The sequence below is a fragment of the Rhodococcus sp. IEGM 1381 genome, from assembly GCF_030056795.1.
Taxonomy (GTDB): Bacteria; Actinomycetota; Actinomycetes; order Mycobacteriales; family Mycobacteriaceae; genus Rhodococcoides.
Map to the genome: position 1 here is coordinate 115,344 of NZ_JASHKQ010000002.1, position 115,343 is coordinate 230,686.

Genomic DNA, 115,343 nt, shown 5'->3' on the forward strand with positions numbered 1-115,343 from the left:
TACCGTGCTGATTCTGCTTCCTCCCTCCGAGACGAAGTCCGACGGCGGTTCCGGAGCACCCCTCGATCTGGACCGACTGGCGTTGCCGTCGTTGTTGCCCCTCCGCCGAAAGCTCGCCGACGCCGTGGTCGAGCTCTCCGGCGACGTCGACGCCTCCATCACCGCACTCGGCCTCGGCCCTACCCAGGTCGACGAGATCGAACGCAACGCCCGATTGTGGACCTCCCCCACCACGCCCGCCCTGCAGCGGTACACCGGCGTGCTCTACGACGCACTCGATGCGCCGTCGTTCACCAGGGCCGGTCGCGCCCGAGCGGACGCGAGATTGTGGATCGGCTCGGCGTTGTTCGGAGCCGTCCGCGCGTCCGATCCGATTCCGTCGTATCGGCTCTCCGGCGGATCGACGATTCCCGACTTCGGCACGCTGCGATCACACTGGAAGCCGGAGCTCTCCGATGCCATATGCGCCGAAGACGAAGGCATCGTCGTCGACCTGCGCTCGGGCACCTATCAACAGCTCGGTCCCGTCCCGGGCGCGATCACCGCGACAGTGCTCACCGAGAAGCCGAATGGCACGCGTTCGGTGGTGAGCCACTTCAACAAGCATCACAAGGGACTGTTGGCACGCGCGTTGACCCTGACCACCGCCGAGCCCAAAGACGTGAAAGCCGTTGCGCGCGTGGCATCGAAAGCGGGTCTTCGAGTCGAAGTGGCGTCGACGACCGAACTGATCGTGCTCACCGAATGAGCGATATTCCCGGTCTGCTCCGCACGGGAGCCGACGCGTCCGTGGGCAAGACCAAGAGCCAACGCGTCGCCGACGACGTCGCCGACCGGCTGGTGTCGCTGGATGCAACCGAGTTCGGCACGCGGGCGCTGACGAACATGATCGAGGCCCTGTACCAAAACGGTTGGCAGCCGCTGGATTTGGTGCATGTTGTGCGGCGTCAGCATACGATGGCCGTGACCACCCTCGCGGCGGCGGCACTGCTGCATCAAGCCGATCTCACCGATGCGGACTCGCGGGCCCCGCAGGACTGGGTGGATCAGATGTCCTCCATCTGCGAACAGTTCCCGAAAATTGCGACGAGGGTCGAGTCCACCCCCGACTTCCTGACCGCATATCTGACCTCCTCCGGTAAGTCCGATTACATCGCTGCCAGTGATCAGTGGCTCGACGTGCTCACGCTGCTCGGGCAATGGCAGACACTCCCCCGGTGGCCTCAGCTAGGCCCCAAGCCATCCCTCTGGCCGCGCACTCGTCCCACGGTGACGGGTGTTGCCGGCTCCGACTCACCGAACACCAAGATGCTGAGCAAGATTCGCGGCCTACTGGCCAAGGCCGACGCCACGGACTTCGAGGAGGAGGCCGAGACGCTGACGGCCAAGGCGCAGGAGCTGATGACGCGCTACTCGATCGACACCATGCTGCTCTCCCAGGGACACATCGACATTCACGGCCGGCGGGTACATGTCGACGGCCCCCATGCCCCAGCCAAGGCGCAACTGCTGCACGTCGTCGGGAGCGCCAACCGCGTCAAGGCGATCTGGGACCCGGAGTTCGCCGTCGCAACCCTGGTCGGAGCTCCGGTGGATGTGGAACAAACCGAGTTGCTGTTCACCTCTCTGCTGGTCCAGGCAACTCGCGCCCTCGGGCATTCACCGCAGGCGAAGAAGCGCAAAAAGGCCGGATCGGCAGCGTTCGGCAAGGCATTCCTGTACGCATATGCCGTCCGCATCGGCGACCGCCTCACCGACGCCGATGCACACGCACTGGAGGAGGTCGCGGTCGACTCGGCCGATCTGCTCCCTGTTCTGGCTGCGCAGACCGTCGCCGTCGAGGCCGAATTCGATCGACTGTTCCCGACGGCGAAGCCGATGCGCGGTCCACGCCTGGACGCCGAGGGCTGGGATTCGGGCCAGGCCGCGGCCGACGACGCCCACATCGGTTGACGATTGCCCACGGAATATTCGGTTGCCTACCTGTACAGGTGGGCATCCGAATATCTTCTGGGCAAACAAACCCTCAGCCCTTCTGCGCGTCTTCCTGCGCGGCCTGGGCCTGGGCGACCTGCTGCGGGGTGAATCGGATGAAGAGGGCCGCGAGGCCGGCTATCACGGCGCAGACGGCGCAGCAGAACAGCGCGAACATGTAGCCGGAACTCAGTGCATCGAGTTGGCTGTCGTTCATCAGTGTCGCCGGCCCGGATGTCCCGCCCAGCGAGATGGTGCGCGAGGTGACCAACGCACCGATGACGGCCAAGGCCAGCGGGCCACCGAGGGTTTGAGCAACCAAGGAAATCGCCGTCAACGGCCCTATCTCGGTGGGGCTCACCCCCGCGATGGCACACAGCGGGAGCGGCACCACCGTCAGGCCGACACCGAAGCCGATGCCGATGACGGGAAAGAACAGTCCGGGAAAGTACGACGAGTCCGCGTTCATCGTCGTGACCGACACCATGAGCCAGCCGACCATGATGACGGCACCGCTCAGAATCAACCAGCGGGGAGCGATTCGGGTCACCAGTTGCGAAGCCAGGAAGGCCGCGGCGCCGAGTCCGAAGGCGAACGGCACGAACGCCAGACCGGCATGAAGCGGGCTGTATCCCAGGATGTCCTGAACGAACAGGGCCACGTACGCGGCGAGGCAGAACATCACTCCGCCGGCGAAGAAGATGGCCACGAAGGTCGCGACCCGATCCCGGTTGCGGAACAGCGAGAACGGCAGAAGCGGATTGTCGGCACGACGCTCGACCAGAAGGAACAGTCCGAGAAAGAGCAATCCGGCGATCAGCGAGACGATGACGATCGGGCTGGTCCAGCCCAGTTCGGTGCCCTCGCTCAAGGCCAGGACCACGCCGGTGCAGCCCAGTGTGGCCAGAATCGCGCCGGGAACGTCGAGGGGCAACTTCGCGCCCACCGTCTCCTGCAGCGACACGACCGCGAGCACCACGATGACCACACCGATCGGCACGTTGATCAGGAAGATCCAGCGCCAGGACACCTCGGTCAACGCACCGCCGATTATGAGCCCGGCAATGGAACCGACACCCGTCATGGCCGCATAGATCGCGATGGCTTGATTTCGCACCGGGCCGGGTGCGAAGGTGGTCGCCACCAGCGCAAACGCCGTAGGCGACGCCACCGCGGCCCCGACCCCCTGGAGCGCGCGGGCTGCTACCAGCGTGGCTTCGTTGACCGCGAGACCGCACAGCAGAGACGCGATCGTGAACAGCACGACGCCGGCCAGGAACATCTTCTTGCGCCCGAATGCATCGCCGAGCCTGCCGCCGAGCAGCATCAGCCCACCGAAAGCCAGAGCATAGGACGTCAACACCCAGTTGCGACCGGCGTCGGACAGTCCCAGGTCCGCCTGCAACGGTGCCAGGGCCAGGTTGGCGACGGTGCCGTCGAGCACAACCATCAACTGCAGGCCGCTCAGGACTATGATCGCCATCCCGAACGCTCGGGTCGTCACCGGATATTTGATCTCGGTGGCGGAGGTCTGGGACATCGAAGACTCAGGCACGAGCGTTCACGTTACCGGCGTTCACGGAAAAACCGGCAACAGTCCCGATAACCACAATGGCAGGAGGCCTGATCCCTGCTTCACGAACGGCCTCGGCGACGGTGCTCAGGTCCGCCCGAACTTCCCGCTGAGTACGCATGGTTCCCTCCTGCACAACGATGACCGGGGTGTCCGACGGCCGTCCGCCGGCGACGAGCACCTCGGCGAACTTCCCGATACGCTCGACGGCCATCAGCAGCACGATCGTGCCCTTGAGCTTGGCGAGCGCGTCCCAGTCGACCAACGAATCGGGGTGATCGGGTGCCACGTGACCACTGACGACCACGAACTCGTGGGTGACGGCGCGATGCGTCACCGGAATGCCTGCGGACGAGGGCACCGAGATGGCACTGGTGATGCCGGGCACGACGATCACGGGGATTCCCTCGGCAGCCAGCGCTTCGAGCTCCTCGTATCCCCGACCGAACACGTAGGGGTCACCGCCCTTGAGCCGAACGACGAATTTGCCTGCTTTGGCGCCGTCGATCAACGCTTGATTGATCGCTTCCTGCGCCATGGCACGGCCGTATGGAATCTTCGAGGCATCGATGACCTCCACGTGCGGCCCCAGTTCGGCCAACAGCTCGGGCGGTGCGAGCCGATCGGCCACCACGACGTCGGCATAAGCGAGCAGCCTGCGCCCGCGGACAGTGATGAGGTCCGGATCGCCGGGTCCGCCGCCGACCAGCGCGACGCCCGTCAACGGCGCATGGGCCGAGTCGGCGACCACACCGGACTGCAGAGCTTCGACGACGGCATTGCGTACTGCGGCCGATCGACGGTGCTCGCCGCCGGCGAGGACACCGAGGGTCAGCCCGTCCCATTCGGCTGAGGCCGGGGTGACCGCGGTGCCGTCCTTGGCGATGTCGGCTCGAACGCAGAAGATCTTGGACGCGGTGGCCTCGGCGACGATAGCGATGTTGGTGTCGGCCTCGTCGGTGCACGCGACGGCATACCAGGCGTCGGCGAGGTCGCCCTCGCGGTAGTCACGCAACTCGATGGTCACCTGACCGGCCGTCGCCATCGCCTCCACAGCGGGCGTCGCCTCCCGAGTGATGACGTGTACCACGGCACCACAGGAGATCAGCAGCGGCAATCGACGCTGCGCGACGGTGCCGCCGCCGACCACGACGACGCGTCGACCTTCCAGATTGAGGCCGACCAGATAGGGAGAGTCAGTCGCGTTCACGAGAGGAAACGCTACCGCGCGCGCTGCACCCGCTTTTCGTCCCATATGGGCTCATCGGATTCGTAGGCCTGACCGGTGCTGCCGAACACGAGGAATCGATCGAAACTACGGGCGAACCAGCGGTCATGGGTGACCGCGATCACGGTGCCCTCGAACGCCGCGATCGCGTCCTCGAGGGCATCGGCGGACACGAGGTCGAGGTTGTCGGTCGGCTCGTCCAGCAGCAGCAGCGTTGCACCGGAGAGTTCGAGAAGCAGGATCTGCACGCGGGCCTGTTGGCCGCCCGAGAGATTGTCGTAGGACTGCTCGGCAGCACGGGCCAGACCGTAGCGGTCCAGTGCCCGGCCCGCGGCTTCCCGGCCCATGCCGTCACGGTGTTCGTTGCCCATATGCAAGATGTCGAGCAGCGTGTTGCCCGCGAGATCCGGGCGAGTGTGGGTTTGCGCGAACAGTCCCGGACGCACGCGCGCACCGAGGACCGCCGTGCCGGTATGAGGCACGGGGTCGAGTGCCAGTTCCTGGACCGGCTCGTGCTCCTTCTCCGGGTCGGTACCACCGTTGGCGAGCAGCCGCAGAAAGTGCGACTTGCCGGAACCGTTGGACCCCAACACCGCAACGCGGTCTCCGTACCAGATTTCGGTGTCGAAAGGCTTGATCAGACCGGTCAATTCCAGAGCAGTGCACACCAACGCACGCTTGGCCGTTCGCCCTCCACGCAGCCGTACGGTGACGTGCTGTTTGAGCGGTACCGCCTCCGGGGGTCCGGCCTCCTCGAACTTGGCCAAGCGGGTCTGGGACGCGTGGTATCGGGCGGCTACCCCGTCGTTGAATTTGGCCTTCTCACGCAGACGCAGCACGAGCGCACGAAGTTTGACCAGTTCCTCGTCCCACCGCCGCCGCAATTCGTCGAGACGAGCATTCCGGTCCTCACGTGCGGCGTGATAGGTCGCGAACCCCCCACCGTGCACCCAGGACGTCGCACCGCTCACACCCGGTTCGAGGGTCACGATTCGGTTCGCGGCGTTGGCGATCAGTTCGCGATCGTGGCTGATGAACAGTACCGACTTGTCCGAGTCGCGAATGGTCGCCTCGAGCCAACGCTTGCCAGGCACGTCGAGATAGTTGTCCGGCTCGTCGAGAAGCAACAGATTGTCGGGCCCCGCGAAGAGTGCTTCGAGCACCAGACGCTTCTGTTCACCGCCACTGAGCGTCGACGCGGCACGCCACTTGGCCCGGTCGAACGGCATGCCCAGTGCGGCGGTGGTGACCTTGTCCCAGAACGGCTCGAGATCGTAACCGCCGACGTCACCCCAATCCGACAGTGCCTGGGCGTACTTCATCTGGGTCTTCTCGTCGTCGATCTCGATCATCGTGTTCTCGGCATCGTCGAGTGCCGCAGCCGCACCGCGGACGGCCGGCGACGCAACGGAGAGCAGCAGGTCGCGCACGGTCGAGTCGTCGCGCAATTGACCGACGAACTGCCGCATCACGCCGAGCGAGCCGGAACTCGACACCGAACCCTCGTCGGCGGTCTCGTCGCCCGCGATGATCCGCGTCAGTGTCGTCTTGCCGGTTCCGTTCGGGCCGATCAATGCCGTCTTGGCACCGTCGCCCACTCGAAATCCGACTCCGTTCAACAGCTGCCTGCCGTCGGGCAGGAAGTACACGATGTCGTTGAGTTCGAGGTGCGCCACAACGAACCAGCCAACCTCATCGGCCCTTCGATGGCCAATCGTTTACGACTGCGCTCGTCTCTTCAGGCGAGGGCCAAGTGTTCTCTAGGCGAGGGCCAGGGTCGACGTCTCGGTCAGAACCTGCTCACCGGCATCGTCGACGTGAGCATGGCGCACCTGCAACCGCGCCGAATCACCGTGCAGGGTCAACAGCATGACGCCGTTGTCGAACCACGGTCCCGCCTCTGCCTGCCATTCGACTCCGGAGGGGCCTACGTGCGCGGCTCGAGCGAGTTTCGACAGAATCCGAGCTGCAGGACGTTTGATGGCCAGCTTGTTGACCGCGCGGATCGGGAGATCGAGCGGATTGCGGAACGGAGACATGGTCAGTTGATAGGTGGCAGGCACATCTTGCCCACCGACACCGAAGTTCGCGTTCGCCACGTAGGAGCAATGCACGTCGCCGGACAGCCACATGATGGAGGCCGGCTTGTTCTCGCCGCGGGAGAGCTCACGAGTCAACGCCGCCATGTCGTTGAACGAATTGGTGAAGGCGGCCCAGTGTTCGAGGTCGAGCCCGATTCGCATCTTCTCGGCCACCTTGGCCGGCATGGAACCCCAACTACCCTGCGCCACAGCCTCGTTCCACTGTTCCAGGTAGTGCAGTGCAGGCAGCATGAGGTAGGGCAGCGAAGAACCGAACAGCAGGTGCCGCGGAGTCGCTTCGAGCGCGCGCTCGCGTACCCACGCCCACTCCTTCTCGTCGACCATCTCTCTGTTGTTCGGATCCAGGTTTCGCGAGCACCGCGAATCGATCATGATCAGCCGCGTATCGCCGAAGTCGCGGTAGAAACTCCAGCGTCCGGTTTCGGGATGGCGGTCGATTCGTAAAGCGAAGTCGGACAGCAACTTCTCCCGCTCTGCGTCGTTGGCGGCCGATCGAACCGCGGCGTACATCTCGTCCTGAGCCAACTCCTTCGGCGACAGATTGCCCAGGTGTTGATACACCCAGTACGACGAGTACGCGCCGATCACGCGATCGTTCCACCACGGCCGAGTCACGATGTCCCGACGCCAGGACGCGGACGAATTCCAGTCGTCACGCAGATCGTGGTCGTCGAGGATCATGCACGACGGGATGCTCGCCATCAGTGTTCGGACCGGTTCGAGTCCCCACGATTCCCGGTACAGCCAGGAGTACTCCTCGAAATCGCAGATCTCGTTCTCTGCATCGGTACCGACCGCGCTTGTCGGCCCCTGCCCCGACTGCCGTCGCGCCTGCAGGCGTTCGACGATCTCCGGCGACGGGTCGTCGGCGTAGACCTGATCACCGAGAAGCAGCAATGCCTGCGGCCACCGACTCGGATCCTCCTCGATCAGCGCGTTGCCCAGTCCGGCCAACGCGTCGGCTCCGATCTGTTTCAGAGATTCCTCGCTGTAGTTGTCGCCTCGCCGGCACGATCCGAACGCCAACGTGACGGGCCCCTGGGCGTCGACGGTGTGGATGGCCGCAGTATGGCCTTCACGCGGCCAGACCTTGCGCTCATCGACGAACACCTCGTAGCGCACCGCCGAATTGGCGGGTAGTCCCTCGAGCGGAACCAGCGCGTAGTGGTGGCCGTGCACACCCCAGGTTCGTTCTGCGCCGCGGACGCCGACGTCGGTCACGACCGTTACCGTCGTCGATTCGGCCATCTCGAACCAGAGGGTCGCAGTCTCGGTACCGACGTATCGAACGATCGGGCCGAGAAGGACAAGGCTGTCGGAGGTCATTCGATTCACAGTGCCCTCGTCGGCCGGATTTCGCCAGTCAGTCTGTGGATTTCGACACTCGGTCGACCAGTTTTCACTCAACCTCGGCGACCACCACCTTGCCACGCACGTGGCCATCCTCCACGATCCGGTGCGCAGCGCGCAGCTGCTCGGCATCGAGGGGTCTCAGCACTGTCGTCGCCGTTGTCCGCATCGTCCCGGCGTCGATCATGTCGGCGACTGCAGTCAACAGTTCGTGTTGCCGAATCCGGTCCGCGGTTCCGGCAAGCGCTCGCGCGAACATGAACTCCCAATGCCAGGAGAGCGATTTCGACTTCAATGCCAGAACATCGAGGCGCTCGGGATCATCGATGGCAACGACCTGACCGAACGGCTTCAACAACTCGACGTAGGTCTCGACCTGACCCGAGGAATGCGTGGTGAATACGAATTCGATCCCCTCGGGAGCAAGAGCGCGCACGCTCTTGCGCAGATTCTCACGGCGGTCGACTACCTCGTGAGCACCGAGCGAGCGCACCCACGCTTCCCCGTCCGCATCCGAGACGGTCGCGATGAGCTTCAGCCCTGGCACCAGTGCCCGAATCAGTTGCAAAACCATCGATCCCACGCCGCCGGTCGCACCGACCATCAACAGCGTTCCAGTGGATTCGGTGGTGATTCGCAGTTTGTCGAACAATCCTTCCCAGGCCGTGATGGCTGTCAACGGGAGCGCGGCCGCGCCTGCGAAATCGAGGCTGGCCGGCTTTTTGGCAACTATCTTCTCGTCGACCGCGTGCAGGTGTGAGTTCGTCCCTGGCCTGGCAATGCTCCCCGCGTAAAAGACCTCGTCGCCCGGAGCGAACATCTCGACATCGGTCCCGACGGCTCGGACCACTCCTGCGGCGTCGTAGCCCAGGATCTTCGGCTGACCCCCCGGGTCGGTACCGGCGCGAACCTTTACATCGACCGGATTGACCGATACGGCGAGAACTTCCACGAGTAGGTCGCTCGGTCCGAGAACAGGAACCGGAGCGACGACGTCGGTCAAGCTCGCTGGGTCGTCGATCGGGAGTGGGCGGGTGTACGCGACTGCTTTCATCGTTTCGGTCATTCTCACAGCGTGGACCGGCCACCCTGGTTACCGTCAAGGGCACCTAGTTCCCAATAGGTACTATGATGCCATTCGATACTGGACGCCGCGCCAAGTACACCGACGAAAGATCACCGATGACCGACTGCGAACGCAACGACGTGTATGCCGCCGCGTGCCCGTGCCGAGACATGCTCGACCTGCTGGCAAACAAGTGGAGCGCCCTCATTATCGGCGTGCTCGAGTCGGGTCCCCTGCGATTCGGCGCGATCAAGAATGCGCTCGACGGGGTGAGCCCGAAGGTCCTGACTCAGTCGCTACGCCGCCTCGAGGAGCACGGACTGCTCACACGCACAGTCTTTCCCGAGGTTCCACTGCGTGTCGAGTACCGACTCACCCCGTTGGGGTCGAGTGCATCGGCTCCGCTGGCTCATCTTCGCGATTGGGTGGAGGACAACGTCGCCGTTAGCACCTGACCGCCGGTCACACCAGCCACGGCAACGGTGATCGCGCTCCGAACCGTCCTGGGCACCAGCGTCTCGGCCGAGCCCGCAGCGAGGAGCGCGGCGGCCTCTGCCACGCTTCCCGTCCCCACCGCGCGAGATACCCGATCCGAGGACGTCACGGTCCGCGCTACAGACAGTTCCGCGGCCGTGAAGGTAATCGCCCGAACCCCCATGCTCGACGCCACCGCCGCCACCAGATCCGCTTTCCTGTCGATCGAGGCGATGGCCTCGACCCGCCAATCCGGCCGCAGTACAGCCGCGATCGCGTAAACCATCTCGGCCGCATCGACACCTGCTCGGGCACCGATTCCGACCACGACCCGCATCGCCGACGAGCCTAGACGCGCGCGTAATCGACTGCGCCGGAGACGAATCGGGTGATGGACTCGGGATTTCCCGCGGCATGTGTGTGCAGGTAGGACGCATGCACTCCGCCGCGGACGAAGCCTTCGCGAGCGGCGGTTCTGCCGTCCGGTCGCTGCCGATGCCAACCCCAGGCCGCCGGGGCGGCCTCGCGCACTGCGACGAGCTTCGTGCGATGGAACTCGTGGCCGGTGACACGGGTTCCCGCGTCGAACAGAGGCGACGCTTCGAGGGCGACCGCGTCGCGATACCCGAGAGTGAGCGTGTTCCCGAATTCCGCGTCGACATCGACGACGCCCGCCATTGCATGACCGTCCAATTGTGTCGCCAGATAGAGCAATCCGGCGCATTCTGCGTGAACGGGCAAACCCCGCGCCGCTGCCGTCCTGATGTCGGCAAGCAACAGTTCGTTCGCTGCCAGCGCGGCAGCGTGTTCCTCTGGGAATCCGCCGGGCAGCACGACTGCTGCTGTACCGGTGGGCAACCCGTCGCGTAGTGGGTCGAATACAGCGACGTCGGCCCCGGCTGCGCGCAGAAGTTCCACATGCTCGGTGTATCCGAAGGTGAATGCGGGACCACCTGCCACCGCGACGACCGGCGATCCTTCGGACCTACGAACCTCCTGTACCGGATCCCACTCCGGCGCGAGTATCGACGAGCGAGCCAAGGCGCTCACTGCCTCCACATCGACGAACTGTGCCACCAGTGCGCTCATCGCATCGACCGCATCGGTGGCGGCTCCACCGTGTTCGACGGCGGTGATCAGGCCCAGATGTCGTGACGGAACGACCAATTCGCTCATTCTCGGCAACGCGCCGAGCAACGGCACACCCACCCGCTCGCACGCTTGACGCAACACATCCTGATGGCGTTCGCTGCCGACCCGGTTGAGGATCACACCGCCTATACGAACGCTGGGGTCGAACGTCGAGAACCCGTGCAGCACAGCCGCGAGCGACTGACTGTGGCCGCGGGCGTCGATCACAAGAATCACCGGGGCACCGAGCATCGCCGCCACCCGTGCGGTCGATCCCTCGGCGGACGCCTCCCCGGGGCCGGTCATGTCGATCTTGCCGTCGAACAGTCCCATGACGCCTTCGACGACCGCGATGTCGCAGCCCCGGCTGCCGTGCCGAAAAAGGGGTCCGATTCGATCGGCACCCACCATGACCGCATCGAGATTGCGTCCGGGGAGCCCGGCCGCCAGACCGTGATAGCCGGGGTCGATGTAATCCGGACCCACCTTGAACGGTGCGACCTTTCGGCCGGCAGCACGTAGTGCGCCCATCAGCCCGGTGGCCACCGTTGTCTTACCGCTGCCCGAGGCAGGGGCCGCGATGACCACGGCGGGGCACGACGGATTCACCATTCGATTCCTCGCTGACCTTTGCGGCCGGCATCCATCGGATGCTTGACCTTGTCCATCTCGGTGACCAGATCCGCGGCCTCGATGAGCTCACGGGGCGCATCCCGGCCGGTGATGACGACGTGTTGGTTGCCCGGCCGATGCGTCAGAACCTCGACCACCTCCGCCACATCGACCCAACCCCACTTGAGCGGGTAGGTGAACTCGTCCAACACGTAGAAGCGGTGTGACTGCTGCTCGATCCGCCGGGCGATCTCCCGCCAGCCCTCGGCCGCTGCCTCGGCATGGTCCACGTCACTGCCCTTCTTGCGAGTCCACGACCAGCCCTCGCCCATCTTGTGCCATTCGACGGCTCCGCCGATACCGGTGCTCTCGTGCAGGTCGCCGAGAGTCCGAAACGCCGCTTCCTCGCCGACTTTCCACTTGGCACTCTTGACGAACTGGAACACTCCGACGTCGAACCCTTGGTTCCACGCCCGCAACGCCATGCCGAACGCAGCGGTCGATTTCCCTTTGCCCGGGCCGGTATGGACGGCGAGGACGGGCAGATTGCGGCGCTGACGCGTCGTGAGTCCGTCCTGCGGAACAGTGCCGGGAGCGGGTACACCCTGAGGCATCGCGCGCCCCCTACGCCGCTGCGCGGACGACGGCGGTGACCTGTTCGGCCGACAGATCTTCCAGCGCCACGTAGCCACCACCGAGGCGGGCCGCGAAATCGGCGGCCAGGCCGAGACGGACCATTCCCGATTCGCAGTCGACGACGACCGAGGCGATCTTGTCCGACGCGATACGTCCTGCGGCTATGCGCGCTCGTCCGACGGGGTCGGTGCCTCCGGTCGCTCGGCCGTCGGTCAGAGCAACCAGCAATGCGCGGCGCAGCGGGTCTCGAACCCGTTCTCGTAGAACCAGATCCCGGGCCTTCAGAAATCCCTGCGCCAACGGAGACCGACCACCGGTCTTCATGTTGCGCAACCGCGTCACGGCCACATCCACCGATGACGTCGGCGGCAATACCGTCTCGGCTTCCTTACCGCGCACGGTGATGACGGCGACCTTGTCACGGCGTTGATACGCATCGCGCAACAACGACAGCACCGCACCGGTCACCGCGGAGAGTCGATCTCGTGCCGCCATCGATCCCGAGGCATCGACGACGAAGACGATCAAGTTGCCCTCTCGCCCCTCCTTGATCGCGCCCCGCAGATCGGCAGGCTCGAGCTTCAACCGGCCGGAGGTGCGGCCGCGGACGACCTGCTGCTCCGCGGCGGCGAACAACGTGCCGATCAGATGCAGGCCTTTGCCTCGCTCGACTGTGGGCCGTACCGACCGTCCGTGTGTGGAGCGTGACCGCGAGCGTCGACCCGGCGCGCCCTCTCCCACTCCGGGAACCTCGAGCAGCCGGGCCTTGAACTGGGCACCCGGAGTTCCTGCCTGCTTGTTCTTGCCCGCTCCCGAAGGCTGTGGCTCAGGAGTGCGCGGCTCCGAGGTCTCGGTGTCGGGCGACGACGGGGAAGACTCCGAACGCTCGGTCCCTTCGGCACTGTCCGGCACCGGCGCTCCCCCGTCGCCGTCGGGCGTCGGGTCGGGATCTGGATCCGGTTGCTGCTCGGCCTGTTCCGCGGCGTCGCGCATGGCGTCGTCCAACTGCTTGTCGTCGATGCCCGGCTCGTCGAACGGATCGCGTCGACGCCGATGCGGTAGTGCCAGCTCTGCGGCGACCCGCACGTCTTCCTCGGCCACCTCGCTGGCACCCCGCCACGCCGCGTGGGCGGACGCAGTGCGAGCCAGCACCAGATCGGCGCGCATGCCGTCGACGTCGAAGGACGCGCAGAGGGCCGCGATGCGCCGAAGCTCCTTGTCGCTCAACTCCACATCGTCGAGGATCTTCCGTGCGGCCAGAATCTGCTCGGCCACCGCGATGTCGTCGTCGCGGAACTGGGCGGCGAACGCGTCCGGATCGCGCTCGTAGTTCATCCGGCGGCGGACGACGTTCATCCGAACATCCACATCGCGCGATGCCGTCACGTCCACTGCGAGACCGAACCGGTCGAGCAGCTGCGGTCGCAGCTCACCCTCCTCGGGATTCATCGTGCCGACCAAGACGAATTGTGCTGGGTGCGAATGTGATACACCGTCACGCTCGACGTGTACGCGACCCATCGCGGCCGCGTCGAGCAATACGTCGACCAGGTGATCGTGCAGCAGATTGACTTCGTCGACGTAGAGAACTCCGCGATGCGCGGCCGCAAGCAGGCCAGGTTGGAAGGCACGTTCGCCGTCACGCAGCACCTTCTCGAGGTCGATGGACCCGACCACTCGATCCTCGGTGGCACCGACCGGAAGCTCGACGAGCTTCGCCGGCCGCGATCCATCCTCGTCTTCCACTGCCGGCAGCAGCGTCGCGAGCGCACGCACCACGGTCGATTTGGCGGTGCCTTTCTCGCCGCGGACCAGTACACCGCCGATACCGGGATGCACGGCGCACAGAATCAGCGACAACCGCAGTTGGTCCTGTCCGACGATCGCACTGAACGGATATCCCGGTTCGGGAACACTTCCACCTTGCTGCACAGCTATGTCCCTTCGTGCCCGGAGTTCCGCGCCGGGCGTTCGGTAGAAAAACGCGAAGCCGGGCGGCGATCTGGCTGACAGGAGAATCTGCTTAAGCGAAGAAACTCCTGAACACAGTGGCGGGACCGCGCCTGATTCGTACAGGACTTCTCCGCAACCGACTTCGAACGGAACACTACCGCCGAACGAACGAATGCCACACACGGTAGGGCCGTGTGTGGCATTCGTTCATCGAGTACTGCAGGAGGTCAGGCCTCGCTCCACGCGGTGCCGCCGCCCCGACGCATCGGGGTGTGCGGAATACCGTCCTCGAGAACTTCCTCACCGTCGGGCAGGAAGCCGTGCTTGGCATACATGTCGACGAGGTAGCTCTGAGCATTGATGCGGCACGGCGCGGAGCCGACCTCGGCGAGCGCTGCCCGCAGGATACGCGTGGTGTGGCCCTGCCCTCGGGCCGAGCGCTGGGTGCACAGGCGGCCGATGCGGAACGCCTTCTCCCCGTCGTCGTGCTCCTCGAGCAGACGGAGAGTGCACACCACCTCGCCGTCTCGTTCGAGCCAGAAGTGTCGTGTCTCGGTCAGCAGGTCACGACCGTCCAACTCCGGATAGGCACATGCCTGCTCGACCACGAACACCTCGACACGCAGCTTCAACAGGTCGTACAACGTGTTGTTGGACAGGTCTAGTGCCCATGATCGTTTGAGAGCTGCTGCTTGCGTATTCATACCTTTTGCTATCACACACCCGTGGGCTGTGCGAGCTCACGCGAGTTTTCGAGCTCCAGTGTCTTGGACGTCCAACTCCAGACCTCGTCGAACAACGAGCTGTTCTGGGCCAGCTTCACCCCGAGGGACGGGACCATTTCCTTGAGCTTGGGCTGCCACGCGTCGTACTTGTCGCCGAAGCACCGCTGGAGCACGTCCAGCATGGCCGGGACGGCGGTGGACGCACCGGGCGAGGCACCGAGCAGTCCGGCGATCGTGCCGTCGGCAGCGTTGACCACAGCGGTGCCGAACTCGAGCACGCCGCCGCGACCCTTCTTACGGATGACCTGCACTCGCTGACCTGCGGTGACGAGCTCCCAGTCCTTACCGATAACCGAGGGGGCGAACTCACGCAGAGTCTCCACCCGATCGGCCTGGGACTGCGCCAGCTCGCTGACGAGGTACTTGACGAGCCCGAGTTCGGTCACGCCGACGCCGAGCATCGACATCAGGTTGCCGGGCTTGACCGAGCCGGGCAGGTCGGTGATCTTGCCCTGCTTGAGGAACTTGGGGGACCAACCGGCGTACGGGCCGAACAGCAGACCCTGCTCACCGTTGATCACCCGGGTGTCGAGATGCGGCACGGACATGGGAGGAGCGCCCACCGAGGCCTTGCCGTACACCTTGGCCGAATGCTGCTCGATCAGTTCGGGGTTGGTGCACCGCAGCCACTCGCCGCTGACCGGGAATCCGCCGAATCCCTTGATCTCCGCGATACCGGACTTCTGCAGCAGGTGCAGTGCTCCGCCGCCTGCGCCGACGAACACGAACTTGGCGTTGACGGTCTTCTTCTCACCGGTTCGCTGATTGGCGACCTTGACGTCCCAGGTGCCGTCGGACTGCTTGGTGATGTTGCGCACATCATGGCCGAAGTGGACGGTTCCGCCCGCCGCCGACAGGTAGTTGAGGAGCTGCTTGGTGAGTGCGCCGAAGTCGACGTCAGTGCCCTCCTGGCTCCAGTTCAGCGCCACCGGATCGGAGAAGTCGCGGCCCTTCGCCATCAACGGCAGTCGCGCCGAGAACTCGTCCTTGGAATCGATGAATTCCATTCCGGCGAACAGCGGGTTGCCGACGAGCGCCTCGTACCGCGCACGCAAGTACTTCGCGTTCTCTGCCCCGTGCACGAAGCTCACGTGCGGAATGGGGTTGATGAAATTCTTGGCGTCGGAGAGCACGCCGGTCTCGATACCGTGGGCCCAGAACTGCCGCGACACCTGGAACTGCTCGTTGACGTTGAGCGCCTTGGAGATGTCGACACTGCCGTCCTTGTTCTGCGGCGTGTAGTTCAATTCGCACAGTGCCGAGTGGCCGGTACCAGCGTTGTTCCACGCGTCGCTGCTCTCGGCCGCCGCAGCATCGAGACGCTCGTAGACGTCGATCGACCAGTTCGGCTCGAGCTGACGGAGCAGCGCACCGAGGGTGGCGCTCATGATTCCGGCACCGACCAGAACGACGTCGGTCTTGATCCGCTTACCCTGCTCTTCTTTGGACACTGGAGAATCGACTTCCTTGTCTGTGGAGGTCTCGACCGGAGAACTCTGCTGTAGAGGGCTATTCACCCGATGCGGTCAGGTTACTAGCTGGGCCTACCCCATCGGACACCACGTCAACCCGCTCTCGATTGTGCTCCTCGGACGCCGCTCGCGGCGCCCACTACAGTTGTGATCTGTGACTACCTGGGTGCCCGACGTCCTCGGCGACGGCTACGAACAGACGACCATTCCACTCGGTGACGATCCGGACGGAGAGGGCCAGGTCGAGGCCACGCTGGTGCGGTATCAACCGTCCGGTGCCTCGAACTTCGAGCGCGCGGTGATCTACGTTCACGGTTTCACCGACTACTTCTTCCAGCGACACATCGCCGAGCACTTCGCGGCGAAGGGATACGCGTTCTACGCTCTGGACCTGCGCAAGTGCGGGCGTTCGCGCCGCGAGGGCCAGACTGCGCATTTCGTGACCGATCTGGCGATGTACGACGCCGAGTTGAACGAAGCACTGAGCCTGGTACGCACCGAGCGCGCGGACGCCTCGGTACTGCTGATGGCGCACTCCACGGGCGGCCTCGTTCTCCCGCTGTGGCTCAGCCGCCTCAACCGTCAGGAGGGCGGGTCGGCCGGGTTGGGCTTGGCGGGAGTCGTTCTCAACAGTCCGTGGTTCGACCTGCAGGGCCCACCCGCCATTCGCAGTGTCGGGACCGCAGCGATCGACGTGATCGGCCGATTCCGGTCCAAGACGCAGGTCCCCGGTAGTGGGCTCGACACATACGGTTTGTCGCTCGCTGCGTCGGAGAACGGCGAGTGGGACTACGACCTCGACTGGAAACCGCTCGCAGGCTTTCCCATCACATTCGGGTGGATTCGCGCCGTCCGCCACGGACACGCCGAGCTGCACCGGGGCCTCGACATCGGCGTTCCCTCGCTGATTCTTCGCTCGAAGGTGACGCACTTTTCCCGCCGTTACAGCTCGGCCGTCGACGCCGCGGATGCCGTTCTGGATGTTCGCCAGATCGCGCGCTGGGCCGGTTGCCTGGGGGACCGTACGACGATCGTGCCCATCGAGGGAGCCCGCCACGACGTGTTTCTGTCCACCGAGGGCCCACGGACACGGGCATTCGAGGAAATGGACGAATGGCTCGAGTGGTTGCACCGAGGAGAGAGCACCGACCATGCGTCGGGCAAGGACCACAGCGAGAGCGGGCACATTTCATGACCGAGCACTTCGACATCGCGATCATCGGCTCCGGATCGGGAAACTCGATCGCCGATTCACGCTTCGACAACAAGAAGATCGCTCTGCTCGAGGAGAATTCCACGTTCGGTGGCACGTGCCTCAACGTCGGATGTATCCCCACCAAGATGTTCGTCTATGCAGCCGAAGTCGCTCGGACGGTACGAGACTCGGCGAAGTACGGAGTCGACGCCCACGTCGACGCGGTGCGCTGGCGCGACATCGTCGACCGCGTCTTCGGACGGATCGACCCCATCTCCGAGGGCGGTAAGCGATACCGCGCCGCGGGCAGCCCCAACGTCACATTGTTCGAGGGCCACGCGACGTTCGTCGGCCCCCGCACGATCGATACCGGTACCGGCACGGTCATCACTGCCGACCAGATCGTCATTGCGGCCGGATCACGTCCGACAGTGCCCCAGGCCATTGCCGATTCCGGTGTCCCCTATCACACCAACAGTGACGTGATGCGGCTGCCGGAGCTTCCCGAGCATCTGGTGATTCTCGGATCCGGTTACATCGCAGCAGAATTCGCGCATGTGTTCTCAGCCCTCGGTTCCAAGGTTTCGATCGTCGCCAGGAAAGACGGGCTGCTGCGCGCGCTCGACGCCGATATCTCCAAGCGATTCACCGAACTCGCACGCGCCAAGTGGGACGTCCATCTCGACGCCGGTGAGACCCGCGCTGTGACCGAGGGCACGCTGCACGGCGTCGAACTGGCTGACGGCACCAAGGTCCTGGGCGACGCGTTTCTCGTCGCCGTGGGCCGGGAACCGAACGGAGACAGGCTCGATCTGGGCACGGCAGGCATCGAGCTCGATGACGAAGGCCGCATCGTGGTGGACGAATTCGGCCGCACCACGGCCGAGGGAGTGTTCGCGCTCGGCGACGTCTCGTCGCCGTACCAGCTCAAGCACGTGGCCAACCAGGAAGCTCGGGTCGTTCAGTACAACCTGCTGCAGGACGCGTGGAACGGCGACACCTCGGCACTCCGCGAGAACGACCATCGGTTCGTTCCTGCGGCGGTGTTCACCGATCCGCAGATCGCCGAGGTGGGCATGACCGAAGAACAGGCCCGCGACGCGGGGTTGGACATCACGGTCAAAGTGCAGAACTACGGCGACGTCGCCTACGGCTGGGCGATGGAGGACAGCGAAGGTCTGTGCAAGATCATCGCCGAGAAGGGCACCGGAAAGATCCTCGGAGCCCACATCATCGGCGCACAGGCCCCGACCCTGATCCAACCCCTCATCCAGGCCATGAGCTTCGGGTTGTCTGCCCAGGACATGGCTCGGGGCCAGTACTGGATTCACCCAGGACTGCCCGAGGTTGTCGAGAACGCTCTGTTGGGGCTCGAACTGTAGTTTCGACCGTCTACCAGGGACTGGTACGGAGCACGATCTCTGTGGCCAGCGCCGCCGACGCGTCGGCGGGGATGTTGTCGACCCCGTCGAGCTGGACAACCCGAAAATCCGAGTAGACGAACCGGCCGCTGGCATCCGCGGCTGCCCGGCCGAGTGAATTGCCGACGACCAGCGTCGTCGGCAATTCGACGGGCGGGCAGTCGGCGGCCCGCACCGTGCCTTGCTCGTCGGCGACCGCCGGGTGGCAGCGGTTCACAGCGATCAGGCTGGCGAACCGTCCGAAGGTTTTCGCTGCCAGCATCCATGCAGGTTCTGCACCCGCGCCGCTGCCGACGAGGTGTACCCACGACAGCTTCAGCTCGTCGAGAACAGCCAGGATGGCCTCGTCGCTCACACCGTCGATGCTTTCCAGCGCAACGGTTTTCAGGTCCGAATTGTGCAGCCGCTCACTGACGGCGTCGTACACATCCACCGAATCGCCTGCATCGGGAAGCAACAGAACGGCGTGCCGACTGTCGGGGCCCGCAACTCGCACCGAACATTGCCCGCCCGCAGCACTCACATGCGTGAACTCCATGACGACGACGGTACTGCCTCTTGCGCAAGTACCGCATCGGTCCTATGGTTAGTTACATGAGTAATGAACCAGTGAGGCAAGCAACCTCCGTGGACAGTCGGCGGTTCTGATGGACGAGGGCAGGCCGATCTTCTTGCAGATCGCCGAGCTCGTCGAGAACTCCATCATCGACGGCTCGTTGGCCGAGGAGGAGCAGGTCCCTTCGACGAACGAGCTCGCCGCGTTCCATCGAATCAATCCGGCAACCGCGGGCAAAGGGCTCGCCAAACTCGTCGCCGATGGCGTCGTCTACAAGAAGCGAGGAATCGGCATGTTCGTCACCTCAGGGGCTCGGGACGCTCTCCGATTCCGCCGCCGCGACCTCTTCGCCCGTCAGTACATCGATCCGTTGGTCACCGAGGCACGCAAGCTCGGCATGACCGTCGACGAACTCAAGACCATGCTCGACAACTGGGAGGCAGCACGATGAGCGTCCACACTCTCGGCTCGATCGGCGAACCCGGCACCATCGCCGCGTCGGCCACTCACCTGACCAAGAAGTTCGGCACGTTCACCGCTGTCGACGATGTCAGTTTCGAGATCGAGCAGAACAAGATCTACGGCTTTCTGGGCCGAAACGGCGCAGGCAAGACCACCGTCATGCAGATGATGACCGCGCAGATGCGTCAGAGCGCCGGCGAGGTTTCGGTGTTCGATCAGCACCCGTGGGAGAACGCACAAGCACTGAGCAACGTGTGCTTCGTCAAGGAGAGCCAGAAGTATCCCGACGACCTGAAGATCAAGCACGCCATCTCGCATGCAGCACACATTCTCCCCCAGTGGGACAACGACTTCGCCGTCGAACTACTTCGAGATTTCGATCTCCCCACCGGACGCAAGATCAAGAAACTGTCCCGAGGAATGACGTCGGCGCTCGGCATCGTCATCGGACTCGCATCGCGCGCGCCGCTGACATTCTTCGACGAGCCCTATCTCGGCCTCGATGCGGTCTCGCGACACCTGTTCTACGACAGATTGCTGGCCGACTACGCCGAGCACCCCAGGACCGTCGTTCTGTCCACTCACCTCATCGACGAGGTCAGCGATCTGATCGAACACGTGATCCTCATCGACAAGGGAAAGATTCTGCTCGACGCCGACTCGGACGATCTACGCGAGAGCGCCTTCGAGATCACCGGACCGACCCGCGCCGTCGACTCGTTCGCCTCGGGCCATCGAACCCTGCATCGCACAGCACTCGGCGCGAGCGCTCGGGCCACGATCGACGGCCGACTGACCGACCGGCAGAAATCCGACGGAGCAGCAGCCGGTCTTACCATCGAAGCGGTTCCGTTGCAGCAGTTGATCATCGAACGCACCACCGTCGAAGCGCAGGAGAAAGTGTCATGAAACGAATATTGAATGTCGCTCGAATCCACAACACTTCCTGGGCAACGACATTCGCGTGGCCGCTGGGCATTCTCACCATCGTTTTCGTCATCACCTACGGCCTTTTCTCCGTCATTCCGGACACGGATGCAGAGTCGAACTTCACCGGCGGAGTTTTCGCGGTGTACGGCTTCGCGCTCGCGTTCTACCTCACCGCCATCACCCAGGTCTTTCCCTACGCGCTGGGCTTGAGCATCACACGGCGTGAATTCCTCACGGCAACAGCACTGGTTGGCGTCACACAATCCGTCGCGATCGGCACGATCGTCTACGTGATGTCGGTCATCGAGGCCGCCACTGGTGGATTCGGCGAGAAGATCCGAATGTTTGGAATCGCTCGATTTGCCACTGACAATCCTGTACTCCAGTGGGCAGCCCTCGTGACCGGAATGCTGGTGATGGGCGGCATCGGCGCATTCATCGGCGTCGTCTATCGGCGGTACCGTGTCAACGGACTGTTCACCCTCGGACTCGGAGTACTCGTACTCTTCGGCGGCGGCTCGATTCTCGTGACCTGGCAGCGATGGTGGCCGAACATCGGCAGCTTCTTCACCGACACCCCACGGATTCTTCTGCTGGTGGTCGTTCCGTTGATCATCACCGCCGTGCTGTCCGTGGCCAGCTGGTTGGGTCTGCTCAAAGCAACTGCGTGAGAATCGTTTCGATGTCGGGATCGACGCCGTGCTCGATGAGATCGAGTACGGCGTCGACGTCGAGGTTGTCTTCCACCAGATCGGCCAGCAGGTCCAACTGCTGCTCCCGCAGTGCCGCAACCGACGTAGCGGGGGCCACCACGAAGCCTGCACGGCCCGATTTCGCCGCCACCCAGGCAAGGAACGACCGTCTGAAATCGTCGGACTCGAGAAGGCCGTGCCAGTGAGTTCCGACGACGCTGCCACGCACACTGCCCTCGCGAACGCCCGACGCCGCAGTCAACAATGCATCGTCCCCGCTACGAACAACCCGTCCGTGATGAATCTCGTACCCGGACAAGGAATGTGCGCCGAACCGCTCTGCCCGACCCGACACCTGCGCGAGTACTTTATCGGCTGCGAACTCGATATCGAGATCGAGCATACCGAGCCCCTCGACCACACCGACACCCGACTCCACCGCGTCCGAGATGGTTCGGCCGAGCATCTGGTAGCCGCCGCAGATACCCAGAACCGGCCGACCCGCGGCGGCGCGCTCGGAAATGGCACGAGCAAGACCGTTGCGCCGCAACCACTCCAGATCCGACACCGTGGACTTGCTGCCGGGGACGACCACCAAGTCCGCGTCGTCGAGCCGAGAGGGCTCGGTGACCCAGTGCACCGACACTCCCGGCTCGCACGCCAGCGCCTCGACATCGGTCGTGTTGGAGATTCTCGGCAAACGCACCGCCGCAACACGTAGCCACTGGGATCCGACGGGAGGACGTGGCCTGCCCACCGGAGCATCGGCAACTGTTCCGAGGGAATCCTCCGCGTCCATCCACAATCCGTCCGCGAACGGAACGACTCCGTACGTCGGCCGGCCGGTCAGGGCGCGCAACTGGTCGAGACCAGGTACCAACAGCGCCGGATCGCCTCGAAACTTGTTGATCACGAACCCGGCGACGAGCGCCTGATCTTCCGGAGACAACACGGCAACGGTGCCGAACAGGTGGGCGAGCACTCCCCCGCGGTCGATGTCGCCCACCACGATCACCGGCAGAGCAGCCGCAGTCGCCAGTCCCATATTGGCCAAATCTGTCGCGCGCAGATTGATCTCGGCGGGCGAACCCGCTCCCTCGCAGATCACCACGTCGAATTCCGCACGCAGAGAGGCCAACTCGTCGGCCACGACCGCCCGCAGAGCTGTCCGATGCTCGATGTAGTTGCTCGCACTCACCTGCGCCACCGCGCGCCCGCGCACCACCAACTGCGAGGTCCGGTCACTTCCGGGTTTGAGCAGCACCGGATTGAAGCGGACACTCGGCTCGAGGCCGCAGGCCGCCGCCTGCATCGCCTGCGCCCTCCCGATCTCACCGCCGTCGAGCGTGACCACAGAATTGTTGGACATGTTCTGCGCCTTGAACGGAGCCACCCGAACGCCCCGTCTCGCCAACATGCGACACAGACCGGCAACCAACACACTCTTACCCGCATCCGACGTCGTCCCCGCAACCAGCAGGGCACCTTTCAGACTCACGGCATTGTTTTTCTATTCACTCCGCAGGCTCCGCTCACGGCAGGGTCAGAATCTCGCTGCCCGTCTCGGTCACCACAAGGGTGTGCTCGAACTGCGCGGTCCACTTCTTGTCGTGCGTGACCACCGTCCAGCCGTCGTCCCACATCTCGGCGTTGATCGTGCCCAGGTTGATCATCGGCTCGATCGTGAAGGTCATTCCCGGCTCGATGACGGTGTCCACAGACGGCTGGTCGTAGTGCAGAACGACGAGACCGTTGTGGAAGGTGGTACCGATGCCGTGTCCGGTGAAATCCTCGACCACTCCGTACCCGAACCGATGCGCATACGACTCGATGACCCGGCCCACAACGTTGAGGGCGCGACCCGGCTTGACGGCCTTGATGGCCCTCATAGTGGCCTCGTCCGTGCGCTCGACGAGCAGGCGGGCTTCCTCGGAGACGTTGCCGGCCAGGAAGGTTGCGTTGGTATCGCCGTGAACACCGTCGATGAATGCGGTGACGTCGATGTTGACGATGTCGCCGTCCTGAATCACCGTCGAATCGGGAATGCCGTGACAGATGACCTCGTTGAGCGAGGTGCAGCAGGACTTGGGAAAACCCTTGTACCCCAAGGTGGACGGGTACGCGCCGTGATCGATCATGTACTCGTGAGCGATCCGGTCGAGCTCGTCGGTCGTTACTCCCGGTGCCACCGCCCTGCCCGCTTCCTGGAGAGCCCTGGCTGCGATCGTGGACGCCACCCGCATCTTCTCGATGACCTCGGGAGTCTGCACCCACGGTTCGCTGCCTTCGGCGACGGTCGACTTCCACGCGTACTCGGGCCGCTCGATCGAGGTGGGCACCGCAAGGACGGGCGATACGACGCCTGGTACGAGTGGCTGACGGGGCTTGCTCTCGGCGGTCACAGACATGGGTCCCAGAGTAGTCGGCCTCGTACCGGCACTCCGCTCAGCGCACGGATGCCCGGGCAATCGAATCATCGTTCCGACAGGCGGATATGATCTGGGTCACGTTCGCCGCTGATTGCCGACTCGAGGAAGGGAAGCACCGTGGTCCACTCGAATCTGCTCCGCCCTCGTGACGGCGACGCCCTGCGGGCAGAACTACGCCAGGTGGCGGCAACATCGGATGTGCCCGTCGTGTTCGGCGGCGAAGTCTCTTCGGAGACTCTGTATCTGAGCGAGTTCCAGGGCACCCGCACCCGCGGCCTCGACGGACTCGCCATCCCACCTCGGTCTGGTCTCGGTGGACGCGTCATGGAGCAACGCAGACCGGCAGCCGTGAGCGATTACGGATCGTCCATGTCGATCACCCATCACTTCGATCGACCGGTGCTGGGAGAAGGCCTCAAGTCGATCCTCGCGATGCCCGTGGTGGTGGCGGGAGTCGCTCGCATAGTGATGTATGCCGCGGTACGCGAGCGCGGTCCGCTGGGCGATCGCGTCGGCGACATCATGACGGCAGCCGCGCGACGCCTCGGGCAGGAGATCGCCGTTCGCGACGAGGTCGACCGCAGGGTTCGTCTACTGGCGACCACCCGTTCGATTCTCGATTCGGATCTCTCGCGGGCGGCCGAACTGCGCAGCGTTCACGAGGAGCTGGCCGATCTCGCTCGCTCCGTGGGTGATGAGAAGATCCGGCGCAGACTCGATCTGGTCACTGCCCGCATCGCAGCGACCCTCGGCCAGGGAGCGTCGTCCGCCGAGGTGCACCTGGACGGCACCGTACCGCAGTCGACACTGCTGTTGACGCCGCGTGAAATCGACGTCATCTCGCAGGTTGCGTTGGGCTGCACCAACATCGAGGTTGCGCAGCGCCTGTCGATCGGTGCCGAAACGGTCAAGTCGTACATGCGAAGCGTGATGCGAAAAACCGAGTCGCACACCCGATACGAAGCCGTGGTGGCGTGCCGTCGGCTGGGCATCGTGACGGCCTGATCCGCCGCACCCGCTCGTCGCTCAGTACCCCGGCGGCAGCTGCTCGAACATCTCCCGGGTCACCGCGACAGCGTTGTCCGAGCTGCCCCCGCGCACCACGAGCGTGGCAAACGCAATGTCGCCTCGATAGCCGACGAACCACGAGTGCGAGCCGCCGTCGACCTCGGCCTCACCGGTCTTTCCATAGACCTCACCCTGATCTGCGATGCGCTCGGCCGTACCGCTGGTGACCACCGATCGCATCATTCCACGTAGCCCGTCGACCATCGCCGGTTCGATCGGCGGGTGATCGCCGGTGATCACCGTGTCGCGTCCCACCAACAGGTTCGGCACCGGAGTCGAACCGTGGGCCACCGTCGCCGCAGCCAAGGCCATGCCGAAGGTAGAGACGACCACCTTGCCCTGACCGAAGCCGTCCTCGGTGCGTTGGACGAGCTCGTCCGCCGGGGGCACCGAACCCGAGTCGGTCGGCAGCCCGACGACGTCGTAATCCGGGCCGACGCCGAACTGAGATGCCGCGACGGTCAACGCGTTGGGCGACATCTCACTCGCCAGCTTCGCGAACGAGGTATTGCACGATCGAGTGAACGCGGTACTCATCGTCACGTCGCCGAGCGCGAACTCGTTGTAGTTGGGCACACTGCGCTCACCGATCTCGATGCGACCCGGACACGGAACGGTACTGCCCGGGGTCGCCAGTCCGCTCGAAATGGCCGCGCCGGCGGTGATGATCTTGAACGTCGATCCGGGCGGGTAGAGACCGGCGGACGCCACCGGTCCGTCCCGATCGGCGGCCGGGTTCTGCGCCACCGCGAGGATCGCACCCGTCGACGGTTGGATGACCACCGTCATCGCCTGTTCGGTACGCGCGTTCACCGCTCGCTGCGCCGCGACCTGAATATTGCGATCGAGACTGATCGAGAACGACGGAGCAGGCTGCGGCGGAGTGTCGGTCAGGACATCGACGTCGACGCCGTTGCGGTTGCTGGTCACCACACTCCAGCCCGCCTGACCGTCGACCTCGTCGATGACGGCCTTCTTGACCTGACCGACCAGATCCGGCGCGAATGTGGGATCGGTCGACACCAGATCCGACTCGTCGGACGCCGTGACACCGGGAATCTCGGTGAGCGCTGCCGAGATGGGCTGAAAGTCGCTCTCACGCAGCAGCGCCACCGGATATTCGCCGTCGACCGAGGTGGCCGACTCGACGATGGACTGGGCCGTGATCGACGCGTCGAACGGGGTCAACAAAGTCGACAACGCAGTCGCTGATGCCACCACATTGTTCGCATTCGCTGCGTCGAACTTGATTCGATGCACGACACCGGGCACCAACACGTCGGTCCCGGAACGCTCGTTGACGCGGGCCCTCGGGGCTGCCGTCGAGCGCAGCGACATGGTTTGGGTGTCGCCGAGCTTGGGATGGATGTCCGACGCCGTCCAGCGCACCACCCAGTCGCCCTCGCTGCGCCCCATGTTCAGCTGACCGTCGTAGGTCCACACCCGATCCTTCGGCAGCTGCCATGTGTACGTGTACCCGACCGTGGCGGTGTCTCCGTCGACCTTCACCGACGTCGTCTGGGCGTCCAGGGACTGGGCCTGCAGATTGGTCCACGCCTCGGTCAGTGCGGTGGTGGCGGCATCGGGCTTGTCGGTGTCCGCAGCGGCGGCTGCGATGTCATTGGACTCGAAGGCGGCAAGAAAAGCCTGGGCCGCGGGCTCCGGGCCGTCGGGCTTGGGGGTACACCCGGTGAGCAAGGCAGCAACCACGGCTCCGATCGCAAGCACCACGCCGACTCGATACCGCATCTCGGTTGCACAACGTGATCTCATTGCGCCCCATCGTAATAGGGCGCACCGCTTACCGTTGGCAGCGAAACGCGGTTCGCGACAAGCTAATCGAGCAATACCGTGGTGAAGGTTGCCACCTGAGTCAGGCCGATTTTCGCGTACGCCCGCCGGGCGACGTAGTTGAAGCTGTTGACGTACAGGCTGGCGGTGCGGCCCTGACGAACTACCGAGTCGACCACTGCCGCGGTACCGGACGCGCCGAGACCGTGTCCACGCCGGTCGGGGTGAACCCACACTCCCTGAATCTGGCCCACCGTCGCCGACTGCGATCCGATTTCGGCCTTGAACACCACTCGGCCGTCTTCGAATCGAGCCCAGGCCCGCTGCGCCGCAATGAGACTCGAGATCCGGCGTCTGTATCCACGGCCGCCGTCGTTCTGCCGGGGGTCGACTCCGACTTCCTCGATGAACATGGCCACGGCCGCAGTGAGATACACGTCCAGCTCGTCGGGTCGAACGAGACGGACCTGAGGATCAGGTGGCAAAGACGAACGCACCGACGTGGCCAGTAGTGGTTGCTCACCGCGGACCTCCCGGGCTGGGCCCCAGTCGGTCTCGAGCATCTCCCACAGTGGAAGTGTCAGTTCGGCCCGACCGACCAGCGAGGAACACAATCGGGGGCCGCGGCACGCGCGGTCTGCGAACGACCGGAGGTCGTCGCCCGATCCGAGCAGTGGGACGAGGTTCGCTCCGTAGAAGCACAAAGATTCGTCCGGGCCGCCCCTGCTCCACATCTCACCGTGAAACGACCTCGGATCCAGTCCGGATTCTTGTACCCTGGCCGCGACCATGCAGGTCGCGACCGGGTCGGCGTCGAGCACCCGCAGCACGTGTGCGGTGTCTCGATTACCGAGAGGCTTCGCACCGAGGAGCTTGAGCACCTACCGACCTCCTGACCCACCTACCGCGTACACATCGACCGAGCGTGCACCGAATCATTCCAGAGAACGTGTTCCCCCGGTGGCAGTGCGACAAACCGGATGATGACCGGTTCATCCTGCTCAGCTGACGGTCACCACCGGAGCGCCGCCGTCTGCAGACTCGTCCTTCTCGAATTCCTCGGCGATGCGCATTGCTTCCTCGATCAAGGTCTCCACTATCTGCGCCTCGGGCACCGTCTTGATGACCTTGCCCTTGACGAAGATCTGACCCTTGCCGTTGCCCGACGCCACGCCCAGATCAGCGTCGCGCGCCTCGCCCGGCCCGTTGACGACGCAGCCCATGACGGCGACGCGGAGCGGAATTTCCATCCCCTCCAGGCCCGCGGTGACCTCGTCGGCGAGGGTGTACACGTCGACCTGTGCCCGCCCACACGACGGGCAGGAGACGATCTCGAGCTTGCGGGGGCGGAGATTGAAGGACTGCAGAATCTGGTTGCCCACCTTGATCTCCTCCGCAGGCGGTGCCGACAAGGAGACGCGAATGGTGTCGCCGATCCCCTTGGACAGCAACGCGCCGAAGGCGACTGCGGACTTGATGGTCCCCTGAAACGCGGGCCCGGCCTCGGTGACGCCGAGGTGCAGCGGGTAGTCGCACTGCGCAGCGAGTTGCTCGTACGCGGCGACCATGATCACAGGGTCGTTGTGCTTGACCGAGATCTTGATGTCGCCGAAACCGTGTTCCTCGAACAGGCCTGCCTCCCACAGCGCGGATTCGACGAGCGCCTCCGGCGTGGCCTTGCCGTACTTCTTCATCAGGCGGGGGTCGAGCGATCCGGCATTCACGCCGATGCGGATCGGTATGTTTGCGTCTCCGGCAGCCTTGGCGACTTCCTTGACGCGACCGTCGAATTCCTTGATGTTCCCAGGATTGACGCGCACCGCGGCGCAGCCCGCATCGATCGCGGCGAAGATGTACTTGGGCTGGAAATGGATGTCGGCGATCACCGGAATCTGGCTCTTCCTGGCAATGATCGACAATGCATCCGCATCATCCTGTGTGGGGCATGCCACACGCACGATGTCGCAGCCCGACGCCGTCAGCTCAGCGATCTGCTGCAGCGTCGCGTTGATGTCGTGAGTTTTGGTGGTTGTCATCGACTGCACCGAAATAGGGCTGTCACTACCCACTCCCACCGAACCGACCTGGAGCTGCCTGGTCTTTCGACGTGGCGCGAGTACGGGCACCGGCGGTGCGGGCATTCCCAATCCGACTGACACGGACACAGTGGCCTTCTTTCCTAGCTACGACTGTCGAGTCTACTTAGAACAATTGAATCGGGTTGACAATGTCCGCCGTGAGCGTCAACAAGGAGAACCCGATGAAAACGACGATGACCACGTAAGTGACGGGCATCAGTTTCATGTAGTCCACCGGCGCACCGTCGGGCAGGCCTCGACGGTTGCGGAAGATGTTGCGAATGCGCTCGTAGATGGTCACGGCGATGTGTCCACCGTCCAACGGCAACAGCGGCACGATATTGAACGCACCGAGGAAGAAGTTCAGGGACGCAAGCAATCCGACGAACAGTGACCAGTTGTCGTTCTCGGCAGCCTGGCCGCCGATGACGCTCGCACCCACGACGCTCATCGGAGTGTCGAGTCCACGTTCGCCGCCGAAGATCGACTCCCACAACGCCTGCACCTTGGTGGGAAGCTGCACGAGCGCTTTGCCGGTCTGGACGAAGATGTCGCCGGTGAAGACGAACGTCTCGGGTACCGCCTCGAGCGGGTTGTACCGAATATTCGGCGGCGGACCGCCGGTGACACCGATCGCGCCCACGGTCGTCGAATTCTTCGCTTTGGTCTCAGGATCGACAACGTAGCGCTGAACCTGGAGTATCGGCACGCTGAGAGTCTGTGACGCACCGTCGCGTTGGACCGTCAACTCGACCGACCCGGTCGAGTCGCGAACAGCGAGAACGACGTCGGCCCATTCCTCTTTGGGCTCACCGTTCACAGCGGTGATGATGTCGCCCGTGAGCAGTCCAGCAGCAGCTGCCGGACCGTCTCCCGAGCAATCCGAGAGTTCACCGTCCTGCGTCTGTGTCGTGCTGACGCAGACGACGCCTTGAACCGTCGTCGTCGGAGTCACCCGGTCCGGTGTGCCCCAGCCCAGAACCAATGCGTATACCAGCACGATGCCGAGCACGAAGTTCATCGCGATGCCGCCGACCATGACGACGATGCGCTTCCACGTTTTCTGGCGGTACATCGCTCGCTCGACCTCGTCGGGTGCAAGCTCGTCGATCGCCGTCATTCCGGCGATGTCGCAGAATCCTCCGGCCGGGATCGCCTTGAGACCGTATTCGGTTTCACCGCGCCGGAAGGAGAAAATTTTGGGACCGAAACCGATGTAATACCGACGGACCTTCATGCCGAGCGCTTTCGCGGTCCACATGTGTCCTGCCTCGTGCAGCGCGATCGACACACCGATGCCGACGGCGAACAGCACGACGCCGAGTGCGAACACCATGTGAGTCAGAGGCCCTTCTGCTTCAGGAGCTCACGCGCATGTGCGCGAGCCCAGGAATCCGCCGCGAGAATATCGTCCACGGTAGTCGGCACCGCCGACCAGTCCGCATTACCGTCGTCGACTACCGCACGCACCGTCTGCACGATCTGCGGGAATTCGATGTGTCCGGCCAAGAATGCCTCGGCCGCGATCTCGTTGGACGCGTTGTACACCGCAGTCATGCAACCGCCCAGAATGCCCGCCTCGCGTGCGAGCTGTACGGCGGGAAACACTCGATCGTCCAGCGGCTCGAAGTCCCAGGAGAACGCCGATGTGAAGTCGAGTGCGCGCGCTACATCGGGCACACGATCGGGCCACCCGAGCGCCAGACCGATAGGCAACTTCATATCCGGCGGGCTGGCCTGGGCGATGGTGGAGCCATCGACGAACGTGACCATGGAATGCACGATGGATTGCCGGTGAACGGTCACGTCGATCTTGTCGTAGGGCACTCCGAAGAGCAGATGCGCCTCGATCAACTCGAGCCCCTTGTTCACCAGGGTGGCCGAGTTCAAGGTATTCATCGGGCCCATCGACCAGGTGGGATGCGCCGCGGCCTGCTTCGGGGTGACCGACTTCAGTTCGGTCTCGGTCCACCCTCGGAACGGTCCACCCGACGCAGTCAGGATCAACCGATCCACCTCGCCGCGGGTGCCGCTTCGTAGGCACTGTGCCAGCGCCGAGTGCTCCGAGTCCACCGGCACGATTTGCCCGGGGGCGGCAGCGGCCAGTACGAGCTCGCCGCCTGCCACCAGCGATTCCTTGTTGGCCAATGCAAGCCGGGCACCGGTTTTCAGCGCCGCGAGCGTCGGTTCGAGACCGAGCGAACCCACCAGCGCGTTGAGCACGACGTCCGCCGGAGTCGTCTCGACGAGCTCGGTGGCTGCCCGTGGCCCACTGAGTGTTCCGGGAAAATCGAGCGCGGCTGCGGCGTCCCGGTCGGCGACGGCGACACGTTGGACACCGGTGTCGGCGATCTGACGACGAAGCAGATCGATGTTTCCACCGCCCGCTGCGAGACCGACGACGACGAAGCGATCCGGGTCGGCTGCAATGACGTCGAGCGCTTGGGTTCCGATCGAACCGGTACTCCCCAACAAGAGCACGCGGATCGGCTCGGGGCGATCCGAGGTGATCGTTCCACTATGGTCTGGCACCGGTCCATTGTTGCCTACCGAGCCTGAGAAACCCCTATGCGCTCCGCCGATGCTGGCAGGGTGGAAGGCATGGACGTCTCGAAGTACAGCGCAGCATCGTTCAACTACACCGATGTGGGGGCGACGAAAGGACCCTTCCCGGCGGGCTACCACCACGTCGAGAGGTCGCAGGTCATCGGGTCCGGGCTCGAGGACTTCGTTGCCGCAGCGGATGCCCTGATGCGGTGGGACATGCACCGGGGTGCAGGCCTGAAGATCCATTCGAGCGGGGATTCCGCCGTTCCCGACGCGGTGGTCGTTTTCACCCTCGGGCCCGTCCGAATCCCGTGCCGGGTCGTCTACGTCATCGACGAAGCCAACCGACAGGGCTTCGCCTACGGCACACTCGATGGCCATCCCGAGTCCGGGGAAGAGTTGTTCCACGTCGACTACTCCCCCGCGGATGGAACCGTCAGCGCGCACATCACCGCGTTTTCGAGACCCGGCCGCTGGTACACCAGGCTCGGCGGCCCGGTGGGAAGGCGTGTCCAGGCACTGTTCACCGACCGGTATCTCGCTGCGCTGGCAAAGGCCTGCCGGCCGCCGCGCTGAGTCAGGCGGAGGGCGGGTGTACGGCGCGCCAGTGCTCGGCGATGTCGATTCGCTTGGCGACCCATACTTTCTCGTGCGATTGCACGTGATCGAGAAAGCGTTCGAGGGCCGCGATGCGAGCAGGCCTGCCGACCAGTCGACAGTGCAATCCGACCGAAAGCATCTTGGGGCTGCCGTGCTCGCCTTCGGCGTAGAGCACGTCGAACGCGTCCCGTAGATGTGCGAAGAACTCGTCTCCGGTCGAAAAGCCACCCGGCGAGGCGAATCGCATATCGTTGGTATCGAGGGCGTACGGCACCACCAGGTGATGGACCGTCCCACTACCCGTGGACACCTTCTCCCAGTAGGGCAGGTCATCGGCGTAGGAATCGGAGTCGTAGACGAATCCACCGTGTTCGACGACGAGTGATCGGGTGTTCGGTGAATCGCGGCCGGTGTACCACCCCAACGGGGCCGAGCCGGTCAGCTCCGTCAGGATCGCCACCGCCTCGGCCATGTGCTCACGCTCGACGTTCTCGTCGATCTGTTGGTAGGAAAGCCATCGCAGCCCGTGGCACGCGATCTCGTGGCCCAGCTCTGCCAGTGCGGCAACGACCTCCGGATTCCGCTGCATGGCTTTCGCGACGGCGAACACCGTCAGCGGTAGATCTCGTTTCTCGAATGCCCGCAGTACTCGCCACACACCAGCCCTGGATCCGTACTCGTACAGGGACTCCATACTCATGTGGCGGTTCGGAAAAGCTTGTGCACCAATCATTTCCGACAGGAACGTCTCGGACTTGGTGTCGCCGTCGAGCACATTGTTCTCCGCGCCCTCCTCGTAGTTGAGGACGAACTGGACGGCGATGTTCGCCTCTCCCGGCCATTGGGCGTCCGGTGGTGTTCGGCCGTACCCGACCATGTCACGGGGGTAGCTCAGCGGGAACTGGGTCAGCGGGTGAGGAAGGCGCTCGGACGTCACCGAGGCAGTCTCTCACCGAAGTCGATACTCCTGCCGGGTGAGCACAACCCTGATGGCTACGACGGGCGGTCGTATGCCAATATTGTCCCAACGCGGCAGCCTCGACGCCTCGTGCGCACGTCAACGTGAATCATCACCCGAGAGGACCGACCGGTGGCAAACAACGAACTGGAAACCGCTTCGTACGACCAGGTCGTCGATACCCGTCACGAGGTTCCGGACGTGCCGTCCGCCGAGTGGGGGTGGAGTGGCGAATCGAACCGCGCGATGCGCGTGGCCGCCATTGTCGTCGCCGCGTTCCTGCTCTTCATGATCATCGGCAACCACACCGGCAAGGTCGAGGATCTGTGGCTGATCGGTTTTGCCGTCACACTGGTCGGGCTGGTCGTGCGTGACGTGATCGTTCGCCGCAAGCCCCGCTAGCGGCCGGTCAGTTCTCGGCTGCGAGCTGACCGCACGCCGCGGCGATCTCCTGGCCACGGGTGTCGCGCACCGTGCACGAGACGCCCTGCGCAATCACTCGTCTGACGAATTCTCGCTCCACCGGCTTCGGGCTGGCATCCCACTCGCTGCCCGGAGTCGGATTGAGTGGGATCAGATTCACGTGGACTCGTGATCCGAGCGCCTTGTGCAACTTCTTGCCCAACATGTCTGCTCGCCACGGCTGATCGTTGACGTCCCTGATCATCGCGTACTCGATCGAGACGCGTCGACCGGTCTGATCGGCGTAGTACCGAGCCGCGGAGAGAACCTCCGCCACCGACCACCGGTTGTTGACCGGAACCAACGTGTCGCGGAGCTCATCGTCTGGCGTGTGCAACGACACTGCCAACGTGACGGACAATCCCTCGTCGGCCAACTTGCGAATGGCCGGAGCCAGACCGACCGTCGACACGGTGACCGAACGTTGTGAGAGTCCCAGACCGTCGGGTGCGGGTGAGACGATCTTGCGCACCGCCGCGACGACGCGTTTGTAATTGGCCAGTGGCTCGCCCATCCCCATGAACACCACGTTCGACAAGCGGCCTTCCCCGCCGTGGACCACCCCGTCACGCAGATCGGCGGCAGCCGAACGGACCTGGTCGACGATCTCGGCCGTCGACAGGTTCCTCGTCAGACCGGCCTGGCCGGTCGCACAGAAGGGACAGGCCATTCCGCACCCGGCCTGACTGGAGATACACAGAGTCGCCCGATCCGGGTACCGCATCAGAACGCTCTCGAGCAAAGTCCCGTCGTTCGCCTTCCACAGGGTCTTTCGAGTGTCACCGTCGTCACATGCCAGGTGCTTGATCGGCGTCAACAACGTGGGGAAGAGATCGGCACCGACCTTCTCGCGCGCCTCGGCCGGAAGGTCGGTCATCTTGGTGGTGTCCGCTTCGAGTCGCGCGTAGTAGTGGCGCGCCAGCTGATCCGCCCGGAACGCAGGCAGGCCCAGCGCCTTCACCGCCTCACGGAGACCCTCTTTGTCCAGGTCGGCGAGGTGACGCGACGGCATACCGCGACGCGGTGCAGTGAAAACCAAGGGGAGATTGGGCCGCTTCTGCTCGGTCGACGTGTTCGTTGCCTCGGCGGAGTCACTCATACTCCACCCCCCATCTTTCGCTGACGCTGCATGCTTCCATTGTCCACCTGATTGCCTCGCAGTCCTATTCGCGCCTGTTTCCGACCGGCACCCGGCGGGTATCGGCGTCGTGGTCGGATGCGCGTGCATTCGACCTCCACGTGCGGAAGGATCATCGACATGGCCACCAGAGCTGAAGACAGTCACGAGACATCGCTCGACAAGTCGAGCGCGGGGCTGCCCGGCGCCCACAGTGCCTCGGGCGACCTCGCCCCGATCACCACTCCGGATTCGGACGGTCATTCGGCGCCCGATCCGGACTTCGTTCCCGAGCGTCAGGCCGCCGGTTCGACGGATATCGCCCACACTCGTACCGCTGCCCTATGGACCGGCCTCGTGGTGGGAGCCGTGGTTCTCGTCATTCTCCTCGTGTTCATCGTGCAGAACCTCGACTCGGTCACCGTGCAGATCTTCGCTTGGCAGCTCGATCTGCCGCTCGGTATCAGCATGTTGCTGGCCGCGATCGCGGGTGCCCTGGTGATGGCCATGGTGGGAGGGGCTCGAATCCTTCAGGTGCGGCGCTCCGCGAAAAAGAAGTAACGCGGCTCGTGAACACTATGTACAGAAGCTGGCGCTGACTCACTGAATCGATCAGGCTGTGGGTGCCCCACTTCACTCGAGGAGCATGACGTGACAACTTTCATGGAGACACCAGTGGCATCCGGCGTTGCCCCCGACCGCGCGCGCTCCTGGCTGCTGGTGCCCGCAACCAAGCCCGACACCTTCAGCGATGCCGTGGCGTCGGGAGTCGATGCCGTCATCCTCGACATCGAGGACGCCGTTGCCCCGGCCAAGAAGCCCGCTGCACGCGAGGCTGTCGTTCGGTGGCTGGGCCAGGGCAATTCCGCATGGGTGCGCATCAACGATGCCACGACCCCGTACTGGGCCGATGACCTCGCTGCGTTGTCCGGCCTCCCCGGTCTGGTCGGCGTCATGCTCGCCAAGACCGAAAGCGGTGGGCAGGTCGAGGCGACCGCGGCCCGCCTGACACCCGGTACGCCGATTCTGGCGTTGGTGGAGTCGGCCATGGGTCTCGAAGCCGCGACTGAAATCGCCCGCGCAGATTCGACTTTCCGTCTCGCTTTCGGCAGCGGCGACTTTCGACGCGACACCGGTATGAGCGACGATCCACTGGCCATGGCCTACCCACGCTCGCGTCTGGTCGTCTCCTCCCGCGTAGCACGACTACCCGGACCCATCGACGGTCCGACGTTGACCGCGAACGACAGCATCCTCGGACGCGATGCAGCCGTGACGCTGTCGATGGGCATGGCAGGCAAACTCTGCATGCACACCGATCAGGTGGCCATCGTCAACCGCGAATTGGCGCCCTCACCCACGGACGTGTCCTGGGCCCGCGATGTAATCGATGCTCTCGGTGCCGACGGTGCCCACGTCAAAGACGGTAGCGACTTGCCTCGGCTGGCGAAGGCGCTCAAGATCAGCGAACTCGCCCAGGTTTTCGGAATCTCCTCGTCCTGATCACTCGGCGCTGAGGTGCGCCGGCCCACCTCAGCGCAACTCGACTCCCCTCGGTTTGTACCGAACGTGGATGCGATAACGCACATCCAGGGTTCGTCCGTCTACCTCCCGTGCCGCGACACGCGCCACTCGCGGTGAGAACTCGATTCCCAACACCTCGCGCAAGATCCGACGGTCGGGAAACGTCCATCTGGTGCCGACGCGGAGCAACTCGAACCCCTGCGCTTCGAAGAATGCCTCGACGGCCGCCGGATCGTACTGCGGAAGATCCGCACGCATCCAGTCACCGTACGGAGACGCCGTCGCGTCGAGGTCGACGACGACCAGCGCGCCGCCGGGCCGGAGGACTCGCATCGCCTCGCGGATACCCGGACCGCAGCCGGGGCCGAAAAAGTACGCCGTGCGGGCATGAACGAGATCGACACTCCCGTCGGCGACGGGTAGCGACTCTGCTCGAGCGGCCTTCACCTCCACGTTCGAGAGGCCGGCAACCCGCGATCTCGCCGCGGCCGCAAGCGGTTCGTGCGGCTCGACGCCCAGCACACTTTCGGCATTGGCGGCAAAGATCGGAAGGTGAAATCCGCTTCCGCAGCCGACATCGACGACTGTCTTGGAAGCCCAGTCCGCGACCGACCTGATTGCCTCGAACACGGCACCGTCGACATCTTGAGCGCGGTTCTCTGCCTCGTACAGATGTGGCCAGTGCCAGATGTTGGGACTGGGGATCACCCCGCCGCGATAACTGCGCATCGTCCGACGGAGTCGTTTCAGAGCAACACGGTGAAGACGAGCCACGCAACGAACGCCGAGGGCAGCAGCGAGTCGAGTCTGTCCATGATGCCGCCGTGCCCGGGGAGCAACGAGCCCATGTCCTTGATTCGCAGGTCACGCTTGACCTGCGATTCTATGAGGTCGCCCAGGGTGCCCGTGACGACCAGCACGACCCCCAGCAACACACCGATCATCGAGTTCGCCTCGAGGATCAGGGTCACCGTCAGCAGGCAACCGATGACACAGAAGATGAGCGACCCGACGAGCCCCTCCCAGGACTTCTTCGGGCTGATCGCCGGTGCCATCGGGTGTTTCCCGAACAACACGCCGGCGATGTAACCGCCGACATCCGAACACACGACGCCGATGACGAACACCAGGATGCGGCCGGCACCGTTGTCCTGCAGAACCATCAGAACGGCGAACGAGGCCAGGAGCGGCAGCCAACACGCCACCAGAACGGTGACGGAGAGCTCTTCGAGATAGTTCTTGGGTGCAGTACCGAAGCCTTGCCGGAGCAACAGCCACACCATGCACACCACCACGGTGCCCACAGCGGCACTGAGTACTCCCACGGCACCGAATGGCCAGCCCAGCCAGATCATGGCCTGACCGCCGAGAATCAGCGGGATGCGAGGAACCAGCACACCGCCCTCACGGAGCCGCTTGGACACCTCGTATGTCGCAACGGCCAACGCAACCGCGACGACACCGATCCACACCAGCGGGACGAATACGAGCACGAGAATCAACCCGATACCCAAACTGCCGCCGACGCCGATCGCGGCAGGCAGATTACGGCCGGCTTTCCCGGCGGACTTCGCGGCAGCGACCCCGGACGAGGCAGCGGGCGTACCGCTGCCCTCCTGCCGATCCGGTCCCACCACTGTCGTCAACTCCTCGCGATTCATCGTCTGCCGTCGTGAAAGCCACTCCTCTCGGAGGTCAGACCTCCATCAACTCGCCCTCTTTGCGCTTGACGAGATCGTCCACCGACGCCGTGTACTTGGCGGTTGTCTTGTCCAGCTCGTTTTCCGCGCGTACGACGTCGTCCTCCCCCGCTTCGCCGTCTTTCTGGATCCGCTTGAGCTCCTCCATCGTCTTGCGGCGCACGTTGCGAATGGAGACCTTCGCGTCCTCGCCCTTGCCCTTCGCCTGCTTCACGAATTCGCGGCGTCGTTCCTCGGTCAACTGCGGCACACCGATTCGGATCAGGTTGCCGTCGTTCGTGGGGTTCACCCCGAGGTCCGAGTTGCGGATCGCGGTTTCGATCGGCCCCAGCTGGTTCGACTCGTACGGCTTGATCACCACCAGCCGCGCCTCAGGCACACTGATGCTGGCCAGCTGGGTGATCGGCGTAAGCGCTCCGTAGTACTCGATGACGATGCGGGAGAACATGCCCGGGTTGGCGCGCCCGGTGCGGATCGAGGACAGATCGTCACGTGCAACCGATACGGCCTTTTCCATCTTCTCTTCGGCGTCGAAGAGAGCTTCGTCAATCACGATCTGTCCTCCATCGTCTTCGTTCTCGATTCGCCCGCGGCCTTGTCGGTGACGTTCACGACGTGACCAGCGTGCCGATCTTCTCGCCCGCCACTGCGCGAGCAATGTTTCCTTGAACCAACAAATTGAACACCAACATCGGCATCTGATTGTCCATGCAGAGGCTGAAAGCCGTCGCGTCGGCGACTTTGAGTCCCTGCTCGATCGCCTCTCGGTGGGTGATCGTGTCGAACATCGTGGCGTCGGGGTCCAGACGCGGATCGGCCGAGTAAACACCGTCGACGCCCTTTGCCATCAGCAGCACCTCGGCTCCGATTTCGAGAGCGCGCTGCGCGGCCGTGGTGTCGGTGGAGAAGTACGGCATCCCCATCCCGGCACCGAAGATCACGACGCGGCCCTTCTCCAAGTGCCTGCGCGCGCGTAACGGTAGGTACGGCTCCGCGACCTGGCCCATCGTGATTGCCGTCTGCACTCTGGTGGCGACCCCCTGCTTTTCCAGGAAATCTTGCAGCGCAAGGCAATTCATGACCGTGCCGAGCATGCCCATGTAGTCCGAGCGAGATCGATCCATTCCGCGCTGCTGCAGTTCTGCACCACGGAAGAAGTTCCCGCCACCGATCACCACCGCGACCTGAACTCCGGTAGCCACCACTTCGGCGATCTGCTCGGCAACGTTGTTCACGACATCCGGGTCGAGCCCCACTTGGCCGCCACCGAACATCTCCCCACCCAGTTTGAGCATCACACGTCGGAACCCGGGACGGTCAGGGGCCGGATCGGTCATAGCTCTCCTCGGTACTCGTCGAACACTACGGTTTACTCACCGATCATCCTGCCCTATCGGCACCCGATCGGTGGACACGGCTCCGACCTGCCTCGCGCACGAACGATGCCGCCCACTCGATGGAATCGAATGAACGGCATCGCCTCGACCGACAGGTGCGCAGACTAGCTGGCTCCGACCTCGAATCGAGAGAAGCGGGTGATGGTCACGCCGGCCTCGTCGAGAATGGCCTTCACGGTCTTGTTGCCGTCCTGAACCGACTTCTGCTCGGTGAGAACGACGTCCTTGAAGAATCCGTTGACGCGACCTTCGACGATCTTCGGCAGAGCCTGCTCCGGCTTGCCTTCTTCACGAGCGGTCTCTTCGGCGATCCGACGCTCGGCCGCCACCAGATCCTCGGGGACCTCGTCGCGGCTGACGTACTTGGCCTTGAGCGCGGCGATCTGCATGGCCGCAGCACGCGCGGCATCGCCTGCGGCGTCGCCGTCACCGGTGTATTCGACCAGTACGCCGACGGCAGGCGGCAGGTCCGCGCTGCGCTTGTGCAGGTACGTCGCGGTGTTGCCGTCGTAGGACACGACGCGGCGAATTTCGAGCTTCTCGCCGATCTTGGCCGACAACTCGTTCAGAGCCGTTTCGACAGTCTTGCCGTTCAGATCGAGCGCCTTGAGAGCATCGACGTCGGCCGGCTTGCCAGCTGCCGCCGTCGCCGCAACGGACGCGGCGAACGTCTGGAACTCGTCGTTCTTGGCCACGAAGTCGGTCTCGGAGTTGATCTCGACGAGCACTCCACCCTCGGCGACGACGAGGCCTTCGGCGGTGTTGCGCTCGGCGCGCTTGCCGACGTCCTTGGCACCCTTGATGCGCAGGTACTCGACGGCCTTGTCGTAGTCGCCGTCGTTCTCGGCGAGCGCGTTCTTGCAGTCCATCATTCCGGAGCCGGTGAGCTCACGGAGCCGCTTGACGTCGGCGGCAGTGTAGTTCGCCATCGTGGGCGAGCCTCCTCAAAGTCTGGGTACGGGCGTTGACGAAAAATGCTGTTCTCAGGGCATGATCGACGGGCTCACTTCACAGCGAACGCAACGACCACCCTGACATACCGAAGCGGCCCCGGCCCACCCCTGAGGGTGAACCGGGACCGAATTCGATCAAGCCTGAGCGGCCGGTGCTTCCTCTGCTGCCGGAGCCTCTGCAGCGGGAGCGTCGGTTGCCGGAGCTTCCTCTGCTGCCGCAGCTTCGGTTGCCGGAGCTTCTGCTGCCGGTGATGCCTGCTGGAGCTGCTCGAGCTCCCATTCTGCGAGGGGCTCGCCTGCGCCGACCTCGGGCTTGGCGTCGGATGCAGTGTTCTGACCTGCTCGCGCCTGCACGCCCTCGGCGACTGCGGATGCGACGACCTTGGTCAGCAGCGCAGCGGAACGGATCGCGTCGTCGTTGCCCGGGATCGGGTAGTCGACCACGTCGGGATCGCAGTTGGTATCGAGGATCGCGATGACCGGGATGTTCAACTTACGAGCCTCGGCGACCGCAAGATGCTCCTTGTTGGTGTCGACGATCCAGATGGCCGACGGAACCTTGGCCATGTCCCGGATACCACCGAGCGTGCGATCCAGCTTGGTCATCTCACGCGTGAGCATGAGGATTTCCTTCTTGGTGCGTCCCTCGAAGCCACCGGTCTGCTCCATCGCCTCGAGCTCCTTGAGGCGGACCAGACGCTTGTGGACGGTCTGGAAGTTGGTGAGCATGCCACCGAGCCAGCGCTGGTTCACGTAGGGCATGCCCACGCGAGTCGCCTCAGCGGCAATGGACTCCTGCGCCTGCTTCTTGGTGCCGACGAACAGAACCGTGCCACCGTGGGCAACGGTCTCTTTGACGAACTCGTAGGCCCTGTCGATGAAGGTCAGAGTCTGCTGCAAGTCGATGATGTAGATGCCGTTGCGGTCGGTGAAGATGAATCGCTTCATCTTCGGGTTCCAGCGACGGGTCTGGTGTCCGAAGTGTGTGCCGCTGTCGAGCAGCTGCTTCATTGTTACTACAGCCATGGCTGAAGAACTCTCTTTCGATGGTGCGGTTGACGCAGAGTGTCGGTGACCTCTGCCCTGGCGGCCGCTGGAGTTGCCGGACCTGCGAACCACAAGGATTCCCAGGACCGCCGACAACCGGTTATCGCATCATCAGTTCTGCCTTGACAGTCGATGCGATGAAAGCGGACGCGCGAAGTCGACCCGTGCACGCACAGGCCGCATCGACGAGTGTAGACCTGCCGCGCCCCCCGTCATAACCAGGCCCGACTGTCAAGAGATTCCGCTACCTGTGGACAAACAAGTCCGTCGTCCACAATCGACGTTCGCTTTCGTTTCGGTGCTCGGATTCGGGAGATGGTCGACGGGTGAACATTCGTCTCGCACTTCGGGCATCGTCGATCGGCGTCGTGGTCGGCCTCTCGCTCTCGACGGCGGTGGCATCGGCCGCTCCGAGCGACTTCACCTGGCCGTTGCAACCGAAGCCTCGCATCGTCACCCCGTTCGACCGTCCTGACCAGAATTGGCTTCCCGGACACCGCGGTGTCGACCTCGCCGCCGACGAGGGCCGATCGGTACTGGCGGTGGCCGACGGCACGGTGGTGTTCGCCGGTTCGGTCGCGGGAAAGCCCGTCGTATCGGTGGACCATCCGGGAGGACTGCGATCGACGTACGAGCCGGTGACGGCCTCGGTTGCAGCAGGAACCCGGGTCCGACGCGGAACGGTGCTGGGTTCGTTGGCGTCCGGACACGAGGGCTGCTCGTCCACATGTCTGCACTGGGGCATCAGGCGGGGCCGCGAATACCTCGATCCGACCGCTCTGGTGCGCACCCGTCCGATCAGATTGAAACCAGTGGACGGACCGAGCCGGTGACAGTCAGCGCGCGGGGCCGGAGTGTCTGCCGGACGCTGCAGGAAAATCGTCCGCGACCATGGCGGCGAGCTCGACGAATGCGCTTCTGGTCTGGGGGCGCAACATGTCGAGATCTACCACGGCACCCTCGGCAAGATGCTCGTCGAACGGGACCACGAGGACGGCACGACAGCGCTCGAGGAAATGCTGCTGCAGCAGGTTCATGTCCACTGCCGACGAGCCAGGACGAACCGAGCTGATCACTACTACCGTTCGCTCGACCAGGTGTCCGTACCCGTGCAGCTCGAGCCAGTCCAATGTCGCCGCGGCACTGCGAGCACCGTCGACCGCCGGAGAGCTCACCATTACGAGCGCGTTCGCCAGTTGCAGAACGCCGTTCATCGCCGAGTGCATGATGCCGGTTCCGCAATCGGTCAGGATCAGGTTGTAGTACACCTGCAGCATGTCGATGACGGCACGGTAATCCTCTTCGCCGAACATCTCGGAGGCTGCTGGATCACGCTCTCCGGCAAGCACTTCCAAGCGACTCGGTGCCTGCGAGGTGTGCTCGCGAATGTCCGAGTAGCGCCGAATACTCGGTGCGGCTGCCAACAGGTCGCGGACGGTCGACGACGTCTGCCGCGGAACCCGCTCTCCGAGGGTGCCGAAATCGGGATTCGCGTCCACGGCGATGACGCAATCTCCCCGCAACGACGCGAACGTCGAGCCGAGGCCGAGAGTGGTCGTCGTCTTGCCGACCCCACCCTTGAGGGAGAGGAACGCGATCCGGTAGTCACCGAGCACCGGCTGGCGGATGCGCTCGACCTGATTTCGGTACCGCTCCTCCGCCGTCGACTCACCCGGATTGATGACACCACCGGTCAGCCGGTGAACGCCTCGACGCCATCCGGAGTTCGACGCACGCTTGGGACGCTTGAGCAGCGAATCCGCGCCCAGATCCTGACTGTTGGGCCGATACGGGTTCGGGGCACCCGCCCACGGTTGCGGCGACCAGCCTCCAGAAGGTGCCGGGAACTCCTCGGGTCGCGACTGTGCGGGCAAGTGTCGGTCGGGCTCTGCGGCCACCGGTCCCGGCTCGAGCGGCACGGGTGGGTTGTACCGCGGCGGAACGGTCCGTCGGTCGATCGAGTCCGGCGTCTGCCAGGGTGGCGGCTGCCGAGGTGTCGAACGCGATCGAGGAATCGGCTCTGGCGATGACGGCCGAGAACCGTTCTCCGGTGCTGTGCCGCTTCGGCCGCCGGGCTCCTGCCCCTCCGCCGCGACGTCCTGACGGCCATGCATCGACCACGGCTCCGAAGTACCTTGCGGTCGGTCGCGGTCCACGGTCCCCCGTATTCGGTCTGGTTGGTCGGTGATGACGCTACCAAACGTAACGCCGCCGACGCTCGACTCACGCTCGGGGGTGAGCCTGATCGTGCACGGCACGCAACCGTTCGACCGATACGTGTGTGTAGATCTGTGTGGTCGCGAGGGAGGCATGCCCGAGCAACTCCTGCACCACCCTGAGATCGGCACCGCCTTCGAGGAGATGGGTCGCTGCGGTGTGCCGCAAGCCGTGTGGACCGAGGCTGGGGCCACCGGGAACGGTATCGAGCACCGCATGAACTGCTGTTCTGGCCTGTCGTTGGTCGAGCCGCCCACCTCGCCTACCCAGCAACAGCGCCGCCCCGGATCGCTCGTCGACCAACTCCGGCCTGCCGCTGACGAGCCAGTTCTCCAGAGCGTGTGCTGCCGGCACACCGTACGGCGCAGAACGTTCCTTGTTTCCTTTACCCAGAACGCGAATCAGGCGGCGATCGGTGTCGACGTCGTCGATGTCCAGTCCGCACAGTTCACCGACGCGGACCCCGGTTGCGTACAGGAGCTCGACGATGAGCCGGTCTCGCAGCGCAATCGGATCGAGCTCGGCAGCACCCGATTCGGCAGCGGCCAGTGCCTCGGCCGCCTGATTGTGGCGCAGTACACCGGGCAGAGTCCGGTGACTCGATGGTGCTGCCAGCCGTTCTGCAGGCCCGATCTTCACCGCTCCCACCCGCTCGAGCCACTTGCCGAAGGTCCGCGCGGACGAGGTTCGCCTGGCCATCGAGGTTCTGGCCGCGCCGGCCGCCGAATACTTCGCCAACCAGGAGCGCACAGCGTTGAGGTCGAGATCTGCGATGGTCGCATCGGGGTTGGAGTCCGCGAGATGCGCGAGGAGCGATCGAGCATCCGCGACGTAGGCGCGGATGGTGTGCTCGGAGCGCTCTCGACCGAGTCGAAGGTGTTCGGCGAACTCCTCGATGTGGATGCCGAGGTGGGGCGGCAGCGAATCGGTCATCGGCTCAGCTTGAGCGCTCCCACGCTCCGCGACAACCGGACACGCCGACCGTCACGAGCCGTCGCCCGTTCAGGCGTCGACCCCGGCTTCGGCCTGTGCGAGCTCGCGCTTCCACACTCGGAAGTTCTCCTCGGTCCGCCCCCGACGCCAGTAACCCGAGATCGATGCCCACTCGGCACCGACACCACGCTCCTTGCGAATGTAGGGCCGGATGTTGTGCATCACGGCCTGCGCCTCACCGTGCACGAAAACTTGCGCCTGGCCGGGCAGCCATTCCGTGTCCTTGACTGCGGCGATCAAGGGAGCGTTGTCGCCGGCTCGATCGTCGCCGACTTCGTTCGAGGATGCCCCGCGGTGAACCCAGGTGACATCGACGACGGCGAGCGTTTCCATGTAGATCTCGTCGTGGCGGTCGGCAACTTCGATGAACACTTTGGCGATGGCGTCCTCCGGCAACGCCTCCACAGCGGCCGAGATAGCGGGAATCGCCGATTCGTCGCCTGCGAACAGATGCCAGTCCGCATCGGGTCGAGGGGCGTACCCACCGGACGGGCCGAAGAACGACATCTCGTCCCCCGGCTTCGCCCGGGTAGCCCACGGCCCGGCAACTCCTTCGTCGCCGTGCACCACGAAGTCGATCGCGATCTCGCGCGCACTGGTGTCGACGGATCGAACGGTATAGGTGCGCATGATCGGGTCGTCGTCGGTTCCGAAGAACAGCTTGACGTAGGCGTCGGTCTCGTCGATCGCGTCGAAGTCCTCGAAATTGTCTCCGCCGAGATGAACCCTGTACATGTGCGGGGTGAGCGCCTCGGTGCGCAGGACGGACAGGGTGGTTTTCTTGCGTGGCACTTCGGACCCCTCTTCGAGCGAACGACGCCGATGCGTGCTGCACCGACTAAGCATTACCTAACACCCTACCTTCGGGGCTCGGCAAAGGTGGTGTTCATCCCCGCACCACGCGGAACCATCCTGTCTCGTCGCTGGCAACGAAACCGTCCATTTCCAGCACTGGCAGTGCAGCGCGCACCTTGCCGATCGGCACACCGGACTGTTCGGACAACTCGCGGCTCGACAGCGACCCGGTTGCCGGCAACGCGTCGTAGATCAGCAATCCGGTCTCCGAGAGCGCATCCGTCTCGCGAAAGAGGTCAGGCCGCCACTCCTCGGGCGATCCAAGGGCACCGGCCTCGGCAACGACATCGTGCGAGCTCGACACCAGCACAGCCTCCCCGTCGCGAATCATGCGATGGCACCCCTTGGATGTGGGTGATGTGACAGGGCCGGGAACCGCGAGTACCGGGCGACCCAGTTTCGTCGCCCATGCCGCGGTGTTACGAGCCCCGCTGCGCCACCCGGCCTCGACCACCACCACCGCCGAACCGAGTGCCGCAACGAGTCTGTTGCGAGCGAGGAAGCGATGTTTGGCAGGGGTGGTGCCCGGTGCGTATTCGCTCAGGACCAGTCCGTGATCGGCTATCTGTCGCAGCAATCGCGAGTGCCCCGCCGGATACGCACGGTCGACCCCACAGGCGAGCACCGCTATCGTCGTTCCCTCTACTCCGAGAGCCGCCCGATGCGCCGCGGCGTCGATCCCGAAGGCCGCTCCGGAAATGATGGTCCAGCCGTCGAGTGCCAAGTCTGCCGAAATTTCTGCGGTCACGTGATCCCCGTACGGGCTCGATGCACGGGTCCCGACGATCGACACCGATCGTTCGGTAGCAGTTGCGACGGGCCGATTTCCGAGCGCCCACAACGCAATCGGGGGACAGGTGTCCACACCGCCGTTCAGACCCGAACCGTCGAAGCCGAGGAATCTCCACGCCGGCCACTCGTCGTCGTCGGGAGTGATCAGCCGTCCACCGAGCGCGGCGATATGATCGAGATCTGCTGCAGCGGTGTCGATGTGGGACCGCACCTCGAGACGCTCGCCCAATCGGCCTGCCCGCACCGCCGCGGCGGCCGCTTCCGGGCCGTGCGCAGCGGCATGGTCGACGACGAGTCGATGCGGGCCTTGCGCCGCTCGAGACAGATATGCCCACGCGAGTCGGCGTGCATCGTGGGTCATGCCACTCCCCTGTCGCGGAAATCCAGTGCTGCTCCGACCTCGTCGGCACCGGGAACCGTGCCACCTGCGAGGTCGCTCAACGTCCACGCCACCCGTATTGCCCTGTCTGCTCCCCGCGCAGTCAAAGATCCGTTCCGCAACGCACGTTCCACCGGCGCGAGCGTCGAGCGCGCCAGCCGAAATCGTTGCCGCAGAGCTGGTCCCGGGACTTCTGCATTTGTTCTCCAGCCGAAATCCTGCCACCGCTGCGCGGCCGCGTCCCTGGCTCCGGTCACGCGTGCGCGGATCTCACTCGTTCCCTCCCCCACTTCGTCGACCAGCGCTCCCGTAGCGACGCCCATCATCTGTATGCGGAGATCGACACGGTCCAGCAACGGCCCCGAGAGCTTTCCGAGATATTTGCGCCGAGCAGTGGGCGCACAAACGCAATCGACCTGTCGCGCAGGTGCACACGGGCACGGATTCGCCGCCAGAACCAACTGGAACCGAGCTGGATATCTGGCCACACCGTCTCGACGTGCAATACGAATCTCGCCGTCCTCCAGAGGAGTCCGCAGAGCCTCCAGTACGCGAACGCTCATCTCGGCGCACTCGTCCAGAAACAGGACGCCTCGATGCGCGCGACTGACCGCTCCTGGTTTGGCCATTCCCGTTCCACCACCCACCAAGGCGCTCACCGACGTCGAATGATGAGGTGCGATGAACGGCGGCGATGTGATGAGCGGACGCGCAGTGGTCAACAGCCCGGCCACCGAATGGATGGCTGTCACCTCGAGCGCCTCGGACTCGGTCAGCGGTGGCAGAATTCCCGGAAGACGCTGCGCCAACATCGTTTTGCCGATTCCCGGCGGTCCGGTCAGCATGATGTGATGCGCTCCGGCTGCCGCTACTTCCAGAGCCCACCGCGCATCCGCCTGCCCGGCTACATCGCTGAGATCCGGATAGATCTCCTGGTGCCACTCGGTCGGCACCGGCGACTCCAGGGCTTGCTCGCCGCGAAGCCACGCAACGACATCCCCGAGCGAGCCCGCGCCCAGCACGTCGATACCGTCCACCAGGCCCGCCTCGGGTAGACACTGCATCGGAACCACCACCCGTTGCCAGCCCGCACCCTTGACCGCAAGCACCCCAGGCAAGACCCCGCGAACTGCCCTCAGCCTGCCGTCCAGAGCAAGTTCGCCCAGAAACACGGTCTCCGAAAGACTCCCGCGCGGTATGGCCTTCGCCGCATCGAGAACAGACAACGCGAGAGCGAGGTCGTACACCGATCCGCCCTTGGGCAACGTTGCGGGCGACAGCGCGAGAATCACCCGGCTGTCCGGCCACGTGCCACCCGAGTTCTTCACGGCAGCTTTCACGCGATCTCGCGATTCGTTCAACGCAGTATCGGGCAGACCGACCAGATGCGTGCCGGGCAATCCCTGCCCGATATCGGCTTCGATTTCCACCAGCACGCCGTCGACACCGTTGACCGCAACCGAATGCGCTCTCCCGAGTGGCATCAGAACGCAGCCCGGATGTGAGTGATCACCGGATTGTCGTCTCGCCCGACCACGATCGCGATCACGTCGAATCTGATCTGCACCCAAGGACCCTGTTGCAGGGCAAGCCAAGACAGCGCGAGCCCTCTGATCCGCACCTGCTTGGTGTACGTCACAGCCTCGGCCGGCGTTCCGTACCCAATTCCCGAACGCGTCTTCACCTCGACGAAAACCATGGTGTCACCGTCGCGCGCAATGATGTCGAGTTCACCGGATCGATGTCGCCAGTTCCGCTCGATCACATCGAGTCCGATGTCCTCGAGATGACGCACCGCGAGGTCCTCACCGCGCGCACCGAGTTCCTGATTGGTCGCCATATCCGCATTCCTCCACTCTCCGGCCGTGCTTCGCGGCCGATTCGGTGGTACCGAAGGTGGCACGTCCGAATCGAGGTCAGACAAAGAATGCGCAGGTGGGCGATTAGCCTGTGGACAACCGCTCGCCTGTGGACGAACGGGCAGATGTACCGGGAAGAATTGCCGGCATTGTCGGACCTTCGTGTTACACCCTGGGACGAGTTTCAACGGCCGGGTGACAGTGGCCAACACGCGCACGAAACCAGTGGCCGACACACACAAAAAACTCCGCCCGAATTCAGAATTCGGACGGAGCTTATGCCGAGAGTCGGCACCGGGAGGCTGCCGGTGGTGCGTTGTCGGGCACCGACGGGGTCAGTGCTAACGGATGATCAGTGGGCGGCTTCGTAGGCTGCCTGCACATCCTGACTGATGCGGCCGCGAGCACTGACCTCGTGGCCGTTCTCGCGTGCCCATGCCCGAATGTCCTGAAGATCGACTTTGCCGCGAACCGGTGCCGGAGCAGCGCCGCCCTTACGGGTACGGCGTCCGGAGACCTTCTCTGCGTGCTCGATCCAGAAAGCCAACTGTTCGTGCAATTCGTTCGCATGTTTGAGGTTCAAATCGATGCGGTACTGGTTTCCACCGATGCCGAATTCGATGGATTCACCTTGACCGTCTTTGATTACCGATCCATCGACATCGTCGATCATCTGGACAAGCGTCTTGCGTGCCATCTCGTACCTCTTACACGTCTGGGGGATGTATATTCAAGTTGTACCACCCATTCTCGTATCTGCGCAAAGAACTACACGCGTTACGCGACGTGTCGAATCGGTGAATATCGGTCCAGATATGGCGGACTATTTCGAGAAAATAGGCGTTCAAGTCCAATACTCTTGTTGCGCAGTCACTTTCGTGACGAAAACCTACCGCGCCGTTTCCTGCCGGAGCTAGCCCCCGCCGAAACCAACGATGAAACAGGACATGCGGAACGATTTGGTCGGCTGTCCAATTTTCTCCGGCAATCACGATCGAAACCGGGAACTACCGGTTCGGCAACCCGTCGGCGCGAGGCCCGGTGTGTTTCACACGTACGCGAGCCGACGTCGACTACGGGCGTGCCGCGACGTTAGCCGCAGCCGGCTATTCCGGAAGGCGAAGGTCTGGTTTGTCCAGCTCTTCGATGTTGACGTCTTTGAACGTGATCACTCGGACATGCTTGACGAAACGGGCGGGGCGATACATGTCCCACACCCACGAATCCGACATCCGCAATTCGAAGTAGATTTCACCGTCGGCGTTGTGCGGAATGAGTTCGACGGAGTTCGCCAGATAGAACCGACGTTCGGTTTCGACCACGTAGTTGAACTGACCTACGATGTCCCGATACTCGCGGTACAGCGAGAGCTCCATCTCGGTTTCGTACTTTTCGAGATCTTCGGCACTCATCGGTCTCTTTCATCCTCCAGTCGGGCGTGAAAAGCAATCATCGCGCACCTGCGTCGTGGCAGTCCATTCGCCCCACGGCGTCGTCGTCTCGCGGGGGGCTTGCGGCACGACCCACAGACGGGCCTCCAGCCGAGCCCGCGGCCGCCGCAGCGACATTCGCATACGACATTCGATGTTCTCTGCTGGGGCCGAGAGCGATCATGGCGGCCGAATGAGCCCGCGTGCTGTAGCCCTTGTGGATGGCAAAGCCGTAGCCCGGAATCTCTTCGTCCATCTCCACCATCAGCCGATCGCGCGAGACCTTCGCCAACACACTCGCGGCAGCGATGCACGCGGCGGTGGCGTCGCCGCCGATCACCGGTAACGACGGAACCGGCAGGCCGGGCACCCGAAAACCGTCGGTGAGCACGTACCCGGGGGTCACTCCGAGCCCGGCCACTGCGCGACGCATTCCCTCGATGTTCGCTACGTGCACCCCGATGCGATCGACCTCGGCAGCGTCGATGAACACCACGCTCCATGCCAGCGCCAGCTTCTGGATCTTGGGGAACAGTTCCTCGCGTCGACGCTCGGTCAACTTCTTCGAGTCGTCGAGGTCTGCCAGCGCGGCATGGGCGCGCGCGCCGAGTACACATGCCGCGACCGTCAACGGACCGGCACACGCTCCCCTACCTGCCTCGTCCACACCCGCAACCGGCCCGAGACCTCCGCGTTCCAAGGCCGACTCCATCGTCCGCAAACCGGCAGCCCGCCGGATGACCGGACGTGGCGGCCACGACGACCGCGTCAGAGTCGCTCGTGCACGAGGCACGCGGCGGGGGGCCGTCGTCATCGACCTTGGATGTCGGGAGAATCCAGGAGGCCGGTCCGTGACGGTGGCAGCGCGATGAAGACGGCCTTGCCTATCACGTTGTCGAGCGGAACGGTACCGGTGAATTCGTCCGTGATGTGATAGCGGGAGTCTCGTGAGTTGCTCCGGTTGTCTCCCATCACCCAGATATTGCCCTCGGGGACGGTGACGGGGTCGAAGCATCGTCCCGACTTCAGCTCGGTGTCACAGGTCATCGTCCCCGGAGCGAACGGGAAATCCATCTGAATGTACGGCTCGTCCAACGGCTTCCCATCGACGAGTACTCGGCCTTGCTCGTCACAGCACTCGACGGTTTGACCGCCGGTGGCAATGACGCGTTTGACCAGATCGTTCTCGTCCGGAGCGACCACTCCGATCAAGGAGCCCACTTCTTGAGCCCCGCGGACAACCGAATTATCGGATCGTTGCGAGACGAATTCGTCGTTCCACGAATCCGGACCACGAAAGACGACGATGTCGCCGGGCTTCGGGTCACCGAAGCGGTAACCGATCTTTTCGACCACGATCCGGTCGCCGGTACAGCCCGCGCAGCCGTGCAGAGTCGGCTCCATCGATTCGGACGGGATCAGGTACACCCGAGCGACGAATGTCTGGAGCAGAAAACTCAACACCAGCGCTACCAGAATGAGAATCGGAAGCTCTCGCCAGAACGATCGGGGCTTGCGATCCCGACGCTTGTTCTGCGAAGACTCGTCGTCGGGCTCATCGGTCGGATCCTGTGGGGACTGCGTCACGTCAACAGGTTAGCCGGAACGCTTGCCTGCACGGCCGGACGGTCTGTGCACCGGCGTTTCGGACCGCCGGTTGTCGCGGCAGGGGTAGTGCGAATGCATGCAATCGGTCCGAGACGCATCATGCCGCGTCGCCCGAACGGGCGACGCGGCATGATGGGAACTATGTGGAGCCGGGCGGAACCGGTCAGCGCTTTTCCTTGATCTTGGCAGCCTTGCCACGCAGATCGCGGAGGTAGTAGAGCTTGGCGCGACGGACGTCACCGCGGGTGAGGACCTCGAACTGCGCGATGTTGGGGCTGTGCACCGGGAAGGTGCGCTCGACGCCGACACCGAACGAGACCTTACGAACCGTGAACGTCTCGCGAACGCCACCGCCCTGACGTCGGATGACGACGCCCTTGAAGATCTGAATGCGCTCCTTCGAGCCTTCGATGACCTTGACGTGCACGTTCAGTGTGTCGCCGGGGCGGAAATCGGGGATGTCGCCACGCAGCGACTGATTGTCGAGAAAGTCCAGAGTGTTCATCGGTTGTGCCATCCTTGCGTTCTGCGCTTGAGTAGAGGAACCGAGCGGCTCGCTGACTGCGCGGCTCGACTGGTTCGTACTCCGAGTGAGGTCCGTGCCTGCTTGAGGCAACCCAACCATTGTGCCAGACCATCATGCCTACGGCGAAATCGACTCCTCGCGGGGTGAGACGGCAGCGACCGACACCGGTGCCGGCACCACGACACGCGCCAACTCGTCCTCGGTGGCCTCGCGTGCATGGACGATGCTGGGCTTGCCTGCGATCGCGTCCTGCATGTAGATCTTGGCTCTGATCAGCGGCCTGCGCCAGCGCTTCTCACGTCGCAGAGCTCGCTCCATCTTTTTCGGCCTGCTGGTGTAGCGCCACCTCGCCCACGGCGCGCTCGGCCTGCTCAATCGAATTGCCGCCAGCACGAGGATCGGCAGGACGAACAGTCCTACCAACCCGGTCCAGATCTTGCCCTTGAGCAGGACGATCACGCACAGGGCCAGGTTGACGAGCGCCAAGACTGCCAGCGCGCTGCGCACCCACGGATCGGGGTCGGCCCGAAAGTCTGCCGGGCTCAACAGCTCCAACGGATGGAAGCCGAGCAGCAGCAGACCGGTGAACGCCAGGGCCGCGAAGACGGCATCGACCGACGTGCGGCCCTGTTCCGACCAGTAGACGTCGCGGAGGTAGAAGATCAACGCGAACTCGTCGAGGACGAGCGCAGCGCCGATGCCGAAGATGGCGGCCAGCACCGCGCCGATCGTTTGCGATCCGTCGACGTACACCGCGATCAGCCCGATTCCTGCCAGCAGCATCAACACGATCCCGAACACGACGTGATGTATGTGTTGCCCACCGGGAGTGATGTTGCCGGGCCACCACTTCACGTCCGCGCGGATCATCCTGACGCTGAGACGGATCAGCAGAAAACCCACGAGCAGTCCCAGCAGGAAACACAGCAGTGGCAGACGACCGTGATCGATGACCCCGTGTTGCAACCACCTCACGTGCGTCTCACGCCCTTCCTACCGAACGGCCGGTGAATCGGACTCCACACTATTCGTGATCCGGGTCGCTCAGGACGGCATCGACCACCGAGCAGTCGCTATTTTCCGAAACCGGCCTTCCGCAGCGCCTCGGCCATCGAACCGGCCGCCGGTGCGGCCTGCTGGCCGCCGCCCCGCCGTTCACGCTGGGGACGCGAATCTCGTCCACGACTGCCCTGGTCGGCACCGCCGGCTCGCCCCTGGCCCCGCGGACGTTCGCCCTGTTGTCCACGTGGGGCGTCCTTTCCGGCGGAGGCCCCAGGCTCGTCGTCCAGTCGCAGGCTCAACCCGATGCGCTGACGAGGGAGGTCGACCTCCATGACCTTGACGCGTACGACGTCACCGGACTTGACGACCTCACGCGGGTCCTTTATGAAGTTGTGCGACATCGCAGAGACGTGAACGAGACCGTCCTGATGCACACCGACGTCGACGAAAGCACCGAACGCCGCCACGTTGGTCACGACACCTTCGAGCGTCATCCCCGGCTTCAGGTCGGCCACCTTCTCGATACCGGCTGCGAAAGTGGCGGTCTTGAACTCCGGACGCGGGTCGCGTCCCGGCTTCTCCAGCTCGGAGATGATGTCGGTGACAGTGGGCAACCCGAATCGTTCGTCGACGAATTCCGCGGGATCGAGGCGGCGCAGCAGGGCCGTGTTGCCGACCACTTCGCGCACTCCGACGCCGGCCTTGCCGACGATGCGGCGCACTACGGGGTACGCCTCCGGGTGCACGCTCGACCGATCGAGTGGATCCTCTCCCCCGGAGATGCGAAGGAACCCGGCGCACTGCTCGAAAGCTTTGGGGCCCAAGCGCGGTACGTCCTTGAGGGTGCTGCGGCTGGCGAACGGTCCGTTCAGGTCGCGGTGCGCCACGATGCTCTCGGCAAGCGAGCCGGCAATTCCGGATACCCGCGACAGCAGGGGCACCGACGCTGTGTTGACGTCGACACCGACCGCGTTCACCGCATCCTCGACGACGGCCCCGAGGGACCGGGCGAGCAGAGTTTCGGAGATGTCGTGCTGATACTGGCCGACGCCGATGGACTTGGGATCGATCTTGACCAGCTCGGCCAACGGATCCTGCAGCCTGCGAGCGATCGAGACCGCGCCGCGGATCGAGACGTCGAGTTCGGGCAACTCACTCGATGCGTACGCCGACGCCGAGTAGACCGAGGCACCGGCCTCGGAGACCACCACTTTGGTCAGATTCGCAGCCGGGAACTTGGCAATCAATTCTGCTGCCAGAGAATCGGTTTCACGTGACGCCGTACCGTTTCCGATGGCGATGAGCTCCACTTTGTGCTTGGCCGCGAGGCCGGCGAGAGTGGCCACAGCCTGATCCCACTTGCCCTGCGGCTTGTGGGGATAGATGGTGTCGTAGTCGACGACCTTTCCGGTCGCGTCGACGATGGCGACCTTGGTGCCGGTACGGAAGCCCGGGTCCAGGCCCATCGTGGTGCGGTTGCCCGCCGGCGCGGCGAGCAGCAGGTCCTTGAGGTTGCTCGCGAACACGTCGACGGCGTCCTTCTCGGCGGATTGACGCAGTCGCATCCGGGTATCGAGGGAGACGGTCACCAGCATCTTGGTGCGCCACGCCCACCGGACGGTATCGAGCAGCCACTTGTCGGCGGGCCGTCCTCGATTCGCGATCCCGAACTTGGTGGCGATCCGACCCTCGTAGACGCTGGGCACCCCGGGGGTCGGTTCTTCGCGCTCGGGCTCGAATCCGAGCGAGAGTACTTCTTCCTTCTCGCCTCTGAGGGTGGCGAGGATGCGATGCGAGGGCAGGCTCGTGAAGGGTTCGGAGAACTCGAAGTAGTCGGAGAACTTGGCACCCTCTTCCTCCTTGCCCTTGCGGACCGTGGCAACGAGCTTGCCGGAGGTCCACATCAGTTCGCGTAGTTCACCCACCAGGTCGGCGTCCTCGGCAAAACGCTCGACGAGAATCGCACGCGCGCCATCGAGCTGCTCCTGATCGAACTGCGCAGGATCCGTCGTGGGGTCGGAGAACAGCGCATCGGCTACGGGCTCGTGCCCCGCTTCACGCGCAATCTGGGCCTTCGTCCGACGCTTGGGCTTGAACGGCAGATAGATGTCCTCGACGCGCGCCTTGGTTTCGGCGAGCATCAGAGACTGATCGAGGGCGTCGTCGAGTTTGCCCTGACTACGGATGGATTCGATGACGGCGTCTCTGCGCTCGTCGAGCTCCCGTAGGTACCGCAGCCGCTCGTCGAGCTGACGCAGCTGTGCATCGTCGAGGGTGCCGGTGACTTCTTTGCGATAGCGCGCGATGAACGGAACCGTCGATCCTCCGTCGAGCAGTTCGACGGCGGCGCGAACCTGTTCCTCACGGACGTCGAGTTCTTCGGCTATGCGCTTGTTCACAGATTTCAGAGCAGTGGTCACGGCGATGGACCCTACCGCTACTGTGGGATAGGTCGGTCAGCGGTTCAACGTCTGGGAGAGATGCGCGCATGGTCAGGGGGTCTCGCTTCCTGGCTGCGACCTGCGCATCCTTACTACTTGCCGCAGGCTGCTCGGTTCCGCCGGACGATCAGATGGGTGACTCTGCCGCCAAGGAAACAGCAGAGACGTCTGCGTCACCCTTTCCCGATATGCAGAAGGTCGACGGCGTAGCCCTCGAAGCCCGAGTCCCCATGGCGATCGCGTCTGCGCAGGCCCGAGGTGCCGACGTCGACTTCGCACTGCTCGACCGCCAGACCGGGTCTTTTTACAGCAGTAACGCCGACATACAGGTCGAAACCGCATCGGTGTCCAAACTCTTCATCGCCGACGAAGTGATGTTCCGAGCGCAGGCGGAGAACCGCCCTGTCTCGGCCGACGAACTGGCCACCATGACCGACATGCTGGAGCTGTCCGACGACAATGCCGCGTACACCCTGTGGTACCGCTACGGCACGTCGGACATAGTCCGCGCAGTCGCGGCCCGATACGGCTTGACGAACACCACCGCACCGGGCGACGACGAGTGGTACAACACCGAAACAACGCCCAGCGACCTGGTCGGCTACTACGCGGGCCTGCTCAACGGCAGCGGCGGGCTGACGACTGCGTCGACGGACGTCATCATCGGCATGCTGCGGCGTTCGGCACCGATAGCCGCAGACGGCTACAAACAGCATTTCGGCATCGTCGACGGTCTACCGGGCGAGAGTGTGCACGCCGTGAAACAGGGCTGGATGTGCTGTGTAGCCGATCGCTGGGTGCACCTGTCCACCGGAACGATCGGAGTCGACAATCGTTATGTCCTGGCTCTGTCGTCACGAGAGGACATCTTCTATGCCGACGACATGGAGAGCTATCCGGACACTGCGGTGGTCGATGTGAGTGACGACGCCAGCGCCTTACATGCCAGGGACACTCTCACCGGATTCGTCTCCATGCTTTTTCCCGGCGGTTCGATCAGCTGAATTGCTCAGTCGCCGAGCAGATCCGGGCGACGCTCGGCGGTCCGTGTCAAAGACTGGGCCCGACGCCATGCCGCTATCTTCGCGTGATCGCCGGAGAGAAGGACATCGGGAACGTCGAGTTCGCGCCACTGGGCCGGACGCGTGTAGCTCGGCCCCTCGAGCAGACCGTCGGAGAACGAATCCTCTTGGTGCGACTGTTGATTGCCGAGCACTCCGGGCATGAGTCGAACTACCGCCTCGGCCATCACCAAGACAGCCGCCTCGCCGCCGATGAGCACGTAGTCGCCGATACTGACTTCTTCGACGCGTACGCGGCGGGACGCGTCGTCGAAGACCCGCTGGTCGATACCTTCGTACCGGCCGCACGCGAACACCAGATGTTGCTCGGTCGACCACCGTTCGGCCGTGCGCTGGGTGAACGGAACACCGGCGGGAGTGGGAACGACGAGGAGCGAATCCTCGGTCAGTACGTGGTCGAGGGCATCGCCCCAGACCGTCGGCTTCATGACCATGCCAGGTCCGCCCCCATAAGGTGAATCGTCGACGGCCTTGTGCACGTCATGGGTCCACGATCGCAGATCGTGAACCTCGACAGAGACAAGACCGCGGTCGATTGCCTTGCCCAACAATGCAGTTCGCAGCGGTGTCAGGTATTCGGGGAAAATGGTGACAACGTCGAGGCGCACGATCTACTCCGGGTCCAGCAGGCCCTCGGGCGGATCGATCTCGATCGTCTTGTCGGCCAACGACACCGACGTCACAATCGCCGCCACGAAGGGAACGAGAATTTCGGCGCGGGTGTCTCCGCCGAACTTCGCATTCGGCCGGATGGAGAGCAACTCCCCCGCTGCCGAGTGCAGGACCTCGCGGACCGTTCCCACTGCCGAGCCGTCGGTCAGAACGACGGTGAGTCCTTCGAGTTCGTGATCGTAGAATTCGTCCGGATCGTCGGACGGCGGCAAATCCGTGGACTCGACGATGAACAGAGTTCCGCGGATCTGGTCAGCGGTCGTCTTGTCGTCGATGCCGTTCAGACGCAGCAGAAGCCGCCCGGAGTGTTCCCGGACGGCGTCCACCGTGTACGAAGCCGGAGCAGCGTTCGATCGGGGCTTGCGGCCGCAAAGAACGGTACCCACTGCGAAGCGATCGTCGGGATCGTCGGTGCGAACCTCGACGACGATTTCGCCTTTGATGCCGTGCGACTTGGCAACACGGCCGATGACCAGCTCCATGGTTGTTTACGTGACCTAGTGGTCCGTGTCGACCACATCGACACGAATGCCGCGACCACCGATACCCGAGACGAGTGTGCGCAGCGCCGTAGCGGTGCGACCGCCGCGACCGATGACCTTACCCAAATCGTCGGGGTGCACGTGGACCTCCACGGTGCGACCACGACGGCCGGTGATCATCTCGACGCGAACGTCATCGGGATTGGCGACGATGCCACGAACGAGATGTTCGACGGCATCGGCGACAACGGCACTCACTTCTCAGCAGCCTCGGCGGCCGGCGCGTCTGCCGTCTCGGTTGCTGCAGCGTCCGTGCTCTCCGCAGCGGCGTCGTCGGACTTCGGAGCCTTCTTCTTCTTCGCCGTGGTGGCCTCGCCCTGCGGCTCGGAATCTGCCTGCGCCAGTGCGGCGTTGAACAGGTCGAGCTTCGACGGCTTGGGCTCGGCGAGGCGGAGGGTTCCCTCGGTGCCGGGCAGACCCTTGAACTTCTGCCAGTCACCGGTGATCTTCAGCAGGGCCTCGACAGGCTCGGTCGGCTGCGCGCCGACACCCAGCCAGTACTGCGCACGCTCGGAGTTGATCTCGATGATGCTGGGGTCCTGCTTGGGCTCGTACGTGCCGATGGTCTCGATCGCACGGCCGTTGCGGCGGGTGCGAGCGTCGGAGATGACGACGCGGTAGTGCGGGGTGCGGATCTTGCCGATACGCATGAGCTTGATCTTGACAGCCATGTTCTGGTGGAGCCTTTCGAAAGTTGGTCACGGCGCAATTCAGCGGTTCGCACGGCATGCGAACCCGGTTTTGCGTTGAAGGTTGTTGTGACCGCCGCGCGGTACGTAACCGGAAGACGGGCGAACAGCTGTTCATTGTGCCAGACGAGCACCGCGAACCGTGAATCGCCCTCGACAACGACTCGCTCAGGCAAGCAGGATCACCAGGGCCGGGAGGGTGTTGTTCATCGAGTGCGCGGTCGTGGACGCCACGACCGAGCCGGTTCGCATTCTGGCGATGCCGATCGCCAGTCCACCCCACAGTAGGACCACGAAGCGCCACCATTCACGATGCCAGACGGCGAACACGACAGCGGTGATCGCCAGCACCACCCAACGATTGCCCAGCCAGGCCATCGGCATCGGGCGGGTGCGCTTCTCGAGCGCGCCCCACAGTATGCCGCGAAACATCGTTTCCTCGCAGATCGGTGCACCGATCCAGATCCACACGGCCAGAGCAACTTTCCATCCGACAGCTGTATCCGTGACGTTGCCCAGTGGGGTCTGGTCCTCGAGGTCGAGGTCGAGGCTCGACAACAGCACCAGCCCGAGGAGCAGACCGCCGACCACCGCGACACCACCCCAGGCCAATCCGGATCGAACCTGACCGAGCAGTTCGGAAGTGGATCTGGGAAGACCGAAATCCACGACGGGACCGTTGCCACGAGACATCGAGATCGCCACGGCCAGTCCGGCGGCGAGCAGGCTGGGAATCATGATGCCCACGACGAACAGCGGAGAGGTCTCGGTCGTCACGAGGAGTCCGAGAAGCAGGAAGCCCGCCAGGTTGAGGCCGAGAACGAGCGCTGCCGCCGGTAGTCCCCATCGCTGGCCACGTCGACGCTGCTGCGCGGCCTGTTCGGCCCGCCAGTAGGTCTCGGACAGGCCCGAGCCTTGCTGCTGAACATGATTCATCGGTGCCATTCCGGCCCAGCTCGGGCGGTTCGGATCGAACTGCCCGCCGCTGTTGTACGGATCAGTCATCCTCGGCTCCCGATCTGCTCGTCGTGTGGCGGCCTCGGTCGGTCACGCGTCCGCGCAAGATCACCAGCTCCGGGTTGGCCAGCACGTCCGGTCCTCCGCGTGGATCCTCGGAGTAGACGACGAGGTCTGCGGGTGCGCCGTGCTCGAGCCCCGGCCGTCCCAGCCAGGACCGGGCGTCCCAGCAGGCAGCACCGAGGGCGTCCGTCGGCGAGAGTCCGACGCGCGCGAGTGCCGCGACCTCGTCGGCGATGCGACCGTGTGCGATCGACCCACCGGCATCGGTTCCCGCATAGATGGAAATCCCGGCATCATGGGCCCGTCCGACGGTGTCGGCGACGCGGGCGTGCAGCGCCCGCATGTGCCGGGCGTACACGGGGTACCGGGTGGCGGAATCTGCGATTCCGGGAAACGTCTCGATGTTGATGAGCGTCGGCACGAGAGCGGTTCGGTGATCGACCATCATCTCGATGGTCTCGTCGGTCAGACCGGTGCCGTGTTCGATGCAGTCGATTCCCGCCGCGATCAGTCCGGGGAGCGCATCCTCGCCGAATACATGGGCGGTCACCCGCGCGCCCTCGGCATGAGCAGCAGCTATGGCGTCGACGAGGATCGAGTCGTCCCACAGCGGCCGAAGATCGCCTACCGAGCGATCGATCCAATCGCCGACGAGCTTGACCCAGCCATCACCGAATCGAGCTTGCTGTGCAACTGCCTCGGGCAGCTGCGACGCGTCCTCGATATCGATCGCCAGACCCGGTATGTACCGCTTCGGCGATGCGATATGTCGGCCTGCTCTGATGATCCGAGGAAGGTCGTCCCGCTCGTCCAACTCGCGGGTGTCGACCGGAGACCCGGCGTCGCGAAGTAGCAGCGCGCCGACGCCTCGCTCGGTTTGGGCCTGTCGGATCGAGCCGGTCAGGTCAGTGTGTCCCCCGCCGTATTCGATCCCCACATGGCAGTGGGCATCGACGAGGCCGGGCAAGATCCAGCCTCCGTCGTGCACGAAATCCGCGTCCGCAATCGGGTCCACGGACAGGAAGCCGTTGTCGATCCAGAGATCGATGTCGGACCCGTCCGGCAGTCCGCGGCCCCGCACCCGCATTGCCGACACGTGTGGCGCTTACTTCTTCGGCAGTTTCAGCTGAGAGAGATCGATACCCTCGAGCCCTGGCGGCAACTGGTCGAGGCCCTTGGGCATGGACGACAGATCGGGCATTCCCGCCGGCATTCCGCCCGGCATTCCGGGCAATCCACCGCGGATCTTCGGCTGTGTCGGGCCGCGAGCACCCTTCTTGCCTTTCTTGCCCTTCTTGTTGTTCCGCACCTGCTTGCGCGCGCCCGGCATGCCCATGCGTCCGGCCATCGCCGACATCATCTTGCGCGCCTCGAAGAATCGATCGACCAGTTGGTTGACGTCGGACACCTTGACGCCCGAGCCGTTCGCGATTCGCAGTCGCCGCGACGCGTTGATGATCTTCGGGTCGGTTCGCTCCTGCGGCGTCATGCCTCGAATGATCGCCTGAACGCGGTCGAGTTGCTTCTCGTCGACGTTGGCGAGTTCCTTCATCTGACCCGCGCCGGGCAACATGCCCAACAGATTTCCGATGGGCCCCATCTTGCGGACGGCCATCATCTGCTCGAGGAAGTCGTCGAGTGTGAGCTGTCCCGAGCCGATCTTGTTGGCGGTCGCTTCGGCCTGTTCGGCGTCGAAGTGCTGCTCGGCTTGTTCGATGAGGCTGAGAACGTCACCCATACCGAGGATCCGGCTGGCCATACGGTCGGGGTGGAAGACGTCGAAATCTTCGAGCTTCTCGCCGGTCGACGCGAACATGATGGGCTGTCCAGTCACCTCGCGGACACTCAGTGCTGCACCACCACGAGCGTCGCCGTCGAGCTTGGTGAGCACGACGCCGGTGAAGCCGACTCCGTCGCGGAACGCCTGGGCGGTGCTGACGGCATCCTGGCCGACCATGGCGTCGAGAACGAACAAGGTTTCGTCCGGCTCGACCGCATCGCGAATCCCAGCGGCCTGACTCATCAGCTCGGTGTCGATGCCGAGGCGGCCGGCGGTGTCGACGATGACCACGTCGTACTGCTTGCTTCGCGCCTCGGCAATGCCGGCCCGCGCGACCTCGACAGGATCCGCAGCCGAGACACCGAGTGCATTGTCACCGCCACCGATCGACGTGCCGGGATGCGGTGCGAACACGGCTGCGCCCGCGCGCTCGCCCACGATCTGGAGCTGGCTGACGGCACCGGGGCGCTGTAGGTCGCACGCGACGAGCAACGGGGTGTGGCCCTGGCCCTTGAGCCATTTGGCCAGCTTTCCGGCCAGTGTCGTCTTACCCGAGCCCTGCAGGCCGGCGAGCATGATCACCGTGGGCGGGTTCTTGGCGAAGACGAGTCTGCGGGTCTCGCCGCCGAGGATGCCGACGAGTTCCTCGTTGACGATCTTGACTACCTGCTGCGCCGGGTTGAGCGCTCCCGATACCTCGGCACCTTTGGCGCGGACCTTGATGCGGTTGATGAACTCCCGCACGACGGGCAGGGCCACGTCCGCTTCGAGCAGGGCCAGTCGGATCTCGCGCGCCGTGGCGTCGATATCCGCACCGGACAGTCGACCTTTGCCACGCAGGTCCTTGAGAGTCCCGGCCAACCTGTCGGAAAGGGATTCGAACACCTAATGCACTCCTGAGCTAGCCGATCACCGAAAACGAGCCGAATCCGGCACGGTCACCAGACTAGCGCCAGCATGACCTGCCGTCGCTGGGGCGTGCAGCAGCCGTGTCGTTCGCCGGACGGACGTGTCGTTCGGAGAGGGAGCCGGGTCAGGCGTTGCGCGCGGAATCGTTCCACGTCACTGCCACTCCCCGCGTCGAGAGCCACGATGCGGGATCGACCTTGACGCCTGAGGGATCGTGCACCTCGAAGTGCAGATGCGGACCGGTCGATTGGCCACGATTGCCCACCGTGGCGATCTGCTCGCCGGCCGACACGCGCTGACCGGGCTGTACCGAGAAATCGTTGACGTGCCCATAGATCGTCTCGGTGCCGTCGTCGTGCTGCACCTTCACCCAGAGACCGAACCCGGATGCCGGTCCCGCGTCGGACACCGTGCCGTCGGCGGCCGCGTAGATGGGGGTCCCGATGGGTGCAGCGATATCGAGGCCGCTGTGCTGTGCACCCCATCGTGATCCGAAATTGGACGTCAGCACCCCCGCCACGGGCTGGACCGTGGCCGTCTTCAGCGAACGCAGACTCTCGAGCGGTGACGCGCCGGCACCCATCTGGCCCAGGCCTACGTCGTCGAGCCATTGTTGCGCTGCAGCACCGGGATCGGTCACTCCGAATGCCGCGAGCGGACCGGGGCTCGGCTCCGCTGCCGGTGCGGCCTCGGACGGTGCCGGCTGCGACGGGGGCGCCGACTGCGGTGGAACGAATTGCGGGGGTACGAACTGCGGGGGTACGAACTGCGGGACCTCGAACTGCGGGGGTACGAACTGGGGTAGCTCGAATCCCGCGGGCAGCAGCCCCTCTGGGACGGCAAAGGGAAAACCTGCTGCGGGCGGCTCGGGGATCGGAGCGGCACCCGCGGTGCCTGCCCCCATCGACGTCGCGCCGACGACGATCGCACCGGTAGCCGCAACGATGGTCGCGGCCCGTCGACCGGTATCCGGGGTCACTTCTGCGGCGCGGTGTTTGCCGGGCGTCGCATCCGATGCTATCTCGGCCGGTGTGTAGATGTTCGACCGTCGGTGGGATCCCACAGTTCGTGCCTCTCGCATTAGCAGCAGTGGAGCCTGCAGGAAAGACTTTCGTCGTTCGAGCAGTGGAGCCTGCAGAAACGGCTCTTCGGTCCGGCAGTGTGGAGTCTGCAGAAGTGATCTCGCCGAGTCGTCCTGCGTGTGGTGACAAACATAACAAATTGATATCGGAGGTAAACCCACCGGCCGTAAGTTCATGAGAAGTCACCATGGAGGGTCGGTGTGCGGTTGTGTTCCGACCAGCTGTCAGGTGCCCTCGGGTTTCTCCGGCGGCTTGGGCGGTTCCGGGGCCGGTACAACCGCGAGCAGTGCTCGTTCGAGATCCTCTCGGACTGCCCTACTGTCCGTTCCCGCCAGGTCGATGCAGAAGGAATCGACCACCGAGCTGCCCAGTGTCGACACTCGAGCCCAGCGGATGTCCGATCCCTGCTGTTCGATGGCACTGGCCAGTCGGCAGAGAAGACCGAGCCGGTCTTCTGCTCGTAGTTCGAGCACAACCTGACCTGGTTCGTGGTCGTCGAACCACAGCACCCGAGGCGGAGCCTGAGCGTACAGAACCGGCACTGCCAAATCCTCGCCGTCGTCCTCGACGGTCTCCGCTCTGGCGTCGCGTTCCTTGGCGTCGAGTACCGCGACGAGGTCCAGCTCTCCGGCCTGCGCGCGGATGATCTCCTGTCGGAGTAGACCGGCCTGTGGCGGAGCTCCGAACAGCGGTGCAACGTCGAACGAGTTGATCGCCGACCCCTCGTGACTACCGAGCGAGGCCGAGAGCACACGCAGCGAGTGCAGCGCCAGAACTCCTGCAGCGTCCGACAGCAGTCCCGGGGTGTCGGGCGCGACGACCGTGACGACGAAGGTGTGGAGCCCGTCGGTCGGCGCGATGTCGACGTGCACACCTCCCCGCGCGGCCAGCTCGATGTGGGCCGGGTCGAGTGGATCCGGGGATGGCAAAGACTCCCCCGCCATCACCAATCGACAGCGTCGCACGAGCTCGCGAATGAGCGACGCCTTCCAGTCCCCCCAGACTCCGGGACCAGTGGCGAGCGAATCCGCTTCGGCGAGAGCATGAAGCAGCTCCAGCAGGATGGTGTCGGCACCGAGTGCGTCGACGACGGTCTGCACGGTTGCAGGGTCGTCGAGGTCGCGCCGGGTGGCGGTCTCCGGCAGCAGCAGGTGATATCTCACCATCGACGTCAGCAGCGCTACATCGGACGGCCACAGCCCGAGCCTGTTACCGATCTGGATTGCGAGATCCGCACCGACGACGCTGTGGTCGCCGCCGCGCCCCTTGCCTATGTCATGTATCAGCGCACCGAGAACCAGCAGATCCGGGCGCGCAACTCTGGTGGTCAATGCGCTTGCGTAGGACGCAGTTTCGACCAGATGCCGATCGACGGTCCACGTGTGCACCGCATCTCGCGGCGGTAGGTCGCGCACTGCGCCCCACTCCGGAATGAGACGGCCCCACAGGCCGGTTCGATCGAGCGCTTCGATGGCCGCGATGGCTTTGCGACCCGATCCGAGCAACACGAGCAGATCGTTCAGAGCCTCCTTCGGCCAGGGCTCGCGGAGTTCGGGTGCACTGTCCGACAACCGGTTGAGTGTCGATGCCGACATCGGCATTCCGGTCTGTGCCGATGCCGCGGCGACGCGCATGATCAGGCCCGGATCCTTGTTCGGTCGTGCGTCACGAGCGAGCACCACCTCACCGGCGTGTTCGACGACCCCCTCGTCCAGTGGACGACGAACCGGCACTCGACGCAGACGTGAAAGGCCCTTCCTCGGCAGCGAATTGCCGGCAGTGCGCAGTCCGACATCGACCGAGTAACTGATGGTGCGAGCCGAATCGCTCAGCACGCGTGCAAGATCGAAGCGATCGCCGATGCGGAGCGCGGCACCGATTTCATCGGCGTCTTGCGCGCGCAGTTGATCCCGCGCTCGGCCGGCAACACGGTGCAGTTCGGTGCGGACGTCCAGTAGTCGTCCGTGCGCGAATGCCAAACCACCACCCGGTGATTCGGGTCCGAGGCCGGGCATACCATCGGTGAGTTGAGCGATGGAGAGGGCGTCGAGAAGCTGAACGTCACGCAATCCGCCGCGACCACTCTTGAGCTCGGGCTCGGCGCGGTGGGCGATTTCACCGCTACGCGCCCACCGGCCGCGGGTCTGCTCGATCAGCTCGTCGAAGCGTCCACGAATTCCGGTGCGCCACTGTCGACGTACGCCGCCGATGAGCAGATTGCTCAACTCGACGTCGCCGGCGATATGGCGGGCCTCGAGCATCCCGAGCGCTGCCGTCATATCGGCCGCGGCTACTTGTAGAGCCTGCGGCACCGTGCGCACACTGTGGTCGAGCTTGATATGGGCGTCCCACAGGGGATACCAGAGCTTGTCGGCGACGTCGGCCACGATTCGCGGTTCGAGATCGTCGTGCAGCAGTATCAGATCCAGATCCGAGTACGGCAGCAGTTCACGGCGCGCCAGACCGCCTACAGCGACGATCGCAAAGCCCGAGTCCGGTTTGATCCCCAGCTCGGCACCTTTGGTGGTCAGCCAGAACTCGTGGAGATCGACCAGAGCCTGCCTCAGCGACGGAGCATCGAGGCGACGGTTGCGCGTGCCGCCGTCGAGTAGTTGTTTTCTGGCGCGAGCGAGATCTGCTGCACCATCGCTCGTCCCCTTCGATGCGGAGCCCGTGGAGACCGAAGGCCCCGATCCTGACGCTTTCGCGCCAGAACCGGGGCCCCCGGCCCGAGACCCTTTGGGGTCAGAGTGCATCGGCGCCACGTTCTCCGGTGCGGACTCGGATGACCGAATCGACCGGGGAAACCCAGACCTTGCCGTCACCGATCTTGCCGGTGCGAGCAGCCTCGACGATGACCTCGACGACCTTCTCGACAGCAGCGTCGTCGACGACTACCTCGACGCGCACCTTAGGAACGAAGTCGACTGAGTACTCCGCACCTCGGTAGACCTCGGTGTGACCCTTCTGGCGACCGTAGCCCTGAACCTCACTGACGGTCATTCCGAGTACGCCGGCCTGCTCCAGCCCCGTCTTGACGTCCTCCAGGGTGAACGGTTTGACGATTGCCGTGATCAGCTTCATTTCCCTATACCTCCTTGCCGGTCACGCGACCCACTGCCGAACTTCCGCCGAGTGCGGCGAAGTCGTAGGCAGTTTCTGCGTGCTCCGACTCATCAACTCCGAGTGACTCACCCTCATCGCTTACACGCAAACCAACTGTGTACTTCACGATCAATGCAACCACAGTGGTGCCCACGAGGGAGTAGAGCAGTACTGCACCTGCACCTACCGCCTGACGCCAGAGCTGATCCGCGCCGCCGCCGTAGAAGAGCCCGTCGATGCCTGCCGGCGCGTCGGCTGTAGCGACGAAGCCGACCAGCAGAGTGCCGACGATGCCGCCGACCAGGTGAACACCGACCACGTCGAGCGAGTCGTCGAATCCGAACCTGTACTTGAGGCCGACCGCGAGTGCACACAACGCACCAGCAACGACACCGATGGCGAGTGCGCCGTAGATGTCGACCGACGAGCACGACGGTGTGATGGCGACCAGGCCCGCAACAATGCCCGACGCTGCGCCGAGAGTGGTGGCGTGACCATCACGAATGCGCTCCACCAGCAACCACGCCAACATGGCAGCGCATGTCGCGACCACGGTGGTGACGAACGTTGCGCCTGCGATTCCATTGGAACCAACAGCGGAGCCGGCATTGAAGCCGAACCAGCCGAACCAGAGGAGACCTGCGCCGAGCATGACGAGCGTCAAGTTGTGCGGCCTGAAAGGCGTCCCGGGCCAGCCTTTTCGCTTGCCGAGAATGATGCACAGCACCAAACCGGCTGCACCGGCATTGATGTGGACGGCGGTTCCGCCGGCGAAGTCGATCGCAGCCAGCTTGTTGGCAATCCAACCGCCGGTCTCGGTGGTCACTGCGTCGAAGGAGAACACCCAGTGCGCTACCGGGAAGTAAACCAGCGTCGCCCAAAGACCGGCGAACAACAGCCACGGTCCGAACTTGAGCCGATCTGCGACGGCACCGGAAATCAGCGCCACCGTGATGATGGCGAACATTGCCTGGAAGGCGACGAACACGGTCGCCGGAATCGTGCCGACGAGTGGTATCGCAGAATCGGCGATCACCGCGCCTGCGTCGTCGGTCTCGGCGAGGTACGAACCACCGATCAGCCCTTTGAGGCCGAAGAACTGGAACGGATCACCGATGATGTTGCTCTTGTCCTCGCCGAAGACCATCGAGTAGCCGAACAGCACCCAAAGAATGCCCACGACACCCATGGCTCCGACGCTCATCATGATCATGTTCAGAACACTCTTAGCGCGAACCATGCCACCGTAGAAGAACGCCAAACCCGGGGTCATGAGCAACACGAGCGCGGCGCTTGTCAGCATCCACGCAGTGTCCCCGGTGTCCGCTGCACCGATTGTGGGGAAATCCACCTTGAGCCTCCTCCTTCTGGCCCAGCCATGCGCGGCTGGCTACCTGAGGAGAAGAGTGGTTTCACGAAGTTTCATCCGTGACACTCGCGTGTTTCGGATATGTGAACGCATGACCGAATTCTGTTGCAAAAAGGTTTCGTGCTGGCGTTTGTGATTCTCGCCCGGTTCGCGGGCAACCCGAAGGGCTCGATCAGCCGAGCAGCGCGTCGACGAACGCTCCCGGCTCGAACGGAGCCAAATCGTCCGCACCCTCGCCGAGACCGACGAGCTTGACGGGTACTCCGAGCTCCCGCTGCACCTGAAAAACGATGCCACCCTTGGCGGTTCCGTCCAGTTTGGTCAACACCACACCGGTGATGTCGACGATCTCCGCGAAGACACGAGCCTGTGTCAGCCCGTTCTGGCCGACGGTCGCATCGAGAACGAGCAGAACGTCGTCGACGTGGGCCCGCTTCTCGATGACACGCTTGACCTTGCTCAGCTCGTCCATCAGACCGGATTTGGTGTGCAGGCGTCCCGCCGTGTCGACCAGAACCACGTCGACACCGTTCTCGATTCCCTTGCTCACCGCGTCGAATGCAACCGCAGCCGGATCTGCGTTCTCCTTGCCGCGCACCACCTCGGCACCGACTCGCTCGGCCCAGGTCTGCAACTGATCGGCCGCGGCCGCGCGGAACGTGTCGGCGGCACCGAGCAACACCCGTCGCCCGTCGGCGACCAGAACCCGAGCAAGCTTGCCGGTGGTCGTGGTCTTGCCGGTGCCGTTGACTCCGACCACCAGCAGCACGGCAGGCGCACCGTCGTGTGGAAGCGCCCGAATCGACCGATCGAACTCGGGATGAAGTTGCGCAACGAGAATCTCGCGCAGAAGTGCTCGCGCGTCGGACTCGGTGCGAATACTGCGCGCCGCCATCTGCTCGCGCAGGGTGCGCATGATCTCTGCGGTGGTCGCAGAACCGATATCGGCGATCAGCAGGGTGTCCTCGACCTCTTCCCAGGAATCCTCGTCCAGGTCACCGCCGCCGAGCAATCCGAGCAAGCTCTTGCCCACAGCGGACTGAGAGCGCGCCAGGCGACCGCGGAGACGATCCAGCCGACCCTCGGTGGGATCGATGGTGTCCAGTCGAGGAGCAGGAGCGTCGGCATCCGGGGTGGGTTCCGGCACGGCTGGCTCGGCAACCGGCACCTGATGCTCGACGACCGGCACCTCGGGTTCGAGCACCTCGGGCTCGTCCTGGGCGGGAGTGGGTGCCTCCGGCGTCGGCTCGACCGGGGAGGTCTCGACGGGCTTCGGCGCGGTCTCGACGGGCTTCGGGGCAGGCGGGACGGGCTTCGGCGCAGGCGGGACGGGCTTCGGCGCAGGCGGGACGGGCTCAGCGGTCGCCGTGCCCTGGCTGAACGAGAAACCACTACCCGCCGTGTAGCCACCGGATCTGTCCTTGGTGGCCGCGTCCTCGATCCGCGCCGCTTCGTCCGACTTGAGCGACACTCTCCGTCGGCGGGAGAGCACCAGCCCGACGACGAGAACGACCAGTAGGACAGCGGCGATCGCCGCGACGATGATCCACGCTTGGTTACTCACGTACCCCATCCTGTCAGGCGTTCACGGCCGTTCGTCACCGGTGGTGCTCCGCCCGAGAAATGCACTGTCCCCCACCCGAGCCGTGTCGATAGCATCTGAAGTCATGGAGTGGACGACGGTGCGCGACGCCGACCGATTAACGGAGATGTTCGGCCAGCCGAGCTTTCGAGCCGCGAACAAGGACCGCAGCACACTGCACCCGCTGGACGTGCAATGGCTCGCTGCCTCGCCTTTTTGCCTGATGGGTACCTCGGACGCGAGCGGACGATGCGACGTCTCCCCCAAAGGTGACCCGCCCGGCAGCCTGGTCCACGTCATCGACGACGCCACGATTGCACTTGCCGAACGTCCCGGCAATCGTCGGATGGACGGCTATCGGAACATTCTCGAGAACCCGTTCGTCGGACTGAACTTCTTCGTGCCGGGGCGAGGTGACACTCTGCGCATCGCCGGTCGCGCGTCACTGGTGACCGATGCACCGTTCTTCGACGAACTGCAGGTCAAGGGCCACCGACCGATCATGTGCCTCGTCGTCGACATCGAGCAGGTGTTCCACCATTGCGCCAAGGCGTTCATGCGGTCCAAGTTGTGGCAGCCGGAGAGTTGGGATGCGGAGTCCATTCCCGATGTCGCGTCCCTGACGAAGGCGTTGATTCCGCAGGCCCCCGAGACCGTCGAGGAGCTGCGCGAATATTACGGGCCGTCCTACTCCGATCAGCTCTACCCGAAGCAGTAGGCAGTCTGGACCGGTCCTACGAGACCGTGTCCGGTTCTACGACGGGTGGTGTCTCCGGCTCGGCTACATCCACCGCGACGCGTTCTCGGTTCAGTCGCTGGGAGATGACCGTCGTGATGCCGTCACCGCGCATGCTGACGCCGTACAACGCGTCGGCCACTTCCATTGTCGGCTTCTGGTGCGTGATGACGATCAGCTGCGACTTCTCGCGGAGCTGCTCGAACAACCCGATGAGTCGTCGCAGGTTGGTGTCGTCCAGGGCTGCTTCGACCTCGTCCATCACGTAGAACGGCGACGGCCGGGCGCGGAAGATAGCCACCAACATGGCCACCGCAGTCAGCGACTTCTCGCCGCCCGAGAGCAAGGACAACCGCTTGACCTTCTTGCCGGGTGGACGCGCCTCGACCTCGATTCCAGTGGTGAGCATGTCCGACGGGTCGGTCAGAATCAGCCGTCCTTCGCCGCCGGGAAAGAGTTTGGCGAACACGCCGGTGAATTCTCGTTCGACGTCCAGCCAGGCCTCGGTGAAGACCTGCAGGATGCGGTCGTCGACGTCGGCGACCACGCCGAGCAAGTCCTTGCGCGCGGACTTGACGTCCTCGAGTTGAGTGGACAAGAAATTGTAGCGCTCTTCGAGGGCTGCGAACTCTTCGAGAGCCAACGGGTTCACCTTGCCGAGTGTGGCGAGATCGCGTTCGGCACGTTTGGCCCGCTGCTCCTGGGTGGCGCGATCGAACGGCATCGGCGCGGGGGCCACAACCTGCTCACCGCGTTCCTTGGCGGCCTCGTACTCTGCCATCTCGAGCTCGGTCGGGGGCAGCGTCGCATCGGGGCCGTACTCGGCCACCAGATCGTCGAGGCCGATCCCGTGTTGTTCGAGAATCGTCGTTTCGAGTTGTTCTATTCGCAGCGCAGCCTGCGCACGAGCGACCTCGTCCCGGTGGACGGCGTCGGTGATCGACGCAAGCTGGCCCTGCAGGGCTCGAACCTGTTCCTTGACCTTGTCGAGTTCGACTGTGCGCGTGGCACGTTCGGCGGAAAGCTCATCGCGTCTTCGTGCCGCCGCAGCCACCACCGACGCCAGTCGAGCGGCGAGGTCCTCACCCGATTCGCCGACGGCAGCAGCCACTGCGGCCGCATGCCGCCGAGCTGCGCCTTCGCGTTCGGCTCGCGCCCGGGCCTCGCGCTCGGCTCGCGCCGCCCGGCGCAGCGAATCGGCTCGTCCCCGCACCGACTGCGCGCGCTCCTCGGCGGTGCGTACATTCAGCCGCGCCTCGACCTCCACCGCGCGCACTTCGGTCAGTGCCGCAGCCGCCATCTCGCGCTCCATGGTGGTCGCCGCGTCACCGCTCTCGCCGTCTCCCGCGAAACCGTTCTGTTCGTCCTCTGCCGTCCGCAGACTGTCCTCGAGCTCGGCCAGGCGCTCGATCGCTTCTTCGCGGCTCGCTTCGGCGGAACTACGCTGCGTCGTCAGGCGCGCGGATTCTGCGTGCGCCGAACGCGCCAGCTGCCCCAAGCGGCCCAACTGCTCGTACACAGCGGCCATCGCAGCATCGGATTCGTTCAGGGCTGCGAGTGCCTGCTCGGCGGATTCACGCCGGTCGCGCTGCTCCGCCAACGCACCCGAGAGCGCAGCGTCGAGCTCCTCGGCCCGGCGTACGGCCGCCGTCAGCTCCACCGTCGACGTGTCGATCGCCGACTGTACTTCCAGGGTGCTGGGTCGACGGTCCGATCCGCCTGTCACCCAACCTGGTTCGACGACGTCACCGTCCGTGGTCACGGCACGCAATTCACTCGAATCGGAGACGAGCCGGTGCGCCGCGTCGAGCGAGTCGACAACCACCACACCGTCGAGCAATGCCGCCATCGCCCCGGCCAACCGATCCGGATACTCGATCAGGTCGAGTGCCCACCGAGCACCGTTCGGCAGCGTGGGCCGTTGATTCGGTTGTGCCGCAACAGCATTACTGTGCACGATGGACGCGCGACCGCCGTCGGCAGCGCGTAGGGCCAGCACGGCAGCGCGCGCGGCATCGAACGATTCGGCGTGCGCGGCATCGGCCGCTGGACCCATCGCGACGGCCACCGCGATCTCGTACCCCGGCTCGACCGTGAGATGGCCGGCGAGCAGACCGGACAGACCGTCCTGCTGGTTCTCCACCAGCCAACCGGCACCGTCCTTGCGTTCGAGGCCCATGGTGAGCGCCTCGATCCTGGCCTCGAACGATGCCACCCTCTTACCCGCGATGCGCTCTTCGGCCTGCAATTCCGATACCCGGGCGTCGGCATGGCGTAGAGCGGCGACCGCTCTTTCGTAATGGGTGTCGAGGCTGAGCTCACTCGCGTCGAGGGTGCCGATCTGATCCTGGACGCTCTCGAACTCACGTTGAGCCGACTCGCCGCGTTCTCTGGCCTCGTCGATGGCCACCGAGAGCCGCGCTACTTCGGCGTCGATGGACTCGACCTTGGTTCTGAAAGTGTCGACTCGGCCGGACAGGCGCGCGAATCCTTCACGGCGATCGGCAACCGCGCGTACTGCGGCGAGGTGGGCACGCTCGGCGGCTGCGGCAGCGGATTCGCGCTCGGCGAGCTGCTCGCGGGCCGCTTCGAGGGTTTCCCGCGCCATCTCGACGGCCTCGACGAGTTCCATTTCTTCCTCGGCGACGCGCTCGGCCTGTGCTTCGAGCTCGTCCGGATCCTGCCCGCGACCGGTGCTCTGGACGGCGTCCAGATGCCGAGCTCGTTCGTGCGCGATGCGTACCGTCGCATTCACGCGTTCGGCCAACGCCGAGAGTCGAAACCACGTCTGCCCGGCCGCTTCGGCGCTCGGTGTCAGCCGTGCCACCGCCTGCTCGTGTTCCGCGAGCGCTACGGTTCCGGCTTCGAGGGCATCCTGCACCATCGCGTACTGCTCGCGAGCCGCTTCCTCGTCCTGGGTCTGGTTCGCGAACTCTTCCCGTCTGGACACCAGGTCGTCGGCGACCAACCGCAGCCGAGCGTCACGCAAATCTGCCTGCACGGTCTGCGCGCGACGCGCAACCTCGGCCTGCCTGCCCAGTGGCTTGAGTTGACGGCGCAATTCGGTTGTGAGATCGGTCAACCGCGCGAGATTCGCCTGCATCGCGTCGAGCTTGCGAACCGCCTTTTCCTTGCGCTTGCGGTGCTTGAGCACACCGGCTGCTTCCTCGATGAAGGCCCGCCGGTCCTCGGGACGCGATTCCAGGATCGCCGCCAGCCGACCCTGACCGACGATCACGTGCATCTCGCGGCCGATGCCGGAGTCGCTGAGCAACTCCTGGACGTCCATCAACCGGCACGAGCTGCCGTTGATCTCGTATTCACCGGCGCCGTCCCGGAACATGCGTCGGGTGATCGAGACCTCGGAGTAGTCGATCGGTAGCGCACCGTCCGAGTTGTCGATGGTCAGAGTCACCTCGGCGCGGCCGAGGGGTGCGCGCCCGGACGTACCCGCGAAGATGACGTCCTCCATCTTCCCGCCGCGCAACGCCTTGGCACCTTGCTCACCCATCACCCAGGTCAGAGCGTCCACAACGTTGGATTTGCCGGAGCCGTTGGGGCCGACCACACAGGTGATTCCAGGCTCGAAACGAAGAGTCGTCGCCGAAGCAAAGGACTTGAAGCCCTTGAGCGTCAGACTCTTGAGATACATAGCGTCCGTACTTTACCGGTAGTACGCAGCGATGTGCGCCGAGCCGTCCGCGGGCGGCGGCGGGTCACCGTTCCACGAAGCCCGTGAGGCCGCCGCGGGCGCTCTCCCAACTCTCGACGACCAGGGTGACCCTGCCCGGGGTGCCGCCGCCTCGGAGCAATTCCAGGAGCGCGTCGAGGCGCTGACGCGGGCCCTCGGCTATCACCAGAACACGTCCGTCCGCGTGGTTGGTCGCGTGCCCGACCAATCCCAGCTCCAGCGCACGCGAGCGAGTCCACCAACGAAACCCGACCCCCTGAACCAGGCCGTGCACCCATGCCGTCAGCCGTTCGTCCGTCATACCGGAGTCATCTTTCGGACGGTTCCGTCGAAACTCGTGGCGTACAACGCATCCGAATCGAATCCCACTCCGCCGAAAGCAACCGACGAGGTCAACGGCACCCCCGTCGCGATGACGCAGGACGAGCCGGTCTCGGGATCGAGACGGACCACCCTGCCCGCGAGATTCTGTGCGAGATAGACCGTTCCGTCGTCGGCCACGGTCAGATCGTCGGACATCGTGAGCGGTCCGATTCCCTCGACGCGAATGCGCGAGGACGGCCCGGCCGGGTCCTTCTCGTCGAGCACCGTCACCGTCGATTCCGGATCGAACGTAGTGGCCACGTAGATCTTTCCGCCGCCGATGCCTATGCCGTTGGCCGAACCCAGATCGGTCCGCACCGTCGACACCGAACCCACCGACCCCGCGCCGTCGCTGGTGATGCGAGTGAGCCCCGACGCGCCGCCGAGATTGCGGGTGGTGAACAGATCACCCGTGGCGGAGCGGGCCAGCCCGTTGGGCATCGTCAGGCCCGACGCGTACGTCGACCTGGTGCCCGAGCCGAGATCGATCTTCTCGATCGTTCCGGTGCGCGTATCGAAAAGTCCTGCGTCAGCGCTGTTTCCGGTCGTGAACAAAAGAGAGCTGCCGTCCCGTACCAGTCCACCGGGCGACCCGACGCCCGAAAGGAGAGTGCCCCTGTCTCCGTTCGGCGCGACGGTACGCAGAGCGCCCGGCCCGATCGGTGAGGTCTCGGAGACGATCATGGAGCCTCTGCCGTCGAACTCCAGATTCTCGAGCATCCCGAATCCCGACGCCACCGTGCTCACCGACCACGGAGTGCAGGTGCTCGACGCCTCCGCGATGGGAGACAGGGCAACCGACGCAGCGAGAACAAGGCCCGCCGCGACGGCGGCTGCCCCCACCTTCATCAGGCGTCCACGTCGATGTCCAAGTTGATCGTCGTACCGGCCTTCAGGGTCCGCCCCACCGTGCAGACCTTGTCGATCGCCCGCTCGACGACGGTGAGCAGTCGCTGCTGCGCATCGGGGTCCATCGCGCTGAGGTCGACGCGGAGGATTTCGTTCAATTCCGGGTACCGCTCGTTCTCACGATCTGCGGTACCGGAGACCTCGACGGTCGCGGTGTAGTCGTCACCCAGTCGACGCGAGAGCGGTACGTCCGAACTCATACCGGTGCACGCTGCGAGCGCGATCTTGAGCAGCTCACCGGGGGTGAAGACGCCCTCGACCGACTCGGAACCGATGAGTACCTCGGCTCCTCTCGAACTGCGGCCGGTGTAACGACGGGTGCCTGTGCGCTCGACCCAAAGGTTGGTCGGCGTGCTCTGTTCTGCCATGACCGAGATACTAGGCGGGCGGCCCAGGAGTGGAGCCTGCGGAATGACCTATGCACAGGAGTGGAGCCTGCGGAATGACCTGTTGAGTGTCAGGTCCGAAGGTGTCGGGGTCGCGGCTGGCAGGTGGGGCAGCTGAACGAGGAGCGGTTCATGAACTTCTCACGCCTGATCGGTGCTCCGCATCGTGAACAGGGCAGACCTTCCTGTCCGTAGGCATCGAGCGACCTGTCGAAGTAGCCGGACTGACCGTTGACGTTGACGTACAGTGCATCGAACGAGGTACCACCCTGCGCCAGGGCCTCCCCCATCACCGCATGCACGGCGGTCAGCAGTCGACGAAGAGCAGGCCGGGTCAACGTTTCTGCGATGCGGTTGCCGTGAATCTTCGCCCGCCACAGAGCCTCGTCTGCGTAGATGTTGCCCACACCGGACAGCACGGTCTGATCGAGGACAGCCCGCTTGATCTCGGTGTGCTTGCCGCGCAACACGTTCACCACGGATTCGGCGTCGAACAGCGGGTCCATAGGGTCTCGCGCGATGTGGGCCACCGGTTCGGGTACCGGTGTACCGTCCACCGTCACGATCGGGGCGAGAGCCCAGCCACCGAATGTTCGCTGGTCCACGAAACGAAGATCGGTACCGTCGTCGAGTCGTGCCCGAATCCGCAGGTGCTTCTCGTCCGGCGCGGACGGCGGCTGCACCAGCATCTGTCCACTCATACCCAGGTGCACGACAGTAGCGAAGTCGCCGGGCTCCATCACCAGCCACAGATACTTCCCACGGCGCCGAGCCGAGGAGACGCGCTGACCCCGCAGCTGACCGATCAGATCGAGGCCACCGAGATCGTGTCGACGCACGGCACGGGGGTGCAGTACCTCCACCGAGTCGATGGTCTTGCCCACCACGTGGGATTCCAGACCGAGCCTGACGACTTCGACCTCGGGCAGTTCGGGCATCAGGAAGGGTTGGTCGAGGGCGCGTCGACTACGGCAATGTCGTTGCCCGACAGCGTATTCCACGCCAAACTGGCTGCCTTCTGCTCGGCTTCTTTCTTCGATCGACCGACTCCGACGCCCCGGGGAAATCCGCCGATCAATACGGTGGCAGTGAATTCTTTGTCGTGGTCGGGCCCGGTGGACGCAATCTCGTACGCGGGAACGCCGAGGGCACGTTCTGCAGTCAATTCCTGCAGGCTCGTCTTCCAGTCCAGACCTGCACCGAGCTTGGGAGCGCGGTCCAACAGGCCGGCGAACAGTGTCAGAACGACGGTGCGAGCGACGTCGATGCCGTGTTGCAGGTGTATCGCACCCAGCATCGATTCCATGCCGTCGGCCAGAATGCTCGGCTTGTCGCGTCCGCCGGTCTGCTCCTCGCCCTTGCCCAGCAGCAGATGCCGACCCAGACCGCCGTCACCGAGACCGCGCGCTACTTCCGCCAAGGCGTGCATGTTCACCACACTCGCCCGAATCTTGGCCAGCTGGCCCTCGGACTTGGTGGGGTGCACCGCGTAGAGATGCTCCGTCACCGCGAGACCGAGCACCGAGTCGCCCAGGAACTCGAGGCGCTCGTTGGTAGGCAGACCACCGTGCTCGTAGGCGAACGAACGATGCGTCAGAGCCAGGGTCAACAGCGGTTCCGACAGAGAAACACCGATAGCGGCGAGGAGCGACTCTCGGTCGTCCCCGCCGCTGACGGCAGTAGAACTATTCTTCCGTGAATCGTTGTTGTGCCGATCCACTACTTCGTTGGTCACTGGAGCGGGAATCAGACCGCTGCGACGACCTGGCGGCCCTTGTAGGTACCGCACGAGGGGCACGCGATGTGGGGCAGCGTCTTCTCGCCGCACCCACGGTTGGGGCACGTCACGAGGGTGGGCGCAGTGGTTTTCCACTGTGCACGACGCGACCTCGTGTTGGAACGCGACATTTTGCGCTTCGGGACAGCCACTTACTTCTCCTCGGCTTCGTTGTTCACAAGTTCTGTGCTCGGTTCTGGATCCACGCCAAATTTGGCTGCAAGTCCAGCCCAGCGAGGATCAATTGTATCGTGACTGTGGCCGGATTCAGCAATCGCCAGGCGAACGCCGCATTCTGAGCACAATCCCTCGCACTCGTCACTGCAGACGGGGTGGAGTGGAAGCTCCAAACCGACCGCGTCGACGATGACGGGTTCGAGGTCTATCAGGTCGTCGACGATGCGGTGGATCTCGTCCGCATCCGTGGTCTCCTCCGTGATGCTGTTCGGGTAAGCGAACAGTTCGGTCAGGTAGACGTCGACGTTGCCGCTGACCGGATCGAGGCACCGTGTGCACTCGCCGGCAGTGGCAGCTCGAACGGAACCGGTGACGAGAACGCCCTCCGATACCGCCTGCAATTGCAGATCGAGCGAGACCGGAACACCGGCTTCGATGGCGATCGCATCGAGGCCGATTCGGGAAGGAGCCGGAACCGTCCGCTCGACGGTCTTCGTCGACCCGGGTCGACGACCGAGGTTGAGGATGTCCAGAACGAATCCGCCGTCCACTTCGGGACGGGTCGTTCTCTTGGGCGGGGGCACGGCTGTTCTTCCTTACTGTCGGTATGCCTACTGTCGGTAAGCAACCTCACAACGATACGCATGCGTGCATACGAGGGCAAATCACCGCCCTCAGTGTCGGCTGCGACGGCCTTCCTGGCTGCCGTACGACGGTTCACCGTACGGCTCGCTGCCGTATTCCGGGACGCCGGAACCGGTTCGAAGTTGCTGACGTCCGCGGCCAACGGAGCGAATGGTGCCACTGAGGAACTCCTCGAACTCCGCGAGTTTGGTGTCGACGTACACGTCGCACTCGCTACGCATCCGATCGGATTCGGCATGGGCACCGTCGATCACTCGCGCCGACTCGGCGTGCGCGGTCTGCACCACCTCGGTCTGGGACACCAACCGGTTCTGTTCGGCGGTGCCGTCGGCCACCGATCGCTCGTACGACATCGTGCCCGACTCGATCATTCGGTCGGCCTCGGTGCGGGCTCGAACGGTCAATTCCTCGTACTCGCGCTGACCCTCGAGCACCGTCCGCTCTGCTTCTGCCTCGGCATCGGCCACGAGCTGGTCGGCATGCGCCGATGCCTCCGACACCATGCGATCCGCCTGCGCCTTGGCGTCGGCGAGAATGCGATCGGCAGAATCCCTCGCGTTCTCGACGGTGTCCTGAGCCTCGGCGTTGGCGGTGGTCACCGTCTTCTCGGCCGTGGCCCGGGCATCGCCCACCAGCTTGTCGCGATGATCCAGAACGTCCTGCGCATCGTCGAGTTCGCCGGGAATAGCGTCACGGACGTCGTCGAGCAGTTCCAGGACATCGCCGCGGGGGACGACGCACCCGGCAGTCATCGGAACGCCGCGCGCCTCCTCGACAATGGCGACGAGCTCGTCGAGCGCCTCGAATACGCGGTACACCGGTTTCCCCAATCGTCGAATCTGCCACTGCACGTGCCGACCGCCGGGCGGTCGAGCCACACAGTGCTGCGCTTAACAGTCTGCCTGCCCAGACGCGCGTCGCCGCTATACCCGCCCGGTGTGTCGCTCCGCGAACTAGTCGGCGCCGCGCTCGGCTATACGAGCGGTCAGTCGCTCCTGTACGAACGGCGGCAGCATCCCCGTGACGTCTCCCCCGAAGGTCGCGACTTCCTTGATCAGCGAACTGGACAGAAAGCTGTGCGCTGGATTCGCCGGGAGGAACAGCGTATCCACCCCGGTGAGGGTTCGATTCATCTGCGCCATCTGCAACTCGTAGTCGAAATCGACCGAGCTGCGCAGACCTTTGACTATTGCCGAAAAGCCTTCTTGCCGCGCATAATCGACCAGCAGGCCGTACCACGATCCGATCCTGACGTTGGGCAGATGCTCCGTGGCGACCTCGAGCATCTCGATTCGCTCGTCGATGCTGAACATGCCCTTCTTGCTCTTGTTCACCATCACCGTGACCACTACCTCGTCGAACGCGGCAGCGGCTCGCTCGAAAATGTCGAGATGACCATTGGTCACCGGGTCGAAGGATCCAGGACACAGTGCGCCAGTCATGCCCGCGAACTTATCAGCCAACCGTTGGAGTGCAGATCGCAATCTCGATTCGACTCTGCCCGTACTTCTTCGACTTCTCCGGGACCAGTCCAGCCGGCCAGTCGGTCTCCGGCGAGCGCGAAGACCGTTCGAGCACGACCACTGCGTCGGGCGCGAGCCATCCCCCAGTGACGAGTCTGTTCAGCAGACCCGTCACCGCGCTGTCGGTGACGGCATACGGCGGGTCGGCGAGCACCAGGTCGTATTCCGCATCCGGTGAACCGGCCAATACCGAGGCCACCGGTGCGCACTTGACCGACGCACCGGGTAGCCCGACCGAATCTACGTTCTGGCGCACCACCGCCGCCGCTCGCGCGTCGGACTCGACCAGCACCGCCGACGATGCGCCACGCGAGAGCGCTTCGAGCCCGAGCGCCCCCGATCCTGCGAACAGATCGAGAACCGCGGCACCGTCGAAGTCCATCCGGCTCTCGAGCGAGCTGAACAGAGCCTCCCGCACACGCTCGGATGTCGGGCGAGTGCCCTGGCCCGGAACCGACAGACGTCGGCCCCCTGCAACACCCGCCACGATCCGCGTCATTCGCTCCCGGCCTCTTCGCCCGTCGACCCCCCACCGACGACGACGAGCAGATCGCCACCCTCGACCTGCTGAACACCCGAGATTGCCAGCCGGGTCACCGTGCCGCCGCGAGGCGCGGTGATCGCCGCCTCCATCTTCATCGCCTCGATGGTGGCGATGGTGTCACCCGCCGAGATCTTCTGTCCCTCTTCGACAGACAGGGTTACGACACCGGCGAACGGTGCCGGGATGTGACCGGAATTCGATCGGTCCGCTTTCTCGACCGTCGGCACCTCGCTCGAGATGGATCGATCGCGCACCGACACCGGTCGCAGCTGACCGTTGAGGATGCACATGACGGTGCGCATGCCACGCTCGTCGGGGTCGGAGATGGCTTCGAGCCCGATGAGCAGTTCGACTCCCTTCTCCAGGGTGACGCGATGCTCCTCACCTTGACGCAGCCCGTAGAAGAACTGGTTGGCCGACAACCGGGTCGTATCGCCGTACTTCTCGCGGTGTGCCTCGAGTTCCGCCGTCGGGCCGGGAAAGAGCAGGCGATTGAGAGTCGTACGGCGTTGCGCAGACGTGCCGTCGAGACTCTTCTCGTCCTCGTCGGTCAGCGGCGTCACCGGCTTGCCCGCACCTCGGCCTTCGAGAGCCTTGGTGCGCAGCGGCTCGGGCCAGCCACCTGCAGGAGTTCCCAGATCGCCACGGAGGAATCCGATCACCGAATCGGGGATGTCGTATCGACTCGGGTCCTCGGCGAACTCTTCGGCCGATGCTCCCGCACCGACCAGAGCCAGGGCCAGATCACCGACGACCTTCGAGCTCGGCGTCACCTTGGTCAGGCGACCCAACATCCGGTCTGCTGCGGCGTAATTGGCCTCGACCGTCTCGAACCGATCACCGAGTCCGAGCGAAATGGCTTGCTGCCGCAAGTTGGAGAGTTGACCGCCGGGAATCTCGTGGGTGTAGACGCGGCCGGTCGGTGCCGGCAGTCCGGACTCGAAGGGCGCGTAGACCTTTCGTACGGCCTCCCAGTAGGGCTCGAGATCGCAGACGGCCTGCAGATCCAGTCCGGTGTCCCGGTCGGTGTGGGCCGCCGCCGCGACGATCGCCGACAGCGCGGGCTGACTGGTGGTTCCGGCCATCGCCGCGCTGGCACCGTCGACGGCGTCGGCACCGGCCTCCCACGCTGCCAAGTAGGTGGCCAATTGACCACCGGGTGTGTCGTGCGTGTGCACATGTACGGGCAAATCGAAGTTCGACCGTAGCGCCGTCACCAACGTCTTGGCTGCTGGTGCGCGAAGCAGCCCTGCCATGTCCTTGATGGCGAGTACATGCGCTCCAGCATCGACGATCTGCTCGGCCAACTTCAAGTAATAGTCGAGGGTATACAGGTCTTCGTTCGGGTTGGACAGGTCCCCGGTGTAGCTCAGTGCCACTTCGGCCAGCGCAGTCCCGGTTTCGCGCACCGCATCGATTGCGGGGCGCATCTGATCGACATTGTTGAGAGCATCGAAAATGCGGAAGATGTCGATTCCGGTGTCGGTGGCCTCGGCGACGAAACTGCGGGTCACCTTCTCCGGATACGGGGTGTAGCCGACTGTGTTCCTACCGCGCAGCAGCATCTGAATTGCGATGTTGGGGACGGCTTCTCGAAGACTCGCAAGTCGCTCCCACGGATCCTCGTGCAGGAACCGCAGCGCCACATCGTAAGTCGCACCACCCCACGCCTCGATGGAGAGCAACTGCGGCGTCGTGCGGGACACGTACGGGGCCACACCGAGCAATCCGCTCGTGCGCACACGCGTGGCCAGCAAGGACTGGTGCGCGTCACGGAAGGTGGTGTCGGTGACGCCGAGTGCCTTCTGGTTGCGCAGATCTCGGGCAAAACCCTCGGGCCCGAGTGCGAGCAGTCGCTGACGCGAACCGTCGGGAATCGGCGCGGAGAAATCGACAGCTGGAAGTTTGTCGTGCGGGTACACCGGGGACGGACGCTCACCGTGCGGCTTGTTGACCGTCACGTCGGCCAGGTAGGTGAGAATCTTGGTGCCACGGTCACCCGAGGAGCGCGACGTCAGTAGTTCCGGTCGCTCCTCGATGAACGAGGTGGTGACGCGCCCTGCGGTGAAGTCGGGGTCGACCAGAACCGCTTGCAGGAAGGGGATGTTCGTCGCGACGCCGCGAATCCTGAACTCTGCCACCGCACGTCGGGCACGCGCCACTGCGGTGTCGAAATCACGGCCGCGGCAGGTGAGCTTGACGAGCATGGAATCGAAATATGCGCCGACCTCCGCGCCCAGCGTGGTGCCACCGTCCAGCCGAACACCGGCACCGCCGGGAGTGCGGTAGGCGGTGATGCGGCCGACGTCGGGTCGAAAACCGTTGGCCGGATCCTCGGTGGTGATGCGGCACTGCAATGCGGCACCGCGCAACACGATGTTCTCCTGCTGCAGACCGAGGTCCGCGAGCGTCTCCCCCGAGGCGATCCGCAACTGGGACTGCACCAGGTCCACATCGGTCACCTCTTCGGTGACGGTGTGCTCCACCTGAATTCGAGGATTCATCTCGATGAAGACATGGTTGCCGCGGGTGTCGAGCAGGAACTCGACGGTACCGGCACACGAGTATCCGATCTGCTTCGCGAATGCGACTGCATCGGCGCAGATCTTCTCGCGCAACCCCGGGGGCAGGTTCGGTGCCGGAGCCAATTCGATGACCTTCTGGTGCCGTCGCTGCACGCTGCAGTCACGCTCGAACAGGTGCACCACGTTGCCCTCGCCGTCGGCGAGTATCTGAACTTCGATGTGCCGAGGATCGATCACGGCCTGCTCGAGGAATACCGTCGCATCTCCGAAAGCCGACTCCGCCTCGCGCGCAGCCGCTTCGATGGACTCACGCAACTGCGCCGGTTCGGCAACTCGTCGCATCCCTCGGCCACCGCCGCCTGCGACCGCCTTGACGAACAGGGGGAAGGTCATGGTCTCCGACGCTGCGACGAGCTCGTCGATGTCGGACGAGGGTTCCGACGACGCCAGAACCGGAAGCCCTGCGGCTTTCGCCGCCGCGATTGCGCGTGCCTTGTTGCCGGTCAGCTCCAGTACATCGGCGGAGGGGCCGACGAAGGTGATGCCGGCCTCGACACACGCTGCGGCCAGATCCGGGTTCTCGGAGAGGAATCCGTACCCGGGGTACACCGCGTCGGCCCCGCTCCGCTTGGCGGCGGCGACGATTTCGTCGACCGAGAGGTACGCCCGTACCGGATGGCCCTTCTCCCCGATCTGATATGCCTCGTCGGCTTTCGTCCGGTGCACCGAGTTTCGGTCCTCGAACGGAAACACCGCAACGGTGGAGGCACCGAGTTCGTAGGAAGCACGGAAGGCACGGATGGCGATCTCGCCGCGGTTGGCAACCAAAACTTTGGAGAACATTGGCTCAACTTACCCGGCAGCATGGGCCTCCGAGGCTTACTGATCTCACCATTCGGGACGAATTGTTCGATTCTTTCGACTGAAACGGTGCAGTAGGGGCTCGATGTCGGTCAAGACTTCTGGAGGTAATCGACCCGGTCCGATCGCCAGGCCGACCGCATCATCGACGCGATGCCAGGATCGTTCGCCAACGACGGGTCTCGTGCGAACAACGTCCGCGCGCAGTCCTGCGCATCGGCGATGGTGTCCTCGTCGTCGATGAACGACAGCAGTCTGAGGCCGCTGACCGTGCCGGACTGCGCGGCACCTAGTACGTCACCTTCTCGCCGGGTGGCGAGGTCCAGTTTTGCCAGCTCGAAGCCGTCGTTGGTCGCGGCCACCGCCTCGAGCCGGGCGAACGAACCGCCCATGGGACTGAGGTAGCTGATCATGATGCAGAGACCCTGGTGTCCGCCTCGACCGATTCGACCGCGCAACTGATGGAGTTGACTGACCCCGAATCGGTCGGCGTCCATGATCACCATGACCGTCGCATTGGGAACGTCGACGCCCACTTCGACTACCGTCGTACAGACGAGGACGTCGATCTCTCCCGAATTGAACTCGGACATGGTGATGTCCTTGTCGTCACCCGACAGCCGCCCGTGCAGCAACCCCACCCGGAGATCGTGCATGGGACCAGCCGCGAGGGTGTCGTACATATCCACCGCGGCCGTGGTTTCCGGCCCGTCGTCGGATTTCGAAGCGGTCTTCTTACCCGTCTCGGCGTCGTCGCCGTCGCCGATCCGCGAGCAGACCACGTACGCCTGACGTCCGGCAGCGACTTCCTCACGGATGCGTTGCCACACTCGATCCACCCACGCCGGCTTGGCTCTGGCAGGCACTACGTTGCTGATGATCGGTGACCGGCCGCGAGGAAGTTCCCTCAGTACCGACGTTTCGAGATCGCCGAGCGTCGACATCGCGATGGTGCGCGGGATCGGTGTCGCTGTCATCACGAGCAAGTGGGGACTGGTATTGCCGCGGGCTTTGGCCCGCAACGCATCTCGCTGCTCGACGCCGAATCGGTGTTGTTCGTCCACGACGACCATCGCGAGATCGAGAAACTCCACGCGATCCTCGATCAGGGCGTGGGTACCGATCACGATCCCGGCATCTCCGGTCACGGCATCGAGCAAGGCGGAGCGCTTGGCCGCAGTGGACATCGAACCGGTCAGCAGAGCGACTTTGGTCGCGAGCTCGTGCGATCCGAGCTCGCCACCGGCGGCAAGACTGCCGAGCATCGACCTGATCGATCGCGCATGCTGGGAGGCGAGCACCTCGGTGGGTGCCAGCAACGCACACTGATGACCGGCATCGATCACCTGCAACATCGCCCGCAGCGCGACGATGGTCTTGCCCGAGCCGACTTCACCCTGCAACAGCCTCGACATCGGATGTGGTGCAGACAGATCGTTGGCGATCTCGGCCGCGACGTCGTGCTGACCGGCCGTCAGCTCGAACGGCAGTCGGCGATCGAACTCGACGGCGATGCCGTCGGTGATCGGCGGGCATCGCGCGGCCACCCGAGTCGATGCGTCGCGTCGACGGTCGGCGAGGACGAGCTGTACGGCGAGAGCCTCGTCGAATTTGAGCCGCTCACGGGCGGAGTCCTTGTCCTGCGCGGTGTCGGGAAAATGGACCGACCGCAGCGCGGTGTCGATGTCGACGAGTCCACGTTCTCGGCGCACCGATTCGGGGAGCGGATCGGTCACATCGTCGAGTTGGTCGAGGACCTGCCGCACGCAACGCATGAACGTCCAACTCTCGACGTCCTTGGTGGCCGCGTAGATCGGAACGAACGCCCGATCGAACACCGACATGTCGACGGCTCCCGACGCGTCTACCGCACCGCGGGCCAGACCGGCCAGAGTTCCACCACCGACGATGCGACCCGCGGGCACGACGGCTCCGTCGTTGTCGTCTCCGCCCAAGATGACATAGCTGGGGTGGGTGAGATTCCACCGCTTACCGAAGTACTTCACCTTGCCGGAGAACATTCCCCGCCGACCGGGGACGACTACGTGCTTGAGCTTGTGCGGACTGAAGAAGGTGGCCTCGATCCGCTGTCCGTCGGCGGCAAGCGTCACTGCGAGGAACTGGCCGTTGCGATTCTTCATCGAACGCAGCGTCGCGGACTCGACCGTGGCGACGATGGTGATGTGCTCGCCCTCGGGGGGCTCGCTTTCGCCGAGCTCGGAACCGTGCGTCATGTATCGATGCGGATAGTGCCGCAGCAGATCCTCGACGGTATGAATACCGAAGGTGTCTGCGAGCGGGGTCGCCGCCGCGACTCCGAGAACGTGATCGAGCCGGTCCACCAGCATTGCCATATCCGAAATTCCCTATTCCACTCCGAATTGCACGAGGTCTCCGGGCTGCCCACCTGCGTAGACCACCACGTCGACCCCAGGATGCGCGCCCGTCACGTACTCGGCCAGCTGGGCACCGAAGTCCGCCGAAGTCTGAGCCCCGACGAGCACCGTCACCATCTCTGCGCCGGTGGCCAGAAGCTGATCGATCAGACGGCACCCCGCGTCGAGCGGACGCGCGGCGACGATCACCACCTCCTGCCCCGCCAGGCCGATGCTGTCGCCCGGCTCGCACATACCCACCCACGTGAGCGACCGCTCCTGCGCGATGCGTAGTGAACCCCACCTGGTTCCCGCCGCCGCCTCCGACATCGTGAACGCGTCGTCGACCGCAGCCCTGGCGGCGTCGTGCACCGCGAGCGCGGCCAATCCCTGCACCATCGCCGAGCACGGCAGCATCATCACGTCCTTGCCGTCGGCTCGGGCAGCGGCACCGACGGCAACCAGTTCTTGCGCCGACAACGCCCCGTTCGGCAACACCAACACCTCGCGATGCTTGGTTGCGACAATTGCTCGCAGCAGTACCGAGGAGTCGATCGGCTCGTCACACCGCACCACCGTCGCGCCTTCCTGAATGTAGAGATCAGCGGCACCGTCACCGGCCACCAGCGCCAAAATATCGCGTCCCACCGACAACGCCGGCCCACGGCGTGCGTCGCCGCCGACCCCAGCACCGAACTCGGCCAAGCCGAAACACGAGATACGTACCCCGCGAACGCTTCCGGTGCCGATGCCGCAATCGACGGCAGCGCCGGGATCTGCGGTGTGGACGTGCGCAGACCAGGCCCCGGATCCGTCACCGGCAACCACTACCGAGTCGCCGAGGTCGGACAGAGCCGCGCGGAGTGCGGTTGCCTGCGCGTCGTCGATCCCGTGGACGACGTAGACCACCTCGTACCCCAGGGGCCGGCCGTGTGTGGACCCCATCACAGTCTCGGGTGTTCCGGTACAGCCGTTCGTGGGGCTCGAACCGTCGCCCACGAGTGTCCGTTCACGATTTCGTGGGCGGTGGTAGCGCCTGCGCGGCGGGATACGGCCGGTCACCACTTCGACCAGCGCATCGAAAACGACCGAGAGCCCGAGCGCTCCGGCGTCCACGACCCCGGCCTCGCGGAGTTCGACAAGTTGGTCGGTCGTGCTGTCGAGGGCGCGAGCAGTGGCCTCGGCGATGTCGATCACCAGCGTGGAGAGGTCGACATTGGCGTCGTGCGCCGCAGCATCGCGGCCGGCGGCGGCGAGCACAGTGAGCATCGTGCCCTCGACGGGAACGCTCACCGCATCCGAGACCAGGACCTGCGCGCGTCGCAGCATCGCCTGGATCGAGACGGTGTCCAATGGGCCGTCCGCTGCAGCCTCGGCAACCGCGCGCAGCAACTGGGAGACGATCACGCCCGAGTTGCCGCGGGCACCCGCCACCGCGCCGACGGCCAGTGCACGCCCGATGGCACGGGTGTCGGCGGCGGGTCCGGCCCCTCGCATCGACTCCACCGCGGCCCGGAAGGTGAACATCAGATTGGTACCGGTGTCCGAATCGGGGATCGGGAACACGTTGAGCGCATTGATCTCGTCGCACCGGGCAGTGAGCGAATCGACGCACCGGTAGGCCCACCGTCGCAGGGCCGCGGCATCGATCGAATCGAGAACGTCGACCACGTCGAGCAGCCTCCCCCGCGTTCCATCGATACCCTTGTCCGAACTCCGGTCGCGGACAGTGCCCGAAGCTTAGTCGGGCAGGATCGTCGGGTGCCGTCAGTGAGCCCAGAGCAGCGTCTGCGGTGGCAGTTTGGTGATTGCGTGCTGCGCCGCTATTCTTGCAGGGTTGCCTCGAGGCGATCTTCACGCATTGCAATCCTTGCATCTGCACGCAGTTCGTTTCGATGTCTTCGACCACATGTATCGATCAACATCTATCAAGGAGTTCGCGACTATGGCTGCCGTCTGCGACGTATGCGCCAAGGGGCCCGGCTTCGGTAAGTCGGTCTCGCACTCGCACCGACGGACCAACCGTCGTTGGAACCCGAATATCCAGACCGTTCACGCTCAGGTTGCGCCTGGTAACTCCAAGCGCATGAACGTGTGCACCTCCTGCTTGAAGGCAGGCAAGGTGGTCCGGGGCTGATTTCGGCCTCGCTCTTCGTTTTCCTCCACGGCCTCGACTGCGTGCGAGATCTGTGCCCCGCCCCCAGTATTCGGAGGCGGGGCACAGTCATGTGAGCCTCCGTTTCCGTTCCGTTCTGTTCTGTTACACAGCCGGTCGGAACCGTGACGACAATGGCGAATCATGGGCACTGGCCGGTGACACCGGCCGAGCAGTCTCGAACGCATGGCGACCACACGCACACTCTTCGTCACGGCGCTCGCAGCGCTGACGCTCACGGCATGCTCGAACGCAGTGCCCGACACGCCGACAGCCGCACACTATCCGGAAAGTCAGCCCGACTCGGGGCCGGCCGGCGGTGAGATAGACGACCGAATAGACCTCGACAGCACCGATCTTCCCGCACTGGCCCGTCTCGACCCCGTTCTGCTCATGGCACTGCACTCCGCTGCTGCCGACGCGAGATCGTCCGGAGTGGATGTGTACGTCACCTCCGGATGGCGTTCCGCGGCGTACCAGCAACGCTTGTTCGACGATGCCGTGACCCGCTACGGCAGCACCGACGAAGCCAGACGATGGGTGCAAACCCCGAACAATTCCAAGCATGTCATCGGACGAGCGGTGGATGTCGGACCGACGGATGCCGCCGACTGGATGATCCAACACGGCAACGACTACGGCCTGTGCCAGACCTATGCCAACGAAATGTGGCACTTCGAGGTGGCGACCACTGCCGGCGGCACCTGCCCGGTCCCACTCGACGACCCGTCCGACGAACGGGCGGAGGGCCGACGATGACACGGGTCGAACCGAGACGACTGGTCGCCGCGCTGGCACTGCTGAACCTGGGAGTCGTCGTCTACTGGCTGGGCGGGTTGACGACCGCAGGCCAAACGGTGGATCAGGAACTGATGGTGAGCGCCGAAACATTGTCCGGGGACCTCGTCGACGTCTGCGCCGAATTCGTCGACCTCATCGCACCGGTCTCGGCCGCAGGAGCGGTTCTCGTCGCATTTCTGATCATGTTCAGCGGCAACAGGATTGCACTTGCGCTGCGAGCAGGAATCTTGACACTCGGACCGATTGCGACGGCCTGGATTCTCAAGTATTCGCTCGATCGACCGAACCTGGACGGCCTCGTCCAGCACAACTCCTTTCCCAGCGGCACCCTCACCTGCGTCACAGCTGTCGTCTGTGCGGTCTACCTCGCAACCGCTCGCCGCTGGCGGATCATCGTCGCGATCAACGGAGCACTGCTCATCCTCGGAACTGCCGTGTCGGTCGTCGTCCTGAAATGGCACCGCCCCAGTGACGCGCTGGGCGCGCTGCTGCTCGTCGGATGCTATGCCCTGGCGGTGTCCGCATTTCCGATCAGGATCTCCGACCCCCGACATTCGACGCTGGCGGACCCCGACAACGAACGTCTCGCGCAGGTGTGAGCCCTGTACCCTTGGCCGATCGCTATCGCCCCTACTGCACAAGGTCTTCGACATGGTGAACATTCTCTTCGTGGAGGACGATCCAGCTGTGGCCGAAGCAATGACGTTGGGGCTGAACCGCCTCGGTCACCGAGTCGACCATCGCCCCGACGGCAACGGTGATCTCGACAACGCAATCACCTCCGCCGAGATCGTCTTGCTCGACCTCGGTCTCCCCGGAGCCGACGGCTACGAGATCTGCCGACGGATCCGAGCGCAGAGTTCGATCCCGATCATCATCCTCACGGCCCGCTCCGATGACATCGACACCGTTGCGGGTCTGGAAGCCGGCGCGGACGACTACGTCGTCAAACCGACAAGCCCACGAGTCCTGGACGCGCGCATCAAGGCTGTGGTCAGACGATCGACCGACACGACCCCCGCCGCGGCCGCGGCAACCGCAATCGTGGAGCAGTACGGCAATGTGACAGTCGACCGTTCGTCGCTACAGGTGAGAAAGGGCGGAACTCTGCTGACGCTGACGCCGACCGAGCTTCGGCTCCTGCTCGCCCTGACCGAGAACATGGGTCACGTGCTCAGCCGAGGCCAATTGTTGTCTGCAGCATGGGATCAGGACTACCTCGGTGACTCCCGAATCGTCGACGCCGCGATCCAGAGATTACGCGGAAAAATCGAGGACGATCCCGCTGCACCGGCCGCCATCGAAACGGTGGCGGGTTCGGATATCGATTCGATCCCGGCCCGGTTCGTTGATGCTGTCCCGGCTGCGAGTCGACGGCCTGCGTACCCGACTCGTCCTCGTGTTCATCACCATCGTCGTGATCATCGCCGGTGCAACAGCCGGTGTGGTGTCGTTAATGGCGCGATCGTGGATCTACTCCAACGCGCAGGACGTGGCGACGGCGCAGTTCCGCGACGAGCTCCGGGATGCCGACGGGGCCCAGGTGACCCGAACGACGGCATCCGAACTGGGACAATTCTTTCCGTCGGACACGACGTTGCTCGTCGGCGACGACGAAGTACGACGGGGTTCGGTCGACCCGGCCACGCTCTCCCCCGACTTTCTGGCCGGGGTGGACGGTCGCGGAATCATCCGTTTCGTCCGACTCGACTCCGAACGGATCATGCTGGCCATGTCCGTCCGTGTCTTCGAGGCGACCGACCCGGACGGCGACGAAACTTCGGTCACGGTCCTCGCCATTCGACCGCTCGAGGGCGTGCAGGACAAGTTCGACGATCTTCTGCGCGCCGTAGGCCTCACCATGGCGGGCGGAGTACTGGTCAGTGGGCTGCTCGGATTGTGGATCGCCTCGACCCTGGTGCGTCCACTCCGACGCCTCGATCGGGCCGCTGCCCGCGCCGCCGACGGTGATCTGAGTGTTCGACTCTCCGAAGAGGGCGTGACCGAACTCGCCGAGCTGACGACGACCTTCAACACCATGATCGCCAGAAACGAGACGGTCATTCGCGGGTTGGAGGAGTCGGAAGAGCAGGCGCGCAGGTTCGTCGCCGACGTCTCCCATGAGCTGAGAACTCCACTGGCAGCACTCGTTCCGGTGGGCGAGATTCTTCGAGAGGAGATCCCCCAACTCTCGCCCGATGCGGGAGCAGCTGCCCGGATCGTCAGCGGTGAGATCGGGAAGCTCACTCGGCTCGTCGAGGATCTCATCGAGATGTCTCGTCACGACGCGCAACAGGCGCGCCTCGTTCTCGACGATGTCGACCTCGTCGGGCTCGTCCGACGCTCACTGACCCGCCGCGGATGGGCAGAGAGCGTCGAACTGCGTGGGCCGGACAGTATCGACGCCACCGTGGATCCGCGACGCATCGACGTGGTGGTCGCAAATCTCGTGGGTAATGCACTGCGTCACGGCGAGCCCCCCGTACGCGTGGAGATGAACGCTCGTCCCGAGTGGGTGGACGTGACAGTGGTGGACCACGGGCCCGGGATATCACCGGACGACAGCCACGCGATCTTCCGACGGTTCTACAAGGTGGACACCGCTCGTGGACGCAGCGAGGGCAGCGGTCTCGGACTGTCCCTCGCCGTCGAGAACGTGCGCCTGCACGGCGGCACCATCACCGTCGACCGGGTGGATTCGAGCACGGTCTTCAGCGTCCGGCTGCCCCGTCTTCGACCCCGGTAGCGGTCCCGGCAGCAGGCTCGCGCATCCGTGCCCGAGCACGGCGGCCCCACGGCGGACCAGAAATGTCGGTTAGAGTCCCGAACGTGACTTATTCGGACGCAGACATTTCCAGCAAGGTCAGCATCGAGGACGGTGTACTGCGCATCGTCGTCGCCACCGAGGCAGGCGGTGCCTCGCTCGATCTCCAGGGCATCGACGACGGCACCTCGACCCTCCGCTCCGTCAACGCCGGTGCAACTGCGATCGGAAGCGTCCTGCTCATCGGTCGGGGGCCCAATTTCTGCGCCGGCGGCAATGTGCGCGCTTTCGCCGGTGCTGCCGATCGCGGTGCCTTCGTCGGTTCCGTCGCAGACACGTTCCATACGTTCGTTCGTGAACTTGCCGCCGTCACCGTCCCGATCGTCGCCGGTGTACACGGATGGGCGGCAGGTGCGGGCATGAGCCTGGTGTGTCTCACGGATATCGCCATCGGCGGACCGTCCACCAAGCTTCGACCCGCGTATCCCTCGATCGGCTTCACTCCGGACGGGGGAATGTCGTGGACGCTGCCCCGCATCGTCGGTTCGGGCCGCGCGATGGACATTCTTCTCAACGACTCGATCATCAACGGGGAGGAAGCAGTTCGTCTCGGGATTCTCAGCCGACTGGTGGGCGACGACATCGTCGACAACGAGGCCGAACGCCTCGCTCGAACCCTTGCCGTCGGGCCGACGTCGGCGTACCGGGGCATCAAATCACTGTTACAGGCCTCCGAATCAGCAAGTCTGGCACAGCAGTTGGATGCCGAGGCCGCGTCGATTTCGACGGCCGCATCGTCACCGGCCGGACGAGAGGGCGTCGACGCGTTCGTGGAGAAGCGTCGTCCCGATTTCTCCTGATCCGATTACGGCAACGTCCGATCAGGGCAACGTCCAGTCGATCGGTTCGTCTCCCCCCTCGACCAACAACTCGTTGACCCGGCTGAAAGGCTTGGACCCGAAGAACCCGCGTGACGCGGACAGCGGTGACGGGTGCGCAGATTCGATGTACGGCACAGATCCGAGCATCGGCTTCAGAGTTGCCGCGTCGCGTCCCCACAGAATCGCGACCAGACCCGGCGCGGCGGGATTCTCGGCTCGGGCGACGAGAGCCCGAATCGCCTGCTCCGTCACCGCTTCCCACCCCTTCTTTCGGTGCGATGCGGCCTGGGAAGGTTCGACGGTGAGCACCCTGTTCAGCAACATCACACCGCGGTCCGACCATGGTGTGAGATCACCGTTGCTCGGCGTGGGTAACCCCAGGTCGTCGGAGTACTCCTTGAAGATGTTGCTCAAGCTGCGCGGCACGGGTCTCACGTCCGGTGCAACGGAAAAGCTCAGTCCCACTGCGTGTCCCGGTGTCGGATACGGATCCTGACCGACGATGAGGACCCGGACTCGGTCGAAGGGATAGCGGAAAGCGCGTAGAACGTTCTCGCCCGCAGGCAAGTAGTGCCGACCGGCGGCAAGCTCTTCCCGTAGAAAGTCGCCCATCGCAGCAACATTCGACTCGACGGGAGCAAGGGCGTCCGCCCACCCCGATTCGACGCTCTCGGCGAGCGGCCGGGGCGTCATCGGTCGATCCGGCGCAGCGCGTCACGGTAGTACGCGGCATTGGCCGAGTACATCTGTACGTTGATGTCCACATGCCCCTCGGGGACTTGGTACCCCTCCCGGATCTTCGCTGGAACACCGAGCGCCATGGAACGTTCGGGAACGACGAACTTGAACGGCACCACTGCTCCCGCCCCTACGATCGAACCCGCCCCGATCTTCGAGCCGTTCAGCACCACCGAGCCCGAGGCGATGAGGCAGTTGTCTCCGATGACCGCACCTTCGACGTGCGCATTGTGCCCGAGTACGCATCCGGAGCCGATCACCGTCGCGTCGATCGGTGTGCAGTGCACCACCGTCCCGTCCTGGACGTTGGTCCCCGCGCCGATGGTGATCGTGCCGTAGTCCGCCCGCAGAACTGCGGTGGGCCACACGGACGATCCGGCCGCCAGAGTCACCGCGCCGATGACGACCGCGTCGGGATGGACGTAGGCGTCGGGATGAATGTCGGGTTCACGATCTCCGAGTGCGTAGATAGCCATCTCAGGAACTTAGCCGACTCGATCGGACGTCGGCCGCGTTCACTCGCTCTCGAAGCTCGTCCACCCCGATCTACCCGAATGGACGCGGCCGTCGACAGTCACCCGACTCGCCCGATCGTCACCGAGGTGCTCGACACGGCCGATCACCGTCCACTCCGCCGGAACGGCACTGTGATCGCCGAACGTGCCGACGAGAGCATGATCCTCACCGCCGGTGAGTACCCAATCCAGCGGATCGACTCCCACTGCCGTTGCTGCCGAACGCAATTCGGCGGGAATGTCCAGCAGCTCGGGATCGATGTCCATTCGGACGTTCGAAGCATCGGCTATGTGGCCCAGGTCGGACAACAATCCATCGGAGACGTCGGTGAGTGACGTCGCGCCGGCCTCGGCGGCCCCGACCCCGGCGCGGTACGGCGGGACGGGAACTCGATGTGCGTCGAGCACAGCGTCGTGGCCCGTTCTGTCCATGTCCGCCAGCAGTAGAGCGAGTCCGGCGGCCGACCAGCCGAGCCGCCCCGCGTAGGCGATCAGGTCACCGACACGCGCACCCGATCGCAGCACCGGTGCCCTGCCCTGGAGATCACCGAGGGCGGTGACCGAGATCACCAGCTCCGGTGACTGAACCACATCACCACCGACGATGGCCGATCCCGCGGCCACCGCCTCGAGCCACATACCCTCGTTGAGGCCGTCGGTCACACGCACCGGCGTATCGGCCGGACATCCGAGAGAAACGAGAAAACCCGAACACCGAGCGCCCATCGCGGCGATGTCCGCGCCGTTCTGCGCGATAGCCTTGCGGCCGATCTGCACCGGACTGGACCAGTCCAGCCGAAAATGCCTGCCGTGCACCAACATATCCGTCGATGCCGCGATTCTTCCGTCGGGCGCGGCGACGACGGCGGCGTCGTCACCGGGCCCGACGATGGTCGACGGAGGTTGCACACGGTCTGCGACGGCGCGGGAGATGACCTCGAATTCGCCGACCTGCGCGACGGTAGGTTCGGTGTCTGTGGCCGACTCGGTGCCGGGGTCGTCGATGATGTTCCTCCTCGAGAACGCGATGCGTGCGCGACGGACTCGCGCGGAGCGCGTGGCCCGCCTGCGGTACCTTTTAGCGGCGGCCGGGACAGCACCGACGCTGCAGGGTTACGTGCACAGAGAACGTAGCCGACCCAATTTACAGTCGAGAAGTCCGGCAGGGAAAGGGACCACCGATGGTGCAAGCATTCGTTCTCGTTCAGACCGAGGTGGGCCGCGCGACGGCAGTCGCGCAGCAGATCGAGGCCGTCGACGGAGTGGTCTCCGCGGAGGCCGTCGTCGGGCCCTACGACGTCATCGCGCGCGCCGACGGTGCATCCGACGCCGAGGTTGCCGAGATCGTCTCCCGCATCCAGAAGGTGGACGCCATCACTCGCACTCTCACCTGTCCGGTCGCTCCACAGCCGACCGCGTCGGTCGGATAGCTCGTGAGCTCGACCGACCCCGGCAACGACGCCCACGACGACACCGACGGCAGGACCGACACCGACGGCATCCGCGAACAACGACACCCCGCCGTGATCGCCACTGCGATCGCGTTGCCGGTTGCGTTGGTGGTCGGGGTTCTGGTTGCCGCCATTGCGGTGAACCGCTCTCCGGTCCACGATCCGGTCGCGTTGGGCCCGGTCGACTCCCCCGACGCCACGAGTGCGCAATGCGCGTCGTTGCTCGACGCTCTGCCCGAGAATCTGGGCGACTACACCGCAGCCGAGCTGGCCGACCCTGCACCGGCTGGGGTTCGCGCGTGGGTCTCGTCCGAGGAGAACGCAGAGCCTGTCGTGTTGCGCTGCGGGCTGACCCGTCCCGTCGGCTTCGATGTGGCTGCGCCGCTGCAGGTCATCAACGGCGTCCAGTGGTTCGAGGTGTCCGGGGAGGACGACGGAATCGACGCCAGCACATGGTTCGTCGTCGATCGAGGTGTCTACATCGCCCTGACGATTCCGGGCGATTCCGGGCCGACGCCGCTGCAGGATACGTCATCGGCGGTGTCGAACGCACTACCTCAGCAGCCACTCGATCCGGCTCCGTTGCAGTAGCCGACGGAGCTAGCGCAATCCCGTCCCGCGGGCGAGCGCGGTGTCGATCAAGGTGGTGATCAGCGTCGGGTAGTCGACACCGGATTCCGCCCACATCTTGGGGTACATCGAGATGGAGGTGAATCCGGGCATCGTGTTGATCTCGTTGATGACCGGGCCGTCTTCGGTGACGAAGAAGTCCACTCGCGCCAGCCCCTGACAGTCCAACGCCCGGAACGCGGCAACGGCGAGTTCGCGAATGCGGTCGCTGGTCGCATCGTCGAGTGCAGCCGGGATATCGAATTCGCTGACGTCGTCGAGGTATTTGGTGTCGAAGTCGTAGAAAGCGTGATCGTCGACCTCTGCGTCCGGAATGCGGATTTCGGCAACGGCGCTCGCGCGCACCGTGCCGTCCGGAAATTCGAGGACACCGCACTCGACCTCGCGGCCGTGGATCATTCCCTCGACGATCACCTTGGGGTCGTGGTCACGCGCGACGGCGATCGCGGCGTCCAATTGATCCCACTCGGTGATGCGGGAGATACCGATCGACGATCCGCCTCTGGCCGGTTTGACGAACGCGGGCAACCCGATCCGGTCTCGCTCGACAGTGGTGAGGTCGTCGACGCCGCGGCGAAGTACCACCTGGCGACCGATCGGAAGCCCTTCGGCACCGAGCAGCTTCTTGGTGAATTCCTTGTCCATGCCGGCCGCGCTGGCCAACACCCCTGGCCCGACGTACGGGACGCCCGCCAACTCGAGCAGGCCCTGCAGTGTTCCGTCCTCGCCGTACGGACCGTGCAGTACAGGGAACACCACGTCGACAGATGTGAAGACCGTTGCGCCCTCTCCCTCGCCGAGAGCGATCAGCGCACCGGCGTGGCCCGGGTCGGTACTGAGGGTGAGTGCCGCACCGGCCTTGTTCACGGTCGGCAGCACCCGGTCGTGAATCGTCAGTGCACTGGCATCGGAGGAGCCGAGAACCCAGGCACCGTCCGGGGTGATGCCCACCGGAACCACCTCGTACTTGGCCGGATCGAGATTCTGCAGCACGCTACCTGCCGATACACAGGACACGGCGTGCTCACTGCTGCGGCCACCGAAGACGACGGCAACTTTGATGCGGGGAGTACTCACGATGAGAAACCGTACCGTCGCTACGTGCTCGACGCGGATTCGCCCTGTCGGTCGCGAGGCCGCGAACACGGCTTCACTCGGGCTTGATACGTCGTCCCAACAGGTGACCGACCGCGTCCGGAACGGACATGCCCCCGTGACACACCCGGTGCACCGCATCGGTCAGCGGCATCTCCACGTCGTAGCTCTCGGCGAGCGCACGCACCGATGTGCAGGACTTCACACCTTCGGCAACCTGACCGTGCGCAGCTTCCTGCGCGCTTTCGAGGGAACCACCCGAACCGAGGCGCTCACCGAATGTGCGGTTGCGCGAGAGGGGCGAGGAACACGTGGCGACGAGGTCGCCGACGCCGGCCAGACCGGACAGTGTCGACGGCGTGGCACCGAGTGCTACGCCGAGTCGGATGATCTCGGCCAAACCTCTGGTCATGATCGATGCGAGAGTGTTCTCTCCGTACCCGACGCCACTGGCCATCCCGCACGCGAGAGCGATGACGTTCTTGCACGCTCCACCGATCTCGGCACCGATGACATCGGAGTTCGTGTACGGCCGAAAGTAACCGGTGGCGCAGGACTTCTGGATCTCGAGGGCACGCTGGGAGTCCGAGCATGCGATGACGGTGGCGGCAGGCTGTCCCTCGGCGATCGGGCGCGCAAGGTTGGGCCCGGACAGACACGCCACCCGACTCGGATCTGCTCCGGTGACCTGAGCGATCACCTGGCTCATGCGCATGAGCGTTCCGGTCTCGATTCCTTTGGCCAACGACAGCAGTGTCGCGTGCGGCGGGATCGAGTCGGTCCACTCCCCCAGGTTGGTGCGCAGACTCTGCGACGGCACGGCCAACACCACGATGTCGGCTCCGTCGAGAGCACGAGCGGGATCGCTTGACGCGCGGATCGACGAGGGCAGCTCGATACCCGGAAGGTAGTCCTTGTTCTCGTGGTCGTCGGTGATGGATGCAGCGAGCTCTTCACGGCGGGCCCACATCGTGACGTCGGTCCCGGCATCGGCCAATACTTTCGCGAATGCCGTTCCCCACGACCCCGAACCCATTACCGCTGCTCTGCTCATACCGCCAACCCCTCACCTGCTTGCCGATGCCCTCGTTCTTCGCGCGCATCACCCTAACTCGACAACCTGCTCGGGCGGTCGGAGTCGGCACAGATCCGCGACGCTGGCAGGATCGAGCACCATGGGTGCAACACGATCCGACGACGGCGACCGAGTGGCCGCGTCGTCCGACCCTGCGCGCCGCATCGTCGCAGTCCTCATCGCAGTGAAGGATCTCGCGGCGGCGAAGTCACGCTTGGCGGCAGAATTCTCGGGTCCCGAGCGAACACGATTGGTGCTCGCGATGCTCAGCGACACCGTGGCCGCCGCAGGCGCCGTGTCGGTGGTGGATTTGGTGACGGTGGTCACCCCTGATCCCCTCGTCGCAGAGACCGCCCGAAGGATCGGCGCACGAGTGTTCGACGAGCCGGTCGGCGATCCCGCACAGCCACCGGACGCGCGTCTCAACCACGCGTTCGCGTCCGCGGCGGCCGTGTTGCGGCGCGAAGAGGTAATCGGCCACCGACGCGGGCATGACGCCGCCGCCCGTGTCGACATCATCGCGCTGCAAGCCGACCTGCCGGCCATGCGTCCCGCCGAACTCGCTCAGGCATACGCCTCTGCGCGCCGCGGAGGCCGATCACTGGTGGTCGATCATCACGGCACCGGTACCGCCGCTTTGATCCTCAAGGACTCCCCCGGCGAGCTCGCACCACTGTTCGGGGTGGACTCCGCGCGCCGCCACGCAGAGTCCGGAGCATCGAAACTCGACGGCATCTGGCCGGGTCTGCGGCTCGACGTCGACACAGCAGTCGACGTCCGCAGAGCACACCGACTCGGGGTAGGACCGGCGACGGTGGCCGTCCTGCGCTCGCTCGGTTGGAACGACGACGCATCGGCGACAACTGCGTGAGCGAGTTTCGCCCATCGGAGTTTCACCCACGCCGGGTATGGGGGATGATCGTCCGGTGAGCAGAGACGACACACAGCCAGCGAACGAAGATCCGTCCATGGAGACCGGGGCGGGCACCGGTTCGGAGCCGGTTTGGAGCGCTCCGATCGCAGCGACGATGCCGAGCATCCCCTCCGCACTACCGGCTGCCACTCCGGAGTCGGTGGACATCGCCACCGTGCTCCCCGAAAATCGCTACCTCAACCGGGAATTGAGCTGGCTCGACTTCAATTCACGTGTCCTCGCTCTGGCAGAGGACTCGTCGCTCCCCCTACTCGAACGGGCCAAGTTTCTCGCGATCTACGCGTCGAATCTCGACGAGTTCTACATGGTCCGAGTGGCCGGCCTCAAACGTCGCGACGAAACCGGTCTCTCCGTCAGATCCGCCGACGGTATGACTCCGCGCGAACAGCTCGCGGTGATCGGCCAACGCACTCAAGAGCTGGCACTCAAACATGCGCGAGTGCTGCTGGATTCGATTCTGCCGGAGCTCACCGCCGAAGGCATCGCGATCATCCGGTGGTCGGATCTGGACAGCGACGAACGTGCCCGGCTCTCGCAGTACTTCACCGAACAGGTCTTTCCGGTACTCACACCACTGGCCGTCGACCCCGCTCACCCGTTCCCTTACATCAGCGGCCTGAGCCTCAATCTCGCTGTGACGGTGAAGGATTACTCCACAACCGGTGAGCATTTCGCTCGCGTGAAGGTCCCCGACAACGTCGATCGCTTCGTGCGGGTCAAGCGCGGCGAAGGCTCCCATCGCATCGACGCCTTTCTGTCGATGGAGGAGTTGATCTCGGCGCACCTCGACGTACTCTTCCCCGGCATGCAGGTCGTCGAGTCTCACGCGTTCCGCATCACGCGCAACGCCGATTTCGAGGTCGAGGAAGACCGCGACGAGGATCTGCTGCAGGCGCTCGAGCGCGAGCTGGCCCGCAGGCGTTTCGGCTCACCGGTCCGCCTCGAGATCGCCGACGACATGACCGAGCACATGCTCGAATTGCTGCTGCGTGAACTCGATGTCGATCCCGGCGACGTCATCCAGGTACCCGGACTGCTCGATCTGTCGTGCCTGTGGCAGGTCTACAGCGTCGACCGTCCCAATCTGAAGGACGCACCCTTCGTTCCGGCGACCCATCCGGCGTTCGGCGAGCGCGAGACCCCCAAGAGCGTGTTCTCGACACTGCGCGACGGCGATGTCCTGGTGCATCATCCGTACGATTCGTTCTCCACCAGCGTTCAACGCTTCATCGAGCAAGCAGCGGCCGACCCGCAGGTGCTCGCCATCAAGCAGACGCTGTATCGCACGTCGGGAGATTCCCCGATCGTCAATGCGCTCGTCGATGCAGCCGGTGCGGGCAAACAGGTGGTTGCACTGGTCGAGATCAAGGCACGTTTCGACGAGCAGGCCAACATCGAGTGGGCTCGCAAGCTGGAAAAGGCAGGCGTGCACGTGGTGTACGGCCTCGTCGGCCTCAAGACGCACTGCAAGACCTGTCTCGTGGTGCGCCGAGAAGGGTCGGTCATTCGCCGGTATTGCCACATCGGAACCGGCAACTACAACCCCAAGACAGCACGCATCTACGAGGACGTCGGTTTGTTCACGTCGTCCCCGGAAATCGGTGCCGACCTCACCGATCTGTTCAACTCGCTCACCGGCTACTCACGAAAGTCCAAGTACCGCAACCTCCTCGTTGCACCGTACGGAGTGCGCCGCGGCATCGTCGAACGCATCGAGGCCGAGGTCGAACACCTCAAGCAGGGACGTGCGGCGGGGATTCGTCTCAAGGCGAACGCGTTGGTCGACGAGCAGGTCATCGACGCGCTGTACCGCGCGTCCATCGCAGGCGTTTCGGTCAAGGTGGTGGTTCGCGGTATCTGCGCGCTCAAGCCGGGAGTTCCAGGACTGTCGGAGAACATCGAGGTTCGCTCCATCCTGGGCAGATTCCTCGAACACTCGCGAGTTCTGCATTTTCAGGGTGCCGACGAGTTCTGGATCGGCAGTGCGGACATGATGCACCGCAACCTCGATCGCCGAGTCGAGGTGATGGCTCAGGTCAAGGACACGCGGCTGGCGAACCAGCTGAGCGAGATCTTCGATTCCGCCCTCGACCCCACCACGCGCTGCTGGGAGTTGGGACCGGACGGCGGCTGGGTCGCCTCACCGGCGCAGGGTGAGACAGTCCGTGAGCATCAGGTGGAGTTGATGCGTAGCCGGAGGAATCAGGCGTCCTGATGGGAACCTCCGATGGCTCCCCTCGCGCCAACATCTTTGCGGCCGGCTCCGTTCTGTGGCGACGATCGCCGCGCAGCGACGGTGCCGTCGAGATCGCGTTGGTGCACAGGCCCAAGTACGACGACTGGTCGTTCCCCAAGGGAAAACTCGATCCCGGTGAGACCGCAGTCGATGCGGCAGTCCGAGAAGTCAAGGAGGAGACCGGATTCGACTCACGACTGGGACGGTCGCTGTCCTACGTCACGTACCCGATCCCGGGCCACCGCCGGATGAAGAAGGTCCTCTACTGGGCGGCCGAGGCAACCGGTGGCGAGTTCGTCCCCAACGCAGAGGTGGACGAGGTGCGCTGGATAGCACCCGCGGACATCGGTCGCGAACTCTCGTATCCCATGGACCACAAGATTCTTCGCCGGTTCGTGGCCACACCCGCCGACACCTCGACCGTCCTGTTGGTCCGTCACGGCAGTGCCGGATCGCGCTCGCGGTACAAGGGCAACGACGTCGATCGTCCGCTCGACAAGACCGGACGACGACAGGCCGAGTCACTGGTCTCGCTGCTTCGGGCATTCGGGGCCGACGCGGTGTACTCGGCCGACCGTACCCGGTGTGTTCAGACGGTTGCTCCGTTCGCAGAATCGTTGGGGGCGGAGATAAGTCCGGAGCACCTGCTGTCCGAGGAGGGTTACGCCGATGACCCGCGCAAGGGGCGCCACCGCGCTCGCGACATAGCCGAGCTGCCCGGCACGCCCGTTGTCTGCAGCCAGGGCAAGGTGATCCCCGACCTGATGCGCTGGTGGGCCGAAAAGGACGGAATCACGTTGCCTGCCAACAGGAATCGAAAAGGCAGCGTGTGGGTGCTCTCGCGTCACGACGGCAGACTCGTTGCGGCCGACCACATCGCCAGCCCCCTACCCACCCTCGTCACCGGCGGCTAGGGGACGCAAAACGAACGACAGTAAGGCCCCCGACTCGGGGGCCTTACTGTCGTTCGTGCGAGATGCGAAGCCTGCAGGCTCTACTTCTTCGCTGCGCGCTTTGCGGGGGCCTTCTTGGCCGGAGCCTTCTTCGCCGGCGCCTTCTTGGCTACGGTCTTCTTGGCTGCCGTCTTGGCCGGAGCCTTCTTGGCGGGCGCAGCCGTCGTTGCGGCCTTGCGAGCAGTTGTCTTGGCCGGAGCCTTCTTTGCAACTGTCTTACGCGCCGTGGTCTTCGCGGGAGCTGCCTTCTTGGCGGCGGTCTTCGCGGGAGCCGCAGCCTTGCGAGCGGTGGTCTTGGCCGGTGCAGCCTTCTTGGCGGCAGCGGTGGTTGCCTTGCGGGCGGTCGTCTTCACGGCTGCCTTCTTCGCAGCCGTCTTCTTTGCCGCCGCAGTCTTCTTGGCCGGAGCCGCAGCGGAACCGCGCTTGACGGCGGGACCGGTGGCAGGCAACTTCTGTCCGCCGGCGATGACTGCCTTGAACTGCGCACCCGGACGGAACGCCGGAACGTTGGTCGGCTTGACGCGAACGGTCTCGCCGGTGCGGGGGTTGCGCGCAACACGTGCTGCGCGACGACGCTGCTCGAACACGCCGAAGCCTGTGATCGTGACACTCTCGCCGCGGTGTACTGCACGCACGATGGTGTCGACGATGTTCTCGACAGCCTCTGTGGCGCTCCGCCTGTCAGACCCCAACTTCTCGGTCAGGGCGTCGATCAGCTCTGCCTTGTTCATGGAATTTCCTCCGCTATATGGTGGCCCATCGTCGGACCGACTACTACAACGGTAAACCCCAAGTCGTCAAGAGTCTATGCGCCACGCCAATTTTCATTTTGGTGTCGCGGAATGATTCACGGCCCCATAGCGTGTCGGACCCCCACCCGGTCAGCTTTCGATCGGGGTCTCGATCCGCGCCGGGAGCGTCAGGGGTTTGTATGAAGGCCTTGACTTTTCATACTCCGTAATGGCCTCGACCTGGCGTAATGTCAATCCGATGTCGTCCAGACCTTCCAGCAGACGCCACCGGGTGTAGTCGTCAATCGCGAAGCGCACCACCAAAGTTCCAGCCGTTACGGTCTTGTCGACGAGGTCGACAATTATCTCCAGACCGGGCTGTTCTTCTAAGGCTTTCCACAGCAATTCGACGTCCGACTGTTCCACTTCGGCCGCCAGCAGCCCTGCTTTACCCGAGTTTCCACGGAAGATATCGGCGAACCGGGACGCGATCACAACCCTGAAACCGAAGTCCGACAGCGCCCAGACGGCATGTTCGCGTGACGATCCCGTACCGAAATCGGGTCCGGCTACGAGTACCGAGCCACGGTTGTACGGCTCGAGATTCAGGATGAAGTTCGGATCCGAGCGCCACGCGGCGAACAACCCGTCCTCGAATCCGGTGCGCGTCACCCGCTTGAGGTAGACCGCGGGGATTATCTGATCGGTGTCGACATTCGACCGCCGAAGCGGAACTCCGATACCGGTGTGCCGGGTGAAAGCTTCCATCGAATTTTCTCCTATGGGTCGATCGATCCGAGCGAGGACGCGTTCTACGCGAGATCTGCCGGAGAGGACAAGGTTCCGCGGATTGCGGTAGCAGCTGCAACAAGAGGCGAGACGAGATGAGTACGACCGCCTTTGCCCTGCCTGCCCTCGAAATTGCGGTTCGAGGTCGACGCCGATCGCTCACCCGCCACCAATTGGTCCGGATTCATCCCGAGGCACATCGAACAGCCGGCCTGGCGCCATTCGGCCCCTGCGGCAGTGAAGATGTCGCCGAGGCCTTCCTCCTCCGCCTGCGCTCGTACCCGCATGGAGCCGGGTACCACCAACATTCGCACTCCCTCGGCAACTCGGTGCCCCTCGAGAACGGACGCAACGGCACGCAGATCCTCGATCCGACCATTGGTGCAGGAACCGACGAACACGGTGTCGACGGCGATCTCACGGATCGGCGTGCCGGCCTCGAGACCCATGTACTGCAGGGCCTTCTGCGCCGACAACCGCTCGCCCTCGTCGGTCATCGCCTCCGGATCGGGCACCGTACTTCCCAGCGGCGCACCCTGACCCGGATTGGTGCCCCACGTGACGAACGGCGTCAACGTATCGGCATCGATGTGGACCTCGTTGTCGAACACGGCATCCGGATCCGTCGCCAGCTCGTTCCACGACGCCACTGCTGCGTCCCAGTCGGCTCCCTGCGGAGCGTGCGGGCGCCCCTTCAGATACTCGTAGGTGATGTCGTCGGGTGCGATCATGCCTGCCCTCGCACCGGCTTCGATCGACATGTTGCAGATGGTCATTCGCGCTTCCATCGACAGCTTGCGGATGGCCTCACCGCGGTACTCGAGAACGTAGCCCTGTCCGCCACCGGTACCGATCTTGGCAATGACTGCAAGAATCAGGTCCTTGCTCGTCACGCCGGGTGCGAGCTCTCCGTCGACGGTGATCGCCATCGTCTTGAACGGCCGCAGAGAGAGAGTCTGCGTGGCCATCACGTGCTCGACCTCACTGGTACCGATGCCCATGGCGATCGAGCCGAAGGCACCGTGCGTCGAGGTGTGACTGTCTCCGCACACGACGGTCATCCCGGGCTGGGTCAGACCCAGCTGGGGCCCGATGATGTGCACGATGCCCTGATCGAGATCGCCCATCGGGTACAGCCGTACTCCGAATTCCTCGCAGTTTCGGCGAAGGGTGTCCACCTGGGTGCGGGAGACGAGATCTGCGATGGGGGCGAAGATATCGGCCGTCGGGACATTGTGATCCTCGGTCGCGATCGTCAGATCGGGGCGTCGAAGCCCACGGCCGGCCAACCGCAAACCGTCGAACGCCTGCGGACTCGTCACCTCGTGCACGAGGTGAAGATCGATGTAGATCAGATCGGGCTCACGCGCGCCGCCTTCTCCTCCACCTCGGACCACCACGTGCTGGTCCCATACCTTCTCCGCCAAAGTCTTCGGTGTTTCGGACATCGGTGTCGTCGACCTCGTCTTCCTGTCGTCGCGTCGGCGAACTTCGCTGGTTCACCTGGCGTCTCGTCTCGACATCATGCCTCTCGGCACGCAGGAGATCTCGCAATTGTGCGATCTCAGCATTCGGGAGGCTAATATCGTTCTATGAGACAGCATAGCCTGGGCGGCCTCGTCGACAAATCGAGTGGGATCGGTGTACTCGACAAGGCAATGGCAGTGCTGCATGCGGTGGCCGAGAAGCCCTGCAATCTCGGCGATCTGTGCGCTCGCACCGACCTGCCCCGCGCCACCGCTCACCGACTCGCAGTCGGCCTGGAGACCCACCGACTACTCGTTCGAGATGCCGACGGACTGTGGCACACCGGGCCGGGCCTCGGAGAACTCGCGGCGAGCGCGTCCGACGCATTGCTCGACGCAGCCGCCTCCGTGCTCCCACGCCTGCGCGAAATCACCGGTGAAAGTGTGCAGATCTATCGGCGGGAGGGAACGGTACGCGTCTGCGTGGCGTCCATGGAGCCCCCGACAGGCCTTCGAGACACGGTGCTCGTCGGCGCGCGGCTGCCGATGACAGCCGGTTCCGGTGCCAAAGTTCTTCTGGCATGGGCAGACTCGCATACTCAAAGAGCCGTTCTGCCCGATGCAGAATTCGGCGAGCGCGTCCTCATCGAAGTACGACGCCGCGGTTGGGCGCAGAGCGCGGGCGAGCGCGAACCAGGCGTCGCAAGCGTGGCGGCGCCTGTTCGCGACGGCAACGACACTGTGGTGGCGGCGATCTCGGTGTCCGGACCCATCGATCGAATCGGACGCAAGCCCGGTGCGCGCTGGGCCGCGGATCTTCTCGCCGCAGCCGACGCGCTGCACAAGCGGCTCTGACCGGTATCGGCGGACTTCGGTGGCCCGACCGAAAAAACAACCTGATCGCATCGCGCGAGTGGGGTACCTTCGTCTCGAGCGGCCCAACCGGCCGGTCGTCGACTGCGAGGAGTCACCCATGCCCGAATCCGGCAGTGAAGAACTGAAGAAGAAGTTCCGCGAAGTTCTGGAACAGAAGAACAGCAAGGCCCACAGTTCCGTCGAGCACAAAGACGGTGGACCGAAGGTCAACAGCACCCACGGACCGGCCGACCATCAGAAGATGTTCCGTCGCAAGAGCGTGTAAAGCATCCGGCCCGAAACGACAACACCCTCCCGATCCGAGGATCGAGAGGGTGTTGTCAGTTGTAGCCCCGACGGGATTCGAACCCGCGCTACCGCCTTGAGAGGGCGGCGTCCTAGGCCGCTAGACGACGGGGCCAGGAACTTCACCTGCATTGTTTCGAGCTTGTGAGTGCCGAGTCAGCTTAACTGCCTCGGCACCGGCGACAAAATCGCCATTACCTGCTCGCTGGGGTACCAGGACTCGAACCTAGAATGGCGGTACCAGAAACCGCTGTGTTGCCAATTACACCATACCCCAATGGACTTGAATCGAACTGCCCACCAACATCGATGTGCACTGCGTTTCGAGCCGGGATAAAGACTATCAAAGGTGCATACCAATTCTCCAAATCGGCTGCTCAGAGCATCCAGAACTACGCTGCCGGCGCGCACTGCCGGCGCTGGACCGGCGTCTCTCACCGATCCACGAGCCCGCACTGCACCTCGACTGGCACGTGCAGCAGACTTGGTCTCCGTGACCGCTCGCACACACCGCACAGCCCGATGAAGGTCGTGCTCGTACCTCGCGGCGAGCAGGCGGTACTGACGTATCTCGACGACGACTGTTCGATCCGAGGCGTTCCCACTGTGGTCGAGGATCCGGCTGCAGCAGTTGCCGATCTCGAGGCGTCCGAACGGCCGAGATGGGTATGGGAGGACACCAGCCGGATCTACCCTCGTCTCCTCGAACGTGGGGTACGCGTGCGCCGTTGCCACGATCTCGCACTGGTCGGCGCGATTCTGGCGATGCGAACCGGCTCCGCAGCTGTTCCATCCGTACCCGCAGACCTGCGACCGGGACTGTTCGACGCGGATCCGCAGTCCGACCCTGCAGCAGTGTTCACCGAGTACCGGAGTCAATTCGAGTCCATCGGTACCGACCGCGCACTGCAACTACTGGCGGCGGCGGAATCGGCCGGGGGTCTGGCCGCTGCAGAGATGACCCACGGCGGATTGCCGTTCTCGGCAGCGGCGCATCGGCGTCATCTCGAGTCGATGCTCGGGGCCCGTCCGGTCGACGGTTCTCTCCCCCCGGCTCTGGTTCGGCTGGAAAGCGAGATCTCGTCGGCGTTCGGCCGACGCGTCAATCCTTCGTCTCCGGTGGAAGTGGTGGCCGCGTTCGCACGCTCCGGAATCGAACTGACATCGACTCGCGCACACGTCATCCGCGAGATCGATCACCCTGCCGTCCCCCTGCTGCTGCGCCATCGTGATCTCTCGAAATTGCACAGTACGAATGGATGGGCTTGGCTGGAGTCGTGGGTACGGGGCGATCGGTTCCGGCCGGTCTACGTTCCCGGCGCCGTGGTCTCGGGCCGATGGGCAAGCCGCGGCGGGGGCGGCCTGCAGATTCCGAAACCGTTGCGAGCCAGCGTAATCGCCGATCCCGGACATACGTTCGTCGCCGCCGATGCCGGTCAACTCGAACCCCGCATTCTTGCGGCGATGTCCGGCGACCCACGCATGGTTGCCGCTGCCGGTACCGCTGATCTGTACGCACCGGTGGCCGCAGAGTCGTTCGAGGGTGATCGCGGCAAGGCCAAGGTCGCCGTTCTCGGAGTGCTGTACGGCGCGACGTCGGGTGAGGCTCGCGGACTGCTGACACGGCTGCGGGCCAGGTTCCCCGGTGCCGTCGCCTCGGTGGAGGAGGCTGCCCGCGCCGGTGAGCGCGGCGAGGTGGTCCACTCGTGGCTGGGACGAGCCTGCCCACCGCCCTCGGCGCACTGGTGGTCCAGTGGTGACGCGCACGCGCGTGGACGATTCACCCGTAACTTCGTAGTACAGGCCACCGCTGCGGAATGGGCGTTGTGCTTGTTGGCCGATCTGCGCGGCCGGTTGCGCGACGAGATCGGAGCCGGCAGTAGCGAGCTGGTGTTCTTTCAACACGACGAGGTCGTGGTGCATTGCCCGACGGTCGATGTCGACCGCGTGTCGGAAGCCGTTGCAGCGGCTGCATTGTCGGCCACTCGGCTGATGTTCGGCGATACGGCCGTGCGGTTTCCGATGGAGACGAGAATCGACCGCTCCTACGGCGTTTCGGCTTCCGATTCGGAGTCGGAGTCGGAGTCGGATTCGGGTTCCGACTGAGCGCGTGGTGGATCCCCGAACGTGACGTCGATTTCCTCGAATGCGCTGCTGCGCTGCGCTTCTGCCTGTCCGGTGTAGGTGAGCTTGTCACCTTCGGTCAGTTCCACGTCGTCGGTGAAGGGGGCCAGAAGGGCTCGCGGAAAGAGCCGATCGACGCGAACGACGTTGATCTCGATGCACAGCACGATCGATACCGACGTCACGTACAGAAACGCCAACAGTCCGAGCACGACAGCGAACACACCGTTGGTGACCGTCGCGGTGCTGACGACGTACTTCACGTAGACACTGCCGAAGGTCTGCAACAGCTGCCAGATCACACCGGCTACGACAGCTCCGGGAAGAACCTCTCCGATCGACACCGGTCGCGCTGTCGCGAGCCGGAACGCGACGACGAACACGCCTACATAGAAAACTGTGCCGACCACGAACACCACGAGGCCCGATTCCGGACCGAAATATCCTGCAGCACTGAGCACATTGAGTGCCGTGACGGCCAGGACCGCCAGACCGACCGTGCTCAGCAGACCCAATCCGCGCACCCGGGCCCGAATGGGATCCGGCCGTAGGTTCTTCGGCACCGTCCAGGCCGTGTTCATTGCGTTCTGGAGCGCCACGGCCACCCCGAGACCGCCGTACAGGGAGCCCAGGACACCTACCACCAGACCGACGGTGCCTCCGCCGAGGCGTTCGGGCCTGCCCAGTTCGTCACCGATCACCGGGATCTGACCGAGCGCCGAGCTCAGAATCTGTTGCTGCAGTTCCGGGCTGCCGACCAACACGATGCCCAGCACCGTGGAGAACAACAGGAGCGCGGGAAACAGCGAGACGAAGGCGTAGTAGGTGATCAGGGCGGCAAGGTACCCGCCCTGATCGTCGACGAACTTGTACACCACCGCAATGGGATATCCGAGAACCGGCCGCCTGCGCTGCAGTCGGTCCAGTCGATCGGCGACGCTCATGTGTCGAGATCTCCGACCGACCGTGACGGCCCGCGACGAACCGCCGTCACGCGATACGAGTGCGTGCGGCAGCCAGGCGAGCGAGAGTCCTCTCGCGGCCGAGCAGTTCCATGGACTCGTAGAGCGGCGGGCTGATGTGCGATCCTGTCACTCCCACTCGAACCGGAGCAAAAGCCTTGCGCGGCTTGAGTTCGAGCTTCTCGATCAACGCGTCCTTGAGAGTTGCCTCCACGTCGACTGTGGTCCACGTCGACAACGCCGTCAACGCATCGATGGCTGCGTCGAGAACGGGTGCGGCATCGGGGCCGAGGTTCTTGGCTGCAGCAGCGGGATCGATCTCGAAATCCGCCTCGTCGACGAACAAGAATTTCAGCAGTCCCCACGCGTCCGACAGCACGACAATGCGGGTCTGTACCAGGTCCGCGGCGACCGCGAAGACCTTCTCGTCGATCGGTTCGACGAGATGTCCTTGCGCAACCAGATACTGACGCAACCGGGCTGCGAAGTCGTCGGCCGGCAGCATTCGGATGTGCTCGGCGTTGATCGCATCGGCCTTCTTCTGATCGAAGCGAGCCGGGTTGGAATTGACCGACGAGATCTCGAACGCCGCCACCATCTCGTCGAGCGAGAAGACGTCGTGGTCGTCCGAGATGCCCCACCCGAGAAGGGCGAGATAGTTCAGCAACCCCTCGGGGATGAATCCCCGATCGCGGTGGATGAAGAGATCGGCTTCGGGATCACGCTTGGACAGCTTCTTGTTGCCCTGGCCCATCACGAACGGCAGATGCCCGAACTCCGGGGTCCGATCGGCGACGCCGATTCGGATCAGCGCCTCGTAGAGGGCGAGCTGACGAGGGGTCGACGACAGCAGGTCTTCGCCGCGCAGCACATGGGTGATCTTCATCAGTGCGTCGTCGACGGGATTGACCAACGTGTACAGCGGAACTCCGTTACCGCGGGTCAACGCGAAGTCCGGTACGGTTCCCGCCTTGAACGTGGTCTCCCCGCGTACGAGGTCGTTCCAGGTCAGATCGTGATCGGGCATACGCAGCCGTACGACGGCTCCACGCCCCTCGTCCAGAAAGCCCTGCCGCTGCTCCGGAGTCAGATCGCGGTCGAAGTTGTCGTAGCCGAGCTTGGGGTCGCGTCCGGCGGCCTTGTGGCGAGCTTCGACTTCCTCGGGCGTGGAAAACGATTCGTAGGCTTCACCGGCGTCGAGTAACTGTCGAACGACGGCCGTGTGCTGATCTCGGCGCAAAGACTGACGGTAGGGCTCGTACGGACCGCTCACCTCTGGACCTTCGTCCCAGTCGAGACCGAGCCAGCGCAATGCGTCGAGCAGGGCGGCGTAGGACTCCTCGGAGTCGCGTGCGGCGTCCGTGTCCTCGATGCGAAAGACGAAAGTTCCACCGTGATGCCGGGCGAACGCCCAGTTGAACAGCGCTGTTCGGATCAGTCCGACGTGCGGGGTACCGGTGGGAGACGGGCAGAATCGGACGCGAACGTCTGCTGGAGTGGTCATCGTTGCCCTACTTCTTCGCTGCGACGGGATTGGTCAGGGTACCGATTCCCTCGACGGTGATCGACACACTGTCACCGTCGACGATGGGTCCCACTCCCTCAGGGGTTCCAGTGAGAATGACGTCGCCGGGGAGCAGCGTCATCACCGCGGACACCCACTCGATGATCTTCGGAATGTCGTGCAGCAGAAGCGAAGTGCGGCTCCGCTGCTTGACGACACCGTCGACCTCGGTCTTGATCTCCAGATCGGAGGGATCGAGCGAGGTCTCGATCCACGGCCCCAGTGGGCAGAAGGTGTCGTGCCCCTTCGCGCGAGTCCACTGTCCGTCGTTCTTCTGGTGGTCACGGGCCGAGACGTCGTTGGCGACGGTATATCCGAGCACCACCTCGTAGGCCTTCGACGCGGGAACATCCTTGCAAGGACGACCGATCACAATGGCCAGTTCACCTTCGTAGTGCACCTCGTTCGATGACGACGGCAGCACGATGGCCGCGCCCGGGCCGACGATGGAGGTGTTCGGCTTGATGAAGATCACGGGGTCCTTCGGTGCCTCACCGCCCATCTCGGCCGCGTGAGCGGCGTAGTTCTTGCCGATGGCGATGACCTTGCTGGCAAGGATGGGCGCGAGCAGTCGTACGTCGGCCAGCGGCCACGACCGACCCGTGAACGTGGGTGTGCCGAAAGGATGTTCGGCAATTTCCTTCGCAGTCTGCGAGTCACCGTCACCTTCGATACTCACGAATGCCACACCATCAGGACTTGCAATTCGACCGAGACGCATGCCAGAAGTCTATCGACCGTCGTTCGCCTCACGTCGACGCCGTCCGATCCGTCGATCTTTCGCCGGTGTAATGTCTTCGACAATTTCCACATCTCAAGATATCAAGTCCACATAGTGGGACGATCAGAGAACAGAGAGAGCCGAATGAACACCACCGAGCAGTTGGCCGGCATCGGCGAGGCACGGCGCTGGTTCATGCTCGTACTCGGAATGCTTGCGCAGACTGCAGGTGCCGTCTTCATCAACGGTGCTGCATTTCTCATACCTTCGCTGCACGACGACCGAGGACTCGGCCTTGCCACGGCAGGATTCGTCGTTGCGATGCCGACCGTCGGCATCATGTTGACCCTCATCGCATGGGGCGTACTCGTCGACCGGATCGGCGAACGTCTCGTCCTGGTGATCGGGCTGGGGCTCACGGCCGCCGCGAGTGTCGCTGCAGTGGCCAGCGCCTCCATTCCGGTGCTGGCCGTTCTTCTGCTGACCGGCGGCATGGCAGCCGCCAGTGCGAACAGCGCGAGCGGACGAGTCGTGGTGGGATGGTTCCCGCCGCATCGCCGTGGATTGGCGATGGGCATCAGGCAGATGTCGGTCCCGCTGGGCGTGGCCGTTGCGGCACTGACCATCCCACCCATCGCCCGGGACCACGGCGTCGGAGCGGCATTGCTCGTACCCGCTGCCGTGTGCGCAACGGCCGCACTCCTGTGTCTCGCGGTCGTCGACCCCCCGCGTCCGAATCGCGTCGATGCCGCGGTGCAGGGTTTGCTCGACAATCCATACCGAGGGAGCAGGCAACTGTGGCGCATTCATGCCACGTCGATCCTCTTGGTGGTTCCGCAGTACGTGGTCTGGACGTATGCGCTCGTATGGCTGATGACCGACCGAGGATGGACGGCAGCGGCGGCGGGCGTCCTCGTCACGGTGACGCAAATTCTCGGCGCACTGGGCCGGATGAGCGTCGGCGCGCTGTCCGATCGGGTCGGCAGCCGCATGCGGCCCCTGCGGTGGGTCGCGGTGACTGCCGCCGTCAGCATGCTCGGACTCGGAGTGGCCGACTGGTTCGACTCCCCCGTCGCGATCGTCTTACTCGTCGTCGCGTCCGTCGCCACCGTTGCCCCGAACGGTCTTGCCTTCACCGCTGTTGCCGAGATATCAGGACCGTATTGGAGCGGACGCGCCCTCGGCGTACAGAACACGAGTCAATACGTGTTCGCGTCGGCCGTGCCGCCGGTGTTCGGGGCCCTTGCGGCGGTCAGCTTTCCCATCGCATTCCTGGTGTCGGCGATCTTCCCCGCACTCTCCGTGCCGATCGTCCCCGACGATCCACGTCCCGAGATTCCCGACGAGAAGGCCGACAGCACCGGCTGATCCGGCACGGCGGGGATGTCCGAGAAACACGAAATGCCACGGTGGGCAGTCGGCCTACCGTGGCATTTCGTGACGTCGAGCTACAAGCGAGCGGCGATTCGTGCGCCGATCTCTTTCGTCGATGCCGCGGTGGTTCCTCGCTGCGCGAGATCCGCTGCGACAGCGGATTCCACTCGCGCGGCTCCCGCCGCATCGCCGAGATGATCGAGTAGCAGCGACACCGACAGGATGGCAGCGGTCGGATCGGCCTTCTGCTGTCCCGCGATGTCGGGCGCACTACCGTGAACCGGCTCGAACATGCTCGGGTTGGTACCGGTCGCATCGATGTTTCCGCTTGCGGCCAAACCGATTCCGCCGGTCACTGCGGCCGAGAGGTCGGTCACGATGTCGCCGAACAGATTGTCGGTGACGATCACATCGAACCGGCCGGGATCGGTGACGAGGTGAATCATCGCGGCATCGATGTGCTGATATGCGACCTCGACGTCCGGGAACTCCGCGGCGACCTCGTCGACGGTGCGAGCCCACAGGCTGCCTGCGAAGGTCAGCACATTGGTCTTGTGCAGCAGCGTCAGATGCTTCTTCCGAGTGAGCGCTCGCTCGAAGCCGTTGCGCACCACCCGCTCCACGCCGTAGCGCGTGTTGACGCTGACCTCGGTGGCCACCTCGTGCGGCGTACCGACCCGAAGCGCACCACCGTTTCCGGTGTAGGGCCCCTCGGTGCCCTCGCGCACGACGACGACGTCGATCTCCTTGTCGCCGGCCAGCGGGCCGACAACTCCGGGATACAGCTTGGCCGGACGCAGATTGATGTGGTGATCGAGCGCGAAGCGAGCGCGCAGCAGCAGTCCGCGTTCGAGCACACCACTGGGTACCGACGGATCACCGATGGCTCCCAGCAGGATTGCGTCGTGCTCACGCAGTTCCGCCAACACCGAGTCCGGTAGCAGCTCCCCGGTGGCGTTGTAGCGACGCGCACCGAGGTCGTACTCGGTCTTCTCGGTACCGGGCGCGACCACGTCGAGCACGGCAAGCGCCTCGGCGACGACCTCAGGTCCGATTCCGTCCCCGGCGATGACGGCCAGCTTCATCTCACTCCTCGTGTGTTCGTTCGATTTCTGTCCGATCGGCTTCGAGCGATCAGGACAGATCGACCAGCTCGATGGTGGACGCGCCGACCGCGGTGGCGATGCTCGCGCTCAACTCCGCCGGAACGTCCTTGTCGACGCGCAACAGAATAGTTGCGCCGTCACCCTCGGAGTCCTGGCTGAGCGCAGCGGCCTGGATGTCGATGCCGGCGTCGCCGAGCAGCGTGCCGATCCGGCCGAGACTGCCGGGCTGATCTGCGTAGTTGACGATGAGGTTCTTTCCCTCGGCGCGCAGATCGAAGTTGCGACCGTTGATGTTGACGATCTTCTCGACCTGCGTCGTTCCGGTGAGAGTTCCGGCGACGTTCAGGACCGTTCCGTCGCCGTACACGGCCCGGACGTCGACGACGCTGCGGTGGTTCTCGCTTTCGGGAGCGGTCGTCACCTCGGCGGTGACACCGCGCTCGTCGGCGAGCGAGGGCGCGTTGACGAAGGTGACCGAATCCTCGATCACGGCCGAGAACAGACCGCGCAACGCAGACAGCTTCAGAATCTGAACGTCCTCGCTGGCGAGTTCTCCGCGCACGTCGACCGAGAGCGACGTGGGAAGCTCGGTGGACAGTGCGCCCAGCAGTACGCCCTGCTTGCGCACGATCTCGAGCCATGGCGAGACCTCTTCGCCGACGGCTCCACCCTTGACGTTGACCGCGTCGGGCACGAATTCGCCTGCAAGAGCGAGCAACACGGACTTGGCCACATCGGTGCCTGCGCGGTCCTGGGCCTCGGTGGTCGATGCGCCGAGGTGCGGGGTGACGACGACCTGGGGCAGCTCGAACAACGGGCTGTCGGTGCACGGCTCGGAGGCGTAGACGTCGATACCGGCGGCGAACACATGACCGCTGGTGATGGCGTCGGCCAGCGCCTGCTCGTCGACCAGACCACCGCGAGCGGCGTTGACGACGATGACACCCGGCTTGGTCTTGGCGAGGGCTTCCTTGCCGATGATGCCCTTGGTCTCGGGCGTCTTCGGCAGGTGCACCGAGAACATGTCTGCGCGCTCGAGCAGCTCGTCCAAGCTCACCAGTTCGATACCGAGCTGCGCCGCGCGGGCAGCGGAAACGTAGGGGTCGTAGGCGATGATGTGCGTCTCGAATGCGGCGAGACGCTGCGCGAACAACTGACCGATGCGGCCGAGGCCCACGACACCGACGGTCTTGCCGAAGATCTCGACACCGTTGAACTTGCTGCGCTTCCACTCGTGCTGACGCAGGGTGGCGTCAGCAGCGGGAATCTGGCGCGCGGCCGCGAGAAGCAACGTGACTGCGTGCTCGGCGGCGGTGTGGATGTTCGAGGTCGGTGCGTTGACGACGAGGACGCCGCGCTCGGTGGCTGCGGGTACGTCGACGTTGTCC

The 115,343-nt window shown here is 64.4% G+C and carries 109 protein-coding genes, 2 tRNA genes and 1 pseudogene (1 of these 112 only partly in view); 31 read left to right on the forward strand and 81 right to left on the reverse strand.

Going from position 1 to position 115,343, the window contains the following annotated elements; genetic code table 11:
* The first annotated feature begins 4 nt into the window (after positions 1–4).
* Both yaaA and QM797_RS10545 read left to right on the forward strand, forming a co-directional pair.
* Entirely contained in the window at positions 5–748 is a 744-nt protein-coding gene (gene yaaA / locus QM797_RS10540; RefSeq protein ID WP_283275504.1) for a peroxide stress protein YaaA, read from the forward strand.
* On the forward strand, positions 745–1,953 hold the full coding sequence (locus QM797_RS10545; RefSeq protein ID WP_283275505.1) for a DUF2786 domain-containing protein: 1,209 nt from the start codon (positions 745–747) through the stop codon (positions 1,951–1,953). Before yaaA ends, QM797_RS10545 begins: the two co-directional genes overlap by 4 nt.
* 73 nt (positions 1,954–2,026) lie before the next feature.
* Here the strand turns inward: QM797_RS10545 and QM797_RS10550 are convergent, their stop codons facing one another.
* The 5 genes from QM797_RS10550 to QM797_RS10570 form a co-directional block, all read right to left on the reverse strand.
* The gene (locus tag QM797_RS10550) at positions 2,027–3,514 is read right to left on the reverse strand and encodes an MFS transporter (protein WP_283275796.1); all 1,488 of its coding nucleotides are present in this window, start codon (positions 3,512–3,514) and stop codon (positions 2,027–2,029) included.
* Between the two features lie 7 nt (positions 3,515–3,521).
* Entirely contained in the window at positions 3,522–4,757 is a 1,236-nt protein-coding gene (gene cobA / locus QM797_RS10555) for a uroporphyrinogen-III C-methyltransferase (RefSeq protein WP_502942309.1), read from the reverse strand.
* Between the two features lie 11 nt (positions 4,758–4,768).
* A complete protein-coding gene (locus QM797_RS10560) occupies positions 4,769–6,451 on the reverse strand; it encodes an ATP-binding cassette domain-containing protein (protein ID WP_283275507.1) in 1,683 nt (560 codons plus the stop codon).
* Positions 6,452–6,535: 84 nt separating this feature from the next.
* On the reverse strand, positions 6,536–8,203 hold the full coding sequence (locus QM797_RS10565; protein WP_283275508.1) for a DUF7800 domain-containing protein: 1,668 nt from the start codon (positions 8,201–8,203) through the stop codon (positions 6,536–6,538).
* Positions 8,204–8,276: 73 nt separating this feature from the next.
* Entirely contained in the window at positions 8,277–9,293 is a 1,017-nt protein-coding gene (locus QM797_RS10570) for a zinc-binding alcohol dehydrogenase family protein (protein ID WP_283275510.1), read from the reverse strand.
* A 65-nt stretch (positions 9,294–9,358) separates the two neighbouring features.
* Here QM797_RS10570 and QM797_RS10575 point away from each other — a divergent pair, with 65 nt between their 5' ends.
* Entirely contained in the window at positions 9,359–9,748 is a 390-nt protein-coding gene (locus QM797_RS10575) for a winged helix-turn-helix transcriptional regulator (RefSeq protein WP_283275511.1), read from the forward strand.
* Here QM797_RS10575 and QM797_RS10580 read toward each other — a convergent pair.
* From QM797_RS10580 to mqo, 6 genes are all read right to left on the reverse strand, one after another.
* Complete coding sequence (locus QM797_RS10580) at positions 9,703–10,104, reverse strand: cobalamin biosynthesis protein (RefSeq protein ID WP_283275512.1); 402 nt, start codon at positions 10,102–10,104, stop codon at positions 9,703–9,705. The genes QM797_RS10575 and QM797_RS10580 overlap by 46 nt on opposite strands.
* An 11-nt stretch (positions 10,105–10,115) precedes the next feature.
* Entirely contained in the window at positions 10,116–11,510 is a 1,395-nt protein-coding gene (locus tag QM797_RS10585; RefSeq protein WP_283275513.1) for a cobyrinic acid a,c-diamide synthase CobB, read from the reverse strand.
* Positions 11,504–12,124 (reverse strand): cob(I)yrinic acid a,c-diamide adenosyltransferase, encoded by a 621-nt coding sequence (gene cobO, locus QM797_RS10590; RefSeq protein WP_283275514.1) that lies wholly within the window; start codon positions 12,122–12,124, stop codon positions 11,504–11,506. Before cobO ends, QM797_RS10585 begins: the two co-directional genes overlap by 7 nt.
* A gap of 10 nt (positions 12,125–12,134) precedes the next feature.
* Positions 12,135–14,084 (reverse strand): magnesium chelatase subunit D family protein, encoded by a 1,950-nt coding sequence (locus QM797_RS10595; protein WP_283275797.1) that lies wholly within the window; start codon positions 14,082–14,084, stop codon positions 12,135–12,137.
* A 242-nt stretch (positions 14,085–14,326) separates the two neighbouring features.
* Complete coding sequence (locus tag QM797_RS10600; protein WP_032377066.1) at positions 14,327–14,803, reverse strand: GNAT family N-acetyltransferase; 477 nt, start codon at positions 14,801–14,803, stop codon at positions 14,327–14,329.
* Positions 14,804–14,814: 11 nt separating this feature from the next.
* Positions 14,815–16,335 (reverse strand): malate dehydrogenase (quinone), encoded by a 1,521-nt coding sequence (mqo, locus tag QM797_RS10605; RefSeq protein WP_283275515.1) that lies wholly within the window; start codon positions 16,333–16,335, stop codon positions 14,815–14,817.
* A 175-nt stretch (positions 16,336–16,510) separates the two neighbouring features.
* On the opposite strand from mqo, the gene QM797_RS10610 reads away from it, so the two are divergent.
* Both QM797_RS10610 and mtr read left to right on the forward strand, forming a co-directional pair.
* Complete coding sequence (locus QM797_RS10610) at positions 16,511–17,551, forward strand: alpha/beta hydrolase (RefSeq protein WP_283275516.1); 1,041 nt, start codon at positions 16,511–16,513, stop codon at positions 17,549–17,551.
* Positions 17,548–18,933, forward strand: a complete 1,386-nt coding sequence (gene mtr / locus QM797_RS10615; RefSeq protein WP_283275517.1) for a mycothione reductase — start codon at positions 17,548–17,550, stop codon at positions 18,931–18,933. The genes QM797_RS10610 and mtr overlap by 4 nt, the downstream gene beginning before the upstream one ends.
* Positions 18,934–18,943: 10 nt before the next feature.
* Here mtr and QM797_RS10620 read toward each other — a convergent pair whose 3' ends face one another.
* Positions 18,944–19,510: an alpha/beta fold hydrolase gene (locus QM797_RS10620; protein WP_283275518.1), complete on the reverse strand. Its 567-nt coding sequence runs from the start codon at positions 19,508–19,510 to the stop codon at positions 18,944–18,946.
* 106 nt (positions 19,511–19,616) lie between these two features.
* On the opposite strand from QM797_RS10620, the gene QM797_RS10625 reads away from it, so the two are divergent.
* The 3 genes from QM797_RS10625 to QM797_RS10635 are packed head-to-tail and all read left to right on the forward strand — an operon-like array spanning position 19,617 to position 21,591.
* Positions 19,617–19,979 (forward strand): GntR family transcriptional regulator, encoded by a 363-nt coding sequence (locus QM797_RS10625; RefSeq protein WP_283275798.1) that lies wholly within the window; start codon positions 19,617–19,619, stop codon positions 19,977–19,979.
* A complete protein-coding gene (locus tag QM797_RS10630) occupies positions 19,976–20,899 on the forward strand; it encodes an ABC transporter ATP-binding protein (protein WP_283275519.1) in 924 nt (307 codons plus the stop codon). Before QM797_RS10625 ends, QM797_RS10630 begins: the two co-directional genes overlap by 4 nt.
* On the forward strand, positions 20,896–21,591 hold the full coding sequence (locus QM797_RS10635) for an ABC transporter permease (RefSeq protein ID WP_283275520.1): 696 nt from the start codon (positions 20,896–20,898) through the stop codon (positions 21,589–21,591). The genes QM797_RS10630 and QM797_RS10635 overlap by 4 nt, the downstream gene beginning before the upstream one ends.
* Here the strand turns inward: QM797_RS10635 and QM797_RS10640 are convergent.
* Both QM797_RS10640 and map read right to left on the reverse strand, forming a co-directional pair.
* Complete coding sequence (locus QM797_RS10640; protein WP_283275799.1) at positions 21,575–23,104, reverse strand: cobyric acid synthase; 1,530 nt, start codon at positions 23,102–23,104, stop codon at positions 21,575–21,577. The genes QM797_RS10635 and QM797_RS10640 overlap by 17 nt on opposite strands.
* Positions 23,105–23,144: 40 nt before the next feature.
* Positions 23,145–24,020, reverse strand: a complete 876-nt coding sequence (map, locus tag QM797_RS10645) for a type I methionyl aminopeptidase (RefSeq protein WP_283275521.1) — start codon at positions 24,018–24,020, stop codon at positions 23,145–23,147.
* A 138-nt stretch (positions 24,021–24,158) separates the two neighbouring features.
* Between map and QM797_RS10650 the strand changes: the two genes are divergently transcribed.
* Positions 24,159–25,046, forward strand: a complete 888-nt coding sequence (locus tag QM797_RS10650) for a helix-turn-helix transcriptional regulator (protein ID WP_283275522.1) — start codon at positions 24,159–24,161, stop codon at positions 25,044–25,046.
* Positions 25,047–25,067: 21 nt separating this feature from the next.
* On the opposite strand, the gene QM797_RS10655 is transcribed toward QM797_RS10650, so the two are convergent.
* The 5 genes from QM797_RS10655 to dxr form a co-directional block, all read right to left on the reverse strand.
* Positions 25,068–26,858, reverse strand: coding sequence for a penicillin-binding transpeptidase domain-containing protein (locus QM797_RS10655; protein WP_502942323.1), 1,791 nt, complete (start codon positions 26,856–26,858; stop codon positions 25,068–25,070).
* 86 nt (positions 26,859–26,944) lie between these two features.
* Positions 26,945–27,781: a GNAT family N-acetyltransferase gene (locus QM797_RS10660; RefSeq protein ID WP_032403196.1), complete on the reverse strand. Its 837-nt coding sequence runs from the start codon at positions 27,779–27,781 to the stop codon at positions 26,945–26,947.
* A 120-nt stretch (positions 27,782–27,901) separates the two neighbouring features.
* A complete protein-coding gene (ispG, locus tag QM797_RS10665; RefSeq protein WP_371833860.1) occupies positions 27,902–29,041 on the reverse strand; it encodes a flavodoxin-dependent (E)-4-hydroxy-3-methylbut-2-enyl-diphosphate synthase in 1,140 nt (379 codons plus the stop codon).
* Between the two features lie 61 nt (positions 29,042–29,102).
* Entirely contained in the window at positions 29,103–30,314 is a 1,212-nt protein-coding gene (locus QM797_RS10670; protein ID WP_283275525.1) for a M50 family metallopeptidase, read from the reverse strand.
* Between the two features lie 5 nt (positions 30,315–30,319).
* Positions 30,320–31,510 (reverse strand): 1-deoxy-D-xylulose-5-phosphate reductoisomerase, encoded by a 1,191-nt coding sequence (dxr, locus tag QM797_RS10675; RefSeq protein ID WP_283275527.1) that lies wholly within the window; start codon positions 31,508–31,510, stop codon positions 30,320–30,322.
* Positions 31,511–31,579: 69 nt separating this feature from the next.
* Between dxr and QM797_RS10680 the strand changes: the two genes are divergently transcribed.
* A complete protein-coding gene (locus QM797_RS10680; RefSeq protein WP_283275529.1) occupies positions 31,580–32,101 on the forward strand; it encodes a DUF1990 domain-containing protein in 522 nt (173 codons plus the stop codon).
* A gap of 1 nt (position 32,102) precedes the next feature.
* Here the strand turns inward: QM797_RS10680 and puuE are convergent, their stop codons facing one another.
* On the reverse strand, positions 32,103–33,002 hold the full coding sequence (puuE, locus tag QM797_RS10685) for an allantoinase PuuE (protein ID WP_283275800.1): 900 nt from the start codon (positions 33,000–33,002) through the stop codon (positions 32,103–32,105).
* Between the two features lie 213 nt (positions 33,003–33,215).
* On the opposite strand from puuE, the gene QM797_RS10690 reads away from it, so the two are divergent.
* Positions 33,216–33,485: a DUF2631 domain-containing protein gene (locus QM797_RS10690; protein WP_283275530.1), complete on the forward strand. Its 270-nt coding sequence runs from the start codon at positions 33,216–33,218 to the stop codon at positions 33,483–33,485.
* Between the two features lie 7 nt (positions 33,486–33,492).
* On the opposite strand, the gene rlmN is transcribed toward QM797_RS10690, so the two are convergent.
* Positions 33,493–34,644 (reverse strand): dual-specificity RNA methyltransferase RlmN, encoded by a 1,152-nt coding sequence (rlmN, locus tag QM797_RS10695; RefSeq protein WP_283275532.1) that lies wholly within the window; start codon positions 34,642–34,644, stop codon positions 33,493–33,495.
* A 159-nt stretch (positions 34,645–34,803) separates the two neighbouring features.
* Here rlmN and QM797_RS10700 point away from each other — a divergent pair, with 159 nt between their 5' ends.
* Together QM797_RS10700 and QM797_RS10705 are read left to right on the forward strand one after the other, a co-directional pair.
* Complete coding sequence (locus QM797_RS10700) at positions 34,804–35,223, forward strand: LapA family protein (protein WP_283275533.1); 420 nt, start codon at positions 34,804–34,806, stop codon at positions 35,221–35,223.
* Positions 35,224–35,325: 102 nt separating this feature from the next.
* Positions 35,326–36,165: an HpcH/HpaI aldolase/citrate lyase family protein gene (locus QM797_RS10705; protein ID WP_502942324.1), complete on the forward strand. Its 840-nt coding sequence runs from the start codon at positions 35,326–35,328 to the stop codon at positions 36,163–36,165.
* Positions 36,166–36,195: 30 nt separating this feature from the next.
* Here the strand turns inward: QM797_RS10705 and QM797_RS10710 are convergent, their stop codons facing one another.
* The 6 genes from QM797_RS10710 to rpsB all read right to left on the reverse strand — a co-directional run bounded on the left by QM797_RS10710 (position 36,196) and on the right by rpsB (position 41,262).
* Positions 36,196–36,915 carry a class I SAM-dependent methyltransferase gene (locus QM797_RS10710; RefSeq protein WP_283275536.1) on the reverse strand — a complete coding sequence of 240 codons (720 nt, stop codon included), beginning with the start codon at positions 36,913–36,915 and terminating at the stop codon, positions 36,196–36,198.
* Positions 36,916–36,932: 17 nt separating this feature from the next.
* Positions 36,933–37,847, reverse strand: coding sequence for a phosphatidate cytidylyltransferase (locus QM797_RS10715; RefSeq protein ID WP_032377052.1), 915 nt, complete (start codon positions 37,845–37,847; stop codon positions 36,933–36,935).
* A 34-nt stretch (positions 37,848–37,881) separates the two neighbouring features.
* Positions 37,882–38,439, reverse strand: coding sequence for a ribosome recycling factor (frr, locus tag QM797_RS10720; RefSeq protein WP_283275538.1), 558 nt, complete (start codon positions 38,437–38,439; stop codon positions 37,882–37,884).
* A 55-nt stretch (positions 38,440–38,494) separates the two neighbouring features.
* Complete coding sequence (pyrH, locus tag QM797_RS10725) at positions 38,495–39,223, reverse strand: UMP kinase (RefSeq protein WP_032377051.1); 729 nt, start codon at positions 39,221–39,223, stop codon at positions 38,495–38,497.
* Between the two features lie 164 nt (positions 39,224–39,387).
* Entirely contained in the window at positions 39,388–40,212 is an 825-nt protein-coding gene (gene tsf, locus QM797_RS10730; protein ID WP_222093164.1) for a translation elongation factor Ts, read from the reverse strand.
* 159 nt (positions 40,213–40,371) lie between these two features.
* The gene (rpsB, locus tag QM797_RS10735) at positions 40,372–41,262 is read right to left on the reverse strand and encodes a 30S ribosomal protein S2 (protein ID WP_283275540.1); all 891 of its coding nucleotides are present in this window, start codon (positions 41,260–41,262) and stop codon (positions 40,372–40,374) included.
* Between the two features lie 347 nt (positions 41,263–41,609).
* On the opposite strand from rpsB, the gene QM797_RS10740 reads away from it, so the two are divergent.
* Complete coding sequence (locus tag QM797_RS10740; protein WP_502942310.1) at positions 41,610–42,116, forward strand: M23 family metallopeptidase; 507 nt, start codon at positions 41,610–41,612, stop codon at positions 42,114–42,116.
* 3 nt (positions 42,117–42,119) lie between these two features.
* On the opposite strand, the gene QM797_RS10745 is transcribed toward QM797_RS10740, so the two are convergent.
* The 13 genes from QM797_RS10745 to QM797_RS10805 form a co-directional block, all read right to left on the reverse strand.
* A complete protein-coding gene (locus QM797_RS10745) occupies positions 42,120–43,157 on the reverse strand; it encodes a MinD/ParA family ATP-binding protein (protein ID WP_502942325.1) in 1,038 nt (345 codons plus the stop codon).
* Between the two features lie 349 nt (positions 43,158–43,506).
* A complete protein-coding gene (locus tag QM797_RS10750; RefSeq protein ID WP_283275542.1) occupies positions 43,507–44,433 on the reverse strand; it encodes a tyrosine recombinase XerC in 927 nt (308 codons plus the stop codon).
* Positions 44,434–44,502: 69 nt separating this feature from the next.
* Entirely contained in the window at positions 44,503–45,285 is a 783-nt protein-coding gene (locus QM797_RS10755; protein ID WP_283275543.1) for a siderophore-interacting protein, read from the reverse strand.
* Positions 45,286–45,379: 94 nt separating this feature from the next.
* Positions 45,380–46,501 (reverse strand): DNA-processing protein DprA, encoded by a 1,122-nt coding sequence (gene dprA, locus QM797_RS10760; protein ID WP_283275544.1) that lies wholly within the window; start codon positions 46,499–46,501, stop codon positions 45,380–45,382.
* Complete coding sequence (locus tag QM797_RS10765; protein WP_094610553.1) at positions 46,498–48,003, reverse strand: YifB family Mg chelatase-like AAA ATPase; 1,506 nt, start codon at positions 48,001–48,003, stop codon at positions 46,498–46,500. Before QM797_RS10765 ends, dprA begins: the two co-directional genes overlap by 4 nt.
* Positions 48,003–48,359, reverse strand: a complete 357-nt coding sequence (locus tag QM797_RS10770) for a YraN family protein (protein ID WP_283275545.1) — start codon at positions 48,357–48,359, stop codon at positions 48,003–48,005. Before QM797_RS10770 ends, QM797_RS10765 begins: the two co-directional genes overlap by 1 nt.
* A 371-nt stretch (positions 48,360–48,730) precedes the next feature.
* On the reverse strand, positions 48,731–49,075 hold the full coding sequence (locus QM797_RS10775) for a histone-like nucleoid-structuring protein Lsr2 (RefSeq protein WP_283275546.1): 345 nt from the start codon (positions 49,073–49,075) through the stop codon (positions 48,731–48,733).
* 409 nt (positions 49,076–49,484) lie between these two features.
* On the reverse strand, positions 49,485–49,790 hold the full coding sequence (locus QM797_RS10780) for a DUF2469 domain-containing protein (protein ID WP_008717288.1): 306 nt from the start codon (positions 49,788–49,790) through the stop codon (positions 49,485–49,487).
* A gap of 37 nt (positions 49,791–49,827) precedes the next feature.
* On the reverse strand, positions 49,828–50,622 hold the full coding sequence (locus tag QM797_RS10785) for a ribonuclease HII (RefSeq protein WP_283275547.1): 795 nt from the start codon (positions 50,620–50,622) through the stop codon (positions 49,828–49,830).
* Positions 50,619–51,395 (reverse strand): signal peptidase I, encoded by a 777-nt coding sequence (gene lepB, locus QM797_RS10790; protein WP_283275548.1) that lies wholly within the window; start codon positions 51,393–51,395, stop codon positions 50,619–50,621. Before lepB ends, QM797_RS10785 begins: the two co-directional genes overlap by 4 nt.
* 184 nt (positions 51,396–51,579) lie before the next feature.
* Positions 51,580–51,921 carry a 50S ribosomal protein L19 gene (rplS, locus tag QM797_RS10795; protein WP_032378188.1) on the reverse strand — a complete coding sequence of 114 codons (342 nt, stop codon included), beginning with the start codon at positions 51,919–51,921 and terminating at the stop codon, positions 51,580–51,582.
* A gap of 138 nt (positions 51,922–52,059) precedes the next feature.
* Positions 52,060–52,908 carry a hypothetical protein gene (locus tag QM797_RS10800; protein WP_283275803.1) on the reverse strand — a complete coding sequence of 283 codons (849 nt, stop codon included), beginning with the start codon at positions 52,906–52,908 and terminating at the stop codon, positions 52,060–52,062.
* Between the two features lie 107 nt (positions 52,909–53,015).
* Positions 53,016–55,364 (reverse strand): Tex family protein, encoded by a 2,349-nt coding sequence (locus tag QM797_RS10805; RefSeq protein ID WP_283275549.1) that lies wholly within the window; start codon positions 55,362–55,364, stop codon positions 53,016–53,018.
* Between the two features lie 68 nt (positions 55,365–55,432).
* Here QM797_RS10805 and QM797_RS10810 point away from each other — a divergent pair, with 68 nt between their 5' ends.
* Entirely contained in the window at positions 55,433–56,389 is a 957-nt protein-coding gene (locus QM797_RS10810; protein WP_283275550.1) for a serine hydrolase family protein, read from the forward strand.
* Positions 56,390–56,394: 5 nt separating this feature from the next.
* Here QM797_RS10810 and trmD read toward each other — a convergent pair whose 3' ends face one another.
* The 12 genes from trmD to ftsY all read right to left on the reverse strand — a co-directional run bounded on the left by trmD (position 56,395) and on the right by ftsY (position 69,208).
* Positions 56,395–57,075 carry a tRNA (guanosine(37)-N1)-methyltransferase TrmD gene (gene trmD / locus QM797_RS10815; protein ID WP_283275552.1) on the reverse strand — a complete coding sequence of 227 codons (681 nt, stop codon included), beginning with the start codon at positions 57,073–57,075 and terminating at the stop codon, positions 56,395–56,397.
* A gap of 3 nt (positions 57,076–57,078) precedes the next feature.
* Positions 57,079–57,621, reverse strand: coding sequence for a ribosome maturation factor RimM (gene rimM / locus QM797_RS10820; RefSeq protein ID WP_283275553.1), 543 nt, complete (start codon positions 57,619–57,621; stop codon positions 57,079–57,081).
* A 15-nt stretch (positions 57,622–57,636) separates the two neighbouring features.
* Positions 57,637–57,879, reverse strand: a complete 243-nt coding sequence (locus tag QM797_RS10825; protein WP_008717313.1) for an RNA-binding protein — start codon at positions 57,877–57,879, stop codon at positions 57,637–57,639.
* Positions 57,876–58,352, reverse strand: coding sequence for a 30S ribosomal protein S16 (gene rpsP, locus QM797_RS10830; RefSeq protein ID WP_283275556.1), 477 nt, complete (start codon positions 58,350–58,352; stop codon positions 57,876–57,878). The genes QM797_RS10825 and rpsP overlap by 4 nt, the downstream gene beginning before the upstream one ends.
* Before the next feature lie 186 nt (positions 58,353–58,538).
* On the reverse strand, positions 58,539–59,375 hold the full coding sequence (locus tag QM797_RS10835; protein WP_283275557.1) for a CPBP family intramembrane glutamic endopeptidase: 837 nt from the start codon (positions 59,373–59,375) through the stop codon (positions 58,539–58,541).
* On the reverse strand, positions 59,368–60,477 hold the full coding sequence (locus tag QM797_RS10840; RefSeq protein WP_283275804.1) for an amidohydrolase family protein: 1,110 nt from the start codon (positions 60,475–60,477) through the stop codon (positions 59,368–59,370). Before QM797_RS10840 ends, QM797_RS10835 begins: the two co-directional genes overlap by 8 nt.
* Positions 60,478–60,495: 18 nt before the next feature.
* Positions 60,496–62,055: a signal recognition particle protein gene (gene ffh / locus QM797_RS10845; RefSeq protein WP_283275559.1), complete on the reverse strand. Its 1,560-nt coding sequence runs from the start codon at positions 62,053–62,055 to the stop codon at positions 60,496–60,498.
* A 148-nt stretch (positions 62,056–62,203) separates the two neighbouring features.
* A complete protein-coding gene (locus QM797_RS10850; RefSeq protein ID WP_502942311.1) occupies positions 62,204–63,142 on the reverse strand; it encodes a M23 family metallopeptidase in 939 nt (312 codons plus the stop codon).
* A 243-nt stretch (positions 63,143–63,385) separates the two neighbouring features.
* Complete coding sequence (locus QM797_RS10855; protein ID WP_283275560.1) at positions 63,386–65,917, reverse strand: [protein-PII] uridylyltransferase; 2,532 nt, start codon at positions 65,915–65,917, stop codon at positions 63,386–63,388.
* On the reverse strand, positions 65,907–66,245 hold the full coding sequence (locus QM797_RS10860) for a P-II family nitrogen regulator (RefSeq protein WP_019664269.1): 339 nt from the start codon (positions 66,243–66,245) through the stop codon (positions 65,907–65,909). The genes QM797_RS10855 and QM797_RS10860 overlap by 11 nt, the downstream gene beginning before the upstream one ends.
* A 4-nt stretch (positions 66,246–66,249) precedes the next feature.
* Positions 66,250–67,569: an ammonium transporter gene (locus QM797_RS10865; RefSeq protein WP_502942326.1), complete on the reverse strand. Its 1,320-nt coding sequence runs from the start codon at positions 67,567–67,569 to the stop codon at positions 66,250–66,252.
* A gap of 238 nt (positions 67,570–67,807) precedes the next feature.
* Positions 67,808–69,208: a signal recognition particle-docking protein FtsY gene (gene ftsY, locus QM797_RS10870; RefSeq protein WP_283275563.1), complete on the reverse strand. Its 1,401-nt coding sequence runs from the start codon at positions 69,206–69,208 to the stop codon at positions 67,808–67,810.
* 94 nt (positions 69,209–69,302) lie between these two features.
* Between ftsY and QM797_RS10875 the strand changes: the two genes are divergently transcribed.
* On the forward strand, positions 69,303–69,935 hold the full coding sequence (locus QM797_RS10875) for an MSMEG_1061 family FMN-dependent PPOX-type flavoprotein (protein ID WP_283275564.1): 633 nt from the start codon (positions 69,303–69,305) through the stop codon (positions 69,933–69,935).
* Between the two features lie 16 nt (positions 69,936–69,951).
* Here QM797_RS10875 and smc read toward each other — a convergent pair whose 3' ends face one another.
* The 14 genes from smc to QM797_RS10945 form a co-directional block, all read right to left on the reverse strand.
* Positions 69,952–73,605, reverse strand: coding sequence for a chromosome segregation protein SMC (gene smc / locus QM797_RS10880; protein ID WP_283275565.1), 3,654 nt, complete (start codon positions 73,603–73,605; stop codon positions 69,952–69,954).
* A gap of 64 nt (positions 73,606–73,669) precedes the next feature.
* Positions 73,670–73,945, reverse strand: a complete 276-nt coding sequence (locus QM797_RS10885) for an acylphosphatase (RefSeq protein WP_283275566.1) — start codon at positions 73,943–73,945, stop codon at positions 73,670–73,672.
* Positions 73,942–74,856, reverse strand: coding sequence for an SMP-30/gluconolactonase/LRE family protein (locus QM797_RS10890; RefSeq protein ID WP_283275567.1), 915 nt, complete (start codon positions 74,854–74,856; stop codon positions 73,942–73,944). Before QM797_RS10890 ends, QM797_RS10885 begins: the two co-directional genes overlap by 4 nt.
* Positions 74,856–75,284, reverse strand: coding sequence for an OsmC family protein (locus QM797_RS10895; RefSeq protein WP_283275568.1), 429 nt, complete (start codon positions 75,282–75,284; stop codon positions 74,856–74,858). The genes QM797_RS10890 and QM797_RS10895 overlap by 1 nt, the downstream gene beginning before the upstream one ends.
* Positions 75,285–75,373: 89 nt before the next feature.
* Entirely contained in the window at positions 75,374–76,240 is an 867-nt protein-coding gene (gene mutM, locus QM797_RS10900) for a bifunctional DNA-formamidopyrimidine glycosylase/DNA-(apurinic or apyrimidinic site) lyase (protein WP_283275569.1), read from the reverse strand.
* On the reverse strand, positions 76,240–77,022 hold the full coding sequence (rnc, locus tag QM797_RS10905) for a ribonuclease III (protein ID WP_502942327.1): 783 nt from the start codon (positions 77,020–77,022) through the stop codon (positions 76,240–76,242). Before rnc ends, mutM begins: the two co-directional genes overlap by 1 nt.
* 26 nt (positions 77,023–77,048) lie before the next feature.
* Entirely contained in the window at positions 77,049–77,231 is a 183-nt protein-coding gene (rpmF, locus tag QM797_RS10910; protein ID WP_032397784.1) for a 50S ribosomal protein L32, read from the reverse strand.
* Positions 77,232–77,840 (reverse strand): YceD family protein, encoded by a 609-nt coding sequence (locus QM797_RS10915; protein WP_283275573.1) that lies wholly within the window; start codon positions 77,838–77,840, stop codon positions 77,232–77,234.
* Between the two features lie 90 nt (positions 77,841–77,930).
* A complete protein-coding gene (locus QM797_RS10920; RefSeq protein ID WP_283275807.1) occupies positions 77,931–78,719 on the reverse strand; it encodes a DivIVA domain-containing protein in 789 nt (262 codons plus the stop codon).
* A 135-nt stretch (positions 78,720–78,854) separates the two neighbouring features.
* Entirely contained in the window at positions 78,855–79,343 is a 489-nt protein-coding gene (gene coaD / locus QM797_RS10925; protein WP_283275574.1) for a pantetheine-phosphate adenylyltransferase, read from the reverse strand.
* 13 nt (positions 79,344–79,356) lie between these two features.
* Positions 79,357–79,923 carry a 16S rRNA (guanine(966)-N(2))-methyltransferase RsmD gene (gene rsmD / locus QM797_RS10930; protein ID WP_283275576.1) on the reverse strand — a complete coding sequence of 189 codons (567 nt, stop codon included), beginning with the start codon at positions 79,921–79,923 and terminating at the stop codon, positions 79,357–79,359.
* Positions 79,920–83,336, reverse strand: a complete 3,417-nt coding sequence (locus tag QM797_RS10935) for a pyruvate carboxylase (protein ID WP_283275578.1) — start codon at positions 83,334–83,336, stop codon at positions 79,920–79,922. Before QM797_RS10935 ends, rsmD begins: the two co-directional genes overlap by 4 nt.
* Positions 83,337–83,446: 110 nt before the next feature.
* Complete coding sequence (gene recG, locus QM797_RS10940) at positions 83,447–85,708, reverse strand: ATP-dependent DNA helicase RecG (protein WP_283275579.1); 2,262 nt, start codon at positions 85,706–85,708, stop codon at positions 83,447–83,449.
* A gap of 12 nt (positions 85,709–85,720) precedes the next feature.
* On the reverse strand, positions 85,721–87,400 hold the full coding sequence (locus QM797_RS10945) for a DAK2 domain-containing protein (protein WP_283275580.1): 1,680 nt from the start codon (positions 87,398–87,400) through the stop codon (positions 85,721–85,723).
* A 274-nt stretch (positions 87,401–87,674) separates the two neighbouring features.
* Between QM797_RS10945 and rpmB the strand changes: the two genes are divergently transcribed.
* From rpmB to QM797_RS10975, 6 genes and pseudogenes are all read left to right on the forward strand, one after another.
* Positions 87,675–87,866: a 50S ribosomal protein L28 gene (gene rpmB, locus QM797_RS10950; protein ID WP_008717389.1), complete on the forward strand. Its 192-nt coding sequence runs from the start codon at positions 87,675–87,677 to the stop codon at positions 87,864–87,866.
* Positions 87,867–88,070: 204 nt separating this feature from the next.
* A complete protein-coding gene (locus QM797_RS10955; RefSeq protein WP_283275581.1) occupies positions 88,071–88,643 on the forward strand; it encodes a M15 family metallopeptidase in 573 nt (190 codons plus the stop codon).
* Positions 88,640–89,284: a phosphatase PAP2 family protein gene (locus QM797_RS10960; protein WP_283275583.1), complete on the forward strand. Its 645-nt coding sequence runs from the start codon at positions 88,640–88,642 to the stop codon at positions 89,282–89,284. Before QM797_RS10955 ends, QM797_RS10960 begins: the two co-directional genes overlap by 4 nt.
* Positions 89,285–89,384: 100 nt before the next feature.
* Positions 89,385–89,942 (forward strand): annotated as a pseudogene (locus tag QM797_RS10965) (response regulator transcription factor); the annotation flags it as partial.
* A gap of 94 nt (positions 89,943–90,036) precedes the next feature.
* Positions 90,037–91,431, forward strand: coding sequence for an ATP-binding protein (locus QM797_RS10970; protein ID WP_283275584.1), 1,395 nt, complete (start codon positions 90,037–90,039; stop codon positions 91,429–91,431).
* 62 nt (positions 91,432–91,493) lie between these two features.
* Entirely contained in the window at positions 91,494–92,309 is an 816-nt protein-coding gene (locus QM797_RS10975) for an enoyl-CoA hydratase/isomerase family protein (protein WP_283275585.1), read from the forward strand.
* A 21-nt stretch (positions 92,310–92,330) separates the two neighbouring features.
* On the opposite strand, the gene QM797_RS10980 is transcribed toward QM797_RS10975, so the two are convergent.
* From QM797_RS10980 to QM797_RS10990, 3 genes are read right to left on the reverse strand one after another with little or no spacing between them, the layout of a single operon-like run.
* The gene (locus tag QM797_RS10980) at positions 92,331–93,023 is read right to left on the reverse strand and encodes a uracil-DNA glycosylase (protein ID WP_283275586.1); all 693 of its coding nucleotides are present in this window, start codon (positions 93,021–93,023) and stop codon (positions 92,331–92,333) included.
* On the reverse strand, positions 93,020–93,544 hold the full coding sequence (locus tag QM797_RS10985) for a gamma carbonic anhydrase family protein (protein WP_032377016.1): 525 nt from the start codon (positions 93,542–93,544) through the stop codon (positions 93,020–93,022). Before QM797_RS10985 ends, QM797_RS10980 begins: the two co-directional genes overlap by 4 nt.
* Positions 93,545–93,583: 39 nt before the next feature.
* The gene (locus QM797_RS10990; RefSeq protein ID WP_502942328.1) at positions 93,584–94,612 is read right to left on the reverse strand and encodes a thiamine-phosphate kinase; all 1,029 of its coding nucleotides are present in this window, start codon (positions 94,610–94,612) and stop codon (positions 93,584–93,586) included.
* A gap of 152 nt (positions 94,613–94,764) precedes the next feature.
* Between QM797_RS10990 and QM797_RS10995 the strand changes: the two genes are divergently transcribed.
* On the forward strand, positions 94,765–95,013 hold the full coding sequence (locus QM797_RS10995) for an Lrp/AsnC ligand binding domain-containing protein (RefSeq protein ID WP_283275587.1): 249 nt from the start codon (positions 94,765–94,767) through the stop codon (positions 95,011–95,013).
* A 3-nt stretch (positions 95,014–95,016) separates the two neighbouring features.
* Positions 95,017–95,625, forward strand: a complete 609-nt coding sequence (locus tag QM797_RS11000; RefSeq protein ID WP_502942312.1) for a DUF3515 domain-containing protein — start codon at positions 95,017–95,019, stop codon at positions 95,623–95,625.
* Positions 95,626–95,634: 9 nt separating this feature from the next.
* Here the strand turns inward: QM797_RS11000 and QM797_RS11005 are convergent, their stop codons facing one another.
* Positions 95,635–96,741, reverse strand: coding sequence for a D-alanine--D-alanine ligase family protein (locus tag QM797_RS11005; protein ID WP_283275588.1), 1,107 nt, complete (start codon positions 96,739–96,741; stop codon positions 95,635–95,637).
* A 73-nt stretch (positions 96,742–96,814) separates the two neighbouring features.
* A complete protein-coding gene (locus QM797_RS11010; protein ID WP_283275589.1) occupies positions 96,815–97,813 on the reverse strand; it encodes an NAD(P)H-dependent glycerol-3-phosphate dehydrogenase in 999 nt (332 codons plus the stop codon).
* Between the two features lie 121 nt (positions 97,814–97,934).
* On the opposite strand from QM797_RS11010, the gene cofC reads away from it, so the two are divergent.
* The 3 genes from cofC (at position 97,935) to QM797_RS11025 (ending at position 101,918) form a co-directional block, all read left to right on the forward strand.
* Positions 97,935–98,705, forward strand: a complete 771-nt coding sequence (cofC, locus tag QM797_RS11015) for a 2-phospho-L-lactate guanylyltransferase (protein ID WP_283275590.1) — start codon at positions 97,935–97,937, stop codon at positions 98,703–98,705.
* Positions 98,706–98,862: 157 nt separating this feature from the next.
* Entirely contained in the window at positions 98,863–100,983 is a 2,121-nt protein-coding gene (locus QM797_RS11020; RefSeq protein ID WP_283275811.1) for an RNA degradosome polyphosphate kinase, read from the forward strand.
* Positions 100,983–101,918, forward strand: coding sequence for an NUDIX hydrolase (locus QM797_RS11025; protein WP_283275591.1), 936 nt, complete (start codon positions 100,983–100,985; stop codon positions 101,916–101,918). The genes QM797_RS11020 and QM797_RS11025 overlap by 1 nt, the downstream gene beginning before the upstream one ends.
* Positions 101,919–101,998: 80 nt before the next feature.
* Here the strand turns inward: QM797_RS11025 and QM797_RS11030 are convergent, their stop codons facing one another.
* The 3 genes from QM797_RS11030 to leuC all read right to left on the reverse strand — a co-directional run bounded on the left by QM797_RS11030 (position 101,999) and on the right by leuC (position 104,925).
* Positions 101,999–102,688 (reverse strand): HU family DNA-binding protein, encoded by a 690-nt coding sequence (locus tag QM797_RS11030; RefSeq protein ID WP_037189723.1) that lies wholly within the window; start codon positions 102,686–102,688, stop codon positions 101,999–102,001.
* Between the two features lie 150 nt (positions 102,689–102,838).
* Entirely contained in the window at positions 102,839–103,456 is a 618-nt protein-coding gene (leuD, locus tag QM797_RS11035; RefSeq protein WP_283275592.1) for a 3-isopropylmalate dehydratase small subunit, read from the reverse strand.
* Between the two features lie 44 nt (positions 103,457–103,500).
* Positions 103,501–104,925: a 3-isopropylmalate dehydratase large subunit gene (gene leuC, locus QM797_RS11040; RefSeq protein ID WP_283275594.1), complete on the reverse strand. Its 1,425-nt coding sequence runs from the start codon at positions 104,923–104,925 to the stop codon at positions 103,501–103,503.
* Positions 104,926–105,069: 144 nt separating this feature from the next.
* On the opposite strand from leuC, the gene QM797_RS11045 reads away from it, so the two are divergent.
* Both QM797_RS11045 and QM797_RS11050 read left to right on the forward strand, forming a co-directional pair.
* A complete protein-coding gene (locus QM797_RS11045; RefSeq protein ID WP_283275595.1) occupies positions 105,070–105,798 on the forward strand; it encodes an IclR family transcriptional regulator in 729 nt (242 codons plus the stop codon).
* 118 nt (positions 105,799–105,916) lie between these two features.
* Entirely contained in the window at positions 105,917–106,084 is a 168-nt protein-coding gene (locus QM797_RS11050) for a DUF5302 domain-containing protein (protein ID WP_283275597.1), read from the forward strand.
* A gap of 62 nt (positions 106,085–106,146) precedes the next feature.
* On the opposite strand, the gene QM797_RS11055 is transcribed toward QM797_RS11050, so the two are convergent.
* Both QM797_RS11055 and QM797_RS11060 read right to left on the reverse strand, forming a co-directional pair.
* A tRNA-Glu gene (locus QM797_RS11055) sits at positions 106,147–106,219 on the reverse strand.
* A gap of 90 nt (positions 106,220–106,309) precedes the next feature.
* A tRNA-Gln gene (locus QM797_RS11060) sits at positions 106,310–106,381 on the reverse strand.
* Between the two features lie 245 nt (positions 106,382–106,626).
* On the opposite strand from QM797_RS11060, the gene QM797_RS11065 reads away from it, so the two are divergent.
* A complete protein-coding gene (locus QM797_RS11065; protein WP_283275598.1) occupies positions 106,627–108,210 on the forward strand; it encodes a bifunctional 3'-5' exonuclease/DNA polymerase in 1,584 nt (527 codons plus the stop codon).
* On the opposite strand, the gene QM797_RS11070 is transcribed toward QM797_RS11065, so the two are convergent.
* The 3 genes from QM797_RS11070 to QM797_RS11080 are packed head-to-tail and all read right to left on the reverse strand — an operon-like array spanning position 108,150 to position 111,475.
* Positions 108,150–109,172, reverse strand: a complete 1,023-nt coding sequence (locus tag QM797_RS11070; protein ID WP_283275599.1) for a YihY/virulence factor BrkB family protein — start codon at positions 109,170–109,172, stop codon at positions 108,150–108,152. The genes QM797_RS11065 and QM797_RS11070 overlap by 61 nt on opposite strands.
* A 46-nt stretch (positions 109,173–109,218) precedes the next feature.
* Entirely contained in the window at positions 109,219–110,694 is a 1,476-nt protein-coding gene (gene gltX / locus QM797_RS11075) for a glutamate--tRNA ligase (RefSeq protein ID WP_283275600.1), read from the reverse strand.
* A 7-nt stretch (positions 110,695–110,701) separates the two neighbouring features.
* The gene (locus QM797_RS11080) at positions 110,702–111,475 is read right to left on the reverse strand and encodes a fumarylacetoacetate hydrolase family protein (protein ID WP_032377001.1); all 774 of its coding nucleotides are present in this window, start codon (positions 111,473–111,475) and stop codon (positions 110,702–110,704) included.
* On the opposite strand from QM797_RS11080, the gene QM797_RS11085 reads away from it, so the two are divergent.
* Positions 111,380–112,843 carry an MFS transporter gene (locus tag QM797_RS11085; protein ID WP_502942313.1) on the forward strand — a complete coding sequence of 488 codons (1,464 nt, stop codon included), beginning with the start codon at positions 111,380–111,382 and terminating at the stop codon, positions 112,841–112,843. The two genes, QM797_RS11080 and QM797_RS11085, sit on opposite strands and share 96 nt — an antisense overlap.
* A gap of 80 nt (positions 112,844–112,923) precedes the next feature.
* Here QM797_RS11085 and QM797_RS11090 read toward each other — a convergent pair whose 3' ends face one another.
* Together QM797_RS11090 and serA are read right to left on the reverse strand one after the other, a co-directional pair.
* Positions 112,924–113,934 (reverse strand): 3-isopropylmalate dehydrogenase, encoded by a 1,011-nt coding sequence (locus QM797_RS11090; protein ID WP_283275602.1) that lies wholly within the window; start codon positions 113,932–113,934, stop codon positions 112,924–112,926.
* A 49-nt stretch (positions 113,935–113,983) separates the two neighbouring features.
* A protein-coding gene (gene serA / locus QM797_RS11095) for a phosphoglycerate dehydrogenase (protein WP_283275603.1) crosses the window boundary here: on the reverse strand, positions 113,984–115,343 show its 3' portion. 236 nt of this gene lie beyond the right edge of the window; the window shows 1,360 of its 1,596 coding nt (coding positions 237–1,596); the start codon falls outside the window, past its right edge; the stop codon is at positions 113,984–113,986.

Excerpts from the sequence above, each read along its gene's own strand:
- QM797_RS10545 (WP_283275505.1), top strand. The coding sequence starts at position 745 with ATGAGCGATATTCCCGGTCTGCTCCGCACGGGAGCCGACGCGTCCGTG.
- QM797_RS10550 (WP_283275796.1), bottom strand. The coding sequence starts at position 3,514 with ATGTCCCAGACCTCCGCCACCGAGATCAAATATCCGGTGACGACCCGA.
- QM797_RS10565 (WP_283275508.1), bottom strand. The coding sequence starts at position 8,203 with ATGACCTCCGACAGCCTTGTCCTTCTCGGCCCGATCGTTCGATACGTC.
- QM797_RS10570 (WP_283275510.1), bottom strand. The coding sequence starts at position 9,293 with ATGACCGAAACGATGAAAGCAGTCGCGTACACCCGCCCACTCCCGATC.
- QM797_RS10575 (WP_283275511.1), top strand. The coding sequence starts at position 9,359 with ATGCCATTCGATACTGGACGCCGCGCCAAGTACACCGACGAAAGATCA.
- QM797_RS10580 (WP_283275512.1), bottom strand. The coding sequence starts at position 10,104 with ATGCGGGTCGTGGTCGGAATCGGTGCCCGAGCAGGTGTCGATGCGGCC.
- QM797_RS10585 (WP_283275513.1), bottom strand. The coding sequence starts at position 11,510 with ATGGTGAATCCGTCGTGCCCCGCCGTGGTCATCGCGGCCCCTGCCTCG.
- cobO (WP_283275514.1), bottom strand. The coding sequence starts at position 12,124 with ATGCCTCAGGGTGTACCCGCTCCCGGCACTGTTCCGCAGGACGGACTC.
- QM797_RS10600 (WP_032377066.1), bottom strand. The coding sequence starts at position 14,803 with ATGAATACGCAAGCAGCAGCTCTCAAACGATCATGGGCACTAGACCTG.
- mtr (WP_283275517.1), top strand. The coding sequence starts at position 17,548 with ATGACCGAGCACTTCGACATCGCGATCATCGGCTCCGGATCGGGAAAC.
- QM797_RS10620 (WP_283275518.1), bottom strand. The coding sequence starts at position 19,510 with ATGGAGTTCACGCATGTGAGTGCTGCGGGCGGGCAATGTTCGGTGCGA.
- QM797_RS10630 (WP_283275519.1), top strand. The coding sequence starts at position 19,976 with ATGAGCGTCCACACTCTCGGCTCGATCGGCGAACCCGGCACCATCGCC.
- QM797_RS10635 (WP_283275520.1), top strand. The coding sequence starts at position 20,896 with ATGAAACGAATATTGAATGTCGCTCGAATCCACAACACTTCCTGGGCA.
- map (WP_283275521.1), bottom strand. The coding sequence starts at position 24,020 with ATGTCTGTGACCGCCGAGAGCAAGCCCCGTCAGCCACTCGTACCAGGC.
- QM797_RS10655 (WP_502942323.1), bottom strand. The coding sequence starts at position 26,858 with ATGCGGTATCGAGTCGGCGTGGTGCTTGCGATCGGAGCCGTGGTTGCT.
- ispG (WP_371833860.1), bottom strand. The coding sequence starts at position 29,041 with ATGCCCGCACCGCCGGTGCCCGTACTCGCGCCACGTCGAAAGACCAGG.
- QM797_RS10670 (WP_283275525.1), bottom strand. The coding sequence starts at position 30,314 with ATGGTGTTCGCACTCGGCGTCGTGCTGTTCGCCGTCGGCATCGGTGTG.
- QM797_RS10680 (WP_283275529.1), top strand. The coding sequence starts at position 31,580 with ATGGACGTCTCGAAGTACAGCGCAGCATCGTTCAACTACACCGATGTG.
- puuE (WP_283275800.1), bottom strand. The coding sequence starts at position 33,002 with ATGGTCGGGTACGGCCGAACACCACCGGACGCCCAATGGCCGGGAGAG.
- rlmN (WP_283275532.1), bottom strand. The coding sequence starts at position 34,644 with ATGAGTGACTCCGCCGAGGCAACGAACACGTCGACCGAGCAGAAGCGG.
- QM797_RS10700 (WP_283275533.1), top strand. The coding sequence starts at position 34,804 with ATGGCCACCAGAGCTGAAGACAGTCACGAGACATCGCTCGACAAGTCG.
- QM797_RS10705 (WP_502942324.1), top strand. The coding sequence starts at position 35,326 with ATGGAGACACCAGTGGCATCCGGCGTTGCCCCCGACCGCGCGCGCTCC.
- QM797_RS10710 (WP_283275536.1), bottom strand. The coding sequence starts at position 36,915 with ATGCGCAGTTATCGCGGCGGGGTGATCCCCAGTCCCAACATCTGGCAC.
- QM797_RS10715 (WP_032377052.1), bottom strand. The coding sequence starts at position 37,847 with ATGAATCGCGAGGAGTTGACGACAGTGGTGGGACCGGATCGGCAGGAG.
- pyrH (WP_032377051.1), bottom strand. The coding sequence starts at position 39,223 with ATGACCGATCCGGCCCCTGACCGTCCCGGGTTCCGACGTGTGATGCTC.
- tsf (WP_222093164.1), bottom strand. The coding sequence starts at position 40,212 with ATGGCGAACTACACTGCCGCCGACGTCAAGCGGCTCCGTGAGCTCACC.
- rpsB (WP_283275540.1), bottom strand. The coding sequence starts at position 41,262 with ATGGCTGTAGTAACAATGAAGCAGCTGCTCGACAGCGGCACACACTTC.
- QM797_RS10750 (WP_283275542.1), bottom strand. The coding sequence starts at position 44,433 with ATGACCGATTCGCTGCCGCCCCACCTCGGCATCCACATCGAGGAGTTC.
- dprA (WP_283275544.1), bottom strand. The coding sequence starts at position 46,501 with ATGACCCACGATGCACGCCGACTCGCGTGGGCATATCTGTCTCGAGCG.
- QM797_RS10765 (WP_094610553.1), bottom strand. The coding sequence starts at position 48,003 with ATGCCACTCGGGAGAGCGCATTCGGTTGCGGTCAACGGTGTCGACGGC.
- QM797_RS10770 (WP_283275545.1), bottom strand. The coding sequence starts at position 48,359 with ATGGCGACCAATCAGGAACTCGGTGCGCGCGGTGAGGACCTCGCGGTG.
- QM797_RS10775 (WP_283275546.1), bottom strand. The coding sequence starts at position 49,075 with ATGGCACGCAAGACGCTTGTCCAGATGATCGACGATGTCGATGGATCG.
- QM797_RS10780 (WP_008717288.1), bottom strand. The coding sequence starts at position 49,790 with ATGAGTGCCGAAGATCTCGAAAAGTACGAAACCGAGATGGAGCTCTCG.
- QM797_RS10785 (WP_283275547.1), bottom strand. The coding sequence starts at position 50,622 with ATGACGACGGCCCCCCGCCGCGTGCCTCGTGCACGAGCGACTCTGACG.
- rplS (WP_032378188.1), bottom strand. The coding sequence starts at position 51,921 with ATGAACACTCTGGACTTTCTCGACAATCAGTCGCTGCGTGGCGACATC.
- QM797_RS10810 (WP_283275550.1), top strand. The coding sequence starts at position 55,433 with ATGGTCAGGGGGTCTCGCTTCCTGGCTGCGACCTGCGCATCCTTACTA.
- rimM (WP_283275553.1), bottom strand. The coding sequence starts at position 57,621 with ATGGAGCTGGTCATCGGCCGTGTTGCCAAGTCGCACGGCATCAAAGGC.
- rpsP (WP_283275556.1), bottom strand. The coding sequence starts at position 58,352 with ATGGCTGTCAAGATCAAGCTCATGCGTATCGGCAAGATCCGCACCCCG.
- QM797_RS10835 (WP_283275557.1), bottom strand. The coding sequence starts at position 59,375 with ATGACTGATCCGTACAACAGCGGCGGGCAGTTCGATCCGAACCGCCCG.
- QM797_RS10840 (WP_283275804.1), bottom strand. The coding sequence starts at position 60,477 with ATGCGGGTGCGGGGCCGCGGACTGCCGGACGGGTCCGACATCGATCTC.
- QM797_RS10855 (WP_283275560.1), bottom strand. The coding sequence starts at position 65,917 with ATGCACTCTGACCCCAAAGGGTCTCGGGCCGGGGGCCCCGGTTCTGGC.
- QM797_RS10860 (WP_019664269.1), bottom strand. The coding sequence starts at position 66,245 with ATGAAGCTGATCACGGCAATCGTCAAACCGTTCACCCTGGAGGACGTC.
- QM797_RS10865 (WP_502942326.1), bottom strand. The coding sequence starts at position 67,569 with ATGCTGACAAGCGCCGCGCTCGTGTTGCTCATGACCCCGGGTTTGGCG.
- ftsY (WP_283275563.1), bottom strand. The coding sequence starts at position 69,208 with ATGGGGTACGTGAGTAACCAAGCGTGGATCATCGTCGCGGCGATCGCC.
- QM797_RS10875 (WP_283275564.1), top strand. The coding sequence starts at position 69,303 with ATGGAGTGGACGACGGTGCGCGACGCCGACCGATTAACGGAGATGTTC.
- smc (WP_283275565.1), bottom strand. The coding sequence starts at position 73,605 with ATGTATCTCAAGAGTCTGACGCTCAAGGGCTTCAAGTCCTTTGCTTCG.
- QM797_RS10885 (WP_283275566.1), bottom strand. The coding sequence starts at position 73,945 with ATGACGGACGAACGGCTGACGGCATGGGTGCACGGCCTGGTTCAGGGG.
- QM797_RS10890 (WP_283275567.1), bottom strand. The coding sequence starts at position 74,856 with ATGAAGGTGGGGGCAGCCGCCGTCGCGGCGGGCCTTGTTCTCGCTGCG.
- QM797_RS10895 (WP_283275568.1), bottom strand. The coding sequence starts at position 75,284 with ATGGCAGAACAGAGCACGCCGACCAACCTTTGGGTCGAGCGCACAGGC.
- mutM (WP_283275569.1), bottom strand. The coding sequence starts at position 76,240 with ATGCCCGAACTGCCCGAGGTCGAAGTCGTCAGGCTCGGTCTGGAATCC.
- coaD (WP_283275574.1), bottom strand. The coding sequence starts at position 79,343 with ATGACTGGCGCACTGTGTCCTGGATCCTTCGACCCGGTGACCAATGGT.
- rsmD (WP_283275576.1), bottom strand. The coding sequence starts at position 79,923 with ATGACGCGGATCGTGGCGGGTGTTGCAGGGGGCCGACGTCTGTCGGTT.
- QM797_RS10935 (WP_283275578.1), bottom strand. The coding sequence starts at position 83,336 with ATGTTCTCCAAAGTTTTGGTTGCCAACCGCGGCGAGATCGCCATCCGT.
- recG (WP_283275579.1), bottom strand. The coding sequence starts at position 85,708 with ATGGCAATGCTGGTGGACCGGCTCGATCACGTTCTCGGAGTCGCGGCG.
- rpmB (WP_008717389.1), top strand. The coding sequence starts at position 87,675 with ATGGCTGCCGTCTGCGACGTATGCGCCAAGGGGCCCGGCTTCGGTAAG.
- QM797_RS10955 (WP_283275581.1), top strand. The coding sequence starts at position 88,071 with ATGGCGACCACACGCACACTCTTCGTCACGGCGCTCGCAGCGCTGACG.
- QM797_RS10960 (WP_283275583.1), top strand. The coding sequence starts at position 88,640 with ATGACACGGGTCGAACCGAGACGACTGGTCGCCGCGCTGGCACTGCTG.
- QM797_RS10970 (WP_283275584.1), top strand. The coding sequence starts at position 90,037 with ATGCTGTCCCGGCTGCGAGTCGACGGCCTGCGTACCCGACTCGTCCTC.
- QM797_RS10975 (WP_283275585.1), top strand. The coding sequence starts at position 91,494 with ATGTCGGTTAGAGTCCCGAACGTGACTTATTCGGACGCAGACATTTCC.
- QM797_RS10980 (WP_283275586.1), bottom strand. The coding sequence starts at position 93,023 with ATGACGCCCCGGCCGCTCGCCGAGAGCGTCGAATCGGGGTGGGCGGAC.
- QM797_RS10985 (WP_032377016.1), bottom strand. The coding sequence starts at position 93,544 with ATGGCTATCTACGCACTCGGAGATCGTGAACCCGACATTCATCCCGAC.
- QM797_RS10995 (WP_283275587.1), top strand. The coding sequence starts at position 94,765 with ATGGTGCAAGCATTCGTTCTCGTTCAGACCGAGGTGGGCCGCGCGACG.
- QM797_RS11010 (WP_283275589.1), bottom strand. The coding sequence starts at position 97,813 with ATGAGCAGAGCAGCGGTAATGGGTTCGGGGTCGTGGGGAACGGCATTC.
- cofC (WP_283275590.1), top strand. The coding sequence starts at position 97,935 with ATGGGTGCAACACGATCCGACGACGGCGACCGAGTGGCCGCGTCGTCC.
- QM797_RS11020 (WP_283275811.1), top strand. The coding sequence starts at position 98,863 with ATGCCGAGCATCCCCTCCGCACTACCGGCTGCCACTCCGGAGTCGGTG.
- QM797_RS11025 (WP_283275591.1), top strand. The coding sequence starts at position 100,983 with ATGGGAACCTCCGATGGCTCCCCTCGCGCCAACATCTTTGCGGCCGGC.
- QM797_RS11030 (WP_037189723.1), bottom strand. The coding sequence starts at position 102,688 with ATGAACAAGGCAGAGCTGATCGACGCCCTGACCGAGAAGTTGGGGTCT.
- leuD (WP_283275592.1), bottom strand. The coding sequence starts at position 103,456 with ATGGAAGCTTTCACCCGGCACACCGGTATCGGAGTTCCGCTTCGGCGG.
- leuC (WP_283275594.1), bottom strand. The coding sequence starts at position 104,925 with ATGTCCGAAACACCGAAGACTTTGGCGGAGAAGGTATGGGACCAGCAC.
- QM797_RS11045 (WP_283275595.1), top strand. The coding sequence starts at position 105,070 with ATGAGACAGCATAGCCTGGGCGGCCTCGTCGACAAATCGAGTGGGATC.
- QM797_RS11050 (WP_283275597.1), top strand. The coding sequence starts at position 105,917 with ATGCCCGAATCCGGCAGTGAAGAACTGAAGAAGAAGTTCCGCGAAGTT.
- QM797_RS11065 (WP_283275598.1), top strand. The coding sequence starts at position 106,627 with ATGAAGGTCGTGCTCGTACCTCGCGGCGAGCAGGCGGTACTGACGTAT.
- QM797_RS11070 (WP_283275599.1), bottom strand. The coding sequence starts at position 109,172 with ATGAGCGTCGCCGATCGACTGGACCGACTGCAGCGCAGGCGGCCGGTT.
- gltX (WP_283275600.1), bottom strand. The coding sequence starts at position 110,694 with ATGACCACTCCAGCAGACGTTCGCGTCCGATTCTGCCCGTCTCCCACC.
- QM797_RS11085 (WP_502942313.1), top strand. The coding sequence starts at position 111,380 with ATGTTCGGCAATTTCCTTCGCAGTCTGCGAGTCACCGTCACCTTCGAT.
- QM797_RS11080 (WP_032377001.1), bottom strand. The coding sequence starts at position 111,475 with ATGCGTCTCGGTCGAATTGCAAGTCCTGATGGTGTGGCATTCGTGAGT.
- QM797_RS11090 (WP_283275602.1), bottom strand. The coding sequence starts at position 113,934 with ATGAAGCTGGCCGTCATCGCCGGGGACGGAATCGGACCTGAGGTCGTC.